Here is a 115343-nt window from a genome sequence, read left to right as displayed (position 1 = left end):
CGGCTCAAAAGAATGACGGGATCCGCTAGGGACATCGTGGGTGCTTCGACACGTGATACCAGAAAGCGTACAACGACGCTCCCATTTACATTACAAACCAAAACCAAATGATGGAAAGATTCTTTGTAAATTTAATAGTTCCGAATTTTGCGCCAACGTAAAAGTGGCATGAATGGGATGCATATCTGGTCAGCTATTCCGGACGGCAGCGGCAATCCTTGACCGGGATCCAAGCCTGAAAAAGCTCGCCGCATCCCGAAAGCACCAGATGATGCTGAGCAAGGAAAGACCGGAAAGGAGCCAGGTGAGCAGCCCATAATGGGTAGCAACAAGGGCGGAAGGCAGAGTCCACCAATCGCGCAATACGGCCACCAGCAAGGCTGTATAGGCACCAAAGTTAACAAACAGAAATACATGAAGGCTTCGCTCAAGATGGGAAAGCGGCCTCGTCCTGTCTTCAAGCAGGGTATCCCATAGCGAAATAATGATCTCGGCCACCACTAGTCCAACGATGCCCAGGACGGCCGCGCCGTGCCATTCAAACCACGCAAGACCACCGAACAACATGGCAAAAATAAATTCTCTTGCACTGTGCAGGGCTTCTTCCAGCCGCGCCGATGAACGCGAAGGTAATTGTTCACGCAATTCGTGATTAAGGACGACGTCCGCGCCACCGAGCAAACCATGCAGTATCAACAGATATAGGACCGGAAGAATCATGATGATGTCCGACTGCGCTGAGGCCATATCATGCGAGTTTTTCCTGTACAGAGATATCGGCATCAGCCACGATCATGTGGCGGGAAGCGCTGGCTGGCTAACGCGCGCGATTTCATGTTCCGTTATGGGTTGGGTTGGGTATTAGACTCCGTATCGCTCTTGCAAAAGATGTTTTACCAGCTGTTCTGTTTCCTTGGCTTTGTCCTGTCCCTGTTCATGATCGAATACAACGGTGTGTTTCGAGTCATGCAGTGCAGTCCCTTTGTCATCGGTGACCGAAATAACTGCCATCAACTTGCCGGGCTCAACTTCTTCCAGCAACGCTTCCGCGTGCCAGGGTCCTACTGTGTAGTTCAGGGTCTGCATTCATATTCTCCAAAATCGACGTTAACATCTCCTCCATGTTGCGGTTGGTTACGCCTGTTTCAAGGTGTCTGGCGACACGCGCGCGCGACCATTTACCGGTGCGCCAGTCAACTCTATGACGGCACGTAATTAACATTTCACTCGAAACTGTATGCCCTATCGATGATTGGGCGCAATCATCGGTAGCATTCATTAAAAAAAGATGGCCGGGTCAAATCGCCCGGCCATCGTGTCAGCAGAGATTACGAGAAGAATTAACGGCTTCCCGAACTGCTACTGCCAGTCGTGCCTGAACCCGTAGAGCTTGGCGAACTGGACGAACTGGAACCCGTGGAACTTGGCGAACTGGACGAACTGGAATCCGTGGAGCTTGGCGAACTGCCGGACGAGCTGGAACCCGTGGTGCCGCTCGAACCACTGGACGAGCCCATGCTTCCGCTGGAGCCGCTGGAGCCCGAACCCATTGATGACCCGGAGGAACCCGACGAACCACTCGTGCCGCTCGAACCGCTGCTGCCGCTGGACGAGGAAGGATCGGTCGATGAGCTTGAACCGCTGGACCCCGAACCCATTGAGCCCGAGGAATCCGAAGACCCGGATGAGCCTGAAGAACCGCTCATGCCACTACCGGATGAACCGGATGAACCGGATGAACCGGAAGATCCGCTGCTGCCGGAAGTGTCCGAGGTGCTGCTCGGCGAACTTGAGCTTCCGCTGGACATAGTGCCCGAACTGCCTGAGCCGCTCGAACCACTTGAGCCGCTGCTCATGCCGGAACTTGGGCTCGATGACCCGGATGAAGAACCCGAGGATGAAGGAGAAGAACTGGTTTGTGCCACTGCAATACCTGCTGCGGCCATAAGGGATATAACAAGTGCGATTGATTGCTTCTTCATGCTGCCTCCGTACATTGATTGGGGATGGAATCTTCAGCAAATAGCAGAAGGTAAGCGATTAGACCGGCGCGACCTCTTCGGTTCTCACAATTTTTGACAGAAGATCATCTATCTTATCTATCGCAAATTTTTCGCTTTTCCCGCAACTTTGCTAATGCGTAAACAGTCCATGCCCCTTTTGCAGCAACCCTTTCAATTCATCAATTGGGATGGGGTGACTGAACAGGAATCCTTGCATTTCATCGCACCCGTTTTCACGCAGGAAGCTCAGTTGACCGTCATTTGATACGCCTTCTGCGATCACACTCATGCCCAGGCTGTGCCCGAGTGAAATGACCGCGCGGGCAATGATCGCGTCGTTCGGGTCGGCACCAATGTCACGCACAAAAGACTGATCGATCTTCAGATGGTCAACAGGGAAACGTTGCAGATAACTCAGGCTTGAGTAACCGGTTCCAAAATCGTCAATCGCCAATCGCAGCCCCATGTCCTTAAGATCGAGCAACACTCCGATTGCATCTTCGGGATTTTGCATGACGAGGGTTTCGGTCAGTTCAAGCTCAAGCGCCGACGGCGCCAATCCGGAAGAGGATAATGCCCGGCCGACAAGGTCCTTGAGCGTCTTTGGCCCGAACTGGCGCGCGGAGATGTTAACGGCAACGCGCAGGGGCGGCAGCCCTGTTTCCGCCAGGGTCTTGACGTGCGCGCACGCCGTGTGCAATACCCACTCGCCGATCGGAACAATAAGCCCGGTCTCTTCAGCAAGCGGAATAAATGAGGCAGGACCGATGATGTGTCCTTGCGGCGACTGCCAGCGCAATAATGCTTCGACACCAACAATCTGTCCTGTTTTCAGGCTGACTTTCGGCTGATAGTAAAGAAGAAATTCATTGCCCGACATTGCCTGCCGCAGCCGGGATTCCAGTAACAGTCTTTCTTTTACCCTTTCATTCATCGCCGGCATGTAAGGTTGCCAGTTATTCCTCCCCTTTTCCTTGGCACGGTACATTGCCGCATCGGCATTTTTAAGCAAGGTGTCCACATCCTTGCCATCCTTGGGATAAAAGCTGATACCGATACTGCCGCTGACAAAGAACCTGTGACCCTCAATATCGAAAGGCCGATCAATGGTACGCAGAATGCGATTCATCAGCGCCGCTATCATCTTTTCATCCTTACATCCATAGATGACAAAGGCAAACTCATCGCCGCCATACCGCGCGATCGTATCGTTGCCGCGCAGGCAGCTCACCAGCCTTTGCGCAACGCTCTTGAGCAGTTCGTCGCCTACGGGATGGCCCAAGCTGTCATTAATGAACTTGAAGTTATCCAGGTCGAGAAAACCTACCGTCAGGCATTCTTTCGCTCTCGCAGCTGCGGCAATATCCTGGCGCAGCCTGTCTTTTAGTACATTGCGATTAACCAGTGCGGTCAGGGTATCGAAGGTTGCTTGCCGCTGCAGTTCCTGCTCATAGTATTTGATGGCGCTGATGTCGTTGAGCACGCCCACAAAGTGGGTGACGACGCCATCGGCGTCTCGTACCGGAGCAATATGCATTTCGTTCCAGAACATCGTGCCATCCTTGCGATAATTGCGCAGCAAGGCGGATACTTCTTCACGCTGCGCAATACCGCGTCGCAATGATGCAATGCCCGCCTGCGCAGTATCGTCTCTTTGCAGGAAACGGCAATTGCGTCCCAGCAGTTCTTCATTGGTATAACCGGTGATTCGCTCGAATGCGGGATTGGCATACTCGACGTTACCGTTGAGGTCAGTGATAACGATGGCATTGACACTGGCCTGGATTGCGCGATCGCGTAAGCGAAGCGCTTCTTCAGCTTTCAGGCGTTCAGTGATATCGACACCGAGGCCTGCTATGCATTGTTTTCCGTCGATTTCAATCCGGACACCGGTTAAGAAATACGGAATTCTCTCCCCGGACTTCACGGTCATATCTGCCTCGACCGTTGCAGCGCCAGTTTTGAGTACCTGCTCGATACGTTCAGCAACCCTCGCCTTGTCTTCCGGAGAACTGAACAGGTCAAGCGGATGCAGCCGCCGGATTTCTTCCGCGCTATAGCCGGTAATCGCTTCGAGGTTGCGGTTCCAGCGAAGATAATGCCCGTCCCGGTCAAACAAATAAAAAATGCCGGGAAGACTGTCGATAATGGCTTGCGACGCTTGTGCTTCAGCGGTACGGTCGGCGATTTGCCGTTGTAAAATCAAGTTGAGATCCTTTAGGGCCGCGGCTCTCTCCGATACCCGTTTTTCCAGTTCGCCATGCGACAGTCGCAGTTCGTCTTCGGACCGGCCAAGTTGCTCAAGCGCGCTGCCGAGGGTGCTCAGGCTTCTGCGCAATTCAAGTTGGGCAACAGCCTGGCGCGCCAGAATTTCAAGTGCCCTGCGCTGTTCGCTGGACAGGTCGCGTGCTTCACGAGCAAGTACGGCGAGCGCTCCCAGGATGTTCCCGTCGCTCATCATCAACGGCGTTCCCGCGTAAAAGCGAATGTAGGGCTCACCAATAACGAAAGGATTCTTCGCGAAGCGGGGGTCGCCCCATGTATCGCGGATGACGGTGGTTTTGGCCTCGGCGACAGTGAGCAGGCAAAACGCGATTTCCCTGGGAGTCTCCTGCACCTCGATACCGATGCGGGACTTGAACCACTGGCGCTTTTCGTCAATCAGGGTGAGCACTCCCATTGGCGTACCGCAAATGTTGGCGGCAAGCTCAGTGATTTCGTCGAACCGGGCTTCCGCGCCGGTGTCGAGAACATTGCAGCTTCTTAGCGCCTCGAGACGAAGAGCCTCGTCGATGTGGCCAGTCCGTTTCATTCGTCCCCCAAAGATGGCTCAGCGATAGCCAACCTGCGCCTCCGTATCCGATCCTGGTCACGGCGATACCTGACGATACCTGGCGAGCCATGGTCAATATCATTTCGACGCAACCTGACACCGATTGTTCGCACCAAGCATGCCCGGCGTGATCCAACTCAGTGCTGTCCGGTCTGCCGTACGATAAAGCGGCATTCGATTGCATCGTCAGCGCTGCCATATTGCGGCTCGTCAATGGATGCGCTGGCCACGGAAAAAGGACATGCTTCCTTACGGCAGCACCGGTATACTGAAACCGTGCCATCTACGCCTAAGCTAGAACATGGCGGCACATCAACGCCTTACTTTAGTCAAGAACAGTTCATACAAATCAAATCAAAATATGGATCATCACGTCGTCGACACATTGATTTCTCCTGAAGGCCGTCTGGAAATCCTGTCCAAGGCAGAGGTAGCGCGACTGCTCGATAACAGCCAGGGCGGTTTGTACAACACCTTTCGCAACTGTTCCCTGGCTGTGCTTAATTGCGGAAACGCGCTGGATGACGGCAAGGAATTGCTTGAGCGGTACAAATCCTTTGATATCTCTATCCTTCAGCGCGAGCGCGGCATCAAGCTCGACATCAAGGGCGCGCCCGCAAACGCCTTTGTGGACGGCAAGATGATCAAGGGTATTCATGAGCATCTGTTTGCCGTACTTCGCGACGTGATCTTTGTTAATGATGAGATCATCGACAATCCAACCTTTGACCTGAGCTCCTCCGAGGGGGTGACCGATGCGGTATTTCATATCCTGCGCAATGCGGAAGTATTGCGACCGCTGACGAATCCGAACCTGGTTGTCTGCTGGGGTGGACATTCGATATCACGTGAGGAGTATGACTACACAAAGAAAGTAGGCTACGAACTTGGCCTGCGATCGCTCGACATCTGCACCGGTTGCGGGCCGGGGGCGATGAAAGGGCCGATGAAAGGCGCCACGATTGCCCACTCCAAGCAGCGCATCAACAACGGCCGCTATCTCGGCCTGACCGAACCCGGCATCATTGCCGCCGAATCGCCCAACCCAATCGTGAATGATCTTGTCATCCTTCCCGATATCGAAAAACGTCTGGAAGCATTCGTCCGCACCGGACACGGGATCGTGGTATTTCCTGGCGGAGCGGGCACGGCTGAAGAAATCCTGTATATCCTCGGCATCCTGCTGCATCCTGAAAACGAGGAACAACCTTTTCCCCTCATCTTTACCGGTCCCGAAGCCGCGCGTGAATATTTCATCCAGATCGACCAGTTCATTGGTCTGACGCTGGGACCGCAGGCACAGCAGCGCTACAAGATCATCATAGATGACCCGGCGCAGGTTGCACAGGAAATGCAGGCCGGGCTCAAGCTTGTCCGGGAATTCAGGAAAGTACGCAGTGACGCCTATTACTTTAACTGGCTGCTGAAGATCGATCAGGAATTTCAGAAGCCCTTCGTCCCGACGCATCAAAATATGCGCAACCTTCATCTACACAAGGATCAGGAAACCCATCTGCTGGCCGCCAACCTGCGGCGCGCGTTCTCCGGGGTTGTGGCAGGCAACGTGAAAGACCAGGGCATTCGCGCCATTGAAGAGCATGGCGTATTCGAGATTCATGGCGACACGAGCATCATGGGCCCGATGGATGCGTTGCTGGCATCGTTTGTTGCGCAGCACCTGTAACGTGACAAATGAGATCGATGGATTTTTTTGACTGGCAAGGCGCAGGAGGAGTCAATAGCGGGCTATTGACGACGAGTGCAACGCAGGCAGACGGCTCGGCGCCCCCGAAAAAAGACGCGATCTCATGGTGCGTTATGGGTTGGGATTGGTATAACTCCTGCCAAAGCATGTGCGGAGGTTGGAGCAAGGGTGCGTCGCACGCGTCCTTGCTCCAACGTGACTGGAACGACAGAGTGGCTTCAGACCGACATGTCCTGCAGTTTGCCGGCCCCGAACAATAGCGATTCAACGGCTCTCTCGAATACCGGCGCATACTCCAGCGGCAAGACCGTTTCGTCGCGTAAGGCTTCCAGTAAGGAAGAGTAGCTAAACAGGACCAGACCTGCATCGCTTTCCTGCTTGAAGAGATACAACGAGCGGTGGGTGCTGATCCATACCAGTTGGCCCGGTGTACCGCCATCAGTCTCAGCTTCAGCACTACCGCGTCCGTGCATGAACTGCACGCGCGTACCGAGCAAATAGGTTTGCGTCAGAAATTCGCGGTCGGCCTGTGACGTGCCGGCTGTACCCATTCCCAGGTTTTGCTGAGCAACGACGCCGCGTTTGGCGAAGACCTGTTCGATTACCGAAGCACGCGCCTGAGGTGGATCGCCGAGGCCCCATGACACACGTTCCCATGACACGACAAGGCGGGCAAACTGTTGTTGAAGCTCCTCCAGTCCGACGAGATCCGTATCCCTGGTTTTCACGGTACCTCGCAGTACCTGTGTATGCATCTCCATCAGAATATCGAGGATCTCCTTGGCTTCCTCCTCGGGCAACTGGATCAGCATAAGCGCCTCACGGAAACGCTTGACCATGCCGGGCAGGATCCGCATCAGTGCGGAGCGGTCCGCCGGCGCCCGCTTTTCCTGAACGCTCCATAACAATTCCGGCAACAGGCTGCGATATTGCAAGGCAAGGCAATCCGGCGCGGAAGACTGGCGCCCTTCTTCCACGTCCTTCCATGCCGCATGCACCAGCACATGCGGCCAGAGACGGATAAGGAAATCGGATATCCGCTTATCGACATTGAGCCGCAACAACACTTCGCACAAGGTGTCCATGGTGTTGTTGAGCAGAATACTGAACTTCTCGGCGGCTTCGACCGCTTCGATTGCCTGTATGGTCCGGCTATCGTCCTGGCGGACAAAATCGACCAGGAAACGTTCGAACTGGAGCAGGCTGTCGGCGAAGATCGATACATCGGCATCGAATTCCTTCAGTATCCGGCTGACGACACGATCGATTTCACCGACCAGTTGCTTTCCGTCTGCGGAAGCGGGATCGACATTCACCGACGCGGAACTCATACGATTAAGCAGCAGGCGCGCGGGATGCGCATCGTCATGCATGAGGTCCGGTTCGATCACGGCTGCCTTGAGGATCGGAATCTGCAACCGCCCGATGTGTTGACGCAACTCGGCCGGAATCTGTTCATCGTCCAGGATGATTTCAAACAGCATGGCCACGATATCCACGGTCATCCGTTCCATCATGGACGCCTTCTGCATGTCCATGCACTCGCGCACTACAGCAAGCTGGTTCTGCGTTCCGGCCGCAGCAGGATCGACCGGTTGGCCTTGAGATGCAAGGCTTTGATAAGCATTGAGCTGACTGACTAACGGATTGATCGTCGCTGCCGATTCCCTGTGCACCCTGGCGGCACCGCCGCCGGACAGTTGAAAGGAATGCGCTGGCGTAAACATCTTGCGAATAAAGTCCTGCACAGATGAGGCGTCAGCGTCCGGCGGCATCGCGGTCGCGCCGGATGACGACGGACCACCCGCCACTGCACCGGCAGGGATGGCCTGCAACACCTCAAGCATCCGTTGCAGGCCTGGCATCAATCGCGCCGTGAACTGCGTGGAATTGTCACCGGGACCGCCGAAATAGCGCTGCGTATGCGCAGAGCGGGAGCGCTGCATGACAAATTTTCCATGAACGCCGGAAGACTCGAACACGTCCCGAATCGATTGGTAATAACCGGGCAAATGCGGAATCAGGGCATTTGCGATATGGTCGAACAGAACGCGGGAATTCGCCTCGTCGGTCGCTGTTTGCTTGATGGCTTCGTATAAGGCGCGGGCTAACAGGTATGGACGGAATGGATTTTCGCGCTCCTTCGCTTCACGCTGACCATGGATCTGGGCCACGATGACGTTGAGACGGCCGATGCATTCTTCGTTGGCTTCACGCATGCGTTCAGCCAGACGCCCTACCTCGATCTGGTGATTGACCACCTCATCGTCGATCAGGGACAGTTCGCTGGCACTGAGTTTGCGCATGCCGGGACGCAGGTCGACGAACATCGTCTGCATGGCACGATCAAGGTTGGTGCGAAACATCGTGTCGATACGGCGCAGAAAAACATTACCGTCCTGACGGATGAAATGACGCACGCCGGTCAGGGCGGACTGATCCAGTCCGGACTTGGCCTTGACCAGCAATTCAACCAGATTTTTATCGGCGTCCTGCAGCGCGCGCTGGACCACGGCCAGAAAGCCGAATTGCGCACGATCCTGCGCAGCTTGAAGAAGACGCCTGTATTCAGTTTCCGCCATACCACTGTTTCCGGGGATGCAATGAGCTATATCTTATTCGGAATTTCCATCCAGTAGCATCTTGATTTCAGGAAACAATTACGATTCCTTGACAATCGTCACCGTTGTTGCTCAAACACACTATTCAGGTGCCAGCAAAGACAGCTGCGCGGCATCGAGAAAACACCATTCGCCCTCCTCAAGCTCAAGACTTTCCAGGCTGAGTTTTCCAATCATGGTCCGGCATAACGCCTCGCAATGATTGCCGGCGGCGGCAAGCATGCGCTTGACCTGATGATACTTGCCCTGCTCCAGAACAATTTCAATGCGGTGTTCGTCGAGCTTGCGACAGGACTGCGCGGCAAGCGGCGCGGGTTCGTCATGCAGTTGCACACCGGAGAGTAATTGCGCGATCAGGGCATCCGTGACCGGAGCGTGTGTCGTTGCAACATACAGCTTAGGCACATGCCGGCGCGGCGAGGACTGGGCGTGGATAAACGCACCATCGTCCGACATGAGCAGCATTCCGGTGGTGTCATGATCGAGCCGGCCAACAGGCTGCACATCACGCCAGGTGAATTGCTCGGGCAGCAGCGTCAGCACGCCCGGATGGTGGCTGGGCTTGCGCGAGCACTCGAAATTTGCCGGCTTGTTGAGGGCGATATAGACGTGCTCCCGGTATTCCCAGTCTTCATCAAAAATGGTAAACGACAGGCCGTCCGTCTCGAAGACGGTGCGGTAATCCTTGATGACCTCACCGCCGATGGACACTTCCCCGTCGGCGATCAGTTCGCGGCACCATTTGCGGGTGCCGAATCCCTGCGATTGCAGGATACGGTCTAGGCTCAATTTGCTCATGGGCGGAACTGTACCAGAAGGTGCGATTCGTGGCCGATACCGCGCTGCAAACAGGTGACTGCAGGGCTGTTCGCCGGTATGATGATGCTCACCAAAGCAGTGAAAAAACCCTATTTTCCATGCTTTTTCCAGCCAGTTTCCATGACTTTTGAGCGTGAACCCCTGGTCGATGTCCGTCATGCGGCTTTCCTGCAAGGCGGGGTATCCATCTGCATCGGTGCCTGCGACCGCGACCTGGTGCCGACGCTGGTCCGCGCGACCGGCTGCCGGGTCGCTCCGGATCGTTGCAAGGTCACCGTATTCCTGTCCGCCACGCAAGGCGCCCTGGTGCTGAGGGCCATACGCGATAACTGCATGGTGACGGTCGTCTTCAGTGAGCCGTCCACCCATAAAACCGTCCAGCTTAAAGGCCGCGACGCCGAGATCGGTGGCTTGCAGGCTGGCGATATCCACATCGTCGAGCGTTACCGAGGCGCCTTTTCGCGCGAACTGGAACCACTGGGATTTGAGGAAATCCTGGTCCGGACCCTGCTGACCTGCCCTCCGGCCGACCTGGTCAGCCTCAGCTTTACACCCTGCGAGGCGTATTCGCAGACCCCCGGTCCCAAAGCCGGCGAACCCTTGCAGGCCACGGCATGACACTCAAGGTAGACGCCATACGCGAATGCCTGGAAGGCGTCATTCCAGGCACGATGGCAACCGCGTCGCCGGACGGCATGCCGAATGTCGCTTATCTGTCGCAGGTCCAGTTCGTCGACAGCGACCATGTCGCCTTGTCCTATCAGTTTTTCAACAAGACCCGCCAGAACATCATGGCCAATCCGCGGGCCACCCTGGTCGTTACCAATCCCGTGACGGTTAGGCAGTACCGCTTGTCGCTCGAATACCTGCGTACCGAGACCGCCGGACCGCTATTCGAAAGCATGAAAGCCAAGCTCGCCGGCATCGCGTCGCATACCGGCATGAGCGGCATCTTCCGCCTGCTCGGCGCCGATATCTATCGGGTTCATCAGATTCAGCCGGTTCCGGGAGAATCGCTTCCACCGCCTGCACCGCAACGGAGTTTGCTGTCGGCACTGCGCAATTGCACTGAACGGCTGGCCGCGTGCACCGACCTGGAGAAACTGTTCGCCGAAACCCTGGCCTGCCTTGACAAGCAATTCGGCATTGGCTACACCATGATCATGGTGCTCGACCCGGTGACGGGGCGACTCTATACGGTGGCCAGCCACGGCTACGACGCATCAGGTGTCGGTTCGGAAATCCCGCTGGGCGAAGGTGTGATCGGCGTAGCCGCGCGTGAGCGCACGCCGATCCGCATCGGGCACATGAATGCCGAATACGCCTACAGTCGCGCGGTACGCGAAAGCGCGGCCCACAGCGACTGGGCATCCGCACTGGAAACCGAAATCCCTCTTCCCGGGCTATGTGCGCCGCGCAGTCAACTGGCCGTACCCATTATGGCGGGCCAGCGCCTGCTCGGCGTACTGTACGTCGAAAGTCCCCAGGACCTGCGCTTTACCTATGACGACGAAGATGCCCTCGTCAGCCTGGCGCATCAACTCGGCCTGTCAATGCATCTGTTGCAGATGGCCGCCGATACCGTGGAAGAAACCCCCGCGATGACACCGGCTTCACCCAAACCACGCGGTACGCCGCTGGGCATCCGTCGTTTCGCTGAAAACGATTCCATCTTTCTCGGTGACGATTACCTGATCAAGGGCGTGGCGGGTTCGATTTTCTGGACCCTGCTACGCGACTACGCGGACAAGGGACGCACGGAATTTACCAACCGCGAGCTGCGCGTCGACGGCCGGATACGCCTGCCCGATGTCAGCGACAACCTTGAAGCACGCCTGCTGTTGCTCGGCAAGCGGTTGGTGGAACGCGATGCAGCTGTGCGGATTGAAAAGACCGGGCGCGGGCGCTTCAGGTTACGCGTGGACCGGCCGATCCGTTTGCTGGAAGAGTACGCGTAAGCAGCATTGCGCCGTGCCACTGCATGATGCGCCTTGCGGTGTATCGGTTGACATGGGCACGGAAAACAAGACCTTTGATTTCAACGTTCTTTTTCACTTTCCCTGGGAAGCATTCTGTTCTGTTTACGGTGACTTATTGCGCCAAAAAACCTGCAGCTTCTCCCAATCCTAGATAGGCACAGATATTTCCATTTTTACAACTTTGATATAGACTTGCCTGCCGATTCAAACGAACATTGCCCTTCAGAAAAACCACTGTCCGGTTTCATCCATTCATCCAAAAAATCTTTGGCCTCCGGATTTTTCAACCCCAAGCTTCGTGGCACCCTGTGGCCAAAGGAGAACACATGTCCTTGAAATACAATGCTATGTTACGGGCCAATCCGCTCGGGTTTATCAACACCTATTCGGTAGATATCAAGGGATGGTTCGAAGGCTTGATGAAATCTGGCGGCGGCGGAACTAATGGCGCCCTTGCAAGCGCAGCCAATGCATTGGGGGCCTGCCGCATGGATTTCGAACCGCTTGGCGGGTTCATGGGTCTCGGCGTGGATACTGTCGAAGCTCGCTTCGTGGCGCATGGCGGCATCGATGCTTACTGGGTGCCTTATCACGCAGGTTTGGGTTTGCCGGGCTATACAGATGTCTTGAGAGTCAATCCAGCTTCAAACTTTGTATTCACGGCAGGCATGAATGGCTGCGCATTTGTGGTAACGGATTCGCCCAAAGGTGCGGCCTATATGCGGGTCTATCACAACCAGCATCCCGATGACGATCGCGTTTGGGCGGCAATCCACGCTCAGGGGCGTCCGGTTATTTCATTCGCAGGATTCGATGAGTATGGCGGCGGAGCACTGGGTCATGGTGTGAATCCGGTTGCATTCAACTTTATGTATTATCGTAACGCCACCTGGCATTACGTGTTCCAGCCGCAGGCCTTCAATGCTTTGAGCCAAGCGCCCGCCCGACGCCTGGTCGGACAAGCCTCGATGAAATCCGTATTTTGATTCCCGTCTCCGATCTCTCCGCCTCGCAAGGTTTTTCAGATCTGAATGCCCTTCCATTGCCAATATTGCTGCCGCCTTGCTGTCCTCTACAGGGTTCGAGATTGAATACTCGCTATTAAACCTGCTACCGCAGGCCATATCCCGCTCCAGATTCACCGGCGCAGAGCATCGGTGTCAACAGAGCGCCCTGAAATTTCCCTGCATCCACCGCTTTAAATGCCTGCAAGCTACTAATAAATCGCCAAACCTTAAAACTTCATTCAATAAACCTTAAAAATATCTTAAGCCCCTCCCGGCATGATCTTCTGAGCCCTGCTCCGCAGTAGACTTCGTCCCCATTCCGAATGTCGGATGAACATGGAAGGACGAACATGAGCAAGATCACCAAGGACGGCGGTCCCGTATCCATGCTGGAATGCATGATGTTGATCCGGGCCTATGAAGACAAAGTCAATGTCATGCAAGCGGCCGGCGGCGGCGCAGGCACATGCACCTCGGTCGGGCAGGAAGCATCGGCGGTCGGCGTTGTGCGCGCACTGGGCGAAGACGATCGTATCCTGACCAACCATCGTAGTGCCGGCCACTTGCTGGCACGCGGTGCGGATGCGGGCCGCATGCTGGCCGAAGTGATGGGACGCAGCACCGGCTATTGCAAGGGCAAGAGCGGTTCACTGCATATCTCGGCGAAAGAACTCGGCGTGCTGCTCACATCGACCATCGTCGGCGGCGAGCTGTCACTGGCAACCGGTGTGGCACTGTCGAAGGTCATGTTGAAGGAGAGCGGCATCGTGGCATGCTTTTTTGGCGATGGCGCAGCCTGCGAAGGCATTTTTCATGAGTCGCTGAACCTGGCAACGGTGTGGAACCTGCCAGTGCTCTATGTCTGCGAAAACAATCAGTGGCAAGCCTATGTGCATCGCAAGGAAACAATGGTTAATGACCATGTGAGCGAATGGGCCAAGGGGTATGGCATGGAAAGCCGTACCGTCGACGGCAATGACGTCGAGGCGGTGTACCAGGCAACGCAGGAAGCAATTACACGCATTCATCAGACGGGCAAGCCCTTCCTGCTCGAAACCTATACTTACCGTTTGCGCGGTCACTTCGAGCCGGATGACCAGGCCTATGTCGATCCGGCGGAAATTGCGCAATGGCGCACCAGGGACCCCATCGCGCAGTTGCAGCAGCGCCTGCTGGCACGCGGCGAAATCAACATGGCTGATATTGCGCAGATCGAAGCGCGGGTGGCGGCGACGATAGAACAAGCCGCAGCATTTGCACAAAATTCGCCGTTCCCGGATGCGTCAGAGCTGACGACCGATGTTTACGCATAAGGAGTAAAAGATGCCCCAGATTACAGTCAATGAAGCCATCGGTCAGGCATTGGCCGAAGAAATGCGGCGCGACCCGCGCGTGCTGATGTTCGGCGAAGGTGTCGCCACCAAGCGCAAGGACCTGGTCGATGAATTCGGCAAGCTGCGCGTGCGTAATACGCCGCTCGCCGAAGGCATCATCGCCGGCACCGCGGCTGGTGCTGCAGCGACCGGCCTGCGTCCCGTGGTTGACCTGCTGTTCGCGCCCTTTCTCTGTTTTGCGATGGATGAGATCGTCAACAGCGCAGGCAAGCTGCGTTATATATCGGGTGGCCAGTTCGCCTTTCCGATGGTGGTGATCGCCATGACCGGCTGCGGCTGGACCGTCGGGGCGCAGCACAACCACAACCTGGAAGCATGGTTTGTGCACAGCCCCGGACTGAAGGTCGTCATGCCGTCGAACGCAGCCGACTTCAAGGGCCTGCTCAAGTCGGCCATTCGGGACGACAATCCCGTTCTCTTCTTTGTCGACATGGCACTCGGCTATGTGCCCGGCGAGGTTTCCGAAGACGAACAGCTGGTCCCGTTGGGCAAGGCTGCCGTGGCGCGCGAGGGAACCGACGTCACTATTATTTCTTACGCAAAGATGGTCAATACCTGCCTGCAGGCCGCAGAACAGCTCGCGGCGCAAGGCGTGTCTGCCGAGGTCATCGATCTCCGCTCGCTCAAGCCTCTTGACGAGGAAGCCATCCTGCGTTCGGCCCGCAAGACCGGACGCGTGCTGGTCGTGCATGAAGCCAGCCGCATGTGCGGTGTCGGCGCAGAAATCAGCGCCATCATTACCGAACATGCCTTCGACGCATTAAAGGCCCCGGTGCTTCGCCTGACCGGACCGGATACGCCCGCGCCGTCCAGCTACATGCTTGAGCAGGCGTTTATACCGCAACCGGACGCCATCATTGCCAGCGTATCGAAGCTCATGGGAAAAATCGCCTTGCGCCCTATCCAGCCTGAAGTTCAACCCGAAGCCCTTACCCTTACCACCTGATACGAGAGACCATCATGCAAACCACTTCCGCTGCTTCTCCTGTTACCCCGTCGACGACATCCTTTTCGCCGGTCGGTGTCATCTGGCTCAAACTTGCAGTGATCTACCTGATCATTGGTGTCGGAATGGGCATCATGATGGGCGCAAGCGAAGACTTCACCATGCGTCCGGTGCACGCCCATGTCAACCTGCTTGGCTGGGCCACGATGGCATTGGCGGGCCTGATCTACAGCGTGTTTCCGAGCGCGGGATCGAGCAAGCTGGCGCGGGTGCATTTCTGGCTGGCGAACGTGTCCTTGCCAGTCATGGCGGTATCACTTGGCTTCGTGGTCAGCGGAAGCCGGTCGGTGGTGCCGGTGCTTGCCATTTCGGAAATACTTGCTGCCGCCGGGATTATCGCTTTTGCGGCCAATATTTTTCTGAACCTGAAGGGACGCTGAAGGGAGGCCGAGGGGGTGGATATACGGGAGCGACCGCCGGTTCCCGCATTCGGGAATCGCGCGGGGTCTAGCAAGCCGGCACGAAATCATTTGCACAGAGCGATTTGTGAAGCCACAAGCGGGCTTGCGGCAAATATCAGCCCGAAAAACAGGGCGCAGCACAAGATGGCACAGCGCTTGCATTAGTGGTTGCAACTGCTAATCAGGATAACAGGTCTGCCATCATGAACATCGCCATCGCCCAAGCACCTTCGACAACATCTAGCCGCGCCGCCATGAGCACCCGCTGCTCGGCCTGCAGCATGCACCAGATCTGCCTGCCCACCGGCCTCAAGGAAGACGACATGGACAAGCTGGACCAGATCATCGGCCGTCGTCGCAAGGTGGCGCGCGATACGCATCTGTATCGCGTAGGCGACCCCTTCACCAACCTGTACGCAATCCGCCTGGGCCATTTCAAGACCCACCAGGTCAATCCCAGCGGCGACCAGCAGGTGACTGGCTTCCAGATGGCCGGCGAACTGCTTGGCATGGACGCGATCAGCACCGACCGCCATCATTGCGATGCGATCGCGCTGGAAGACAGCGAAGTCTGCGAGATCCCGTTCTCGCGCCTGGAAAGCCTGTTTGGTGACATGCCCGTCCTGCTGCGCCACTTCCATCGCATGATGAGCCAGGAAATCACACGTGAACAAAGTGTCATGCTCCTGCTGGGCAACATGCGCGCGGAACAGCGTTTTGCCGCCTTCCTCACTAATCTTTCGTCCCGTTACTCGGTGCGTGGTTATTCGTCCACCGACTTCCAGTTGCGCATGACGCGTGAAGAGATCGGGAATTACCTTGGCCTGACCATCGAAAGCATCAGCCGTCTCTTGTCAAAATTCAAGAAACGCGGCTGGATCAAGGTCAGCAACCGCCAAGTGGAACTGGTTGATCCCGCCACGCTGAAAGAAGTTGCCGCTGGTACCAAAACCTGCGCCTGAGCGGTTCCCTGCTCTGAACCGGGAGCCCGCTACGGCTATTTCGGTCTTGCGAAGCCCTGAGTGTCCGTTATCTAAAATCTAAAACGGTATCTTTTTATCGTTGGGAACGGCCAGCAGATAGCAGGTCAGCATGCTCGCCAGCGAACAAAATGCCCAGATACTGAAAAATCCGATGGTGTATACCGCCAGGGGATTCACCTCGATATGGTTCCCGACAAGGGCAAGGTCATGCGGGTCGAACAGGGAAAACAAAAATCCTTCGGCTACAATGGCAATCAGAAACGACGGCCACAACACAACCATAATCAATCTTGCCATTTCGGCATCCTCCATCCCGTCTGGCGCGCTAATCCGTTAACGCGCTTTCGTTGTACCGCCGCTGTTTTCGTTCGGGTTATCCCATCGAGCCATGCCATCAATTCCCAGCTTCGGGAATTCTTTCGTAAATCCGGGAATGAAGTCATGCCCGTTAGCTTACTTGGTAGCGTCGGCGGTAATGCTCACCGAGCGCTGTTTCGGATAATCCCAGACCTGATGCAAGCGCCAGTCGCGGCGCTCGCTTTCGATCAAGACCTGCCAGCGTGCCATATCGAGCATGGGCAACGCAACCTGGAAAGCGCCATCGCGGCCGGGGCTCGCCTGCAGGTTGATGTCCTTTTCAGGCTGGGTCGAATGCACCAATCTGATGGTCAGTTTGCCGGTCGCGGCATCTCCGAGTCCATTCACCGTTCCCGAAAGCATGCCTGCGGCCGGGTCATAACGCAAGCCGGCCTGCAGCCGCATGTCGGCAGCGATACGATCACGACTCAAGTCCTGGTTGATGACCTTGCCTTCCTTGTAATAGTCGTCGACGACCAGTGCATCCTGCTGGGTGAAGGCCACCCATGTGGTATGTACCCCTGCTACCACGACGACCGTCGGGCCGAGCATGATGAGCCAGGGCCAACGGTGCATGTACCAGGGCTTTGCCGCAGTCGCTGCCGTTCCGGATCGAATATTGTTACGCATTTCTACTCCTTCTTTAACCTTGTTTTGCGGTACGTCGCTGTGCTTAACCTTGCTTAGCGTGGTACGAAAAAAACCGCTTTTTCTGTCACCTGCAAACGTTCGTCGTCAACCGCAACCAGTTCGAACTGAATCTTGTTCGATCCTTTTTCGCCTTTGCCGTGCGGCACGCGCACTCTGACAGGTACACCACGCGACGCGGTCCCCTCCAGTTCGACCATCACAGGTGTGGCCAGTGCAATGCCGTCGATACCGGCAACCGAAATGCGGAAGCGATGCGACTGCTCATCCGTATTCATGACTTGCAGACGGTAGACGTTTTCAATAATGCCGTCTTCCACCTCACGTCCCATTGCGCCACGGTCGCGGATCACGTCCATCTTCACCGGTGTGCGTCCGAGCAGGGACCCGAACGATGCCAGCACGATCAGTGCAAGGATTGCGCTGTAAATCAATATGCGCGGACGCATGGCACGCCGGCGAATGTCCTTGGCGCTCAATCCCTTTTCCATTGCGTTTTCGGTGGAGTAACGCACCAGGCCACGCGGCGCGCCAATCCTGTCCATCACCGAATCGCACGCATCGATACATGCCGCACAGCCGATGCAGTCGGATTGCAGGCCATCGCGAATATCGATGCCGGTCGGGCAGACCTGTACGCACATCGAGCAATCGATGCAGGAACCCAATGCCGACGCGTCCGCCTTGCGTGTCCTGGCGCCGCGTGGCTCGCCACGCTTGGCGTCATAGGTAACGGTCAGCGTATCCTTGTCGAACATCGAGCTCTGGAAACGAGCATACGGGCACATGTATTTGCATACCTGCTCGCGCATCCAGCCCGCATTGCCATAGGTGGCAAATGCGTAGAACAGGATCCAGAACCATTCCCACGGGCCGAGCCCCAGGTTTACGACTTCGCCGGCCAACGTATGGATCGGGGTGAAATACCCGACGAAAGTAAAGCCAGTCCACAGTGCGACCGCAGCCCATGCCAGATGCTTGGATGACTTGCGCACGAACTTGTCGACGCTCAGGGGCTGGCGGTCAAGGCGCATGCGTGCGCTGCGGCTGCCTTCGATTTTGCGCTCGATCCACATGAAGATTTCCGTGTAGACCGTTTGCGGACAGGCATAGCCGCACCAGAGCCGGCCGGCAACCGCCGTGAACAAAAACAGGGAATAAGCGCAGACGATCAGCAACAGCGCGAGATAAATAAAATCCTGTGGCCACAGCACGATGCCGAACAGGTAAAACTTCCGTGATACCAGATCAAACAGGACCGCCTGGCGGTCGTTCCACGACATCCATGGCAAACCGTAGAAGACGAGCTGGGTCAGCCACACACAAAGCCAGCGCCAGTTCGCGTACCAGCCTTTGGCTTCGCGCGGATAGATTTCCTGGCGTGCCTCATACATGGTGACGACAGAAACCTTGACAGCGGGTTCGCTCATTATTTCACTCTTTGCTTGATGTGGCCGGGAAGCTTGATGCCTGCCCGGCCGAGAACATCGGATTACAAGGTTTTATTTCTCGGCGACCAGCGCCTTGTCGTTGGACAAGCCCCAGACGTAGGCAGCCAATACATGGACCTTGCCTTCACCGAGGAAGTCATGGAATGCCGGCATGGTGTTGTTGCGACCCTTGCGGATCGTTTCCATGATGGTGTCGGCACTGCCGCCGTACAGCCAGATCTTGTCGCTCAGGTTGGGCGCGCCGAGCGCCGGGTTACCCTTGCCGCCCGCGCCGTGGCATGCTGCACAGGCCGCAAACTTATCCTTGCCGAACGCAACCTTGATCGGATCGGAAGTCGAGCCGGACAGGTTAAGCACGTAGTGGGCGACATTCTCCACATCCTTGTCCGAACCTAAAGCGGCACCCATGGGTGGCATCACGCCGTTACGGCCTTTCAGGATGGTAGTCTTGATGATGTCGGGTTCGCCACCGTACAGCCAATCCTTGTCGGTCAGATTGGGATAACCCTTGTTGCCGCGGGCATCGGAACCATGGCACTGCGCGCAGTAGGTCATGAACAGGCGCTCGCCGATTGCATGCGCTTGCGGGTCGGCCGCAACCACTTTCAGGTCCTGGTGCAGATACTTTTCAAAGATCGGGCCATAGTCCTTTTCCGCCTTGGCCAGTTCCGCCTGATACTCACCAGTCGACTCCCAGCCCAGCTTGCCTTTGAATGAACCAAGGCCGGGATACAGCACGAGATAGCCGATGCTGAACACGATAGTGATATAGAACAGCCACATCCACCACCGTGGCATCGGGTTGTTGAGTTCGGTCAGGCCCTCGTCCCAGCTATGGCCGGTAGAATCGGCAGATTCGCCTTCCGGAACAATAATCTTCACCCTGGACTGTACCCACAGCAGGATTGCGCATCCCGCAATTCCCAGTATGGTCAGGACGGCGACGTAGCCGCTCCAGAATTCATTGGTAAAGTCAGACATGTTTTTCCCCTGCTGTATCGATAGCCGGTTCGTCAGCGAACGGCAGATTGGCGGCCGCATCGAAATCCGTGCGGCGGTGCGCGATATAGGTCCACCAGACGATACCTGCGAAGGTGAGGAAGCACAGTACCGTCACCACGCTGCGCGCATCAAAAATAAACTGTTCGAACGTCATGATTACCTCTTTGCCTTGATCTGAATGCCCATGCCTTGCAGATAAGCGACCAGCGCATCCTGTTCAGTTTTGCCTTCCACTTCCTTGGCTGCATTGGCGATTTCTTCATCGCTATACGGATGGCCCAGTTTGCGCAACACCTGCATCTTTGGCGCGACGGACAGCGGATCAACCTTGGCAGTTGCCAGCCACGGATAGGCGGGCATGTTCGACTCGGGAACGACATCACGCGGGTTGTTCAGGTGAGTGCGGTGCCATTCGTCGCTGTAACGTCCACCGACGCGCGCCAGGTCCGGGCCGGTACGCTTGGAGCCCCACTGGAACGGACGGTCATACACAAACTCCGAAGCGACCGAATAGTGGCCGTAACGCTCGGTTTCGGCGCGGAATGGACGGATCATCTGCGAGTGGCAGTTATAGCAACCTTCACGCACATACACATCGCGACCCGCCAGGCGCAACGCCGAATAAGGTTTTAATCCAGCGAGCGGTTCGGTCGTCGATTTCTGGAAGAACAGCGGCACGATCTCGACCAGGCCGCCGACGCTGACCACGAGAACCACCAGTGCAATCAACAGCCAGGGGTTCTTCTCGATCATTTCATGTGAAAACTTTTTCATTACTGCTCCTGATTCAGGCATGTGCCGGCACAATTGAAGGGATACGTGCGGAGACCTCCTTGCCATCGCGCACAGTCATGAACGTGTTGTACGCCATGAGAATCATGCCGCCGAGATACAGCAGACCGCCGCTGAAACGAATGACGTAGTAGGGATAAGTTGCCTTGACCGATTCAACGAAGGTATAGGTCAGGGTGCCGTCGGCATTGACCGCGCGCCACATCAGGCCCTGCATCACACCGGCAATCCACATCGATGCGATGTAAAGGACGATACCGATGGTCGCCATCCAGAAATGCACGTCGATCAGGCGTACGCTCCACATCTCGGTCTTGCCAGACAAACGCGGCAACAGGTAGTAGATCGAGCCCATGGTGATAAAGCCAACCCACCCAAGGGCGCCGGCATGGACGTGGCCTACGGTCCAGTCGGTGTAATGCGACAGCGCGTTGACGGTCTTGATCGACATCATCGGGCCTTCGAAGGTCGACATGCCGTAGAACGACAGCGACACGATCAGGAACTTGAGGATGGGATCGGAGCGCAGCTTGTCCCAGGCGCCGGACAATGTCATCACGCCGTTGATCATGCCACCCCACGATGGTGCCAGCAGGATCATCGAGAACACCATGCCGATCGACTGTGTCCAGTCAGGCAATGCGGTGTAGTGCAGATGGTGCGGGCCTGCCCACATGTAGGTAAAGATCAGTGCCCAGAAGTGCACGATGGACAAGCGATAGGAGTACACCGGCTTGTCAGCCTGCTTGGGGATGAAGTAATACATCATGCCAAGGAAGCCCGCAGTCAGAAAGAAACCCACGGCATTGTGACCGTACCACCACTGGATCATCGCATCCTGCACACCTGCATAGGCCGAGTAGGACTTGGTCGCCGACACCGGTATTGCCGCGCTGTTGACCAGGTGCAGCAGTGCGATAGCCAGGATAAAGCCGCCGAAGAACCAGTTTGCGACGTAGATATGGGCGACCTTACGCTTGACCAGCGTGCCGAAAAATACAACCGCATACGATACCCATACCAGTGTGATCAGGATATCGATCGGCCATTCGAGTTCGGCATACTCTTTACCGGAGGTCATACCCAGCGGCAGTGTAATGGCAGCGGCCACGATAACGGCCTGCCAACCCCAGAAGGTAAAGGCGGCAAGGCGATCGGAGAACAGACGAACCTGCGAGGTACGCTGAACCACGTAGTAGGAGGTTGCAAACAATCCGCAACCACCGAATGCGAAGATCACCGCATTGGTATGCAGGGGGCGCAAGCGACCATAGGAAAGCCATGCGATGTCGAAATTCAGGGCGGGCCAGGCTAGCTGTGCGGCGATGAACACGCCGACCAGCATACCGACCACGCCCCATACTACCGTTGCGATCGTGAATTGCTTCACGACCTTGTAGTTATAGTTGAGCGATGTATCCACGTACGATCTCCAGGTTTTGCTAACACGATGGAAGGAGAGTACGAGTTCGAACCTCTAAAAACCTTGACCTGAGTCAAATTCGTCCGAGTGCTGCGGAGAGAGTGAAAAACAGTTGCAGGATGACTGCAGTGTTCGTATGTATGAGTAAGTTTATGGGTTGTTTCGCTTCCGGAAAGTGCATGCATTGATGTGATTTATAACAGCCGGACTTAGCACAGACTAGCGCACATCACTGGACGGCCCCTTCCCCCTTTTAGGGGGAAGGCTGGGATGGGGGTAAAGTGGTTATGCAGAAGCAGGCGCTTGCTCGATCTTCGCACCCCCACCCTAACCCTCCCCCTAAGAGGGGGAGGGAACCGGAAGCCGCAATTTGAGATGCCATTTATTTAATCTGGCACCGTGCTCAGGCATGTGCCATAGGAAAGCAACAGCCCTATCAACCGCCACGACACTCACGACGAGTGCCGTGCTTCCTTCTCCGTGACAGGCATCACCTCCGCTGCATCGGCACTGTCATCATCCTGCAGGATACGCATGGCGGGACCGACGAGATCATCAAATTGCCCGCCATCCGACGCATTGAAGAATAGCCAGATAGTAAAAAACACAACCAGCACACTCATGGGGACGAGAAGATAGAGGGCTTCCATGATGATTCTTTCTATGCATTCCTGACGATGGGAGGAAGCACCGCTTCCTGAACGGGCCGGTGTCCTGCTTTGAAGCGCGCCTTGGGTATTCTTCGCAAGCGCAAGGCATTGATCACCACCACGGCCGAACTCAGCGACATGCCGATGCCGGACAGCCATGGATTGAGCAGGCCGACGGCGGCTGCAGGAATAGCAACCAGGTTGTACAAACTTGCCCAGGCAAGGTTCTGCCGGATCACCGCCATGGTTTGCGTGGCGGCGCGCATGGCGTCCGCGACTGCGTCAAGTCGTCCATGGAGCAGCACCGCGTCGGCATGCGTCTGCGCAAGCGCGGCACCGGTTCCCATGGCGAACGATACATCGGCAGCGCGCAGCACCGCCGCGTCGTTGATGCCATCGCCAACCATGGCAACGAGGTGGCCCTGTTCCTGCAAGCGTTGCATAAATGCCAGCTTTTCCGCCGGAAGACACTGGCCATAAGCGACAGCAATACCCAGTTCGCGGGCCACCGCCGATGTCACTTCCTGCTCATCTCCACTCAATAGGATGACCTGCTTTCCCAATGCCTGGAAGTGACGGATGACATCGGCAGCGTCATCACGAATGCGATCGGCCAGCTCAAAGCGAGCGAGCCATCCCTGTTCGCCGCCCAGGTAGACAGCAGTAAATTGACTTGCCTGCACCGCTGCCGGCACCTGGCCGCTCAACTCTTCCACGAAGGATGCGGAGCCCACCCGGTACCGGTGACCGCCGATAACCGCCTCGATCCCTTTGCCGGCAACGCTATCGACATTGCTGGCGACGAGACCGACCGACCCGACCAGCCCGCGGGTCTCGCGATTGGCTGCTTCGATCAAGGCATGCGCCAGCGGATGCGCACTGCCGGCTTCCAGCGCAGCAGCGATGCGCAGGCACTCGATCCGGCCGGACGCACCAAGTACGCGCAAGTCACGCACTGAGGGCTTGCCGGTTGTCAGTGTGCCAGTCTTGTCAAAAACAATATGCGTCGTCCTGTGCAAGGTTTCCAGCACATGGGATTGCAAGACGAGCACCCCCTGTCGCAGCAAGCGGTCGGTAGCGGCGGCTAGTGCGCTTGGCGTCGCAAGCGACAGTGCGCAAGGGCAGGACACCACCAGCACCGCAATGGCAATCGGCCAGGCATGTGTTGGGTTAATCCATTGCCAAGCACAGAACACGGCAATCGAAAAGAGCAGCAGCGCGGCAACAAACCACGTCGCAACCTTGTCCGCCCATACCGCTAAGGTCGGCTTCGCCTGCCCTGCGCTTTCGATCAGCTTAAGAAGGCGTGACAGGGTGCTGTCAACCGCTACCCTGGTGACACGGACGACAACGGGCTGCGTCGCATTGACCGCCCCGCCTTCAATCTCGTCACCGGGGCCACGAGATTGCGGCTTGCTCTCGCCGCTCAACAATGACAGATCGATTTCGGAGTGCCCCTCGAGCACGACGCAATCGGCAGGGATGGCTTCGCCCGGCTTCACGATCAGTACATCGCCTTCAACCAGGCGTGCGGCGGGAATCACCTCTTCCTGGCGATCCTGAGGATATCCGGTGATGCGCGACGCCGATGCCGGCAAGGCATTCTGCAAGGTATCGAGCGCGGAGCTCGCTTTGCGTCGTGCAATAAATTCAAGGTAGCGACTGCACAGCAACAGGAAGATGAACATCGTCACCGAATCAAAATACACATCGCCCTTGTCGGTCACTGTCGCGACCACACTACCAAGGAAAGCAGCGCCGATACCTAAGGCCACCGGGACATCCATCCCCAGCATCCGGTTTTTCAGATTGCGCCATGCGCCACGAAAGAAAGGCTGGGCCGAGTAAACCACGGCGGGAATCGTCAATAGCAGACTGGCCCAACGCATCAGCGCTTCCATGTCGGCTTCAAGCGTGCCATCGGTTGCCAGGTACACCGGGACCGCGTACATCATGACTTGCATCATCGACAAGCCGGCAACGAACAACTGGCGGAACAGCGTTTTCCCTTCGCGCTGCAATTGCTGGCCATGGACGGCTGCATCAAAAGGATAGGCAACGTAACCAACTTCACGTATCGCGATGAGGATAGCGCTGGGTTTGGCGACGGATTCTTTCCAGCGCACATGCAGCTTGCCTGTTGCCACATTCAGGTTGTAACTGACGATGCCGGCAACGGTGGAAAGCCGGCGCTCAATCATCCAGACGCAGGCGGCACAGCGTATGCCCTCAACGCACAACACCGCATCGCGGCAATCCGGATCGTCTGACTGGCTTGCGAACTGCTGCAACGCTTCCGGCGTGTCGTAAAGGCGCAGCTCGTCAGGTACCAAAGACGTCGTGCCGCCGTTGGCTGAGTAGCCATCGCGATTCAGGTAGTAATCGGACAAACCACTGCCCACAATGGTCGTGGCCACCGCTTCGCAACCGGGGCAACACATGGCTCGTTCTACGTCGGCAATGCGCACTGACCACGTTGCGCCATGCGCAATGGGCAAGCCGCAGTGAAAGCAGGACGAGTCATCTTTGTATTCGCTGTTGCTTAACGTACCCATCAGTGCCCCCAGTGAAATGAGGGGCTGGAAGACGTCACGCAGATTGCCTCCAGCCATGCCGGTGTCATACCGTGCGCAGTGCGGTAAAGACCGAGAATGCCAAACAGCAGCACGATGATCCCGCTGGCCATGCGCACATGACGGTGATGCAATACCCGTTGCAATTGCGCCCCAAACAGGCCCATCACCAGCAGTGCGGGCAGCGTGCCAACGCCAAATGCAAACATCACGACCGCTCCCTGCACCGCGGATCCGGCCAGCATCGCACTCATCAGGACGCTGTAGACCATGCCGCAAGGCACCCACCCCCAGAGGCCGCCCAGGGCAAGCGCCTTGCCGAAACTATCGGCGGGCAACAATTGTTTGGTCAGCGGCTGCAACCGGCTCCACAGGCCGCGACCTGCTGCTTCAAGCCGTGTCAGCCCTTGCCATGCATTCATCAGATACAGCCCCAGCGCGACCAGCATCAGGTTTGCAAGCAGATAAAGAATCGCCTGCAGGGATGACATGAAGGACAAGGCGGACAGGCTTTGGGCGAGTCCACCAGCGATTGCGCCGGCTGTTGCATAACTTGTGAGGCGACCGGCGTTATAGGCGGTCACGCGCATCACATCAGCGAACACCGCGGACTGCGGCATTGCCATCTGCGCAGCGGCCATAGGTGCGATGGGAATTACGCGACGGCGCGATGTCACCGAAAACGCGCTGACAATCCCGCCGCACATACCGACGCAATGCACACTACCAAGCAAGCCAACAAGTAAGAACGGAATCAGGGACAAGTTTTCACCAACTGTGAGCAGGTTTGAGGCAATCTCAACGGTTCAATACCGGAATTCAAATAGTTTTCGAATAACGCAGGCGCTCGGTCTTGACCTCCTGCTTTTCACCAAGGTAGCGGTCAAACACCATGCAAATGTTACGGATGAGTAATCGCCCCTTCGGGCTGACGGTCAGCCATTCCGGATCGATAGTCAGCAGGCTGTCCTGTTCCATGACGCGCAACTGCTCAAGCTCCTTTGCAAAATAGTTTGCAAAGGTAATCGGATAGGCAACTTCAAGCGAGGCAATCGACAATTCAAAATTGCACATCAGCATCTGGATGATGATGCGGCGGAGCAAATCATCCACATTCAGCTTGATGCCGCGTGCGATCGGTAACTCGCCCTGCTCGATACGCTCGTAATAGGCGTCGAGCGTTTTTTCATTCTGGCTATAGGTCGAGCCAACCGCGCTGATGGCCGAGACGCCGCAGGAAATCATTTCCGCTTCGGCATGCGTGGAATAGCCCTGGAAATTGCGGTGCAGGCGTCCCTGCCGCTGTGCGACCGCAAGGTCATCGGTCGGCTTGGCAAAATGATCCATGCCGATATAGACATAACCTGCTGTAGTCAACCGCTTGATGCACAAGGACAGCATGTCGAGCTTGGTTTCGGCGCTCGGCAACTCGTCTTCCGCAATGCGGCGTTGCGATTTGAACAATGCCGGCATGTGCGCGTAGTTATAAATCGAGATGCGATCAGGATCGGCTGCAATCACCTTGGTCAGCGTCCGGTCCATCGTCATCAGGTTTTGTTTCGGCAATCCATAGATGAGATCAATACTGATCGAGCGAAATCCAGCCTCGCGCGCGGCGTTCATCACGGCCAACGTCGTTTCTTCCGGCTGAATGCGATTCACCGCCTTCTGCACGTCCGGATCGAAATCCTGCACGCCAAAACTGATGCGATTGAAGCCCTGCGTGCGCAGCGTACGAATGCGCTCCAGCGTTACGGTGCGAGGGTCAATCTCGATCGAATATTCGCCGGCATCATCGGTAGCGAAACGGAACCAGCGGCGCATGTGAGCCAGCAGATCCCCCATTTGTTCATCTGACAGGTAGGTCGGCGTACCGCCGCCGAAATGCAGTTGCGTCACCATATTCAGGTCGCCCGCAAGCTTTCCCTGCATGTCGATTTCACGCTTCAGATAGGTCAGGTAGACCTCGGCCTTGCTACGGTTTTTAGTGATGATCTTGTTACAGGCGCAGTAGTAGCAAAGCTTGTCGCAGAACGGGATATGCACGTAGAGCGACAGAGGATTCCGGGCACCCATGGCGCGCACGCTGTTGACCGCCTGCATATAGTCGCCCATGCCAAAACCGTCCGTGAAGCGGTCAGCGGTCGGGTAAGAAGTGTAACGTGGTCCCTGCCGGCTGAGCTTGCGGATCAGCGCGGCATCGAACTGGACGTTGGGGGCAAAGGATAATGCTGTGGCGGGAACTACCATGTCGGACTCCGGCTCGCGCGCCCCACCAGCGGGACGCTATCAACTGCTGCGAAGTGTACGAGTCGGAGCCGGTTTGCAACCTTGATCCAAGTCAAAATGGTCCGGATTGGAAAATGTTGTGACTGAGAGTGATGCCTGTTCGGGACGCTTGCCGATCATGAGGAACTCGATCAGTTCTCGCACCGGCCTGATCTCGCTGCCGAATGGGAGCGGTTCGGCGCCACGGAAGAATAAACCGCGCTTGACGTCTCCCTGGAGAGCGAATGCCAGTCGCGTATCGATGCAGAATTGCCCCGCCTTGGCTATGCCGTCCCGCAGTCCGCATTGGTGCAGACAATCGAAGCCGACCGTGCATTCTTTCGGTCCGGCCTTGCGCTGCAGCTTTTCTTCCTTCTCCAGATAATTCACGAGCCATGGGGTGCGCACGCCGCGCGCGGGAAGACCGGCGACGCTCATGAATGTGACGATGTCCTCCGGCTTGGCTTCGGCGAGAACCTTTTTGAAATTGATATGCGCATCACCCTCTTCGGTCACCGCGAACGCGGTCCCAAGCTGTACTGCACTTGCACCTAGGGCGAGCAAGTCACGCAATTGCGCATGCGAATTTACGCCGCCTGCTGCGATCAGGGGGATAGATTCGCTTTCTATGCCTAACTCACGGAACACCTTGAATGTACCTTCCAGCACGACCGGAAAATCAAAATGCGGTTGGTCGATATCTTGGAGTCGGGCCGCGCCAAGGTGGCCCGCCGCACGGCGCGGATTTTCAATGACGATGGCATCCGGCAGGCGATTTTTTCGCATCCATTTCTTCAGGACCAGCGCAATGCCGCGCGCGTCCGACAGAATGGGGATCAAGGCGACATCCGGGTAGTCGGCTGTGAGTTCCGGCAGGTCGAGCGGCAAGCCTGCGCCGACGACAACGGCGCCGGCACCGCTTTCGCAAGCCTGCCGCACATAGGCGGCGTACTCCGCCACGGCACGCATGATGTTGACACCGACCACGCCAGCGCCGCCCGCGATGCGATTGGCAGCGGCGATTTCACGGTCAAGCGCGATAAGGTTGACGCGATCGATCAGCGCCTTGTCGCGCGACTTCGCCGTCTGCGCCATCAAGTCGGGATGATGCCGGCGCAGGTCGACACTGGAAATGGTCCCGACCGCGCCAAGCCTGGCGACGTTGCCCGCGAGCCGGTGCGCCGACACGCCGACGCCCATCCCTCCTTGCACGATGGGCAACAGGTTTTTACCCTTGATTGAAAATGGTTTCAGGAGGTTATGCTGCACGGCGGGCTTTCTCTTATTGAGCGACGTGCGAATGTAGCAAACGGGAAAAACGATTTGTTTGATCTCAGTCAATTATTGCGGACTTACCTATCGCGCTTGTTTGTACTTGCAGGCGTTCGGTCGTCATAACGTGAAGCGTCTCCCAACAGCAGGCACATCAACATAAAGAACCGAATTCCGGCAACAGTGTCACTTTCGTAATAAAGTGCTGTGTTGTACTGGCGGCACGTCATTCCCATATCATTTCTGTGAAGAATAGTACGAGCGCATTTTCCAAGGAGAAAAGTTTGACTCAGGCAGCAGGAGTAAGTACGAGCCCACACCGGATCACCATTGTAGGTGGCGGCGCCGGCGGACTGGAACTCGCGGTTCGTCTCGGGAAAAAACTCGGGAAGCACAAGAAGGCGATCATTACATTGGTCGACGCCCAACGCACACACCTGTGGAAGCCGCTCTTGCATCAGGTTGCGGCCGGCACGCTTGACAGTCATGCCGACGAACTTGAGTACCTCGCGCTGGCGCGCGACTATCACTTTACGTTCCGCCTCGGTCGGATGGACGGCCTGAACCGTTCACTAAAAGAAATTTACGTTGCACCGACCTACGACGAAAACGGCGAAGAAATTCTCCCGCGCCAGGCGATTCACTATGACACGCTGGTGCTGGCGGTGGGGAGCCAGACGAATGACTTCGGCACGCCGGGTGCGCAGGAACACGCCATCATGCTTGACTCGCCGGACGCAGCAGAGCGTTTCCATCAGCAGCTTGTCAATGCCTGCCTGCGTGCACAAGCAAAAGCGCGTGCGCCCGGCCAGGGACGCTTTACCGTGACCATCATCGGTGGCGGCGCAACCGGTGTCGAGCTGTCCGCGGAACTGCACATGACCGCAAAAATCATTTCCAGTTATGGCCTGGCGAACTTCGATCCGGAGAAGGATCTGAAAATTGTGATTGTCGATGCCGCGCCGCGCTTGCTTCAGGCTCTTCCGGAGCGGCTGTCTGTCGCCGTGGGCAATGAATTGCGTTCGCTCGACATCGAGATTCATACCAACGAGCGTGTGGTCGACGTATCGAAGGATGGTGTAAAAATGGCGAGCGGCAAGTTCATTCCGAGCGGACTGGTGGTCTGGGCAGCCGGTATCAAGGTAGCGGATTTCGTGAAGACTCTCGACGGCCTGGAGACCAATCGCATCAATCAACTGGTAGTGCAACGCACCTTACAGACCAGCCGCGATCCATCCATCTTTGCCATGGGAGATTGCGCTGCGTGTCCGCTGGAAGACGGCAAGACGACAGTGCCGCCACGCGCGCAATCGGCACACCAGGAAGCCTATACCCTCAGCAAGTCCCTGGTACGCATGCTTCAGGGTAAATCGCTACTTGAATTCAAGTATCGCGACCATGGTTCGCTGGTTTCTCTCGGCAACTACAGTACCATCGGCAGCCTGATGGGCGCCATCGCGAAGGGATCGGTCTTCATCGAAGGCACTATCGCCAAGTGGATGTACTGGTGGCTGCACAAACACCATCAGATTGTCGTCAATGGGGTGTTCAGGACCTGGCTCTCGACCTGGACCGACGCCATCAACTGGATACGTAACCCGCGTATCAAGCTACATTGACGTGGGAGTTTCAAGAATCGTCATATGAAAAAAATGGTGAGACCTTGCGAGCCTCACCAAATCTGGCAAAGTCGCCGGTAACACGGCACATCTTGACCGCTTTACCGCACATGCCGGAAAGCACAGGACAGGAGAATTTGTCAACGACGACGAAGCGCTAAGCGCATGGACAACCGGCAGGCGAAGCCCGTGCAATGCTTCGCCCTGGTCACCGACAGGACGGCTCGCGTTTAGCGCGGTCCGCCGTGACGACGGCCACCGCCGTACATCTTGAACTCATCGTTAAAGACTTTTTGCTGGTCTGGCGACAGCACTGCATAAAACTCCTTGGTTGCCGCCAGGTGCTCGGTCATGCGCTGTTCGCGTTGCTTCATCATGCCTAGCCTTTTTTCCATGCGGTCGGGCACGGACAATTTTTCCATTTCAGCACGGTCAGGACGCTGAGGCCGTTCAGCCGGCTTCATCCGGGTGATATAGGTTTGCCATGCCGTTTCCTGATTTGCATTGAGCTTCAGTTTGTCGTGCAGCGCAGCCTGGCGTTTGGCCATGCGTTCACGCATCTGTTCAGGTGAATGCCGATGCTCGTGAGCGGGGCCGGCGCCCATCGGGCCGGAGCCAGGCTGTTCCGCACTGGCAGCGAATGTGCCCGCGGCCACGCCCGTCGTCAACAAGAGAGCAAGCAGGCTTTTGCGAAATGTGGTCATGATTCTTCCTTCCGAAGTGGTTGTCGTGCACTGCGCACGGTTTGCATCTTCCGGCAGGCATGTATCGCGCCGTTGTCCCGTTGCCGGCGTGTTGTAGCGGAAAGTAACCACCGCCGGCCGCTTTGTATCGGCCTGTATCGTGCTCTTCCTACGAAACAGCAGGATACAATTCGACTACATTCAGCTCACGGAAATTGCCATAATCAAGCCCATGGAAAATCCTGCTTATATATTGATCGTCGACGACGATCGCGACATCAGCACCCTGCTGGCCGAATACCTGGAAAAAAACGGCTACCGCACATTGACGGCCGGTGATGGCAAGGCGATGCACAAGGCGCTGGAAGATCATCGCGTCGATCTCATCGTTCTCGACCTCAATCTGCCGGGTGAAGACGGCCTGACGCTCTGCCGCAACCTGCGATCGCGCTCCACCATCCCAGTCATCATGCTGACGGCACGCGGCGAGCCGGTTGACCGTATCCTCGGGCTGGAAATGGGAGCGGACGACTACCTGCCCAAGCCTTTTGAACCGCGTGAACTGTTTGCGCGCATCCGCAGCGTTTTGCGCAGGACGCAAGCCTTGCCACCCAATATGCAGGCCGATGCGCCACAGCAGATGCGTTTTGCCGGCTGGACAATGGACTTCACCGCCCGCCATCTGATCAACCCGGAGGGGGTCGTCGTTGCGCTTTCCGGCGCCGAATACCGGCTGCTGAAGATTTTTCTGGATCATGCCAACCGGGTGTTAAGCCGCGACCAGCTTCTCAATCTGACACAGGGACGCGATGCCGATCCTTTCGACCGCTCCATCGACCTGCAAATCAGCCGCCTGCGCCAGAAACTGGGCGATGATGCGCGCTCGCCGCAAATCATCAAGACCGTCCGCAACGAAGGCTATGTGCTCGCAACCCAGGTAGCCAAGGAATGAAAAACCTGTTCCAGTCCATGACCACGCGCGTGTTCCTGATGTTGTTCGTCGGCGTTTTGCTGAGCGCTGCGGTCTCGTTCGGACTGGCCCTGGGAGAACGCCAACGTCTGATCGGGCAGTTTCGGGACTTCCACGCCGTCGAACGGGTTGCGCAATTTGTTTTGTCGCTGGAGACGGTGCCCGCACACCTGCGCGAGCCCTTTTTTTCGGCTGCGGCAGGGATTGGTATGCGCGCCCAGTTTGCATCGCCTTCTGAACCGGTAACAGAACCGCTGTCGCCACTGGCCTCGCTGCTCGATCAACGCCTGCCCGACAGCTATCGCATCGCTTCCACGTCAGCCAAGCCGACAGATTGCGCTCCGGCGCCACAGGCGCCGCGACGAGGCGGCCCTGAAGGGCGCGGACGCTGCGAAGCCCTGCTTGTGACCTTGAACGACGGCACGCGGCTGCATCTATCCGTTCTGCCGCCCCGTCCGCCGCCGTTTTTTCCACGCTTCGATGTTCCGACCTACGGTTCGCTTTTTATCCTTGGTGTCGGTTTGGTCGCGGCCTTTGTCGCGCGCATGACCATGCGCCCGCTCAAGCAGCTGGCACAGGCGGCCACCGATTTGGGAAATAACATCGAACGCGAACCGCTACCGGTTCGTGGCGCGCGAGAACTGCGGCAAGCTGCCGCGGCATTCAACCTTATGCAAAGCCGCATCCGTAGCCATATCCGACAACGCGCCCATATCCTGGCTGCGATCACGCACGATCTGCAAACTCCCTTGACGCGCTTGCGCTTGCGACTGGAAAAGGTGGACGACACCGAACTGCATGACAAACTCGTCAACGACCTGTCCGCGATGCAGGCAATGGTGCGCGAAGGACTCGATCTGGCACGCAGCATGGATTCGGCCGAAGGCATGCAACGCATGGATCTCGACTCGCTTGTAGACAGCGTGTGCTCCGATGCGGTTGACGCAGGTCAGGCCGTGTCGTTCAGCGGCGCCACACATACATCGCTGATGGCACGCCCAATTGCGTTGCGCCGCTGCCTGACCAACCTCATCGATAATGCGGTCAAGTACGGGTATGAAGCCAATGTGCATGTGGCATATGATAACGGCTTTGCGCTGATCCGAATCCGGGACAAAGGACCTGGCATTCCGGAGACCGAGAAAGAAAAGGTGTTCGAGCCCTTCTACCGCCTTGAAGATTCCAGGTCACGCGAGACGGGCGGCACTGGGATCGGTTTGACCATTGCAAAAAATATCGCCGAGCAGCACGGTGGCACCCTTACCCTGGAAAATCTGCGAGCCGGAGGACTTGAGGTTGTACTGCGGTTGCCTGCGCAGCGACCGCAACGTGCAGCCGTAAAGACTGTTTGAACTACTCTGGCGCTGATGTCGACCAGATGCCGAAACGCCGCGAGCACTTTACCGCACCAGGCGGTCCCTGCCCGCCGACTGCATGAACCGCCAACACCGCTTTTCACATCCTGTCCCGCAGGGTAAATCAACTCATCGCTTTGCCCTTCAACAGGAAACCGATTCTACGAGTCCGACCGGTCCAGGCTGTTCACCGGACATGCGGCGTCCCTTCCCCCATGGCCGGAACAGATGCGCAAGCGGCATAACTGCCCTTCGAAAAAACCAAGTGCCTGACATCTCTTGACGAGTGTGTCGATTGTATCGCCCACTGATTGCAGCACGACATCACGGCCGGCATCCGGTGCACCACTCTTTTTTAACGAAGGGCCCGACGTCCCTTCGCGGCTCAGGGTATTCGTCTTGCGTGCGGGTACAGCGGTGAGTTCGCGTCGATCACTTCCTGCTACGCCGACGTGAGAAAGCAAAGCAGCGATCAAGTCCACGTCCCTGTCATCCTTCTTGCCTTGTACACGCGATGTCGGCGCGCGGCTGGGCTTTGCTGAGGTTCGATCCGTCACCGTGGACTGTTGTCGTACTGGCTTTGACGCCACGGGCTTGGCTTTCTTATGTGGCGTATGTTGTGCAGGCTTGGCAGGCGGCGGAACGATTGGTTCTGCAGCTGGTCCCGAGACTGCTCCGGCAGCGCCGGCAACTTTGGTAACAGCTTGTGCAACGGAAGCCTCCGGGACCATCGCGGCCTGTTGTTGCCTTTCTGAAGGCATCGATGGAGATGAGAAAACGGCCGCCGTCTGCTCGGGCTGCGGTGTATCAGTCTTCGTTGTCGTAGACGGCATGGCGAAATCCGTGGAAGGCAGCCAGCCGGCGGCCTTTGGTTCGTCCGGCAATTGCTTTTCACTTCTGTTGCTGAGGAACTGGGTAAATGCGGTCAGCTCAAGCTGCCTTGCAGAAGTAACTCCGGTCTTCTTCGCAGAATAGAGAAGCAGCGCAGTGCCCAATAACGCAATCACAATCAGGACCAACATCCATTTAGCCACACCTGATTTCTTTGCAGGCGCGTCCAGCGCATCCAGAATGCTAAACGCCTCTGATGCACGACCGGCGCCGACTGCACCGTCGTACAGAGACGGCCGCTCTGCCGTTTTGCTGGCTGCCGATTCGCTGCCCACAGGGTTTTTCATTATTTTCCTTTACATACATGCTGATCACGCCGAGTTGAAATAACTTGTTAGCGCACGGCAAAATTGCCAATATAATAATGCTTTAGTTGTATTAATTGCATTTATTTATGAGGCGAATTTGCTTTTCTTTTGGCTGGTCGCGGTCTACCTTCCTGCCATTGCGCTGGCTGGCTGGCTTGTTCTGCCTGCGGAACGCAAGACAGGAATCCGAAAGGAAACAGATGTGCTCATTATGCGCGCCAGCGCTCACGCGAACCGTATAAGCACCCTGATATGGGCTGGACCGATATGCGTAGCAGGAAATTGCGGAAGGGTGGCGCAGGCAATCCGGCAGCAGCGCAAGAGGTTCCTGCTCGTCTTCTCGTTGCTTGGCGCTCCCGCCCTGATTGTCCAATGGTTTGCACGAGGGCCGGATATTGGTGGCTACGAGGATCTTCCCGCGAACAGTGATCCGGTAGTCATGGCATTGCTACAGGGCGAACAACTGGTTCCTCCACCGCCGCTTCCTCCAGAGACCTTCAGCACACGCGAGATCGAATCGGAACGTGTTGAGCTCGCATCGGCGAGCCGCGAATGGTCGCTATTGAATCCCGATTTTCGCCAACGCCTGCTCACTGTCTTTCGACTGATGGAAAATCATGGTTACAAGATGGCGCTGATTGAAGGCTACCGGAGCCCGGAACGACAGAATTCCTTGGCGAAGATGGGCCCGCATGTCACCAATGCGAAGGCATTTCAAAGCTTTCACCAGTTCGGACTGGCCGCAGACAACGGCTTTTATCGCGACGGACGCCTGGTCATATCCGAAAAGGACCCGTGGGCGATGAAGGGATATCAGCTGTATGGACAGTATGCCGAGTCGGTGGGACTCACATGGGGTGGTCACTGGACTATGCGCGACTTCGGACATGTCGAGCTTCGAAATCCGGCAGCAAGACACCACGCGCAAAAATAGGGTTTATCGGCGTAGCTTGATCGGTACCGCGCTACCTTCCAGGATAAAAAAGCCGCAGTTCAATGTACGCAGCGGTTAGACGACTTTACCGTCGTCGCTTTGTCCATGTTGGAATCGGCTCGAAAGTTTATTGCGCAAATAACATTTATTGCACTATCATTAACTAATTGTTATTTTTGCAATTTATCTAAAGAGTATTTCTGAGGCATCTGATTGCGCCCAAGTGCCGTTATCTCATGCCCTCGGCTTTGCAATTTCACTCTACTACGCGCACTGCATCAGCGCCGAACCGAAGACAACATTTTTCAGCCACCGACCATCAAGGCGTCATTAATCCGCCCACAGTTCACCATGACCCGGATGTTTAATTTCCTGAAAAGCCCATATACGACCTCTGCACTTGGACTGCTGCTGCTTGCCTCAGTCCTTTATCTCGTGGGGATACTCTTCGATGTACGCACACGATGGATTGCCATGAGCATCGCTTTCTGCCTGCTGATATGGGCGGCATACTGGGCCGTGCGCTGGGGAGCCTCGCGAAAAGCTTCGTTGGCAATGGACACCATGTTTCAGGACCATGCAAGCGAAGCCGTGAAACTTGCCCCGGCCGACAAAAAAGACGATGTCGAAATGCTGCGCCAACGCCTGCTCGAAGCGATCCATACCATCAAGACATCCAAACTCGGCCAGACAACCGGGAGCGCGGCCTTGTACGAGATGCCCTGGTATATCGTGATCGGCAATCCCGCGGCAGGCAAGAGCACCGCAATCCTGAACTCAGGGCTTAATTTCCCTTTTTCCGATAAGGGTGGGCGGGCAGTCCAGGGAATAGGCGGCACACGTAATTGCGACTGGTTTTTTACCACCGAAGGAATTCTTCTTGATACCGCCGGACGCTATGCGGTACAGGAAGAAGATCGCAACGAATGGTTCGGTTTTCTTGGCCTGTTAAAAAAATACCGTCCCAAGGCTCCCATCAACGGCATCGTTATTGTTGCCAGCATTGCTGAACTTTCCGCAAATCGGCCGGATGCCACCATTATGCTGGCCAAGCAGTTGCGCCAGCGCGTACAGGAATTGACCGAGCAACTTGCATTGTTCGCTCCTGTCTATGTCGTTTTCACCAAGGTGGACCTGATTGCCGGCTTCGCAGATTTCTTCGAAGATTCCGATGAAGATGAACGCGGACGCGTCTGGGGCGCTACCCTGCCCTACGATGCGAGCCAGACGGCAAACGCAGTCACTCTCTTTGATCAGCACTTCAATCATCTGGCAGACGGACTGCGTGAGATGGCCACCACTCGCATGTCGCTCAACCGGGGACAGGCCACCAGTCCGGGAACGTTGACGTTTCCAGTCGAGTTTCAGGGCGTAAGGCAGCAGCTGCGCACGTTTTTGGCGACACTGTTTGAAGATAACCCATTCCAGTTCAAACCGGTTTTTCGTGGCTTTTACTTTACCAGCGCGATACAGGAAGGCGTCGGCACTCCCACCACCAGCCAGCGCCTGATGCAGCAGTACCGTCTGTCCACCGGTCGGCGCCTTACGGCCACCATTAGCTCAAACACCGGGTTCTTTCTTAAAAACCTGTTTTCCGCAGTGATCTTTGCTGATCGCAACCTGGTCCGCCAATACGCGAGCAGGCGCAAGCTCCTGCTGCGCCAGGTCGGCTTCTATGGCGGCGCGCTGGCACTGGGTCTCCTGATTGCCGCCTGGGGCTGGTCATACACTGCTAACCGCCAATATCTGGCAAACATTCAGGCAGATCTCGATAAAGCCGCAAAAATTCAAGAGACACGCGTTGATCTCGCTTCCCGACTCGAAGCGTTAGAGCTATTGCAGGATCGGCTTGAGCAACTGCAGCGCTATCGCGTCAGCAAACCGCTCTCGCTGGGCTTCGGTCTTTACCAGGGCGAGCGTCATGAGAACAAACTGAGATCGGAATATTTCAAGGGCTTGCAACAACTGATGCTTGTACCAGTTACTGCCGCGCTGGAGCGATTCCTGACCGATGTTGCGGCCGGCAACCTCAAAACCGAAGCTGGTGTGACACAACATGCCAGGCCAAACGTCGGAGCCGTTGCTAACACGCTGGCAGCGCTATCGGATGGGACGCCACGAAAATCTACCACTCTCTATCAGGACCTGTCCCCTGCCAACCCCGATGATGCCTATAACGCGCTCAAAACATATTTGATGCTTGCAAACCGGGACCGTGTCGAGACAGGGCATCTGGGCGATCAGCTCACCCGTTTCTGGCGCAACTGGCTGGAAGTGAATCGTGGGAATGCATCGCGCGAGCAAGTAATCCGTAGTGCTGAAAAAATCCTTCGCTTTTATCTTGCACAGGCTGCCGAACCGGACTTCCCGCTGATTGAAAATAAGCTTGCACTGGTTGATCAGTCACGCGATACCCTGCGTACCGTTATTAAGGGCACACCTGCGCAGGCGCGCGTCTTCGGGGAAATCAGGATGCGCGCCTCCACTCGGTTTCCTAACATTACTGTTGCATCGATTGTCGGTGACAGTGGCAAAGATTTCATTGCAGGGAGTCATGCCATTTCAGGCGCGTTTACACGTGAGGCATGGGAACAGTTTATCGAGGGTGCCATCAAGGACGCCAGCACTAAGGAATTGCGCAGTGCCGATTGGGTTTTGAAGACTGCAGCACGCGACGACCTTTCACTGGAAGGTAGTCCTGAACAAATTCGGCGGGATCTGATCCGAATGTATAAGGCCGAATATATCGCCGAGTGGAAGAAATTCATGCAAGGCGTCACGATCGCGGAGTTCACCTCCTTCGACCGCGCGGTGCAAAGCATGAACCTTCTTGGAGATCCTGAAAGTTCGCCCTTAAACGCCTTGCTGCAGATGTTGTACAAGCAAACCTCGTGGGACAATCCATCAGCGATGAATCTTGGCATGCAGAGCGCAAAAAGCGGCATCCTGCAATGGATGCGCACAACCATCCTTCGTCAGGCACCGTCACAGGTCAATATCAAGCTGGAAAGTGCCCCGACGAAGCCGGTAGAGGCGCAAACTGGACCGATCGGCAAAGAATTCGCCGCGATAGCCCGTCTGGTCGGCGTCCGACACGAGAGCGGTGGAACAACAATCATGACGGGCTATCTCGCACAACTTTCAAAGATCAGATCTCGCTTTAACCAGATCAAGAACTCCGGCGATATCGGCCCGGCCAGCAAGCAACTGATGCAGGCAACCCTGGACGGAAACGGATCGGAACTGGCTGAAGCCTTGAAATATATCGACGAAAGTATGTTGACCGGTATGCCGGACAGCGAGCGTGGCACCATTCGCCCCTTGCTTGTCCGGCCCCTGATGCAAGCTTTTTCGGTCCTCGTTACGCCGAGCGAACTGGAATTGAACCGTAACTGGAGCGCACAAGTATTTGACCACTACAGCCGCTCACTCGCCTCTAAGTATCCCTTTTCGGCCGGATCACGTGTGGAAGCAACGCCCACGGAAATCGGGCAAATCTTTGGCAATGAAGGAGCGATTTCCCGATTTGTTCAATCCACATTAGGGCCGCTGGTTATTCGCCGCGGCGACACGGTGTACGCACGTACTTGGGCCGACATGGGTATCAGACTCAACCCGGCATTTCTGAACAATTTGCCGCGCTATGTCGGCATACAAGGACAGACTGCCGGTGGAACGATGAACGCCAGCGCACCAACGACACAATTCCAGTTTCAGCCCGTATCCAATCCTGGCATCGTCGAATACACCGTAGACATTGACGGGCAGACCATGCGTTACCGTAACGGGCAGCAGGATTGGGTGAACTTTGTCTGGCCGTCTCCGCAAGGCGTTCCCGGAGCACGCATTTCCGCAGTGGCGGCCGACGGCAAGAGCCTGGAGATCGCCAACTTCCAGGGCCAGTTCGGCCTGGAAAAACTAATCAATGCCGCCCAGCGGCGAAAACTTGACAATGGAAGTTTTGTCATGAGCTGGAGTGCCGAAAATCACACCGTGTCGCTCAACTTCAAACTCATCAGCGATGCGAGGACAGGTACAGGCACGTCTAATTCCGGGGCTGACAACGCGTTGCGCGGCCTGACTCTTCCGGCCGTCATCGCAGGAGCTGACCCGGCTTTACGCGGCTCCGCTGTAAACGGAGCAACAGGAAAATGACTTCATCCGAATTCCAGCGCAACCCTTGCGCGTTCTACTTTGGCAAAATCAGATCTCGCGGAGATTTTATCAAGAGCGCAGGCGGCGCTCGGGTCATTGCGCTCATCGATCGATGGATTGCCCAAGGCATGGAAGATCTCATCGCCGTGCCGCACTGGAAGGCCTGTTACGATCATGCAGAGCCGATCGACTTTCTTTTCATGGGAACGCAACGAAAACATGCCATTCATGGAACCATCGTGCCTGGTCGCGACGCATCATTGCGCCGTTTTCCTTTCGTTGCGGGGACGGTGTTTGAAGTTGCGGAACCACATCATCTACTGACTCTTGGACCGATCTGCTTTGACCGGCACACGAGCAGCAGACGCAAAAAGGCTGAACTCGCGGTAACAAGTGATTCTGCATCTGATGCACTGGCGTGGCTTTCCGAAACAGGCCATGGCCACTGCCTGTCGCACCAGGCCTCGGCCGAACATTTCAGCCGCTTTCTGGCAAACACGACCGTCGCGGGTCTGACAAGTCTGCTTGGCCTTTGCGGCCATGAGGCAACGATACGGCAAATCGTGCTCGCCCTGCATTGCCTGCTGTATCCATTGCAAAGAAAACCAAGCGTATCCATCTACCCACCCAGTAAGGCGATCGCCCTGCCCTTGCCAGAAGATCCCTCAAGTCGTCCTTTTGTAGAAGCATTCTGGCTCACCCTGATGAATGTATTCTTACGTGCCACCAATCTCGAGCTGAGCCTGCTTTCCGGTGTACTGCACGGCAAGCGCAAAATGATTATCACGTTTAGCGGGGTGAGACCGCTGATGTTCCGTGCGCTCTTCGACGAAGATGCTGCCCGGGAATTCGTGATCGATTTAAGCAATGCGGCATGGGCGGAGCACAACTCGTCAAGCGACAACACTGTAATGACGTTGTCCGCCTATCTGGACCATGACAGTCTGCTGCTACAGCAAATTGTCATGACGTTTCAGGAAATGGGGCAGTTATAGATTGATAGGACGATAAGTCCATAGAAGTATCAACTATCAGGCTTACTCATTTAATGGACGTATACCAAGCCGCAGCCTCCGGCGCAAAACCTAACTGCTCTCACATGAAACCATCACCAACAACGCTCGCCTTTTTCATCTTCCACTGGATGTCCGTACTGGGGCTTTCAGTATGCATGGAATCTGTTCATGCACAATCTACAACGACAACAAATGCCCGTTCCCCTGACCTTGGTGTTGCCAAAATAGTCGCGTCGGGCGCCGTTCCGGACGCCACAACCAAAGCAAACATCCTCGCCAGGCTGCAGCAGGTATATGGACAGGACAGAGTCGTCGATCAGATCAGCATTGGGGGAGTCGCCGCGCCACCGAACTGGACAGCCAGCGTGAGCAGCCTTCTGACGCCACAATTGATGTCAGTACATCAAGGTCAGCTAGTCGTTGAAGGTACAAACATCGCAATTCATGGCGAAGTGGCGAGTGATGCGACGCGTCAGAATATTGGCAACAGCTTTGCAGGGGTGCTCAACGAGCCCTACTCTGTCAAGAATGGCCTGCGCGTGTCGGCCGCCGGCCAAGGGACCATCGATCAGGTACTTGGCAACCGCGTGGTGGAATTCGAAAATGCAAGTGCATTGCTTACCGTGGCAGGAAAAGAAATTCTTGACGAGCTTGCAGAGACGCTTAAAACGATACCGACAAAACGGATTGATATCGTCGGACATACGGATAATGTCGGCGATGCGGTGCGCAATCTCGCCCTGTCACGCGCACGCGCGGACTCTGTCAAAATTTACCTTGTCGCCAAAGGTATCACCCCGCAAATCATGCGGGTCAGCGGATTGGGCGCCGACCAACCGCTGACGGACAATACAACTGCCGAAGGTCGGCGACGAAACCGACGCATCGAATTCAGGCTGAGTCAATGAAGCTTGTGCATTGGCAGACGCTCACATTTACATGAATGTATAGGTCTATTCACACTTAGCGCCTTCTCAATGCCGCTTGCCTCGTCCTTGCGGAGCCACGTGGCCTGCCATCCATCAGCGTGTACTGCCTTCGTCGGCACGCCTTACCATCGTGTTTCGGATATACGCGATTACTTAACTCGCCTCTTCATACCTTGGATACATAAAACCTTGATTTGATGCGACTCCGCGCAGGCCAGCATCAAATATGGCACATTATGCTTCGTCAACCTTTGCCTTTAGTCCCAGCATTTCATCAAGATAAGAAAGCGTACCGCTATCTTTTACGACTTCATGCAGCCATGCATGAAGCGGCATATCTGCCCATTTTGCAGCCTTGTCCGCGAGATAAGCGACGGGGCTATGCGGTTCCGATGCGCGAAAGAATGTCGCCACTTCACGCAACTGCGCCAATGCCTGGGAGCGGGTCAGCCCAGCTGCGGAAACACCCGATAGCGTCCTTATCACCTTTTGCTGGATGGCGATCTCAGGCTCAGGTCGTTCTTCCTTCGTGTCAACTTCACGGCCCATGCCGCGCTCGACAGCGATTTTGTTCAGGTGAGCGCGAACCGCATCTATGCCGTCGGCAAGTTGTGTAAACGACGGGCAGCTATCCCCAAATGCCGTCACAGCAAGATTGGATAACTCGTCCGTCAGTTGGCGAGCCCGATCGGCGTCGAAAATCCAGGTCTTGTAGCAATCTTCACCGGTCGCGGCAGTGGCCGCCGCTATTTTTTCCAGTGTCGGTTTTTCGGTTGTTTCCGCATGACGATCCGAGGTTTTCTGGACTTGCGGCTGTAAAGCCCTGGCAGTTTCATAGTCCAGCAGGCTGTACTGTCCTGCCGCTGCATTTGTCAATGGAACTTGCCGCACAAGTTGAGTTGAACGTGAAATAAACCAGGACAAGGTCCCGAAGCGTTGGTCATCGTCACCGTCTTCTGCATGCGGATACAGGTCTTGTCCAAAGCGACAAATCAGCCCTGAAACAATATTCAGACCGGTCGCCAGGCCATTAAGTCCGCCAACCTTCACCAGTCCTTCACACAGCCAAGCGGCCACGCGCAAATCCTTGCTGCGCCCGATAAGTAGTTTGGTGCAGATGTCTGTTACTGCATGCCAGTCTGCCTGCTTGAGATTAATTGTCCATTCGCCATAGTCGACAGTTGGGTCATCCTCACGGCGGGCCTCATGAATGCGGTCAAAATCTGGCGAGAACGACAAGTCCTCTCCACACGGGTGAGCAATGCTGATCGGCCCCAAAATCGCTTCCAGCTGATGTTCGATGTTCGCGCTCGGCATCATGCGGCCTTATAGCTCAGCTTGTTTAACTTCGAAACGCTGATGCGAACAGATTTTGTGGCTTTGCCGTCGGCCACTCGTGCGAGAAGCAGTTCGGCAATCTGCGGCAGCACAGTTCCATTGAGCACATTATCCACATTACGTGCGCCTGAATCGGCCTCGACACAGCGGGCAAGCACCAGATCAATAACCTGGTCGGAATAAAGGAAGCTGGCACGGTGATTATGCGACAGCCGTTCTCCGATCTGATCGAGTTTCATGCGGATGATTTCCGCGAGTACATTGTCTGTAAGCGGATAGTAAGGCACCACCTTTGTCCGACCGAGAAACGCGGGTTTGAACGCCTTGTAAAGCGCCGGCTGAATCAACTGTTCCAGTTCTACCAGCTGTGGAACTTCACTGGCATCCTTGTTGAGACAGGCCTGCATGATTGCCTGCGTCGCGACGTTGGATGTCAGGATAATGACTGTATTGCGAAAATCCACTTCACGACCTTCGGCGTCTTCGAGCACGCCTTTGTCAAAGACCTGGAAAAATAACTCCAGCACATCCGAGTGCGCTTTTTCTACCTCGTCCAACAAGACGACGCTGTATGGCTTACGTCGCACTGCCTCGGTCAGCACACCACCTTCACCATAGCCGACATACCCGGGCGGCGAGCCTTTGAGGCCTGAGACACTATGCGCTTCCTGATATTCAGACATGTTGATCGTCAACAGGTTACGATGCCCGCCGTACAAGGCATCTGCCAGTGCCAGCGCGGTTTCGGTCTTTCCCACACCAGAAGGACCGACAAACAGAAAGACACCTTTTGGCTTGTCGGGATTTTCGATTTGAGCGCGCGCTGTCCGTATGCGTTGCGCCACCTGCTCCAATGCATGCGATTGCCCGATCACGCGCTGCTCAAGCAGGGATTGCAGGTTAAGAACCGCATCGATCTCATCCCTGTACATTTTCCCGAGAGGAATGCCGGTCCATGACGCAATCACTCCAGCGATCGTTTGACCATCGACACAGGGCGGCACCAAGGGTGTCGCGCCCTGCAGCAATGCCAACTCCTTTTGGGTCTTCAAAAATTCCTTTAGCAGAGGATCACTGTCCCGCGTCTGCGGTCCGGAAGTTGTCGTATGCGCACCATGGACAGAAGCAGCAATTTTCTGCTTTTCCCCGACATATGCCTTGCCTTCCGTGCTTGTGCGCTGCTCGAGTTCTGCACGTAGTGCGGTCGATTTTGCGACCAGCTCCCTCTCAATGGCCCAACGCGTTTCCAGGGATGCCCGTGCAGCAGCGTTTTCGTCCAATGTCGTTCGCAAGTACTCCAGGCGTTCGGAATGCGAATGTCCAGTCGCGGACTCGCGTTCCAGACTGCCGATTTCGCGCAGCAATGCTGCTTCAAGTTGACGCGCGTCTTCGAATGCAGCCGGTGTAGCGGCCTGCGCCAATGCCACTTTTGCACACGCCGTATCCAGCGCGCTAATCGCCTTGTCCGGCAACTGCCGTCCCATGATATAGCGTGAAGAGAGGCGGACGGCGTCAATGATGGCTTCGTCGAGCACCCTCACCTTGAAATGACTTTCCATTTTATCTGCTAGAGCCCGCAACATCGCGCATGCTGTTTGCTCGGAGGGTTCTTCAACCTTGACCACCTGGAATCGACGTGCGAGCGCCGCATCCTTCTCAAAATACTTTTTGTATTCACTCCAGGTCGTCGCCGCAATGGTGCGTAGTTCGCCACGTGCAAGCGCCGGCTTCAAAAGATTGGCGGCGTCGCTCTGCCCTGCCTGCCCGCCTGCCCCGATCATGGTATGCGCCTCGTCGATGAACAGGATAATCGGACGAAGGCTTTGCTTTACCTCCTGAATCACAGTGCGCAAACGGTTTTCAAATTCGCCCTTGACACTGGCACCAGCCTGTAGCAAACCGAGATCCAACACGTGCAGGCTCACCTCGCGTAAGGGAGCAGGCACGTCTCCATCGACGATCCGCTGGGCCAACCCTTCCACGACAGCGGTCTTGCCAACGCCCGCCTCGCCAGTGAGAATAGGGTTGTTCTGACGACGCCGCATCAGAATATCAATGACCAATCGAATTTCGGTATCACGCCCGATCACCGGGTCGATCTTACCCTCACGCGCGCGAAGGGTCAGGTTGTCCGTGAACTGATCTAGCGCTGGTGTCGCCCGAACGCCGGCTTCATTGCTGATGGCCTTGTCATCAGTTTTGTCGACAGACGACGTATTGAAAGCTTCTGCTGGCTTGAGCGTACCCGCCGCTTCCGGTAACGTGGCGCACACGTCATTGAACGCATGGATCAATTTATCGACGGGATAACGAGCAAACAGCGGCGACATGGTGGCCGCACGCTGCACAAGATTCGGCTTCGTTAATAATGCCAGCAAAAGATGGCTGCTACGAATGCTGGTCACACCATGCTCAAGGGACGCAAGCAGCCACGCTTGCTCCAGTATGTCAGGGATCTGGGTACAGAATACCGGCGTGCGGTTGCTGCCAGTTTTAAGTCGGTCAAGCTCCGCTTGCAGATCGCCCGACATTTGTTCGGCGCTGATTTCGTATTGCGTGGACAACAAGGCAAGATCACTTTGCCTGTTGTTCAGGAGAGCAAGGAAGAGATGCTCTAGTTCCACCTCGTAATTGCCCCGTGATACACAGAAGCTAATTGCCTGTTCAGCCGCCTTTTTGCAAGTCGGATTTAGTTTGCCAATGAGAACTTTAAGGTTTGCAGTCATGTCGGGAATCAGAGATTGTTTTGAATGTGCCGGTCTGGTACTAGCGATTAAGCGTCGTAGGAAATCCGGTATGTGGTGTCACGCGCGTCCCTATGGGGAATGCAAGGTGCCATCCAGCTGCTCCATCCCAACTGGCAGTCCGCAGCTGCAGATAGTTGTATGGGGAAGATGTCGCGCGCATCGAGCGTCAGGCGTACTTCTGATTCGAAGGTGATACCTAGCAGGACGCGCAATAACTGGGTGAGCTTGCGCGCGCCAGCGTTGCCCGGCAATAACTCGTCAAACTCGCGGCGTCTCAGTGGTCCAAGTTCCAGCCGAATAGCCGTATCGCGCACCCAAACGCGGTCGCCGCAGAACCCGCTGTCGCCGAGCACTGAGTTGGCAACGCCAAGCTGGGTTTGTTCACGCATCGGCAATGCCAGCCATTGACCGGAAAACTGTTCAATGCTTGCCTTGGTTTGAAAATAGTCCGCAATGACGCGGGCACACCACTGTGGCGATCGTGGTCTCTCACGAAGAGCGGCGACGTAATACGCAAATGATTCGTCGGCAATGCCATCGGCCTCTTGTTTTACCGTTGACTGGTGTTGCCGAAGGCCGGACAGGTTTAGTATGAGAGGCAGAAAATGGTTCTTACGATCCGCTTCGTATTGGAAATGAAGTCGGTACTTAAGCCAGCTCTGGTAAAAAAGGGTGACCGCGCGACTGGTAAAGATGTCAAGAAAGGAGCGTGTCGCCGTGTCGCGATGATAGATCTCGCGCTCAGCGACATGCTGGGTGTAGTGCCGGGGCAAAACCCCTAGCGGCCCGGTAAGTCCGATAAATGCGGGAGTAATCGTGACGCGCCGGAATGGTTGAAATCGTGGTTCTCCAATGGCATTGACAGTGTCCCCTTCCACGCCCGCAACGTCGATGCCACTCTTTTCTGCTGTTTCCCATTCGATTTCCATTGCCTCGATTTCACTCGGCGGGAACCCAAGTGATACGGAATTCCGGAATCGGATAGTCTGCCCAAGCAGATCATCGGTGTGGGAGGCTGGAAAGCGCTTCTGATAGGCGAGCAGCAACCGCACTGCCTGGAAGAACTCGAAGCGATGAGGCGACTGGGCCAGTTGCTCAATCAGGCGAGGATGGAAGCGCCGTTGCGTGCCGGGCATCGTACCAATTCCTTTCCACTCTGCTTGGATACTACGGTCAGTCGGGTAAAACTATTTGTGTGTACATACAATGCGAAAAATCGGTCGAGAATCTGTGTAAACGAGAACAGACCCGTCCCCGCGAAATGCCGTTCGTCTACGACTAATCGAACGTCGATACCCTTGACAAATACCGGAAACGGATTGCCCGCAATGCGGGCCACGCCAGTTTCCTGGTGAACGCTTTCTATTCCTTGAATTTGCCGGCCGCTTGCCAACGAATCCGTAATGTCGTACAGAGTGAGAATTTCCTTCAAAGCATCCGCTCCGCTCCCTGCCAGCGAAAACTGATTGAGCGTCAGATGGGAAATCAGGCGCCACTGCGCGCCGCGGCCACGCGGAAAGCGATAGCTGGGTGTCGGCTTGCGCATTAATTGCACGACAAATGCAGAGGCGCCTCCTTCCAGAAACAAGTCGCCTTCGCGCAATCCAAACGGAAGCTGAGCTGGAAGGTCTCGGTTCGTGCACATCAGGTCCAGACTGATTGTGTTCGTCTCGGCACGTTCCGGAACCACTGTCGAGTCGACAAGCGCCAGGGACACGTTGAAATCGGCATCCCCGTCGCCGAATTCGGCATGCCAGTATCGTACCGGGCCATCATGGGGATCGGAATGCCTGACGGAATAGAATGGGCGGTACTCGGCGACCGTGTCGCTGTTGGCGTCCTGGCGTACCCGGTACACCTTTCGAATCGAATACACCTCGTATGCTTTTGGTTGCCTGGTATCCACAATGACCGGGTACGAGCTCACCGTTTCCGTCATTCGTATCGGTTCGGGATGATGGTGGAAAAGATTGACCACCGGCGTGCAGTGAAGTAAAAAATTCTCTTTACTGATGCGGTCCAGCAAATGGACGTCGTACCGTTCATGAAGGCGATTGGGAAAGGCAATCCGCACATCGATCTCGCGTACTGTTAAAGGCAAATTAGGCCAGACCACGCGTAGATCAAGGTCGACGAAGTTGAATTTCTCAGGACAGGCAAAGTACTCGAGCAACAACTGGTACGCTGGATGGCAACGGGCATCCGCATCCAGAAGACATTCGTCGTCGTCGAAGCCGACAGGCATAATCACCGATATCGGCAACTCGATTTTTGCCGAACTGGTGTCGTTGGTCACCCACATGCCAAGTGCATGACCAAGCACTGCCTCACGAATTGCTGCAACGACCCCCGGTTCGCCGTTGAGGAAGAATCGCAATTTTGCTGGTGGCGACGGCCTAGATCCTGGGTCATCCTGCGGTAGCGAAAGACGAAGACGAATGACGGCCGCCGTCTGGGCCACCAAGCTCGCGCTCAAACCGCCTGTATCAAAGGTGTTTTCGTATGCCGCATGTTCTACACGCACCGGGCTGACCTGCACTTCGTAAGCGGTTCGAAAGCGGCAAGCGACGCCTCGTACGGGTCTGGTATGCATCGTGGTATGACGCGGCACAACCGGGTTACCGCCATCGACCGAGGTAGACGGTAACGGTTCGAAGCGGGCAATCGATACAGATGGGAAAGGCCGCAAATATTGCGGATAGATGACCTGCAACAGTGCATCAGTAAATTCCGGGTAGTCATCGTCAAGCTTCTTGTGGATACGTCCAGCAAGAAAAGCAAACGACTCAATCAACCTTTCGATATGCGGATCGTCACAGTTTTCTCCCGATATCAGAAGACGCCCAGCGACCTTAGGGTAGCGTTTGGCGAAATCATGGGAGAGTCGGCGCAGGTGCGTCAACTCTCGTTCATAGTAGGGCAACAGGCTTTCCATGGACGTTTCAGCTCAAACCAGGATGTCGGCCACGGCTCACCGAATACCGTAGCGTAGAGGGCTGTAACATGGCATCAAAATATACGGGCTCGCTGGTCGGATGAACAAGTAGCAAGGCATGTATCGCAAATCGAAGCTTGTTGACAGATGTTGCGTCGATTTCCAGTGAGACTGAAACTTGCCGTAAGCGCGGTTCATGTACGGCGATGGTACTTTCCAGCGATTTACAGATGTGATTACGATCACGCGGGCTCGCAAGACTTAAGCCGACAAAATCCGACATGCCATAGCTGCACATGGACTTCAGTGCTTCCGGGTACCGGGAAAATGTCCCGCGTTGAAACGCCGATCTGCAGTTAAGGAGGGATTCCAAGTCGCTCGCAACCGATTCCTTCAGCTGCTCAATCGAAATCATTCTGAGCGGATTTGCATCGGCGATCTCACGGGGCGCATCATCGGCAAGCCGTTCAAACAGGGTCGGCGCATATTTTGCCTTCGAAAGGGATACGGATGACATGGAATGGATGGAAATCTGGTTTAACAAATTAAAATAATGTCCCCGTTACGGCCCTGGTGCAGCATCCTTTGCTGGTGGCGCGCGCCGGTCGGCGCACGCCACCAGCTCAGCCTGACGCGAGAATGATCAGATTGCTTCTGTTGCCTTGTTCTTCGCGAGGCTCCACATCTGCGGATTGCTGCCGCCTTTCTTGCCGTCGATGCCCTGAACCGTGTAGGTCCATTTCACCGACGCGTATTTCAATGCAACGCTCTCGGTAGGCAATCCCTCTTCCTGGACTGCGGGCGTCACGGATGCGACGATCACCTGGTTCAGCACGATCTCAAGGTATTTCACTTTTTCCTTGCCGTTTGCGCGCATGAACTCGATCGTGACCTTGCTGAAGGTGTCACCTTGGCTGCAGGCAAGCCATAACGACGGACTGGTTGAATCGATGTCTTTCAAGAAAATCATGTCGCCATGTTCGCAACGCTCTGCCGTGTGTCCACCCGAGGTGCTGGCGGTGGCGGATTTCGGCTGGCGAATCAGATGGCTCCAGGAATGCGCTTCAAGCCATTTCGCATGACCCTCATCACGGGACTCGCCCTCAATCTTTGTATCGCCACCCTCAAACTTCAGGTAAATATCTTTCATGCTTAAAAACTCCTAAAAAGTATGCACACATCGGTGCTGTCAAATTCAACTACTGCCGCAGGCTTTGCTAAGCCTTTGCCGACTGCGGCAACTCGGCAACCAGACGCAGTGAGACGCTAAGTTCGTCGAGCTGGAAATGCGGCCTCAGGTAAGTTACTGCCCGATACACGCCTGGCTTCCCTGGAACCTCATCCACCTTGACTGAGGCTTCTCGCAAGGGATACTGCGCCTTGACTTCCTGGGATGCAGAGTCATCCATCACCACGTATTGTGCTAGCCAGTTGTTAAGAAACTGCTCGACGTTGGAAGCGGCGGCAAAACTGCCTATCTTGTCTCGCATCATTGACTTCAGATAATGCGCGATCCGGCATGATGCAAATATGTATTGCAACTGTGCAGACAAGACGGCATTGGCATTGGCCGAATCAGTGTTGTATTTTTTTGCCCGCTGAGTCGATTGCGCGCCGAAGAAAGCCGCATAGTCGGTGTTCTTGCAATGGACAAGGGGAATGAATCCGAGATCGCTCAGTTCCTTCTCACGGCGGTCCGTGATTGCAATCTCGGTCGGGCATTTGAGTGCAATCTCACCATCGTCTGTTTTAAACGTATGCGTCGGCAAGTCTTCGACGAGTCCGCCTCCTTCAACGCCTCTGATGGCGGCACACCAGCCATAATGCTCGAACGCGTTGGTAAGACGTGCGGCGAATGCATAGGCGGTATTGATCCACAAATACTTGCTGTGGTCGGTGCCGTCAACATCTTCGACAAAATTGAATCCCTCAACTACCGTGCCTTCTTTCGGGTGATATGGCATACGCCCGAGGAATCGTGGAATAGTCAGGCCCACGTAGCGGGAATCTTCAGCTTCACGAAAGGATTTCCACTTGGTGTACTCGAGCGTGTCGAAAACTTTTGCCATGTCACGCGGTTTGCCCAGATCCGCGAACGATTCGAGTCCAAGTAATTCTGGCGAGGCAGCCGAGATGAAAGGCGCATGCGCAGCAGCGGCCACATGGGACATTTGCTCGACAAAGTACATGTCTTCCGGCTGACGCGTAATGTCGTAGTCTCCAATCAGAGTACCGAAAGGAGCGCCACCGAATGTGCCGAATTCTTCTTCATAGACTTTCTTGAAGAGCGCGCTCTGGTCAAAATCGATTGCGGTATTGAAGTCACGTATCAGATCTCGCTTGGTCGCATTGAGTAACTTGATCTTCATCATTTCGCCGGTGACAGTGTGTTTGCATAGGTAATGCAGACCCCGCCATGTGCTTTCCATTTTCTGAAACTCGGGGGCATGGAGCACCTCGCTCAGCTGTTCGGAAATAAGGCCATCGATTTCCGCAATGCGTGCGTCAATTGTCGCTGATAGATTGCTTGAGACGATAACGGTACCGTCGAGAACCTGGTTAACCAGTTCGGCGATGAGGTCTCTGGCACGAATGCGCTCGCTGTCGGAACGAGCGACCCGGCTCTTGCTAACAACTTGGTCCAGAAGGCTTTGCTCGGTCGCCAGCGCGTCGGTCGTGTGTGATACGACCTGAGAATCGGCAAGTACTTGTGTTTCCATCTCAGTCCTCCGTTTTCTTTTGTGTTTCCCGTCCAAGACGACGAAGGCTTTCCGTGTTGGCGAGCACTTCACTTAGAACATCTTCAAGCTTGTCGTTTCCAGCGATCTTGTTTCGCAGGTCGGAAAGCTTTGTGCGCGCCTCAACCAGTTTGCGCAAGGGTTCCACCTGCTGCGTAACCGATTCCGGGCGAAAGTCCTCAATCGACTTGAATTTAAGATCAACGGCGAACTCCCCGGCCTGACTGCCCAGAGTATTCTTGACGCGATACACAGTCCGCGGCTCGACGGCTTTCATGACGTCGTCAAAATTATCGACGTCGACGTTGACGAACTTACGTTCTTTTAGCTTTGGCAAGGCATTTTCTGACTGGCCGGAGAAATCGCCAAGGACGCCGACAACAAACGGAATCTCTTTTTGTTCAATGGCGTCTCCAATTTCAACGTCATATGTCAGTTGCACGCGAGGGGGCCGAACGCGTTGCAGTTTCTTTTGAATGCTTTCTTTTTTCGACATCGTGATTTCCTTGGATAACAGCTATGTCAGTGAGGTGGCTGGCAGATTATTTGAGCGCCTTGAAGGGATCGGTCGAGGTGGAACGTGTACCGGAAGCCGCGCTGCTGGCGGCACTGGCTGTACCGCCTGGTGCAACTGGTTGCCTGACCACGGCGCTTGGGCGTGGGCGCACTTGTGACTTTGGACGTGGAGAGACAACCGGCTTGGTCTCGACCGGCTGACCGGGCACCAGGATTTTTTCACCCAGGACGTCGCGCAAGGAGTTGGTCAGGTTTTCAGCATCGGTCCTGACATTGACGCCGATATTGCCATTTGGCCGCAGACCGGAAACCGCGCCTGCTGCGACCCTGAGTCCGGCCACCACTAGCAGGCTTTTGGCCTCCTGACTGGACGGGTCGCGCTGCAGCACTTCATTGGCGGCAAGAATGGACGATGGATAGTTACCTGCCTCGAACCAGACATTGGCGATTTTCAACCAGGGAACGGTACTGGTCGGATGAGCTTGAGCAGCCTCGGTTAGCAACGCCACAGCCTGCTCACGCCTTCCTTTGGCAAGCTCCGTTTCGGCTGCAGCGAGTGACGATTCCAGGCCGGCCTTATCGTTCGCGCTGTTGGGCAAGGGACTCGCGCAACCTGCAAGAACGATGAGGCAGACGTATAAAGCGACGAAATGTGGCTTGGAAAATCGCCGCGCGATAACTGAGGTAATTAAAGACATGACTGGGTCCTTGTATGCGTTTCCGTTTGCTTGCCTGATCGCCTTCATCAAGGCGGCATCAGCAATCCAACCGGAAATTAATTAACATATTGATAACGTCTGCGATATACTACAGGAAAGATTTATTAAAAGACAATTGTTTTATTGATAATTATTTAATCATGGCTTGATGGTCATGCTAGGAAGGGCTTAGTGAACTACCGATATCAAGCAGGGTCATTGTTCCAGCGTCTGCCACGCGCACCGACGGCGGCACGTTGTATGCTCAGTCGCGTATTCCGAAGCGCATTCCCGATCGGTTGGCGACGAGTCGCGCTATTGATGTGCATTCCACTGCTAGGCTGCTCTGCCGGCCCAAAGGGTGCGGAACTGACCACTAACGCATTGCTGTCGGTGGCCGGATTGAAGCTGACGGAAAAGAGTGCAGCACCAGTCACGCGGCAGGTCTCCTTACGGCTTGAGGCCTCGCGCGACCTGAATGCCGCAGCGACGGGCCAAGGCGTTGCGACCGTTGTACGGGTTTACAAGCTTCGCAATCAGGAGGCGTTTTTATCCGCGTCCTATCGGGTGTTTGGAGATACGGACAAGGAAAAAAACGTATTGGGAAGCGATTTATCGGAGGTCCGCGAGTTCATTCTGATGCCCGGTCAAACCGTCAGGATCAACGAGAAACTGACTGCGGATGCCGCTTATCTTGGCGTGGCCACCTTTTTCCGAAAACCGTCGCCACAACGCTGGCGAATGGCGTTCAACGCTGTCGATGCAGAACAAACAGGGCTTGTCCTCGGTGTGCATGCTTGCGCAATGACTTCCAGTGGCGCCATACCCGTAGGCATGCGTCGCAGCGATGCATTGCTTCTTTCCACCGCCCCATGCTCCGAATGAGCATTCCTCTTTTACGGTCCCATCTTTCATGAGCCGCACTACAAAAATCCTTTGGGGCGAAGGCCTCTTCCTTCGCCCGCAACACTTTCAACGCCAGGACCTGTATCACGAGGCCAGGCTCACTCGCCTTGGTCGCACCGCACATCCTTATCTGTGGGGTATCCGGGAAATACGATTCGACCTGGACGCACTTGGCGCGGCAATGCTCAGGCTGACTGTCATCAACGGCATGTTACCCGATGGTGAATTCATTCATGCGCCCGAAGACGACCCATTACCGCCTCCGGTCGACCTGTCGGTCGTGGAGGACATCGGGGATGGAATGACGTTCTACCTGGCTTTGCCCTACCTGCGCGACCACGGTACAAATTTTACGCCGCAGCAGGAAGCCGGCGGACAGATATTGCGTTATTCGCAGCACGACGAGCCGGCGCCGGATCTGTACACACACGCGATCGAAACAGGGCTGACGGTTCTGAAAAAGTCATTGCGCCTGTTGTCCGAACGCGATAATCGCGAACAATACGTAACACTACCGATCGCACGGGTTCGCATGAACAGCAGCGGAGGTTATGAACTTGACGCGTCTTTTCTTCCTCCGGCAGCAACAATACGCTCTTCCGCCTCACTCTATCAGATGCTGCGCAACTTGCTCGACATACTGCAGGCAAAGGCGCAAGCGCTGTATGGCTACCATCGGGAGCCTTCACAGAACGTGGTCGAATTTCGCTCGGGTGATATTGCCTCGTTTTGGTTGCTGCATACTGTCAATTCGGCGAGTGCCACGTTGCAGCACTTCCTGCAACATGCCGAGCTGCACCCTGAAAGACTGTTCCAGGAAATGTTGCGGATTGCCGGACAACTGCTGACGTTTTCCAAGGCACACAGCCTGGCCGGACTGCCGATGTACCATCACGCAGACCCGGCGCCCGGCTTTCATCGGCTTGAAGAGATCATTCGGGAATTGCTGGAAACCGTCATATCGTCACGTTATTTCGTTGTCCCACTCAGCGAAGTCAAACCAGCGTTCTTCCTTGGCCGGGTCGACTCGGACAAGGTGACCAGTACCGCCTCGTATTTCCTGTCTGTCAGTGCCGACATGCCGCCTGCGGAACTGGTAGAGGCCGTTCCCCAGCGTGTGAAGATAGGAGCTCCGGATGATGTCGACAAGATGGTGTCTTCCGCCATGCCCGGCGTTCGCCTGATGTCGGCGCCTCAGGTTCCCGCACCGATACCTGTGCGTCCGGGCTGCTATTACTTTTCCATCGAACCGCGCGGTCCGCTATATGACAGGATGATTGCATCCAGTGCCATCATGCTTTACGTGCCGGCGGTCTTTAACAACCTCAAACTTGAACTCTTTGCTGTCATCCAATGACTCTCGATATATCGCCTCTCGCAGAAGCGCCCCCTGTGCCGCCTTCCCTGTATGGCCCTGCTCCGGGGTTGCGCACTGAGCCCGCACCCGCTGCCCGCTCATTGGTGGACCTGCTTCATGACGGATTCTATCTGCTGCTTTTACTGAAGAATCGCTACTTCCCTGCGAATGCGGGGCACTTCTCGGCACAGGTTCTGCAGTTGCTCGATCACTTTGAACGCAACGCACGCCGACTGAATGTTTCCGCGGAAGACGTGTACGCGGCGAAATATGCATTTTGCGCCGCTATCGACGAGGCCGTACTCGCTTCGGAAATGGACATTCGCCATACCTGGGAACAGGCTCCGCTGCAGCTAAGCTTGTTCGGAGACCAATTAGCCGGAGAACATTTCTTTACCGAACTTGACGAAGTGCGCCGCCGCGGCGAGCCGAGTGTGCAGACACTTGAAGTGTTTTACATGTGTCTTCTTACCGGTTTCCAGGGCAAGTACATGCTCGAAAGCAAAGAGAAACTGAACTATCTCGTCGCCACACTGGACAAGGAAATAACTCACCTTAAAGGCAAGCGGGCGCTCTTCGCTCCACACTGGAAGTCACCGGACAACGTGGTGCATCTGATCAAATCCGAGGTGCCGATATGGGTTTTAACGGCAGCATTTGTCGGCCTCGGCGGCGCGATCTTTGCGTGCTTGAGCTGGGCCTTGTCAGGACAGGTCAATGACACGCTGAACGTTTATTTTGACCTGATCAAGCTGACACCCAAAGTCGCGCATATTACGATCAGCCTGCCTTGATTGTTAGTCTGCGTACCAAGCTCCACGGCGGCGCTAACCTGTCACATTAAGCGCCACCGTTGCAACTCGCCAGAAGGACGAAGACGACCGATTAAAGCTTGCCGGCCTTCTTGAGCCGGTAAGTCAGACCTTCCGCAATATCCCTGAACTCATGTTTTTCCGCGAAGTCGATTGCCGTCATCCCCGCATCATTCTTCAGGGTCGCATCGGCGCCTTCATCGAGCAGCAATTTGACAGTCATGATGTGACCGGCTCGCGCCGCCATCATAATCGGCGTAGTTTTATTGGGCGACTCGGCGTCAATGTATGCCGACTTGTCGAGAAGCAGGCTGACGATGTCATTGTTGCCAATGGAAGCCGCATAGTGCAGGGGCGTCCATCCGGTCTTGTTGACCTCCGCACCCTTGTCGATGAGTGCCTTCACCGCAGGCAGATTTGCTTTAAAACTCGCAATCATCAGCGCGGTATCACCATTGCGCGCCTTGGCTTCGAGGTCGATGCCGCGCGCATTAAGCAGCGTATCGAACACACCCGAGGAATTTTCACGAAGCGCCAGCATCAATCCGGTCTCACCACGTTCGGGTTCAATCAGATTTGGGTCTAGTCCGCGCGCAAGCAGGGATTTGATCGTGCGGGCATCGTCGAGCTTGACGGCCCGGAAAAAATCGTCGTAAGCACCTGCCCACACCGGCATGGAAATCAAAGGGGCCAGCGCAAGGCCTGCGAGCATGGCAATGCCGACACGTCGGCCGGCGGAGAAAGTAGGGGAAAAGTCGATTCTGCGCTGAGTAATTTTCACGATATCACCGTCACCACCTTAGCGTGGAATGTGAAAGAGCTGGAAGAAGTTATCCGTCGTTTGCCGGGCTACCGTCTCGAGCGGGATGCCCTTCAGCTTGGCGATGAATTCGGCAACATGACAAACCAAACCTGGCTCATTGATTTTTCCCCGATGAGGCACAGGCGCCAGGTAAGGCGAGTCGGTTTCGATCAGCATGCGCTCAAGCGGGACCGCAGAGGCAACCGCTTGCAGTTCTTTAGCGCTCTTGAAAGTGACAATACCCGAAAACGAAATATAGAAGCCCATTGCCATGGCGGCTTCGGCAACTTCCAGTGACTCCGTAAAGCAGTGCATCACCCCGCCGGCGCCACCTGCATCCGTACCAGCCTTTTCCTCGCGCATCAGACGGATCGTATCTTCAGACGCCGAGCGGGTATGAATGATCAACGGCTTGCCGGTAGCCCGCGATGCACGGATATGCGTGCGGAACCGATTTCGCTGCCACTCCAGGTCGCCTTCAAGGCGGTAATAGTCGAGGCCGGTTTCACCGATGGCGACGATCTTGGGATGATCGGACAGCTTAACGAGTTCGTCGACGGTGGGCTCAGGGGTTTCTTCATAATCCGGATGGACGCCGACCGAGGCATAAATATGTTCATGCTCGTTAGCAATCGCAAGCACCCCGGGAAATTCGGGCAGGTTTACGGATACGCACAATGCGTGCGTCACGCGGTTTTCCTTCATCTTGCCGAAGATTTCGGGAAGACGCGCGGCAAGCTCCGGGAAGTTGATATGGCAATGGGAATCAATATACATGATGCGTATTTTACGCTGTCATGCCGATGAAAGCTTGATCCGTGCAGGAACTGGAGGGCAAGGCAAGCGTTGATAAAAAGCCTTATATTGGTTGACTTGCGCCCGGTCAATGCCGCGCTGCTGAACAATCACGCTAACAAAGGAAAAGAACCGACATGACTTCCCTCTCCGAATTCCTCATCACCAAAAAGTGGCCCGCCCGGCATCCCGACCGTATTCAACTCTACTCGCTGCCCACACCCAATGGAGTCAAGGTTTCCATCATGCTGGAGGAAACACAGCTTCCTTACGAGCCGCACCTTGTGCGTTTCGAGGCGAATGATCAGATGTCGCCGGAATTTCTTTCGCTCAATCCCAATAACAAGATCCCGGCCATCATTGATCCTAATGGACCCGGCGGCACACCCCTGGCCCTGTTCGAGTCCGGGGCCATCCTGCTGTATCTGGCAGACAAAAGCGGGCAATTCATCCCGGATGACGCGGCAGGCCGCTACGAAACCATTCAATGGTTAATGTTCCAGATGGGTGGTATCGGACCGATGTTCGGGCAGCTTGGCTTCTTCAATAAGTTTGCTGGCAAGGATTATGAGGACAAGCGTCCGCGCGATCGGTACGTGGCGGAATCCAGGCGTTTGCTCGGCGTGCTCAATCAGCGTCTGGCTGGACGCAAGTGGATCATGGGAGATCAATACACGATCGCCGATATGGCGATCTTTCCCTGGGTGCGTAACCTGATCGGCTTTTACGAAGCGGGTGACCTGGTCGGTATGGCGGATTTCTCACACGTTACCAACACCCTGGAAGCTTTTGTTGCTCGCGATGCGGTCGCTCGTGGGCTGCAGATTCCCAAGCGCGACGGTGCATGATGAAAGGAAGAAAATTTTTCATTACAGGAAATAGTTAATCCCGGCTTACGTCCTTGGCCGGCTTGATATTTATTGGTTGGGGGGCCGCGCAACAGAACCATCGCCTGCATGTCAAAGTCTGACATTGGCAGTTAACATTGCCTGCCAGACTTCGATAAACCGCTATGCGCCCGCACCCCAGCCATCACAGAAACATAAACATTCCTGCGCGTATGCTGAATACGACCGAGGCGTCCGACGATACGTTGCCGGCACCGCGGTCTAGCGACGGCGCCCCGATTGCGGGCGCTGGCGAAGTTTGTCTGGCTACCACACCCGAAGAGCTTGAGGCGGTAGCGCGGTTCCGCTATGTTGTTCATGTCGAAAAAGAACGCAGCACACCGCTTGGGACGGATCATGCCAATCGCATGGTTTGGCCTACGGAACCTGGCATCCGCTCAGATTTTTATGCGTGCGATGCGAATCGACGTATGGTGGAATGTGCCAGCTTGTGGATGGATTTGCCAAGCAAGGAAACTGCGGAACGCCTTGGCCTAGGCCAAGCGATCGCGAAAAGCCGTATGCCTGTTGCCTACCTCGATGCACTGACGATCGCCCCTGATTCGCTGTGGTCACGCCGCATGGCGCGCCTGCTATGCCGCATGTATTGCTTTACACGGGAGCATGGCCGTGTGGTCGGCATCACCCATTGCAATCCCGTGCTGGCATCACACTATGAAAGATTTGGACTTTATCGCTGCGGACGTCCCATCGTACGCGATGACTTTGGCCTCCAGATTCCCATGGTCCTGTTCCTCGAAGATGTCGGCCACTTCGAAAAGATCGGCTCGTTGCTGCTACCGTATGCCCGTCACTATGAGAACGATCCGCTTCAGGTCGCCCGCCTGAAAAGCGATTTCGATATTCGTACGCCGTTTTTTGAGCGCACGATGCGTCCCCTCATGCCGCCAGTGGCTTAGAGCACTTAACTTCCTTCACCGCTTTACCATGGACATTGACTTCGCCTTGATGCGAAGCTGGAGCGCAGGACAAGCGCAGGGCAATGGCAGCACGGTGGAAAATGAGTCCTGTAGCCAGGAAAAAGATGACGCATGTGCGCGACAGCCCGCACCCTAAACGCGCAAACCATGCTGGCAATAGCGACAGAATGTAACTTATGAGATATATTTCCGCCTGCATTACTTTTGATTTGTTTTTTTCAACAGGAGCTTTAATGAACAAGAGCGAGATCATTGACAAGATCGCGACCGACCATGAAATCACCAAGGTCAAGGCAAAACAGATCGTTGAACAAGTCTTTGGCTTTGTTGGCAGCGACCTCAAGAAAGAAGGCCGGTTCTCCTTCCCGGATCTCGGCACATTTACCGTGTCCCAGCGTGCTGCCCGTACAGGCCGCAACCCTGCGACTGGTGAATCGATCAAGATCAAGGCGTCGAAGAATGTGCGCTTCAAGGCAGCTCCGGCACTGAAGGATCTGGTTGCCAAGGTCAAGATCAAGTAAGTCAAGACCCACCGAATGAAGTCGGGACGGCGGTTGCGGTCCCGACGTTTTTCCGCGATATCCCTGCCGTTTTTAATACGGCCAGACCATGCCTTCCAGACGAGCATGACGCTTCGGCGGCATAGGCGCCTAATAGTCAGTGACAGGACAGGACTGTCCTACACGGCCAGATCGTCTCCAAGATACCGTTTCCCCCATGCGGCGATAATATCGGCAACATATAAAGCATCGCTTCGGCGTGTCAGCAGGTGATCGGCATCGTCCAGGGAAATAAAACTTTTTGGATGCCGGGCAGCCGCAAAAATATGGGTTGCGTTATTCAATGGCACGGTATGGTCCTTTGGGGAATGCATGACCATGAGCGGCTTGTCCAATTGGGCGATTTTTTCCAGCAGACGGTATTCCGCAACATCCTCCAGAAATTGCCGCTTGATCCGGAAAGGCCGACCCGCAAGTTTCACTTCCGCCTCGCCATCACGCTCGATATCCGTCACATGGGTGCTGAACTGAGCAACCACGTGAGACGGATCGCTTGGTGCACCAATGGTGACAACGCCCCGCACCTCCGGAATCTGTGATGCCGCGGCCAGTACCGCGGCGCCGCCAAGGCTGTGTCCTATCAGCAGCGACGGCGCGCGATATGCGCTCCGGAGATGGTTGGTTGCAGCGAGCAGATCCTCCAGATTGGAGGAAAAATTTGTGTTGGCGAACTCGCCCTCGCTCGCGCCCAGTCCCGTAAAGTCAAAGCGCAAGACCGCTATTCCGTGCCCGGTCAGCGCCTGGGCAATCCGGCTCGCCGCAAAAATATCCTTCCCGCACGTGAAGCAGTGCACAAACAGCGCAAATGCACATGGACTATTTGCAGGAAGATCAAGTCGTGCAGCGAGCTTTTGCCCGGTGCTGCCTGGAAAGTCGATTTTTTCGCTTGCCATTTCTATCCCCCACGTCTGGTTGCGCGCGACGCGTCACGCCGCGCTGGATGGCAATCATAGCAGTTGGACAATCATGCTGTCCGAGTTGGCGCAACGATCAGAAATCGTGCCGGAAGCGTTGGACAGCCGCGTCGACCATACCTTCGGTACTACCGCTACTGGCGCGTTCCTGGCGCAGGAAAAACGCATCGCTTCCGGCATGGGCCGTTGCATAGATATGCTCAAGCGCAGGCAGGCATTCCAGCTGCGCGGCATACGGTTCGACCTTGCGCAGCGTCGTCAGGATATCTTCGCGCACCGACAGGCTTTCATGTGACTGCGGATGAACGATGGTGCCATCGAGCCCAAAGCGGCACGCCTGAAAACGGTTGTAGTTATAAACCAGGTAATCCTCTTCACGCGGCGCGGACTCCGTGCCTTCACGCAGATAGCTGCACAAGGCTTGAAGATAGCAGGCTAGCGCCGCTGCCCTTTCCACGGTGAGCGGCGTGTCGCAGACACGTAATTCGATCGTCCCGAATTCCGGCTTTGGCCGGATATCCCAGTAAAAATCCTTCATGCTTTTGACGATACCGGTACTTTCCATCTTGGAAAAGTATTCGTTCTTGAAGTCTTCCCAGGTAAGCAGGAACGGCGCCCGTCCGCTCAGCGGGAAGGCGAAGACAGAATTGAGGCGGGATGAGTTGAACAAGGTGTCGCGCCCCTGCACATACGGCGATGAGGCGGACAAAGCAATGAAATGCGGAACAAAGCGATTCAACGCGTGAAGGAGTCGCAACGCCTCGTCGCCGGAACTGCATCCCACGTGCACGTGCTGGCCGAAAATCGTAAATTGCTTTGCCAGATAGCCATAGAGTGTCGACACTTCCTTGAAGCGCGGCTTCGAGAAAATTTTTCGCTCGGACCATTTCTGGAAAGGATGGGTGCCGCCTCCGCAGACGCCGACATTGAGCATGTCACCGGCATGGACCAGGGCATCGCGAATCTCGCGCAACTGTGCCAGCAAGCCGTTATAGCCTGTATGCACGTCGGTCGAGACTTCGATCATGCTTTCCGTAATTTCCGGGACGACGTTGCCAGGAAATTTGCGACGCTCCAGCAGTCCGAGCATGTCCGGACTTGCCTCGACGAGATCGAAATCGCTCAGGCTGACTAACTGGAGTTCAAGCTCGACCCCGAGGGTCAGCGGTTTAGAAGTGCCAAATGGTTCAAGCGGCATGCTATTACTCCTCTATTTCCGATGTTTCATCAGCAAATCGCAGCGCAAGCAGCGTGAGCATGGGTCCGATCACGGCAAGGAGCAATGTGGCCGCAGCCAATGGCGCTAACTGATCCATCAGATCGACGCCCATTGAGCGGGTTTGCACCAGCAGACCCATGACAAGTACCGACATCGGCGACATGGCCAGACCGGTGAGCAACCCCTTGCGCCATGTAGTGCCGCTAAAGCGTGCAAACACCGTTGCGCCGAGCAGTTTCGACACGAAGCGCGCGCCCAGCAGTGCCAGCGCAATGTGCACACCGGAGACAATTCTTGGCCATGCCAGTGTCGCGCCAATGAATACAAAAAGCAGCACCGTCAGCAACTCTCCCAGGATGCCAAAATTTCGCTGGGCCTGCCCAAGGCTCACACGGCGATGTCGCACCACGAATCCGAAGGTCAGCGTCGCCAGGATTGCAGACATCTTGAATGCCTGGGCCAGCGACGCAAGCAGGATTATCGCAATCGCGAAAGCGAGTGTCGCATCGCGTCCCAAGACGCCAAGCTTGCGAAGGAGGCCGGGTACCGCGTAACCGAAAGCGACCCCGAGGGCGCCGGATACCAGCAGCACCAGCAAACTGTTGGAAACCGCATTCCACAGACTGCCCGAGCTTTGAAAAGACCACAAACCTACAATCAGGTTGAACGCAAATACGGCGAAAAAACAGTTCAGTGCCGTCATGTGCAACACGCGCTCCGTTACTTGTCCGGAGCTGCGCTGTTCATTCACGACGCGCAATACTTCGGCTGGCGAGGTCGATACCGCCAACGCAGCCAGCAGCAAGCCAGGCAAGCCATTCATTCCAAAGTAACTCACCGCCGCATAGACGAGGACGAAGGTCAATACAGACTCAACCACGCCACCGGCGGCAATCCACCAATTGGTCCGGAGCCAGCGCAAGTTGATCCGATATGCGAATTCAAAAAGAATCAGCCCAAATGCCATATTGGCGATCAGTACGACGGAGCTTTCGCTCGGGCGTGGAAGCAGACCTACCTGCGCGTAGGAGAGAAACATGCCTGTCAGGCTATAGATGCTGATCCTTGGAAGGTTCGTTCCGCGATGGACGATCTCCCCGAGCACCCATGCGAGGGCAACTGCCAGCGGCCAGACAAAATCCGCACTCAACGGTAACAAATCGATCATGTGCTCTCCATTTCTTTAGCGTCCACCGAGGACGGGTCGCGAGAACGTGCGGGGCAAGCCAACACGTCAAGCGCAGGGTCAGTGGTACCAACTGCCCGTTCGAATTTGTTTATTGCAGGCTCCTTGCGAAGAGGCAAATATTTCTGCGGCATGGGTGGAATGCATGTTATCAGGTCAACCGATAGGCTTGCTGTAGCCTGTCGTTGTCTCCATGCGCTTGCCATCTTCGTGAAACAAAAGCACCCGATCAACTTCGCCGCAAGATCTTACGACATCAGCTTGAGATACGATGCGCTATTTCAGGCATGGCAGTACTGAATAGCATCTGCTATTGGATACCGGATACCGGCTGCCTTCAGCCGAGAAGTGTGGCGATCATGCGTTCCATGAAAAGGAAGCGGCTGCCACTTCACCGGCTTGTGGCGCTGCTGTGCTCACGGCTCGTTCATAGGCTTCAACGTATCTGCAAACTGATGAGCATGTTTTGCATTCCGCGAATGAATCAAATTACTCACTTCCACCAGATGCTGTCCATAGGTAGCAGCGAGTGTATCGATGACAAGTGCAAATTCAGGTGTCGATGGTGCGTAGAAAAACGCGCCTGGCAAGCCATCCACTTCTAAGGCAAAACCCGCTTGATATAACTGCCGCAACAATTCGGATGCGGCTCTTTCGTTCATGTACAGGCGTCTTGCCAGCCGCTTTCCATCCCAAGGCTGCTCCCTCTCGGTTCTGATCAATAGCATCGCCTCTAAAAAAGGCACGGTCGGGATGTGACTGACGACAAATTGACTTACCTCTTCCGGGATGTAATTTTGCTGCATAAAGTCTTTTACCCTGAGGCTTCGCACGAGCAATTGCATTGCGCAAGCGGCCGGTTTCGCCTGCCCGCTCCGTTCTTACACGTCGGCTGCATCGCATAGGATGATACGGCCAGTGTTATTCGATATCGGGCAACACTGGCAAGCACTTGTTTCAATCACTCTGCCTCCGACATCCCGCTCTGATGAGATAACTTAAGGAGCAAGGCTTTTGGCTGAAAAATCGTCTTTGTCCTGATCGATCGAGACCTGTTCAGGGACATGCGGACCTGCCGTAAGGTGATTACAGCTCGTGCCGGACAATACGAGGTGGGCCGCCGGGAGATGTTCTGATAAGCAATGAATACTCGTCGTAGCCTGATCTTGTTGCGTCCAACTTATACGCGATGTTCAAAAAAACGGTCCGCCCTGATAAACAGGCGCGGACCCGAAGGGAATCCAAGCTTTCCTGCTGCGGCGACTTCATCGCGCATCTGCACGCAAAAACCGGTTCATGCGTGCAGTGACAATGTCGACGAAGTCAGCGGCATGACCGCTCGGTCTACGCACTCTAACCTGGCCCAAGAACCAGATCGTCTTCCGACGCTTGCCATCATGCACGAGAATCCTTAGGTGAGCCTTAAGGCTCGGCAGCGTCTTGCGTGCCTGCGCAACTCTAAGCGAAAGAAGTATTTGCAAATGTCCCGAAATGATGCAGAATCTGCCTGCTGTATAAAAAAATCCATCTCAGGAGAGATGAGGAGACAACTGAAAGCCCGCGTCCATAAGACGCGGGCTTTCCCGTTTCTGACTGCTCCTGATTGCGCCTTCTGCCCATAAAGCGGGATTCCTCCTTAGTGAAAGCGCTCTTGTTAGCGCCCTCGCCAAAACGCACATACATCACGCTGTGATGTATGTTGGATGTCAGAGCAAATTTAAAGCTCCTATCAAAATGACGATGGCAAGGCACGCCGGCGAAGACAGTACAGGCGTACGGCCAGGGGATCTCGGCGACCCCAGGCAAGCGGCATTTTGATAGGAGCTCTTATTATCGATTGAGGTTTGACGCCTTTAATGTCATGCCTGTAGCGCCATCTTTTCTTCATCTTCGCAGGCCGGCATGAGGATACTTACCTTTAGTCCGCCCAAGGTCGATTGGCCAAGCTGTATCGTGCCTTCATGCCGTTCCACAATCGCCTTGACGATCGCCAGCCCCAGGCCGCTTCCTCCAGCGCTTGTGCCGGGTACACGATAGAACCGGTCAAACACGCGCGCACGGTTTTCTTCGGAAATCCCTGGACCTGAGTCTTCTACTGTCAGCTCGACACCCGTTTCGGTGCGGTTAATAGCGGCGACCACCTTTCCGCCATGCGGCACATACCGGATGGCATTGTCGAGCAGATTGCGGATCATGACGCGCAAGGCTTCGGCGTCACCTGGAACGCTTACTTCAGCAATATCAAGCATGCTGACGTTGACGTGCCGGGATGCCGCGAGCGGTCCCACATCGGCAACGGCATTTTCCATACATGCGGTAAAGCTTACCGGCGCCTGCGGATTGGGTTCAGACAATGGATCCTGTCTCGCCAGCGCGAGCAATTGTTCGACCAGTCTTGACGCGCGTTCAACCCCACCTTGCAGGCGGATAATGGCCTGCGCTCTGGCGACGTCGTCCTTGGCACGGGTCAGTGTCTGCAGTTGCAATTTCAAGGCGGTTAGGGGCGAACGCAGCTCATGTGCGGCGTCCGCCACAAAATGCTGCTGCGATCGCAGGGCATTCGCCATACGCACAAGCAATGAGTTGAGTTCAGCAACCAGCAAAGATACTTCGCGCGGTACACCCTGATCTGACACGGGCGACAGCGAGTTGGCGTTGCGATGTGCCAGGTCATTACCAATACGGTTAAGTGGACTTAATGCAGATGTCACTACCCACCATGCTGCAGCAAACAATAACAACGATGTGGGAACGATCGGCCATAGCGAATGCATCGCAAGCGAAATTGCCCGGTCACTACGCGTCTCCATTCTTTGCGCAACCTGTATTCGACGCGCCTGATGCTCTATCGCATACACACGCCATACACCGTTATTGAGTGAAACTGTAGAGAATCCCACTTCGGCCTGCTGCGGGAGAAACAGGTAAGGACGTCTTTGGAATACCCGTACACCGTCATCACTCCATATCTGGATGACGAAATCAAAATTCGTGCTGGGCTTGGAAGAGGTGTACCACTCGGTGTCGTCCAGGCCGGTGTCCTTGAGGGCGAAAGCCATCTGTTTCATGTGATAGTCGAACAGCTTGTTCGCTTCCTGCATGGCTTCGCGCAGAGACACGGCAAACTGCAGTGCGGCCGATCCAAGAATTGCCACGCCGAGCAGCAGGATCAGGCGAATACGCAACGACTTCATCACGGCTTTTCCACCATGTAGCCGAGACCACGTACGTTAATCACGAATTGTTGTCCAAGCTTTTTACGCAGGCCGTGGATATAGACTTCAATGGCATTGCTCTCCACATCGCTGGACCAGCCATACAATCGCTCTTCAAGTTGACCACGGGAAAGGATAGCGCCCGGCCTTGCGACCAGCGCATCAAGGATCGCCCATTCGCGCGAAGACAGTATGACCTGCCTGTCCCCGACCAGCACCTGGCGCGTCGCGGCATTGACGAGCACCTCGCCATGACGATACACCGATTCAGTGTTCCCCCGGGCGCGCCTGACCAACGCATGCAGGCGTGCGATCAATTCTTCAAGATCGAATGGCTTGATCAGGTAATCGTCGGCGCCGGCTTTCAAGCCGAGCACACGTTCGGGTACTGTGTCGCGCGCGGTGACCGCCATGACCGGCGTACTATCCGAGCGGGCGCGCATACCGCGCAACAGTTCTATGCCATCCTTGCCTGGCAGGCCAAGATCCAGCAGGACGGCATCGTAGGTATGCGTCGCCAGGGCAGCATCGGCCGCAGTCCCGTCCTTGACCCAATCGCTGGCAATACCTTCCCCATCCAGTGCGATCTGGATGTTTTCACCGATCATGACATCGTCTTCTACCAGGAGAATTTTCATTTTGCCATCAAAGTCACATTTGCTGGCGCCAACCGCAACAGCTTGTCGAATTGTAGTTGCCGTGCGCCCTTTGCAGCAAGCGCCGTCAAGTATTCGGAAATTGATAAGCCCAGTAAAGAAGGGTTTGTCGCCGCCCGTCTTGCATGATCATGACGGGAGAAGCAATCAAATGCACGTTCTCTGAAGGAACATGGTAGAGGTGTGGTTCGCTTGGACGATCAGATTTACGCCGCAAGACAAATCAGCCCGTTACTAGGATGAAAGAGCGTTTGCTGTCAGACCGTCATACCCGAACAGTCATACCTTAACGATAGGGAAATGGGGGGTTGTTTTTGATCTTAACCAGTACCGCAGCATACCGTGCGCATCTCATGCATCTGCAGCGGGGACAGCGACTGTGCCGGAATGGTGCTACCTGTCTGGTGCTGCAGGTATTCATACCGCACCAGACCGACCTGCATCCTACCGAGATTTATCGGCGGCCAAAACGGCCAAAACGATCACGTCGTTCCAGTTCAATGCGCTGAACACGGGGACGACTCGTAATCGGAACTGTTCTGATGTCATCGCTAGCCAGTGCGGCTTTAATCGCGCCCGGAGTTGATTTATCGGTAACGTTCCGAACGGTGAAATTCTGTGCCATACACCCTCCATTGAATTCGCAAATCGACACTGCGCAACGCCACATTGGCTGATCCCAGAGCAATCCTGTTGCGCTGCCACAGTGTCTCATGCGATTCTTAGGCGAGCCTTAGGGCAACGATGTTTCGAAAAATTTTTACTTCTTCAAGAGATAACATCGTCGCAATACTTCATCTGAAGCGTTTATCGGCCACAAACGGGTTGGTCAGCCGCTCCTTACCAAAGGTGGATACAGGGCCATGACCGGGTACGAATGTGACATCATCGCCAAGGGGCCAGAGTTTTTCACGAATGGAGCGGATGAGTGTGGCATGGTCTCCCCGTGGGAAGTCAGTTCGACCAATTGAACCCTGAAAGATCACATCGCCGACCAGCGCAAGTTGTACACCGCGATGAAAGAAAACCACATGGCCCGGCGTATGTCCCGGGCAATGCAAGACCTCAAGGGTTTGATCTCCAAACGTTACCATATCTCCGTCGCTCAGCCACCGGTTCGGAAGGAAAGGCTCTGCTGGGGGGAATCCTGTGCGCCGGGTCGCCTCGGCGAGCTGATCCAGCCAGAATTCATCTTCATGGTGCGGACCTTCAATTGGAACGCCAAATTCTCGCCTGACATGATCGGCGGCAGCACAATGGTCCAGGTGCGCATGGGTCAAAAATACTTTTTCCAGTTTGACGCCAAGCTCCTCGATACCGGCACGCAGACGGGGCAGGTCGCCGCCTGGATCAACAATGGCGGCGCAAAGCGTTGACTCACAGACGAGGATGCTGCAGTTTTGCTGAAAGGGCGTAACAGGAATGATGACGCATTTCATGGAGATCAAGGGTAAAGCCAGGATATAGCTTTATAAGTGGCAACAGTCAAACAGTATGACATGTCTGCGTTGCAGATTCAGTCGCCTGTATATCCTCAGCGCAATAAGTCGCGTCAAATTGAAATTCTAGACGGTTAATGCATCGCAGCATGCCTTCCCTTCTGCGATCCATGCGCTATAACTAAAGCATTCTTGAGAATCGGAGTGAGTAATGAGAACAACTTTTCATGAGGTAGAACTGGGAAAAGCTGTCATTCAGAATGCCACCGAACTGGGCACTGAACAGCTAGTTGTGACTGTCCATCCGGAAAGCAAGGCAGCGATACAGATCCAAATCCGTCAGGATACAAATGGTAGCAGCCCAACATCAAGTTCTATTGCCATCAATGCGCATGGACTTGAGCAGCTTGTGCGCTGGCTTCGTGAAGAAGGCGCATTGTCCTAGCAAGAGCAGGCCTGCCCGAGGCAGGCCTGCTTCAGAAGATTACATTCAGACTGCATTCACCAGCAAAGTGATTTACTCCCGAAGGAGTACGCCTGTCTTAAGAAGTGATGCTTACGGGTAATGTGGCGCTACATAGCTCGTCATGAGCAGCATTAGGACTTGCTCACCCTAGAACCTTGTATCACACTAAGCATCGCCTTGTTACGGCGTTGCCGGAGTGCATTACCAAAGATCAGAGGCTTCGAGTTTTTTCTCCGCTTCACGGTCTTCAATTCCCCGTCGCCGCAAGACTTTTGCATACATCAGATGCTGATGTTTTTGCGCATCCATCGGCGGTTGCGTCATGATGTCTTTCAGGCTGGCCGGCGAATCGTCACCTTGGGCAGGCTTTACGTACGGTTTGATGTGCATGGTAGTTCTTTACCTCACGTCGTTTCATCTCCGCCAGGTTGTCACCACGGATTACGTCCATTGTCTCCTAGATGACGTGAATTTACCATCCCATGTCGATGGGACAATGTTCTACAGCAAATACCGGTGTTGTTCATCAGATTGTCCACTGGTAACCAGAGCGGTCTGCCAGACACACCACAAAACGACAAAGGGCACCGTGTGCCCTTTGTTTATTCTCTCAGTGAGAATCTCAATGCGCCGTCTGGAACACCAGCGTGCGTATTACCTATCGTCTAGTGCTGAGCAACCGAACCTCGCCACGCACCAGTTTCGACGCCGCGTCCTTCGAGCAACTGTTTGAAACGCGTCAGGTTGCCTTGCGCCTGCATTTTGACCAAGCCTAGCGTATCGCCCACCTTCTCGTCCACGCTTTGTGGTTCATAGTCCATTTGCAGCATGACGCGGGTCGTGTTGTCAGAGACCTTGTGGAAGGTCACAACCCCGGCGTTGGGAACGCCAGTGATACTGCGCCATGCAATGCGCTTGTCAGGGATCTGTTCGGTAATTTCCGCATCCCATTCCACTTCCTTGCCTGCTACGTCAGCGCGCCAGTGCAAGTGCGTATCGTCAATCTGGCGAACCTCATGCACGCTATCCATGAACTTCGGAAAATCCTCGAACTGCGTCCATTGGTTATAGGCAGTGCTGACTGGCACATTCACGTCGATCGATGCCGTGGTAGACGACGACATTCCTGATGCGCGTGATTTCTTCAACTGTTTTGACAGCAGGACTCCGCCTACTGCAAGCGCGGCGACCGTTACTATTCTATTTAACATATGCATCTCCTAAGGTTAGCGCTTATGAACGAAAGCAATGGTGCCGCTGCGTATCGCCGCCTGCCGGATTCAAGGAGCAGGTGCGGCGGCAGCCACCACACTATTTGTTGATAAAGCCCTAATCAAAAAGTTCATGTATTCCTTTCGCATAACAACGAATACGAGAAGACGCGGAAGAAGTACGAAGTTGCCATACTTGCAATGATTGACTGCGCATCAACCTAAATCTTGTCATTGCAAAAATAGCTATTGCATAAGTAAAGTCCGCTTTGAACGAGAACGCGATGCCCGGTTACAACATGTAACACTCCCACAGTCAACTTGCCAAGGTGGTCACTCGTTCTGAGAAGGCGAGTAGTCATTGAGCAGCGCAGTAACGAAGCGCAATCTCTCCGACATATACATTATCAGAATTGCATTTACTAAGTTGACCAACAAATACTCGCAAAACCTCGAGTGGAGACAATATGGAAATCAACCGGATCAAGCAACAACTCGCACGCGTCGAACAGTCCATCGAATTCGCGCGAGAAATGTGCGAGCGCAATACGCAGAAACAAATTTGCGCTTCTTTGCGATCCCTGAATCGCGAGTCAGCACAACTCAAATACAGCCTCGCTGATACGCGGCACGACGAAGCGTTTCGGAATTATGGCGAGCATCTCCGTGACACCGGCGAATTTCTGATGCGGAGCAGCGAAAGGCTGCAGCATAAAGACACCAGGAGTGCGCTGGTTCAACTGCATGACGAATTGTTCGTACTTGCCGATTACCTGCAATAAGGCTTTTTGACGACCGGATGCTGTGGCGAAATGCAGTCACCGCAGCTAAATTTTTACCTCGCTGGGTTCATTACACCGAGCGCAGATGAGAGCGCGCTAGGCAGAATAAGTGAAATCGTCCGGTTCCAGTTCGCCAGCGGAGTCGCCGCCACATAGATGACGTCCTTGGGAGACAACTCGAAACCCTCGGCCATGGCGAGCGCACCCGGAGCGCGCCCATCAAGCTGATACACCGTCTGCCCATTGGCATCTTTGCGGATCACGTAAATCTGGCTTCCATCGCCGCTGAGCGGATTGACGCCGCCTGCTTCTCCCAATGCCTCATTTAGTGTTAGCCGGCCGTTATACATTGGAAGCGCACGTGGACTAACAACCTCGCCTGACACAAATACCTTGCTTTCCTCGCGCGACTTTACCCTGATTACATCACCATCGGTGAGCAGAATACTGTTGGGGTTGAAACCACGCTGGACGAGTTCGGGAAGATTGATCTGATACAGCGCATCACGGCGCTGCACCAGGACCTGACTCTGATCACCCGTCGGAAGAACGCCGCCAGCACGGTTCAGAGCCTCCACCAGCGTCATCGGTATATCGTTGATTGCTTGCAAGCCCGGCGTACGCACCGCGCCATCGACATAGACACGCTTGCTACGAAACGACTGCACGCGGAGCGTTATTTTTGGTTGCCGCAGATATTTGGAAAGTCGCGTCACCAGCAGGGTGCTTGCCTGATCCTGCGTCAGCCCGGCGACCTTCAGTTCGCCTGCAAACGGAAACTGGATGACGCCATCGTGATCGACAATGAAGCCAGCGGGAGGTGCGGCCGATGCGGATGTTGCCGCGTCGGCGCCAGCGCCTACCGGGCCTCCACCAGCTGTGGTTGCAGCACTTGAGAGCTCTGGATGATCCCAGACGACGATGGACAGGACATCGCCAGAGTCGATCGCATAAGGCGCAGGTTTTCCGAGAAGGCGCGTGATGTCCTGCGAAATCTGCTTCTCACGTCGTTCCTGTTCAGCTTTAACCAGTTGCGGCGTAATGGATTTGAGCGCGGCATTGATCAACTCGCCGCCACTGTCCGCATCCGTGCCGCTGACCTGCGATAGACTACCAGCACTGTTGAAATTGGTGCCCGAAGGTCCAGATGCACAACCTGCAATCCACATGGACAATACCGCGATGCTTCCGAACTTCAGCAGTGTGTTGATGTTACGGGCCATGGGGATTCTCCGGTTGATACGATGAGCAGCACGGTAGTCCGGGGCTGCGGGCACGGCATCGCCATCCGCTGCCAACTTGATCGCAACACCTCGTGCTCGTGTGGGCAATGTCGATATCCTGGGGCAGAATCGTACGATGCATGACGGTGGCCGCCAGAGCTTTGACTGTACGTTGCCTGCCATGGCCAATCTTGAGAACAATCAATCCGTGAAGTCAGTGAAGTCATTCGCAAGCGAACTACTGGCCTGGCATGTCCACAATGGAAGCTGAAGACGATGGTTGGTGTCGCGACGAGTGAATAATATCGATGACAGCCACATCTAAATGCGCTTTTCGCATCAACATTTTGCAGTCGACATCAATAACGTGCTTCTTCCCGGCGTTCCAGCGCATGGAAGAGATGTTCCTCTTCGTCCGACAATGCGTGTGTCAAAAAAATGGAGTTGCCGTCGCCAATCGCAACCAGACCGCAATGAGGGCAGGTAACCCTTCCTCTGTCCGCGAGGGCATCAAGGTCGGCACTGAAGCGATTGACCTGGAAGGGACGACCGCACAGTTGGTTTGGGCAACGACGGGTGGATCGCGACATGGCATTTCTCTTGTAGGAGTAATGCGGTAATACTACTTCGGAGGAAAATCAAGAAAATCCCATAGAAATGGGATTTTGGTGTGTCGTTTAGTCAAATTACCGCAGTATCGAAACTTTATTTTCAATAAATTTCCAGCAAGAATTTTATTGCATTCAAGCATAGATCCCGGCACTCAATGATATCGAGTTCGTCGGGCAACTACCAAGTTGCGCAACTCGCTTGTACTGAACTCTGAAATCTCCAGCATCTGCAGTAGCAGCCGTGGTTCGAGCTTGATTGCTTTTCGTCGTAACTGGTCAACGGTCTTAATAGGGAGTCCTAAAGCATTGGCAAATTTTTCATCATCATCAAATCCCAATTCATCAATAAGGACTTCAATAACACCATTCGGATCACTGTACAGTTCGGAAGATGGAAGCATGTCTTGGCCGTCATTTTGTATATCTGATCACCGGTTCCCTGATTCAACGCCCCGGTGATTTCCCTGAGCGTAAGTTAGCACACGGAAAGTAGAATTCGGCAAAGGCGTGTCAGCGTGATAACGAGCTATGTTGCATGGCGCAGACATCTGCAGCGGTTCTAGCATATTCCAGTCAGCGGCAGTGTGTGCGTCGACACGTGACGTGCGTATGAGCACAACAATAATTATTCTTCCGGATCGTGGCGTCCGCGTCCCGCCACCACGCGCTCCTTGATCCATTCAATTTTCGGTGTTGATTCGATATCGGCAATGACTGCACCATAGTTAGCACGCCCGCGAACGCGCTTTGAAGCATTCGCCACCTCGAAGTCGACCACGTAGCTCACAAAGACACGGTTCGATGCAGGGTCAGGTGTGATGTATTCAACTGTTGCAAGCTGATAGTGGCGCACCGGCCAACGTCGGCTGTAGCGCTCCACGTCTTTGACGATGTGCGGTTTATCTACAATGCCGTGGTCATAATACTCTACGCCGTCGGCAAAAAATTCCGCCTGCGCATAGGCGGATTTCTGAGGATTAATGAATGCTTCCAGAAATGTATTTACCTTGTCGACGGTCTCCGGAGAAACGACCGATTGCGCCTCTCCCTCCGCGCCATTGACAAGTAATGGGATCAGGGACAGGCATCCGAAGGCACGGTGAAGACTGCGTTGCAGACGATGTCGCATGATCCGTCCGGTGAGAACATAGGGAAGAACTGATTAGAGTGTAACTCTGCCGTCTTCAGTTCCATACGCTGCTATCTTGTCCTTTAACTTGCTGTACTCACGCTCGCGCGTGGATATCTGCAATAACCCATCGTGCCTGTCGGCGTCGGCGTCGGTGACAACGCTGCAGTTTCCGCTTCATACTCGACCATGGCTGTCGGACCATTGATGGCATGCATGGTTATCGATATGCATAGTACGAATTCTGACCTCGATACGCTTTGCCTTTAGAATGATGCCTGCCTAATGAAACGACACCGTCTAACCGGAGCCTCTTTTCCAGTCATGCCTAATTCCAATACCCTGCCCGCCCCTGCACTTCCGCTAGATATGATCATCTTTGGCGGCGCGGGCGACTTATCCGTTCGCAAACTGCTGCCAGCCTTGTATATGGCCCATTTGCATGGAAACCTGCCGCCCTCTACCCGTATCATTGCGGTCGGACGCCACACTTATGATCGTGCTGGTTACATCGAATTTGTCCAGGAGCGCTCACAACCTTTCATCGAGGCAAAAAACCTGGAGCCGGAAGCCTGGCAGGCCTTCCTCGGCATGCTGAACTATGTCGCAATGGACGTGAACGATGTGTCGAGCTATGCGGAGCTGGCACGACATTCCCGACCGGGCGTCGAGCGGGCGTTTTATCTCGCGACTGCGCCAACACTCTTTACGAGCATTTGCGACAATCTCGCGGCCTGCGGACTGGTCGACAGCAATAGTCGCGTCGTCCTCGAGAAACCGCTTGGTCACGACCTCGCATCGGCGCAAGAAATTAACCTTGCGGTGGGACGGCATTTCAACGAATCGCAGATCTACCGGATCGACCATTATCTGGGCAAGGAAACGGTACAGAACCTGATGGTGCTCCGCTTCGGCAATGGCATTCTGGAACCCTTGTGGCGTGCGCCCAATATCCGCAGTGTACAAATCACGGTGGCTGAAACCGTCGGCGTAGGCAGCCGGGCGGGATTCTATGACGGCACAGGTGCGTTACGCGACATGGTGCAAAACCATTTGCTGCAGCTGCTGTGCATCATTGCGATGGAACCCCCGGTGTCGCTGGATCCCGATGCGGTTCGTGATGAAAAACTGAAAGTGTTGCGGTCCTTGCGTCGCATGAGTTTGGGCGATATCGCACGCGATACGGTGCGCGGACAGTATGTATCCGGCGCGGTCAATGGCGAAGCGGTAAAAGCCTATCGTGACGAGCCCGGTGTGCCGGCAGACAGTCGTACCGAAACCTTTGTCGCAATGCGCACCTATGTCGATGCCTGGCGCTGGGCCAACGTCCCGTTCTTCCTGCGCACCGGCAAGCGGATGCAGAAGCGTTTGTCGGAGATTGTGATTGAGTTTGCCAATCCACCATTCTCGATCTTCCCGGATACTCCGCGCAATGCCGGAAACCGGCTCGTCATTCGACTGCAGCCCGAAGAATCGATCCAATTGCAGTTGATGGCTAAACAGCCAGGCAGCGGTATGACCATGCTGCCGGTCAGCTTGAATCTCGATCTGCAGTCGGCTTTCTCGCAGCGGCGTGCGGAAGCTTACGAGCGCCTGCTGATCGACGTGGTCCGGGGACGCCTGACGCACTTCATGCGGCGTGATGAGCTGGAAGCGGCATGGGCTTGGGCAGATCCGATTCTGGAAGGATGGGAAGAACTGCGAGAGCGGCCGCTGCAATACACCGCGGGAAGTTGGGGACCGGATGCCTCGGCCGCGTTGCTGGCACGGGAGGGATTCAGCTGGATGGAATAAGACAGTGGAATGAAATGATCAGCTAGCATGGCAGCGGGCCGGCAAGGAGTATAGGTCCGGCCGGCCCGCGCTGCTTATGCAGGCTCGTCCGACGTCTTCAGAAAGGAGCCGGTACGACCGCTCAGGCGCATGCGCTTTTCCACATCTTCCGCGCATTCCTTGCTACAGAAGGCAGCGCCCTGCATGGCGGGGTCGCCGCAATCGTTCAGGCATCCGCCATCGGGACGGGCGGAAAGCTGCCGTTCGACGCCTTGCCTGCCATTGGCGAGGATCGCCTGGAGCATCATCTGTTCGTTTTCGCTTGCTACGTCTGCTTCATCTGCCATTCGGGTTCCTTATTACAAAAGTATCATCGGCTTGCACCGGTGAACGGTCTTGGATACGGGAAGCAGGAAAAGGTTTCCCTCAGGATGGATCGACAGGGAGTGAAAGCGGATCGAGGTAACGTTCAATCAATTCAAAAAACTGGGTGTAAAACTGTTTGGTGGGAATGGTCTCGGTACCGACCTTGATCAGGGCGTCATCGCTTGATCCGAAGGGCAGAGAAATCGAACCGATCGCCCCTACCCCGAGACTGGCGGAATTGCTGCTTTTGCGCAGCGAATAGCGGTCGCGTACGGCGTTGGCGAATACTGTCGTGCTATTGCTGCCTTCGCTGTTCGCGGCGCAAACCACATGGAATTCGATCTGCGTGTGGGTATCCGTATGGGGCTGGAAATATTTGCGGCCACGGACTTGTGACGCCGTTGCCTCATTGATCACATACCCTTGACTGAGCAATGCACGCCGGGCTGCTTCGCAGCTGCGCTCGGGGGCACCGGGATAACTCTGCACATAGGATCCTGACGACAGAAACTGCTCCTGCCGCAATTCGGGCGGATTGGCGGTTGCACAAGCGCTCAGTCCGGCAACCAGCGCTACGGTGAAGATAAAGCGTATAGAAAAGGACGTCGTCGGCATGGGAACTTGTTCAAAACTATAAGATTGCGCAAGCAAATGCCATGATATTGGGCTTGGCGAAAGAAGTCGATGGCATCATACATCCTGGTGCGGATCGCCGGCGTGCGTTTGCGGACTTTCCCTTCCACACCGGACGTACCCGCCAAAATAAAAAAGCGACCCCGAAAACCGGGATCGCTTTTGTGGGCATTGCAGACTGACTATTTCGTGGCGTTACGCTGCCACCGCCTCCGCCGCTTCGGCCGGTGCCGATGTACGGATCAGGTGATCGAATGCGCTCAAGGCTGCCTTTGAACCTTCGCCCATTGCGATGACGATTTGCTTGTAGGGCACCGTCGTCACGTCGCCGGCGGCAAAGACGCCCGGCACGGATGTCTGGCCACGCGCATCGACTTCGATCTCTCCGCGATTGCTCAGGGCGACTGTGCCTTTCAGCCAATCGGTATTCGGCAGCAGACCGATCTGGACAAAAATACCTTCCAGTTCAATATTGCGCGACTCGCCGCTCTTGCGATCGGTGTAGCGCAGGCCATTGACCCTGGTGCCATCACCGGTCACTTCCGTGGTGAGTGCCTGTGTAATGACCGTCACGTTCGGCAGGCTATGCAACTTGCGCTGCAAGACCGCGTCGGCACGCAGTTGGCTATCGAACTCCAGCAGCGTAACGTGCGCGACGATACCGGCAAGGTCGATCGCCGCTTCGACACCCGAGTTGCCGCCGCCGACGACTGCAACCCGCTTGCCCTTGAAGAGCGGACCGTCGCAGTGCGGGCAATACGCCACGCCACGGTTACGATATTCCTTTTCACCGGGCACATTCATTTCGCGCCAGCGTGCGCCGGTCGCGAGCACAACGCTTTTTGCCTTCAGACTGGCGCCGCTTGCCAGCTTGATCTCAATGATGTCGCCTGGTACAAGCGCCTCTGCGCGCTGCAGGTTCATCACGTCGACATCGTAAGTCTTCACGTGCTGCTCGAGCGCCGCAGCCAGCTTCGGTCCCTCCGTCTCCTTGACGGAAATGAAGTTCTCGATGCCCATGGTATCGAGCACCTGGCCACCGAAGCGTTCCGCGACGACGCCGGTACGAATGCCTTTGCGTGCCGAGTAAATTGCAGCCGAAGCACCTGCCGGACCGCCGCCGACGACGAGCAGGTCGAACACGTCCTTCTTCGCGATCTTGGCGGCTTCGCGCTCGACCGCACCGGTATCGAGCTTGGCGAGGATTTCTTCGACGCCCATGCGGCCCTGGCCGAAAGTCTGGCCATTCAGGAACACGGTAGGCACGGCCATGATCTGGCGTGCAGTCACCTCATCCTGGAAGAGGGCGCCGTCAATCATCACGTGATGGATATTCGGATTGATGACCGCCATCAGGTTCAGTGCCTGGACGACTTCCGGGCAATTCTGGCAGGACAGCGAAATATAGGTTTCGAACAGGTATTCGCCATCGAGGTTACGGATCTGCTCGATCACATCGGCATCGGCCTTTGGCGGATGACCGCCTACCTGCAGCAACGCCAGCACCAGCGATGTAAATTCATGGCCCATCGGAATCCCGGCAAAGCGGATCCCCATGTCGCTTCCTGTACGGTTCAACGCAAACGACGGTGCGCGCTCGCCATCGCCGCGACGCTCGCCAAGCGCAATGCGCGGCGACAAGTCAGCGATTTCCTTCAGGAGTTCCAGCATTTCCCGCGACTTGTCGGTGTCGTCGAGGGACGCAATGATCTCGATCGGTTGCGTCACTTTTTCGAGATAGGCTTTCAGTTGGTTCTTGAGATTGGTATCTAGCATATTTTTTCTCGCTTTAAAGTATGTGACTGCAAAATTTCAGGGTACAGTGCCACCGCCGGGTCAGCCATGGGCTGCCGGATCATCCTGGCTGATCGGGGAGTGGTACTGCTGCGGGACGCGATGCCTTGCGCCCCGATGGCAGGCTGCGTCAGCGCTGACGCAGCCGGTGATGAATTAAATCTTGCCGACGAGGTCGAGCGACGGCGACAGTGTTTCTGCGCCCGGAGTCCACTTGGCTGGGCAGACTTCGCCCGGATGGGATGCAACGTATTGTGCAGCCTGCACTTTGCGCAGCAGTTCCTTGGCGTCACGGCCGATGCCGTTGTCATGGATTTCGCACAACTTGATCTGGCCTTCCGGATTGATCACGAATGTACCGCGCAGTGCCAGGCCCTCTTCTTCGATCATCACATCGAAGTTGCGGGTGATTGCACCGGTCGGATCGCCGATCAGCGGGTAACGGATCTTGGCGATGGTTTCCGATGTATCGTGCCATGCCTTGTGGGTGAAGTGGGTGTCGGTCGACACGCCATAAACTTCCACACCCATCGACTTGAAGGTATCGTAGTTGTCGGCCAGATCGCCGAGTTCGGTCGGGCAGACGAAAGTGAAGTCGGCAGGATAGAACACGACCACGGACCATTTGCCTTTCAGGTCAGCGTCGGAAACCTGAACAAACTTGCCGTTATGAAATGCGGTGGCGTTAAACGGCTTGACTTGTGTATTAATTAGAGACATAGCTTGTCCTCCTTGGTTGAAAAAGTTCGCGACAGAGGAATGATAGCCGCAATCAATGATGGCGTGAAATTAATAGTCTGAATCGACGCCATAGCTGTCCGCTATATACTTTTTCGGCCAGAGGATATGTTTCCTTGAATGAAACAAACCTGCGCTATGGCGTGCGCCCGACGATGGTTTACGCAGCCGGTTTGCGACCTTCCAGTTCGTCCGAGAGGTAGGCTCGGATTACCTCATCAAAGTTCCGGTCATGCTTGAAACCCATCGCATTCGCCCGTGCCGTATCGAAATTGCCCGGCCAGCTGTTGACGATGCGAATGATCGCGGGATCCGGTTGCCACTTGATCCGCTTTACCACGTCAGCACCTGCCACGCGTTCGAGCGCATCGACCATCTCTTTCACATTGGTCGCAAGTCCCGGCAAGCTCAGGGCACGGCTGCTTCCGAACAGGCTGCCATCAACATCATGGCCATGGATCAGCCCTTCTATCGCGTAACCCGGGGAAAGTAGCCACATCGGCGTTTCCGGCGCAACCGGACAGACAGCCTCCTGTCCATTCAGCGGCTCGCGGATGATGCCGCTTGCAAAGCTTGATGCCGCCTTGTTGGGTGCGCCAGGGCGGACACAGACAGTAGGCATGCGCAATGCGCGGCCATCGATAAAGTTCTTGCGGCTGTAATCGTTGACCAGCAATTCGCCCATGACCTTCTGTGCGCCATATGAGCTTTGGGGCGTCAGTACGTGTGTATCGGGAACAACCGCCGGTAGATCACCGCCGAAAACGGCCACCGAACTGGTGAAGACTACACGCGGCCGGTTTCCGTTTTTGCGGGCTTGCTCAAGGATCAAACGCGTCGCGTCGAAGTTGATTCGCATACCCAGATCGAATTCCGCCTCGGCTTGACCGCTGACAATGGCGGCGAGATGGAAGATCGATTGAGTTTCCGGCGTCAGTACCTTGCGAATGGTCTCCTGATCGGAAATATCTCCGGTCACAATATCGATACGTGGGTCGCTGAAGCCAGCAGCGGGAACGACATCCAGCAAACAAATGCGGGAAATCGGCCTCTGCCGGCCCTCGGCATCGGCAAGCGTGCCGAGCTCCAGCAATTTTCTCGCGAGCCTGCTGCCGAGGAGGCCGGCACCGCCGGTAATCAAAACCTGCATAAGTCTTCTCCTGATAAATTGGTGGATCGTGTCTTGCCGTTATGCATCGTGCGTTTCCGCTACTCAATTCAAATCTGTATGCCTGAACCAGTCGGTCGGATCGCCGTGCATGACCATGGCAATAATGTCACTTGGTAGTATAACTTATCATGTTGTATGATAAGTGGATATCATATTAATCTTATTTAGACAGACCTACGTCCCGATGACCAACAGCCCTGTTTTTCAGGTAGAACCGATTGCCGCCACTGCGACCATGTCGGATCGGGTGACGCAGGCGTTGCTGGAACTGATTCGTAGTGGCGCTTATCCGGCCAAGTCACGCCTGCCGTCCGAGACAGCAATGGCCCAGCAATTCGGTGTGAGTCGGACCGTGGTACGGGAGGCAGTTTCCCGGCTGAAATCCGAAGGCCTGGTTGAATCACGTCAAGGCAGCGGCGTATTTGTGCGGGAAGCCGGCCCTGATGCTCCTTTCCGGATCGATCCCGCCGTGATCGGCTCGATCCGGGCCGTCGCCCAGGTAGCCGAGTTGCGCCGGGGCGTCGAAGCGGAAATGGCAGCGCTGGCGGCCGAACGCTGCAGCGATGAACAGATCGCCGACATTGCCACGCGCCTCGAAGCAATTGACGATGAAGTTGCCGCCGGCGGAGATGGGGTGAATGCGGACATGGAATTTCATCGCAGCATCGCCCGTGCGACCGGCAATCCGCATTTCGTCGCGCTATGGGATTTTCTCGGCCAGTTTTTAAAGGGCACCATTTCTATTTCCCGCGCGTGGGAAGCAAGGCAGGACGAAACGCGGCGCCAGGTCCAGGACGAGCATCGTGCCGTCTACGAAGCCATTGCCGCACGCGACCCTGAAGCTGCGCGTGCCGCGGCGCGCCGGCACATGGAAATGGCATCGCATCGCATTCTGAATGCCGATCCTGAACTGTTGGCGATCCAAAATGCGCGTGGTCCTACCGCTGAAGGAGGGAAGTCGTGATCGTACGAAAAGAATTTTCGGCATACCAAATCGATGAACAAATCAAGATGGAAGGCGTTTCCCTATGACGATCCTGCTCGGATGTATCGCGGATGACTTTACCGGGGCAACCGATCTTGCGGGCATGCTGGTCCGGGCCGGCATGCGCACCGTGCAGATGATTGGCGTCCCTGCCTCCCCGTTGCCAACCGATGTGGATGCCGTCGTCATTGCACTGAAGTCGCGCACCGTCGCGCCATCGGAGGCGGTTGCCCAGTCGCTCGCCGCATTAAAACATTTGCAGCAAGCCGGCTGTCATCAGTTCTACTTCAAATATTGCTCAACCTTCGATTCCACGGATGTCGGCAATATTGGTCCTGTGACCGATGCGCTGATGTCGGAACTCGGGACTGATTTCACGATTGCGTGTCCTGCGTTCCCTGAGAACAAGCGGACCATCTACAAGGGGCATTTGTTTGTGGGCGACACGCTGCTCAGCGAAAGCGGCATGCGCGACCACCCTCTCACGCCGATGACGGACGCCAATCTGGTGCGAGTGCTGCAGCAGCAGACGCGGCGGACGGTGGGGCTGATTTCTTTTGACTCGGTCGCAAACGGAATCGATGCTGTGAAGGCTAGGATCACGACACTGCGTGAGGAAGGTGTCGAGATCGCCATCGTCGATGCGTTATCCAATCATGATCTCCTGACCATTGGCGCGGCCTGCGCAGGGATGCCGCTGGTGACCGCCGGTTCAGGCATTGCTCTCGGTTTGCCGCAAAACTTTCAAAACGACCTGAATGCCGTCGACAGAGAATCCGCTGATCGCCTCGACTATCCTTCCGGTTTGCGTGCAGTGCTCTCAGGAAGCTGTTCTACTGCCACACAGGCGCAGGTTGCGCATTTCATTGCCGGCGGACGACCGGCCTTTGCTATCGACCCGCTAAAGCTCGCGGCCGGAGAAGATGTCGTCGGCGCGGCATTGTCCTGGGCGGCACCGCTGCTGTCCGATCAGATTCCCCTTATTTATGCGACCGCTGCTCCGGAAAGCGTCAGAGCCGTGCAGGCAAACCTTGGTGTCGATCGTGCCGGTGCGCTGGTCGAACAGGCCATGGCACAGATCGCGTCCGGCCTGACAAGGCTTGGCGTACGGCAGATGATCGTCGCGGGCGGCGAAACCTCCGGTGCCGTGGTATCGGCGCTGAACGTGTCGGGACTGCGCATCGGCCGCCAGATCGATCCGGGTGTCCCGTGGACAATCACGATCGGCGGTACGCCGATGGCACTGGCGCTCAAGTCCGGCAACTTCGGAACGGAAGATTTCTTTTCCAAGGCCTGGAGTCTGCTGGCATGAATGAATCCGGACTGCGCGAGGAAATCTGCCGTTGCGGCGCGTCGCTCTACGAACGCGGGCTTGCCACTGGCAGCAGCGGTAACATCAGTGTTCGGCTCGATGATGGCTGGCTGTTGACGCCGACCAACGCCTGTTTGGGACGACTTGACCCGGCACGCCTGTCCAAGCTCGACTGGAGCGGCAACCTGGTCTCCGGAGATCCGGCGTCGAAGGAAGCATTCCTGCATCGCGCCATGTATGAAGAGCGCGCCGGAGCCGGTGCCATCGTGCATCTTCACTCCACGCATTCAGCGGCCGTATCGTGCATGTCCGGACTCGATCCATGTGATTGCATTCCTCCACTGACAGCGTATTTTGTCATGAAGATCGGCAAGCTGCCGCTGGTGCCTTACCATCGTCCCGGCGACCCCAAACTGGGCGAAGCCATCCGGGGACTTGCAGGGCGGCATAGCGCTGTCCTGCTGGCCAACCATGGCCCGGTCGTCTCCGGCAAAACACTGGAGAGCGCGTTGTACGCAACGGAAGAGCTGGAGGAAACCGCGAAGCTTTTCCTGCTATTACACGGAATGAATCCGCGTGTGCTGACGTCGGGACAGATCGCCGAGCTGAAGCGCGTTTTTCAACTCGACAATTAACGCGAACACGAAAGGAATGCCGTGCCCAAATTTGCCGCCAACCTGACAATGATGTTCAATGAAGTGCCATTTCTGCAGCGCTTCGAAGAGGCATCCCGCGCCGGTTTCAAGGCAGTCGAGTTTCTGTTTCCCTATGAGCACGCGCCGCAGGAAATCGCGGCGGCACTGAAGAGTAACGGTCTCGACAACGTGCTGTTCAACATGCCGCCGGGTGACTGGGGCAAGGGAGAACGCGGCATCGCTTCGCTGCCCGGTCGCGAAGCCGAATTTCGTGATGGTGTCGCCACAGCCCTCACCTATGCACAGGCGTGCGGTACGCCTTGCCTGCATGTCATGGCGGGACTGCTGCCCTTGGGCGCAAATCGTGAATTGCATCGCCACACCTATCTTGACAACCTGCGCTATGCAGCGGCAGAAACTGCAAAGCACGGCATCACGTTGCTGATCGAGCCGATCAATACCCGCGATATCCCGGGCTACTTACTGAATACCCAGGCCGAAGCACACGCGATCCGGGAAGAACTCGGTGCACCGAACCTGAAGGTACAAATGGATTTGTACCATGTTCAGATCGTGGAAGGAGATATCGCAATGAAGCTGCGCCGCTACCTACCGCATGTCGGGCATATACAAATTGCCGGCGTGCCGGAGCGGCATGAACCAGATATCGGCGAAATCAATTATCCCTACCTGTTCCGCCTGCTTGACGACCTTGGTTATCAGGGATGGGTCGGCTGCGAATATCGCCCGGCCAAGGGTACTGTCGAAGGATTGAACTGGATAAAATCGCTGTAGAATTGGTGCCGGTTTCCCGTATGCAAGCGAGCGGGATTTATAGGATCATCTGCTGTACAACGCTGTGAGCACCATTAATAACCTAGGAGACTTCAAATGAAAGCGTTACGCCTTACAACTCTTGCCATCGCCGTATCGGGACTCATTGCTGGCTTCGCCTCACAGCAGGCGGCTGCCCAGACTGTGATGCGCATCAGCGTATCCACCGCGCAGAATTCTCATCAGGGTGTCGCGATCGACACCCTGGCAAAGGAAGTCGAGAAGCGTACCAACGGCCGTTACAAGATCCAGACATTTTATTCGGGCTCGCTCGGTGCGGAACGTGAAGCCGTCGAAGCGGTACAACTCGGCACACAGGAACTGACCTGGACCTCGACTGGTCCGATCCCCAATTTCGTTCCTGAAGTCAAGGTGTTCGACGTGCCCTTCCTTTTCCGCGACTATGCGCATGCGCGTGCAGTACTCGATGGTCCGATCGGTCAGGAAATGCTGACCAAATTCGATTCCAAAGGTTTGAAGGCGCTGGCATGGGGTGAAAACGGTTTCCGCCACATGACCAACAACAAGCGCGCGATTAATGCGCCGGAAGACATGAAGGGCCTGAAGATGCGCACCATGGAAAACCCGGTCCATATCCAGGCCTACAAGGGCTTCGGCATCATTCCGACGCCGATGGCTTTTACGGAAGTGTTCACCGCCCTTCAGCAAGGTACGGTCGATGGCCAGGAAAATCCTTTGTCGGTCATTACGGCCAACAAGTTTGATCAGGTGCAGAAATACCTGACCCTGACCGGCCACGTTTATTCGCCGGGTGTTTTCCTGATGAACAAGGCGACTTTCGACAAGTTGTCCGCTGCTGACAAACAGGCTTTTCTGGAGGCTGCCAAGGTTGCCGCCAAAGCTAATCGCGATCGCGTCGATGCCGACGAAAAGAGTGCTGTAGCCGACCTGCGCAGCAAGGGCATGCAGGTGGTCGATAACGTTGACAAGAGCAAGTACCAGACAGCCTTGGCACCGGTATTCGCGGATTTTGAAAAGCAGTTCGGCAAGGCGACCCTGGACAAGATCAGGGCCGCCAAGTAAGGATCAGTCGTTACTGACGCCCCGTTCGCGGGGCGTTTTCCTTATCCATACAAGTACACAGTACAACAATGCCCGGCGCCGTGACGGCTGCACGGCAACAAGAGGATAGAGAGTCACATGAAATCTGCATATCTGTCAGTAGCACGGCGACTTACCGGCTTTTCGCTGGGCTTTGCCTGCCTGATGCTGATCCTGTCAGCCGTACTCGGCATGTACCAGATCCTGACCCGGTTCATTTTCGAACAGCCTGCCGAATGGAGTGAAGTGCTGATCCGCTTCTTTCTGATCTGGATGGTTTTCATGGGCTTGCCCGAAGCATTTCGTCTCGGCTCGATGGTATCGATCGACCTGATGCACCGTCTGGCACCCCCCGCATTCCGTCGTGTGCTCGATTTTGCCATTACCCTCGCCACGCTGGCGCTGCTGGCTGTCATCATCTGGTATGGCTGGGACTACGCGCAGCGCGGTAAGGTGCAGACCATGGCCGGTCTCGAAGAGATGTCAATGTTCTGGGCCTATGTGGCGTTGCCGGTCGGTGGCCTGTTTGCCGTGATCGGCGTCATTGCCAATTTGCTGGATCCCCAGCACCAGGAACTCGAAACCGCTCAATAAACGCACAACAAGGCTCGTTCATGTCTCTTACCATGCTCATCACGATGATCGTGTGCTTCGTCTTTTCGGTATCGATTGCGGTATCGATCGGGCTGGCCAGTGTCGTCGGCATTTCCGTGGCCAACGCCAACATGCTGATCGCTGCAAAGGAAATGTTCACAGCGATCAACAAGTTTCCGTTGGCTGCCATTCCCTTTTTTATTCTCGCCGGCAACCTGATGGAAACAGGCGGGATTTCACAGCGGCTCGTCGAGTTCGCCAAGTCCCTGGTCGGCGGCATTCAGGGCGGCCTTGCCGCTACCTGCGTACTGACCTGCATGATCTTTGCGGCGGTGTCGGGATCATCTGTCGCAACAACCTTCGCCATTGGGGCAATCCTGATCCCGGCCCTGGTCAAGCATGGCTACCCGATCACTTATGCAGCAGCGCTGCAAGCAACATCAGCGGAGCTTGGTGTCATCATTCCACCATCGATCCCAATGATTCTGTACGGTGTTTCCGCGGAGGTCTCGATCGGCGAACTCTTTATCGCCGGTTTTGGTCCAGGTATCCTGATCGGCGTGGCACTGATGGTTTTTGTCATCATATATGCGCGCATCAAGGGCTACGGCAAGCACGACCATGAAGGAAAACTGACCGTCTTGGCAGCCGCAAAGCAGGCATGGCTCGCGCTGCTGATGCCCGTGGTTATCCTGGGCGGCATCTACGGCGGCGTATTCACGCCGACTGAAGCATCGGTTGTCGCCGTCTTCTATGCATTGATCCTCGGCTTGTTTGTGTACCGTGAAACGCGCCTGGCCGATATCGCCATGATCCTGAAAAAATCGGTGCTATCGTCGGCGGTCATCATGTTCATCATTGCCAATGCCGGATTATTCAGCTTTATGATCACGCGCGCTGGTGTGCCCGAGGCAATCGGTGCCTACCTGGCAGAGACACTGAACAGCCCGATTTACTTTTTACTGGGTGTCAATGCCGCGTTGTTCATCATCGGCATGTTTATCGAAACGTCGGCATCCATCATCGTGCTGGCGCCCATCCTGGTACCGGTGGCGATGAAGTTCGGCATCGACCCGGTGCATTTCGGCATGATCATGATCGTCAATCTTGCGCTGGGCATGATCACCCCACCATTCGGTGTCAATTTGTTCGCTGCCTGTACCGTCGCTAAAATCTCTCTTGATAAAATCATCCCGCGACTCTTGCCGTTCGTCGGGGTGATCCTGGCTTGCCTTGCCGTCATCACTTACTTCCCGCCGCTTTCCTTGTATCTGCGGGATCTGGTGTACGTACGCTGAAGCTATTAGCGGCTGGCGGGGGTACGTCAAGCGTACCCCCGGATCGTTTCAGGCCAGTCAAGAATTTCTTATACCACAAGGCGCAGGAGGAGTCAATAGCGAGCTATTGACGACGAGTGCAACGCCGGCAGGCGGCTCGGCGCCCCCGAAAAAAGACGCGATCTCATGGTGCGTTATGGGTTGGGATTGGTATTAAACCACGATCAGAACGTAAGCAGTCAGCAATGCACAGACAACGCCGGACGTCGCAACGGCGAACGCAGCATTTCTGCCCAGGCTGATCTGGTAAAGCCCTTCCCCGGAATACCGGCTCGCCGTCAGCGACAGCACCGAAAAAGGCGTCACGCTGGCGGACAATCCCCATCCTGCAAGAATGGCTGCCATGTGTGCGATCGGCGGCAAGCCGAGAAGCGCTGGCGTCATTGTTGATGCAAGAAAAACAGACGAAAGCACAGGATGAATGCCCATAAGCGCGGCCACCATGATGGCAACCAGCAAAAAGCTGATCCCAAGTGCAGGATGACTGCTCAAGGTTTCGCCGGCCGCCAGCGCCCAGCTTGTCGGAAAGGCATCCGCCATGATGCTTCCAGCACAACCCGCTGACAGGAAAAGCGCAGCTTCGCTGGCCATTGCCGGGAATAGCAACATGCTTTGCCCAAGGCCTTTAGCGCCATCTCTCCATCGATGCCCTTCCCGACCCATGGCAACGTTGAACAGCAACGATACGAGCGGAGCCATCAACACGATCGCGGCGGACACCACGATATGCAAGGCACGGCTGAGAGAGAGTATCAACACCAGGAAGCCAATCAGCGATATCAGGAGCGGAAACGCGTTCACCAGCAAGTCCATGATGGGTGTCGGTGCGTTTGCCGGCGGCGCAAGCGCTTTGCTGCCGGCCCGGTACAGCAGAGCGCCGACGATCAGCGTCAGTTGACCTACACCCAGTCCAACGGGAAATACTTCGATCCAGTGCAGTGTGGGATACAGCGCAAGCAGGACGGCCATATTGCCGAACACCGGGCTCCAGCAACTGGCCGCCGTAAATCCGCGCGATACGGCAACGACGGTGTCCGTACGAACCTGGTTCGGTTTCTCGGCGGAGGGTGCGGCCATGACAAAGGTCAGGTTGGCGCCGGCCAATCCCAGTATCCCTGAAAAGAACTGTGCGGTTACGGCAAATGCCATGTAGCGCCCCGTACCTTGTCTCTCTCGCAGGCCGGCGCCGATCATCTGTATCCTTGTGCTCTGCACGGCACAGCGCGCAATCAGCATGACGCTCGATGTCAGCGATAGCAGCAATCCGGCAACAAACACGCCGCGCTGAACGGCTGCCAAAGGGTCTTTGGCGAAAGGAACAAGCACAATGCCGGCAGCAAACAAGACGAACGAGGTCGTCCGCAGTTTTTGGTTGATCCGGGCGTAGCCGGCGATGATGAGCACGGCCGCGGCGACAGCCGTAGGCAGATACAGCCATCCGGGGCCGCCAAATGCCCGGAGTAAGCTGCTGCCGATAAGGACGATGACGGCGCCAATCCCTGCCATGGTTTTGCCATCAAGCGCAGGATGCAATGCCTGCTCCACCCCATTCTGAGGCGGGGCAATATCGGTGATGTCTTTTTTCTGAGGTTGGTGCGGATTAGTCATTATTCTCACTGCGGCATAGGTACGTGCGTGTGCGCCGCAATGATATCTGCGTTTAATGTGAAGCGCATTGCTGCCAACCGCGGGATGGTCATGCTACCTGACGAGTTCCTCGTCGCGTAGACTCGCCGCCGATGTGAATAAAAAACGCCGATCCAGGATCTGCGGCACGTCTTCAGCAGGTACCGGCCGGGAAATCAGATAACCCTGCACTTCGTTGCAGGACAAGGCTTGCAGCACCTGTAGTTGCTGATGAGTCTCTACCCCTTCGGCTACCACGCTCATACCCAATACGTGGGCCATGGAGATCACCGCCATCACGAGCGCTTCGCCTTCCTTGCTGTCATCGAGCTGTGCGGTGAAAGCCTTGTCAATTTTCAGTACGTCCATATCGAGGCGCTGTAATTGCGCGAGCGATGAGTAGCCGGTCCCGAAATCGTCGACCAGCAGCTTGATCCCGAGCGATTCGATTGCCGCGAGTTCATCAGCAACGATGCTGTCTTCACTCATCATGCATGTTTCCGTCACTTCGATTTCTACCAGGGAGGAGTCAAGACCGGTCTCCGATAGGCAAGACGCAAACAAGGCGCTCAACCCGCCCTGACTGAACTGGCGTGGCGACACGTTGATGGACACCGGCACGACGCGCAGGCCGGCCGCTTGCCATGCCGCTAGCTGACGACATGCCTTCCTTGCGACCAGTTCGCCAAGCCCGACGATCAGGCCGGTCTCTTCCGCGATCGGGATGAAATCCATCGGCGGCACCATCCCCCGCTCCGGGTGTCTCCAGCGAACCAGCGCTTCCATACTGCGCAGTTCGCCACTATACGTATCGACGCGTGGCTGGTAATACAGCTCGAACTCATCGAATGTGATCGCCTGCTGCAGTGCCTTCTCATTCTTCATTCGCGACAACAGCCGTTCAGACAGGCGTTCTTCAAAGAAGCAGTAATGGCGTTTGCCACTTCCCTTGGCCGCATACATCGCTATGTCAGCATGCTTGAGCAGTGTCCTGGCATCGGCGCCGTCATCCGGAAACAGGCTAACCCCGACCGAGCCGTAGACCACATGGCTGCTACCGCCTGCAATCAGGAAAGGTTCATGCAAGGTCGCGATGATTCGGTCGGCGACCCGTACTACATCATCGCTTGACGCCACCTGCTCGAGGATGACAGTGAACTCATCTCCGCCAAGGCGCACCACATGGTCAGTCGGGCGTACTACAGAACGGATACGACCAGCGGCGGCCTGCAGCAATTCGTCTCCGGCTGCATGTCCAAGCGTATCGTTAATGATTTTGAAGTCGTCGAGGTCGACAAACATGACCGCGAGCATCGAGTCTGCCGCCTTGGCCTTCTCTACCGCCGAGGGCAAATAATGCATCAGCCAATGCCGGTTCGGCAGGCTAGTAAGTTCATCCGAATTAGCTACGCTGGCCAGCGTCTCTTCATGTTCCTTGGTCTCGCTGATATCGCGCACGGTAATCGCCAGGCCATTACCCGAGCGCACCAGCTTTTGATACACCCAGCTTACCTTCAATGGGCTTTCCGGTGGAACCTTCAGATCGGCTTCATAGAAACCCGCTTCCATCGCATTCTGGAACACGGCGAATGCGCGCGCGGCCTCGTTGCCCGTGAAGATCTCCGAAAACCGGGTGCCGATCAGCCGGTCCTTGGTGGTGCCGACCAGCGATGCGCCGCGTTCATTGCAATCGACCACCGCAAAGTCGATCAGGTTGCTACGTCCATCATAGATGGCGCGCACCATGTAAAAACCTTCGCGGGCGCCGTCGATCGCGAGGTGATACGCTTTTCTCAATTCTTCGGCCTGCTTCTTTCGCCATGCCAGGCCGGCAGTAAAAGCCATGCCGAACACGGCGGTAAAAATCAGGAAGACCGAGGCGGCAAAGGCAAAGCGCAGGTAATCTTCGCGCATCGACCTGAATGGCTCGAGATAGGCTTGCTCCGACAACCCGACGACGGACAACAGCGGATAGCCCTCTACGGCATGCCATGCAACGACGCGCGGCTCGCTGTCCGGAAACCATGAACCTGACAATGGCATGGTTCCGCTCGTACCTTGAAACGCCGGAAGTGTCGTAAACATCGAGGATGCCTCGACAGTGCCCTTGCCGCTTTTCGATGCAAGCATCTCGCCATCGTTGCGGTAGAGCGCGATGAAGTCGTTACGGCTGAGGCTTTCCTGATCGGTAAACGAAGCAAGGTATTGCGGCTCAACGATCACCGAAATAACGCCGGCGAACGCACGATCGCGGTCGGCCAGACTACGCGTGAAGCGTACGACCTTCGCGTTGCTTTGCAGTGCAATTTCCGGTTTATTGATATGTAAGCCGTCAACCCGGCCCACCATGTGTTGCTGGAACCAATCATGATTGCGGATGTTGATGTTGCCGACCCTTAAATCGGTACTCTGCGAGAGGTGCCCGCGCGGATCAAACAGCGTCACTCGTAATTGCGACGATTTTGCGTACAGTCCGCGACGAACCTGCTCTTCAAGATTCAATCCGCTAGACGTTTCCCAAAAATACTGAAGATTGAGCGTAATCTGATCGAGCTGCTCGACTGAACGGGCGAGTTGCGCAGAATAGGCCTTGGCAAGCGAACCGGCTTCCTGCAACGCGGCATCGTTTAATGATGTTCTCTCTGCTTCGATTCTCGTGACCGTCACGGTCCAAAGAACCATGCCGATCATCACGCAACTGACCGGCCAGGCCAGTACGCGGGTGCGACTGATTGTATAGGAGGGCTTCTTCCATTCCTGCCGGACGAGCTGAAATCTCCTCACGTTTTCCGAAATGAGCTTGTGCACCTGACGCCGATTGGAAAAAAGCCATAAAAAAGCGGCTGTGGGCGGCATGCAATTGATGGAAATGCACTCCTTAGTACCTGCCCACGCCGCATTTAGTTGCTGCAAATCAAGACTAGCATAGCATAGGAGTAGAGGCACGTTTTCACTTTAACTGTGTTGCCTTCTACCTGCAAAAGTTGGCTTACTACAACGCATCTGGAAGCTAGAATAGATTTTCCTGTTCAGGCGTCGTGAAGTGGAAACTTTTATTCAATATTGCAAGACCAGGTATTGAGTTGCACTTTTACGTCAGATCTGGCGGACATCTGTGTGACGGCAACGACCGACACCAGAATTCGTCGCTGTCAGGCTCGGCCAACAAGGACCTGGTCATGGCGGCGGCCGCTAACGCCTACGTCGCGAAATTCGTCACGGAGGATCTGGCGGCAACGAATCGCACCGATCATGGCCTCGCGCATATAATTTGCAGGTTGATGCAGAGCCGGTTCATTGGCTGCTCATCCGTAATTCAACCGAGTCATACACTATTTGGAGCGTCTCATGAAGCATGCAGGATGGTTGACTGGATCCATCGCGATAATGCTGGCCCTCCTAACGAGCGGGTGCGTGACACGAACCAGTTATACCGACCTTTACGGCAGGGAAATTCCGCCGGCAGCCTGGGTGGACAGGACCATGGTCCTGACACCGGAAACCCGGTATATCAACGTCGAAGGCGGTCAGTCAGTACGTTTTATTGTCGGTGATAAGGCCTTTGCGTGGCATTTCATTGTTGCGCGTACGGTGGACGCGTTCGACCTCAAGGAAGTTGCGCCTGCGGGCCTGCTTGACCATACTGTCATGGCGTATGTGTCGCCTGACCCGAAATACTTGTCGGTACCCTGAACAGCATCGACCGACGAACGCAATGGATGCGATATAAGGATAACAAGGCATGTTTTTCTTTTTCTCAAGTCGACTCGGATGCCTGGGGTCTATCGCGGTATCGATCGTTCTGACGCTGTTGCTGTTGCTGTTCTTTGGCGTGCTATAGCACGCTGCGGGAGAACGCCGTTGCCAACTTTTACCGGCGCTGAAAAGCGAATGCTCCCAGGCATGCCGACATGCACTTTCTGCTTGCCAAAATCAAGTTAATCGCACTAGCAAGTTAAACCTCGTCGCTATCGCTATCCGCACCGAGATCGGTGTCGAAGTTTGCATCGCTGGAGAGCTGTTCATCGGTTGGAATATCCAATCCGCCTGGATCATCGAACATGGGCTCGGATTTTCCTGACGCAGTTTCCGGCTCAATGCCGGCAAGGTTGTTCGCATTATCGGTCGATGGATTACCAAGGTTGTCCCGGTTACCCGGCACGTTTTCACTCGAGTGTTGCGCATCATTGCCAAGAAGATTGCCGATACCCTGGTAGAGAAAAGCGCCGCCAGCAATGCCTGCGGCGGTAGCTGCAATCGTGCCTAACATGCTCCCCCCGCCACCGCGTAGAAAACTGGATGAACCACTACCCGTCGCCGGATAAGCTTGCGAGGGCTGCGTGGCGAATGATCGGTTTGCCGGTGCGCGCAATGGCATACCGGCAAGTGAGACCTCTTGTGAAGGCATTGCGCCAGAGACTGCCGCCGTAGCAGGGGCGACAGGTGTCTTGCCCCAGGCATTGGCATCGAGAAAACTATTGCTGCCCGATGATTGCGCCGATGATTGCGCCGATCGTTGCTGCATCTCTAGCGCCGCAATCCGTTCTTGCGCCTCCCCCAGTGCATGCTCCAGAATCATTACGCGTTGCACAAGCAGATAAACAGCATTCGGTTGCTGCGACGCAGCCTGAGAAATCAATCTTTCGGCGTCAGCGTCCTTGACCACTTCGCCGACCTGGACCAGTTGCGAAAGAAGCTGTTGCAGTGACTGACTTTCTTGTGGTGTCATGACTCCTCCTCATCAGGGTGCATCCGTCTTTTGTGCATCACAAGCTGACCGAGTCTAATGCGATCGACGTCGGACTCTGCGTACAACGTAAAACACGACCATTGCAAGCAGTCCGAGAAGCAGTAGTGGCCCCAGTGGATTGGACGTGGCTTCCGGCCCACGCAACACTTGCTCATCCCCATAATTACCGGATGCCCCTCCGGTGCTTTCATTCTCGCCGCTGGTCCCACTGCCGCTGCTTTCGTTCTGGTTGACGACGTTATCGCCATTACTGCGTGATATCAACGAGCCTAAGCCAAGGCCAATCAAGGCGCCGCCCAGCATGCCGCCCCACGGACTGGCAGCCTCACGAGGGAGCGTCCGTTGAGGGGACAAAGGTTGCGATGGGGCCGGCGCTGCCGGACGGCTTGCCACCGGATCAACAGGCGCAGGACGTGATTGAGGAGGTGCGGATGGCGCTGGAGGAACGGCCTGCGCGGAACGCGGCGGTTGCGGCGGCGTACTTCGCTGGCGTGCAATAGGCGCTTGCCGCCCACTGGAGCGGCCACTGCCCATACGCTTTGCTTCAGATTCGGGAATCGCCACTGATAGAGTCAGCAGTAGCACCATCAATTTTGCGATATATCCAGGCATAGGTCACCACAGGAAAGATGCATTCCTTCCGGAAGATATATCCGGAAAGTTCTTTCATGTTGGATCATCAGCCGCCCGGTAGGTTTCCTGTGGCGCAGATCGACAGCGCACCGCCAAGTTGCGTGACCAACGCGGAAAGCCGCCCGCGTGCATGGAAGCGTAAATTTACATCTCTAGTCCGATCACCACTGCGCCGAGCACCCCGAGCACGCTAAGCGTCAATACAAAGCCGAACAATACACGCCCGTAGCGATTGCGCGGTGTATGACAGCCATGGCATTCCTTTTCGTTCCATTCTTTCTTGGCGCCGCAAGTGCCGCACCGCCCCGCGATGATATGCCACATGACATTGAGATGAGATAGCGATGCGACCAAGATACTTTAACAAGGAAAGCGTGTATTGAGACTTAGCAACCAGACACGATTGCGTCTTTTCGCATCCCAAAACGATACACGCAATTGCAGCAAAAACGCTGCGCTCACTGCGGCTTTCTCTATAAAAAATATGCTTGTGCAATGCATCAGAAAAATTTTTAAGGTGTAGGAACTTGATATGGAGCGTGAGCTCTACTGAGGCCCCGGCGTAGATGCAGAAATTGCAAGATGTGTAGCGCCGGCCCCGGGCATAACTATTTTTAGATGGAATTCCTTTTTAGGAGGTAACGCATGCTTACGTTTTCCCAACCCATCACCCCAGCCGTCAAGGCACATATCGATGCGCAGTATTCTCTGATTGCAGACATGTCGCAAAAGATGTTTGAGACCGCGCAAAAGATTAATGACCTGAATATGCAGGTAGCGAAAACCGTGCTTGAGGATACGTTCTCCAGCGTGCACCAGGTCATTGGCGCGCGCGATCCTTATGAAGCATTTTCGATTGCCGCTGCTCAGGCACAACCTCAGGCGGAACGGGTACGCGAGTACCAGCAGCACCTCACCAACATTGCGGCAAACACACAAGTAGACATTGCGAAGACTGCCGAGTCGCACTTCCCGAATACTAGCCGCACCGCAGCCGCTGTTGCCGACGAAGTAGCAAGGACAGCCAAGGATGAGACCGAAAAGGCGACTTCGCGCCAGAAAGCGGCGATGGAGAAATTCACGTCGCCAATCGATCGTCCGGAAGACCTCAAGAGCCAACCACCACGGCCTAGCGCCTGAACCTTGAGGTCCAGTCTTTGCAGCGCGAAATGCGATCTGCGGTAGAGATAAGCTCAGCATCATCACCATTTCCCTCGACGACATTTTTCAATATTGGAGCTAACAAAATGCTATTCATCTCTCAACCCTTGCCACCATCTGCCAAGGCACACATGGAATCGCAGTTCACTTTTTTGTCGGAGCTGTCAAAACAGTTGTTCAACACCGCGCAAAAAATCAATGAGCTCAATATTCAGGTCGCACAGACAGTGATGCAGGAAACTCTCGCCAGCACACGTGAAGTGATGGCTGCACAGAACCCTTACGAGGCACTGTCGATTGCGGCCAGCCAGGTTCCTCCTGCCGCTGAAAAGCTGCGCGCCTATCAGCAGCACCTGAACGATATTGCGGCGCGTACCCAGGTCGATCTCGCGAAAACCGCGGAGACTCATGTTCCGGCAACCGCGCGCACCGCATCGGCCCTTGCCGATGAAGTCGCGCGCCGTGCAAATGAGGAAACGCAGAAGGCGACTCAGCGCCAGAAAGCCACACTGGACAAGATTGCCACGCCGCTCACCAAACCGGATGGCGGCAAGGGCGTTACTGCGAATGTTCACTAACTCACTTTAAACCAAGCGGTCATGCGGTTGGCGGCGTCTTAAACCAATGCCGGCTCATAACGTAGTAAATGGAATTGACAAATTTTTCGACCGGCAAGGCGCTGGAAGAAAAGGCGCTATTTCATGTTGCGTTATTGGTTGGGGCGGTATTAAGCCGGCAACCGCATCTGCGACACGCCCCGTTGCAAACGTTGCACGCAGCGATACTCTCTTTCAGGCATAACATTCTGCGACAACGAACATGACTACTATGGAAATCACCACTTATCCGCCCCTGATGCTGGCGCTTGAGCCATACCATGCGATGCTGGACTTTTTTGCAGGACATGCATGGCGTCCTACGCCTCTGAAACGCGGAGACGGCCATCCTGTATTGGTCTATCCCGGCCTTGGCGTCAGTGGTGCTGCCACAACCGATCTGCGGGCGCGGTTACTGCAACTAGGCTATCAGGTCTACGACTGGGAAATGGGTGTAAGCGTCTGGCCACTCATGGGCCTGGATGCGTGGCTTGCGATGCTTGCCGGGCATTTGAGAAAAATCCACGACGCGCACGACTCTCCAGTCTCCGTCGTTGGCTGGAGCCTCGGCGGCATCTACGCACGAGAACTGGCCAAACTGCATCCGGAATGTATACGCCAGGTAATTACCCTGGGTACGCCATTTGGTGGAGACTTTAAAATCCCCAAAGAGCAACACGCTTTCCCTGGTCTTTCCGCTGTCGCCCCTTTGATGGATGCAGCATTGCTGACACGTCTGCGTGAATTGCCTCCCGTACCGAGTACATCGATCTACTCGCAGACTGATGGCGTGGTCGACTGGACGCGATGTATCGGGCCGCAATCCACACTGCATCAAAGCGTCGAAGTTAGTGGCGTAAGCCACTTCGGAATGGTGCATCATCCCGAAGTACTGCGTGTCATTTCTGATCTGCTCGCAGTTCCGCAGCATGGCAGACATTCCTGAATAAGGTATTGCAGGACTGCATCATCTGGTCATTTGTGGAACAGCAAGGAAGGAAACCTTCTTGCGTAAATTGCAATCAGACAGTCATCTCCGCCGACCGGTGGAATTTCTGGATACCATCATGGACCGAGGCCGCAAACCTCCACGGCATTTTTCAATGATCCGCGGTTTTCATCTCGCGGATTTTTTTACACTCGCAAACGCAGCATGCGGCATTGCTGCCGTGTTTTTTGCCATGCTGTTCGTTGCGACCCATGCGCGGCACTACTTTTTTGCCGCGGCAGCAATGGCACCAGCCGCTTTTATTTTCGATGTACTTGATGGCATGGTTGCGCGCTGGCGCCACGAACATTCGCCCTTGGGAAGAGAACTGGACTCGCTCGCCGACGTGATTTCTTTTGGCGTGGCACCGGCTACGCTAGCCTTTGCCGCGGGCTTGCATGGGGGTTGGGATTGGCTTGCCCTGATTTATTTCGTTTGTTGCGGTGTGAGTCGACTGGCGCGTTTCAATGTCACGGCAGAAGATCTGTCCCAAGGAGGAACAAAAGTCGCCTACTTTGAAGGAACACCCATTCCAACCAGCGTGCTGCTTACCGCTGTGCTTGCCTTCGCCGGGTGGCAGGACAGGCTAGGCGATAATCTCTACGGTGGCACCTGGATGATTGGCCCTTGGGCGCTTCACCCCTTGGCGCTGCTTTTCGTCCTTTCAGGCAGCATGATGATTAGCAAGACCCTTAAAATTCCTAAACTCTGAGATCGAGCATTACTGCTTCCGGTGTGCTCTTGATTGTTGCCATCCTTTCCGCTGCGGTCCCTCGCAGCCGAATTTGGCACGGCCCGATACTGCCAACCTGAATGCGTCGCAGCGCATAGGCCTTACCGGAAATTTATCCCCAGTTTCCGTGGGCAAGTCTGTGGATAACAAGCTAATTAAACGCCAAGGCCATGATTTACATAGAGATTTTTCGCCTGCCCGCCGGACTCGCAATCTCCATGCAAAGCTGATTTTTCAGCATCGCGTATGGTTGAAAGTGTGCATAAGTGGTCTCCGCCTTGACAGCAAAACGCTGCTTTCGCCGCACTGGTCAATCAATCGGATGCAGTTACCGAAACACAGGATAGCGACGATGAATTCTCACAACTAACCTACTCGGGTTGCCGTACATATACTTGGTTTCAGCAACCGTAGCGCTTTGCGCCATTAATGACTCGGTATTCCCCACGACGATCAACAAAACAGATTGCTTCATCCGATCTGCTCGCAAGCGACGCCTTGGTTCGTCGTAAAGGTCGTCGATATTCCCATGGCGGGACGGGTTTCTCGTCGGCCCACAATCCTCGTCTCACCTGGCGTGCGCCAGCCTCCAGTGCAATGAGATCGGACTGAGCTTTTTGCTTGATATCGATCCAAGCCATGCCACGCTCAAGTTGTGCTCGCCCCACATCCACACCATCACAAGTGACTACCGCAACAGCGGGAACCGAATCATTGCTACGGACCATCTTATATACCACGTCCTTTCCAAGACATAACTTGGTCAACGACTGTCGGGACGGAATCGAGAATGCCTGTCCTTTTTCAGGGGCGTCAATGTACGCCACACGGACAAAAATCTGTTCGTCCGCATTAAGAATCACGACGGTGTTGCCGTCTGGAACGGAAGCAACTGTTCCGGCACTTGCTATCAGGGGAGAAAATAACAACAGTATGCCAAGCGTGTTGGTAACGGAAGATGACAATCTGGTCAGCATTATGTAGTGGCAATCCGGCTAAGCGCCGCAAAATTTGCCCGGTATGGACAATAGCCACTTTATAAAAGTACATACCATTAAGCAATACAACCCTGTGTAGCCTGTGTCATTTTGTACACTTGCGTAATGTACCTTATTGATGGTTGCCGGCTTGCACCTCGCGCTCGCCTGACACTGGCAAAAATGACTTGAAATCGCTGTCATATTCGAATTTCAACATTCTCGTTTCGAATGTTCTATTGGAAATACTCCTTAGACGGGGCCAAAAAGATGAAAAATTTCAGTACACAAAAGAATCTATTTTAGATTTTAAGAATTTTCGGTGTACTATCTGCGCGCTGTACCAAAAAAAATCCAAGCCAGGACGACGAGAGAGACAGGAACCCGCTAGGCCGTGCCAAGCGGGTTTTCTTTTTGGAGCCAGATATTCTTAAAGTGAATATCTATTATCACCATAAGAAAGCGGACAAGGATGTTGCGCTGCACTATGATTCAACTTGTCTCCTCCAACTCTCCTTGAATTGGATTTAAGCCCGCTCCTTGAGCGGGCTTTTTTTTCGCCGGTACCAAGGATAAAAGGAACAAAACATAGACTGCTCAGCTACCTCCCAGAAGATGCGCCTAAGGGATTAGCAATATGTTGATTTCCTTACTCTTATCCCCCAGCACACTGGAGGCGCGCCGCATACGTCTCCATTACGCCCTCGTTCCTGTAGACAATCTACTCTGATGTTACGTGAACAATGTCCGAAGAAATTCGCCCCTGAAACCGAATATTTCGTACGCAGTTAGTTCAGATTCACTGGGTGAAGTTTTTACGGCTTCTGTTGCCAATGGCGATTGCAACATTTGTCCATGTTGCAATCATGACAATGTGATTGCCAACATCCCTGCCTCAGTACAACTCAGCACAAAGGTGGCGATGGTAGTTTTTACACGTTGCCTCTTCCCCTGAATGCGCAAATCCACCGCCTCATCCATGGCCTACTGCCCTGCTTTCAATTGCTTACACGCAGATCGGACGGCAAGCGCAATTTTTGCTTAATATCGTGGCATCTCAGCCATCATTCACGGCTGCACTGGAGAATACCTATGAAATGGGAAGGCAATCGCGAGAGCGAAAATGTGGAAGACCGGCGTGGTTATGGAGGCGGTGGGGGCGGCGGGTTTGGATTTGGTGGCCGGTCTGTCGGCTTGGGCACGATCGCTATCGCTGTAGTTGCTTCTTACTTTCTCGGCCTGAATCCAATGACAGTCATTAGTATGTTGACTGGCGGATCTTCAGGTATGGCGCCCGTACAGCAAGTCCCCGCGCAAGCACCACCGGCATCCGACCAGATGGCGAAGTTTGTTTCCACAGTGCTAGCTGATACGGAAGATACCTGGACAGAAATTTTCCAGGCTCAAGGCGGCACCTACTCCAAGCCGCGTCTTGTGCTTTTTTCCGGGAGCACGCCGACGGCATGCGGCACCGGGCAGACCGCGTCAGGTCCGTTCTATTGTCCAGGCGATCAGAAGATTTATATCGACCTCAGCTTTTACCGGCTCATGCAGCAGCGTTTCCATGTCTCTGGGGAGTTTGCCCAAGCCTATGTCATCGCACATGAGGTTGGTCATCATGTACAGCATTTGATGGGAATTTCGGACAAGGTTGATAGCGCCCGCCGACGCATGTCCGAAGCACAATCCAATGCACTATCCGTGCGTCTGGAGCTTCAGGCTGATTGCTTTGCCGGCGTCTGGGCCCACCACGCCGACCGCGCGCGCAATATCCTCGAATCCGGCGACGTTGAAACGGCATTAAATGCGGCCAGCGCGATTGGCGACGATGCCTTGCAACGCCAGTCACAAGGACATGTAGTGCCCGATTCCTTCACGCATGGAACATCGGCACAACGTGTGAGATGGTTCCAGCGCGGCATTGAAAACGGCAAACTGAACGCATGTAATACTTTCGAGACGAAACAGCTTTAATACCGCTCAGGCTGCCCGGACCGGTTACTTTAACGTTCGGGCACAATACGAGGAACGTCGATTATCACGTTCCGTTACAATGCCGCTTTTCTTGATGAAAGTACTTTCATGTCTTACGATCAGGCGCTGAACGCCATGCGCACTTCCCTTGATGACTTGCGGCATAAGCGCACGACAATCGAGCACTTTTGTCAGACATGGCGGGCACAGGCGAACGTTTTATCCGCCCTGCCGGCACGCTACGACCAAGTGATGGAGGATCTGCTCGGACGACTTGAAGCAGGCAGCCTGTTTACAGAGGAGAGCTGCTCGTTCAGCCAGGAAGATTTACAGGCCAATCTTGCGGTATGGCTAGATAAGGCTTCACAGACATTGGCAGTGCAATCATGAAAAACCGCAAGCAGATGCAAGCACTCGAATTTGCGGTCGAGGGTGAATATGTCGAATTGAACCAGTTGCTCAAACTGGTGGGCGTTGTCGACAGCGGCGGTGCCGGCAAAGCCGTGGTCGCCAGCGGTGAAGTTTTTGTGGACGGCAAACTGGAAACGCGCAAAACCTGCAAGATCCGCCCTGGTCAGGTCGTCACACTGGGCGATGTACGTATTAACGTCATCGCAAACTAATCAGCTTTCGCTCGTTTTCTTCGTATCGGGGCTTCTTCCGCACCGGCGGCGCTTGATTGCGCCGCCATTCTCTCCTGCCACTGTTCAGCCCATCGCTGCAACGGCATCAATGCATGAAGCAATTCCTTGCCTGACGGGCTCAATGCGTAACCTCCCGGTTCTTCGAGAACCACAACGCCGGCGTCACGAAGTTCTCGCAGGCGCTGATTGAGCACCGTTGGTGACATCGCATCGCAGTGTTCGCGCAACTCCCGAAACGTCAGCGCCGTCGAACGCAATTCCCACAAAATCCGCAATACCCAACGCTGACCCAGCATATCGAGCAGGGCCATGACGGGACGTCCGGTGCTTGATCCGCGTACCGGTTTTCCGGGGACTGGCGAAGTCATATTTTCTCCACTACGTTTTTCGTAGCACTATGCTACAGTAAACGTAGCGCCGCGTCGAGAGCAGCATATCGCCAGGCTGACTTTTAACCAGTGGAGAACGTCATGACTACATCAACCGCACAGCAACGCATATCGCCAGCGCTGGCTCCCTATGGCAGCGCAATTGACGAGGCCTTTGCCCGTATTACGCCCCGTGGCATGGAACCCCTGAACCTATTTCGCACCATGGCGCGCAATCCTCGGGTATTGCAACGCATGTTTGCAGGGAGCCTTCTCGATGCAGGCGCCATTACGCTCAGGGAGCGCGAATTGATCATCCTCCGGACCTGCGCCCGCTGCGGGTCGGAGTATGAATGGGGTGTACACGTGAAATTTTTCGCGTCCCGGGCGGAACTGACTGCGGCTGAGGTTGCGGCAACACGATCAGCACCCGCAATAGCCGATACCTTGTGGCACGGCACCGAACTTCTGCTGATTCGCCTCGTCGATGCCCTGCATGACAGTGCCGATGTGCCGGACGACTTATGGAGGGAGCTTGAAGCAAGCTATACCGCGGAGCAATTGCTGGAGTTGATTACCCTTACCGGGTATTACCACACGATTTCTTTTTTGACGAATGCATTACGCATCACGCCGGAATCGTATGCTCCGCGTTTTGCGGATAAGCGATGAGCGCAACCTGCACCATAAAAAATGGACCGCAATGCATGCAGCCCATACACGACTGACTAGCTAAACTATCAGCGCAGGTGATTGTTGATTCGCTGATGAAACTTAGCTGCCGGTCTGCACTACCGTCGGAGTGAACTGGCTGGCGGCGGTGGTGATGTTGGCTTCAAATGCCTGCACGGCCTGCTTGGCAGTTTTATTGATCTGCTCGTAGCCTGCACTTGCATTACCGAAGGCAGTCTTCATGAACGCAATCACGTTTTCCGATCCTGGCGGCGCATTCTTGGCGGCCTGATCGACGAACTCCCCGATGCGACGGCTCGCCTGGGTGAACTGGTCTTCGGCAGCCTTGGCAAATTCCGCTTGTGTGCTGCTGGCGATATTGGCCAGATGACCGTTGTAAGCCATGGCCTTGTCAAAGCTTGGTTTAGCCTGGGCGCCGACGAGAGAAAGAAATTCCTGCGGGTTTTGCGCAGAGAGAATTTGGCGAGCGGTCGCGGAGGTTTCCTCCATTGATGCTTTGACTGCGGTCATGTTGAGCGTGGCGAGTTTTTCGATGCTCTCGAGCGTCTTGCCGGTCAGGGCCAGATACAGATTGACGTTGTTTTCAAAACCGGATTTGGCGACCTGAGCGAAGGTATCTTGAAGCGGAAACATGGCATCTCCATTGGTGACACTGCGAATGCAGCTAAGGTAGTAAGACGTACACGCTATGTTGCGTAGCAACATAGCCTATTCTAGAGAGCCTTCCATCGGAATTCAAGCATGTTTTTGTGCAACGCGAAAAGTCTTGAAATAGTGATGTGCAGGGACCTGATTACCCTGCATTCCACGGAACTATGGTTGCGTTGAATGGTCGCGAATCCGTCCCAAAGATGCTGTAGATTGGCCGCTTGAATCTGCTGCAAATCCGCTAATATGAAGCGTCGAAACTCTTACGCACATCTTGCGGCTTTCTGTTGATTTTGGGCGCTGTTGACTCCGGGGTCCAGGCCAGGCGGAAATTCGTTGCTGCCATAGTAAATATGGATAAGGACCCTCCACACGCGCAGCTTTACTATTTATTCGGCGCCAGTCAGCATCCCCATGGCACATCGTGGCTTGCGCGCTTGCCCGCCGGCGTATTTGCGATTTCTGTCGGACTATTTGCTCTCGCGGGTGCGTGGCGTCGTGCTGCCGGTTTCGGCTGGGAGATAGCGACCGATGCCGGCGAATTGCTCTTATGGTTTGCCGGCATCGTCTGGGCCATATGCGCGGTGCTCTATGCGTGCAAATGCAAACGTCATCCTCAGGCAGTGCTCCAGGAATCCCGGCATCCCGTACATGGATCGCTGCAGGCTCAGTTACCAATTTCCGCCATGCTTGGAATCATGTTCCTGAACCGTCCGGGGCAAGGCCTCTGGCTGGCCCTCACTGTGATTGCGCTGGCGCTCAACGGATACATTGGATGGCGCGTCATCCGCATTCTCGCGACCGGCCAGCTACCTCGCAATGCGATTACACCTGCACTGTACCTGCCCGTCGTTGGAGGAGCATTCGTAGGCAGCATGGCCCTCGCCACCCTGCAATATCACAGCTGGGGAGCCATGCTGTTTGGAATTGGGGTCGCAGGATGGGCAATGCTGGAAGCGCATATCATGAGCCGACTGCTTGATGGCCCGATAGCCGAGCAGGTACGGGCGACCATCGGCATTGAACTCGTGCCGCCCGTGCTTGCCACGCTGTCCGCCGCAGCCGTCTGGCCTGCTTTGCCGGGAGACGTACTGCTTGTCGGTCTGGGTGTTGCCGTGATTCCGTTTGCCACGGTGTTTGCACGGTACCGCTGGTGGACAGGCATACCTTTCAATCTTGGCTTCTGGTCGTTTTCGTTTCCTTTTGCGGCGCTTGCAAGTGCAGTGCTTGAAATCGTACATCGCAGCGGCTGGCCGTTCTGGATCGGCACTTTTACCCTGGCTGCCACGACCGCGATCATTGCCTGGCTGAGCTTGCGAACAATCGTCCTTCTCGTGCAGGGCCGATTGCTACCGCCGAACTAAAGCAGACATCGGTTGAACATGTCCTGGCAAACTATGGACTGGTGATTGCATTCAGCAGCCGCGCCCTCGACGCCGCTTACTCGGAATTTGACATGCGCGATATTCGAACAGTGCGTCTGCCGTGCAGAGCTACCTTACCAAGCAATGCAGACTGGCTGCATTGCTTGTGACTGGCCTGCTAGCGTTGAAGGGTTTCCGTGCGCCGATTGGAACGCCGTTCGGCGGAATGGGACGACACGCAAAACTCAAGATTGGTAATTCCGATAGCACCGGGCGGCCCGGCAACAAAACCGAATCCGGCCTTGACCGGGAACAGGCAGTTATCGCGCAGGATCAGGTCGGTATGGCAGTTCGGGGTTGGTGAGTAAAGATGGTTCTTGATCTCGTTCCAGATAGGTTCGGTGACCCATCCATAGAGGTAAAGCTGATTGGGATACAGGGAATTGTCCGAGTCCATATAGGCCTTCTGATTTTTCTGTAACGGCGGATCTTCCGGCATGGTGTTCGATACGGACAGGTCGACCGAACCTTCGCCGATCGGATAGGCCTCTTCATTCTGGTAGGAAGTGTACGCAAGACGGATATGCCAGCGGACCGTCAATGCGATCCGTTTTTCCATACCCATTTTTTCGCTCGCCATGAGCAAGCCATCGGTGACGGTTAACTGGGTGCACATTACCTGGCCGATCAGCGTCGGTTCCAGCTTGCGGAACTCGTCCAGGTTTTCGTGCAGGTTCCAGAAAAACCATTTCGCACGTTCTCCCTCCGTCATGTCGGGCAAGTCCGCGATTGTCTTGGCGCCATGAGCCTCGATCGTTCGCATCACTTCCTTGCGCAATTTTTCATGCGTTTCATCAACTTCGGCACCGAATCGACGGATGTAATCGCTACGCATAAACCTCTCCGAAAAAGCACTGCTGAATTACCCAGTGTAGGGCTGAATCTGAAAATGAACAGGACGGCAAACAAGGCGGCATCCGTGTCTTGAAGGACTACAAATCCCTCCCGCGGATAGAGCCTTAAGCATTCCGTAAGTTCATGCCCATCCGTCAACAGCAAACTATTTTCAAGAAAAGCATGGGAATTAGGGCGATGATCGCCGTAAGCAAAGCGTTGGGCATCGGATAGTATCGGACCATCCCTTCAAACCCGAATGACCCAGATCAAGAAAGCACACCATGCCAAGCCTCCTCTATATTGCTGACCCTATGTGCTCCTGGTGTTATGGCTTTGGTCCCGAACTTGGTGCCCTGCTGGAAGGACTGCCCGGACTGGACCTGCACATCGTCGTGGGCGGCCTGCGCCCCTATAACACCCAGGTCATGGATGATGCACTGCGGGAAAGCATCGGGGGCCGTTGGAAAACTGTCAATGACCGTACTGGCCTGCCGTTCTCGGACGCTGCGCTCGATCGCACGGATTTTATCTACAACACCGAACCTGCCTGCCGCGCAGTCGTCGCAGCGCGCATGCTGGCACCGCAAGCCTCGCTCACGGTATTTCATGCGATCCAGCGCACTTTCTATGCCGAGGGCAAGGATGTCACCAGCGACGGTGTACTGGCATCGGTGGCGAGCGCCGCGCTGAATGCTGCTGGCGTACCGACCAGCGAGGCGGATTTTCTGTCGACCTTCAAGTCCGAAGCGGCGGTGATGGCAACCTATCAAGACTTCGAGCAGACCAAGCGCTGGGGTATCACGGGTTTTCCGACCCTGGTGCTGGAGCGCAACGGCAAGCTCGACATGGTGACCGCCGGTTATGTGGCGATGCCGACGCTGATCGAATTACTGCAATCCCTCGTCGATCAGGATACCTCCGAGCCGGTGAGCGCGGAAACCTGACGAACCCAGAGAGGGCAAAGCCAAAGCCGTAAAGCCCAAGGACATACGCGGCGGCCCTCCGGCAATATCTGGCGAGCAAAGCAAAGCGGCTCATCCGTCGTGGTGGATGAGCCGCTTTTTTTTACTGGTTACAATCGAATCAAGTGATTACGACATATGCTGGCCGCCATTGATGGCGATGTTCGCGCCTGTCAGGAAGGCGGCTTCATCGGAAGCCAGATAAGCGACCAGGCCCGCGACTTCTTCCGGCTTGCCGAGACGGCCCATCGGGATTTGCGGAATGATCTTGCTTTCAAGCACTTCACTCGGAATCGCCATGACCATCTTGGTGCCGATATAGCCTGGAGAAATCGTGTTGACCGTGACGCCCTTGCGCGCCACTTCGAGCGCCAATGCCTTGGTAAAGCCGTGCATGCCGGCCTTGGCTGCCGAATAGTTGGTTTGGCCGAAAGCGCCTTTCTGGCCGTTCACCGATGAAATATTGATAATGCGTCCCCACCCACGTTCCAGCATGCCATCACATACCGGCTTGGTCATGTTGAACACGGAGTCGAGATTGGTCTTCATGACGGCATCCCAGTTGACCTTGTCCATCTTCTTGAAGGTCATGTCACGGGTGATGCCCGCGTTATTGACGAGCACATCGACGGGGCCGATTTCTTCGGTGATCCTGGCAATGCAAGCACTCGCCGAATCGAAGTCCGCGACGTCGCAAGGATAGGCGCGGAACTTGTACCCCTGTGATTCCATGCCGGCGAGCCAGTCGGCGGCCTTTGTATTTCCCGGCGAGTAAGTTGTGACAACCTGATATCCGAGTGCAGCCATCTTGATGCAGATTGCTTCTCCGAGACCACCCATACCACCTGTTATCAATGCGACTCGTGCCATGTGCTTATCTCTCTTTATTTTATGAAAGTGAAGTACTACCCAACAGCATTACGCTGACCACTGCTTGCCGATACTTAATACTTACTGCGGTTAACTCACTGTGTCACTGTGTTTAACTTTTCCCGCCTGCTCCTTGCACCACGTGCTTGGCCTGCATGCTTGTACGAGTCGCCTTCGTGACTGTACCCATCCAGCCACGAAGGTCGTTTCCCTTGCTATGCTTAACGTTCAATCGCCAGTGCGACGCCCATGCCGCCGCCAATACACAGGCTGGCGAGACCGCGCTTGGCGTCACGACGGATCATTTCATGAATCAGCGTGACCAGGATGCGGCAACCGGATGCACCGATCGGGTGACCGATCGCGATTGCACCGCCGTTGACGTTGATCTTGCTGGTATCCCAGCCCATTTCCTTGTTAACGCCAATCGCTTGTGCGGCAAATGCCTCATTGATTTCCATGAGATCGACATCGGAATGCGACCAGCCTGCTTTTTTCAGGCAGAGCTGGGAAGCGGGAACCGGCCCCATCCCCATGATGGTCGGATCGACGCCTGCCGAGGAGTACGCCTTGATCCGTGCAAGCGGCTGGAGACCGAGTTGATCAGCGCGTTTTGCGGACATCATGATGACCGCTGCGGCACCATCATTGATGCCCGAGGCGTTGCCTGCGGTCACGGTACCGTCTTTGGCGAAAGCTGGGCGCAGGCTGCTCAGCGCATCCGCCGTGACACCGGGCTTGATAAATTCATCGGTATCGAATACGACTGAACCCTTTTTCGAGGGGATTTCAAGAGGAATGATTTCGTCCTTGAACTTGCCCGCTTTCTGTGCCGCTTCCGCCTTGTTCTGCGACGCGGCAGCGAATTCATCCTGCTCCTGGCGTGAAACGCCGTATTTCTTGGCAACGTTCTCCGCGGTAACGCCCATGTGATACTGGTTATAAACGTCCCACAAGCCATCGATGATCATTGTGTCCACCAGCTTGGCATCACCCATGCGAAAGCCGTCGCGTGAGTTGTTCAGCACATGGGGCGAGGCGCTCATGTTTTCCTGACCACCCGCAATGACGATATCTGCATCGCCGCACATGATGGCTTGCGCCGCGAGATGCGTTGCCTTCAGGCCGCTGCCGCACACCTTATTAATGGTCATGCCGGGTACCATGTCCGGCAGGCCGGCCTTGATGACCGCCTGACGCGCCGGGTTCTGTCCCACACCTGCTGTCAGGACCTGGCCCAGGATAACTTCACTGATGAGGTCGGGCGCGATGCCGGTCTTTGCGAGAAGATTTTTGATAACGTGGGCACCGAGGTCCGCCGCAGCGATCTTGGCCAGTGTTCCACCGAATTTACCTACGGCTGTACGGCCCGCGGCGACGATAACTACATCACTCATTGCAACTCCTCAAAAGACTTGGTTGGCTGAAATAAACCCGCTGGCTGCGTGTAGACGCCGGAGAGCAGAGCATTGCAAAACAATCATGTTTTCATCATAGCCTTGATAAAAATCATGTTGATTGATCTGGCTCAAGTCTGTCCCCGCTTGGAATTAATGGTCAGCATTTGCCGGACAGAAAATTCCTGCGGCTTTTTTCAATATAGCAAGTTTCCAAACGAAGGAAGTAAAAAATACAGCCCGTTTATCCAGGATTTCTTCGGCGTGATATCCAGGCGTCAACGCGAACCCCTTTCCTGCATCTGTCGCGAAGGGTACAAGCATGCGTATTTTGGCGACCGAAGATAGGCAAAGGTCGGGAAGAGTGCAAACACATGAGGGATGTGAAGCTTACAGGCGTGGGATGAGTGGAGCCGACGGGTCCAACGCCCCACTGAACGCCAGAGGTATGGACCTTGGCGTTCCGGAGAGTACCAGCCTACAGCCTGCGCAGACGCTCGACCAGATCGAGAAGACGTGGCTTGACTTCATTGAGAAGGAAGTCCGACGACAGATTGAAGGCTGGGCCGCCGCAGTTGATGCTAAGGATGGATGAACCGTTCGTCGGACGGAAGGCGACTGCAATCGCATTGACATCATGTTGCCAGTCGCCGAACGACGTGCAGCAGCCGAGCCGATGATATTCCTCGACGGAACGCATGATGCCTTCGCGGATTGCCGGCCATTTGGTTTCATCCAGTTCCCGCACGCGGTCGAGGATGTCGTTGCGCTCGGCGTTAGAAGTCTCGGCAAGATAGGCACGGCCCATCGCGGTCAGGGCGATGGGAATGCGGGCGCCGACGTCCAGTCGCAGTGTCAGGGCAGCCTGGCTGCGGCAGTTTTCCACATAGATCATGCTGAGCCGGTCGCGCATGCCCAGCGACACGGTGGCGTGCGAGAAGTCGGCCAGTTCCTGCATATAGGGTCGTGCATACTGGCGAATATCCAGTTTGGATAACATGGCGCTGCCCAAGGCCAGGCTGGCGGTGCCGAGCCGGTATTTCCCCGCCTCGTCGACGTACTGCAGGTAACCCAGCTTGGTCAGCGTATAGGTCAGGCGCGAGACGGTGGATTTCGGTAACTTTGCGCGATCCGCCAGTTCCTGGTTGCCCAGCATCTTTTCGCCCGATCGGAAACAGGAAAGAATTTCCAGGCCGCGTGCCAGTGCCGTCACGAAGTGCCGGTCCTCTTTGGCATTGGATTGCCTGGTTGCCGGTGGCTCGTCTTCGCTCAGTTCGTCCGTCATGGGGTGCAGTGCCACTTCAATGTCCTTTTCCGTGCAGGGCGTGGACCGGATGCCGGCCGGAACTTATTTTATAAAGAACGGCCCGCCTGGTTGTATTGCCGCGTATGGCTTTATTCAGCTTAGTATCGCCGCATTATCCGACAACTGAGGCTTCCAGCGCAAAGTACTCAAAGTGCTCAAAGTACTATATAGCCTCAGGATTACTTGTTTACTGCCATCGAGCTGCGAGGAATTACGTATTCCCGCTGCCGCTTTCTGCTCTCTGCGCCATTTGCTGCAGTTCTTTCTTCAAAATCTTCCCGGTAGCAGCGGCCGGCAACTGATCCATGACGACAATTTCCGTGGGAATCTTGTAGGGCGAAAGATTTGCCTTGAGGTGGACGCTAAGCGCTTGAAGGTCGATGTCCGCGCCCTGCGCACGCTCCACGAAGGCCACGACTTCTTCGTTGCCTTCTACGGTACGGCCCACGACCGCGGATTGCACGACATCAGGGAAGGCGTTCAACACCTGTTCGACCTCGATCGGGTAGACATTGAAACCGGAGCGGATAATCAGCTCCTTGCTGCGGCCGACGATGGACACCGTACCGTCGGCCTCCAGGCGCGCGAGGTCGCCGGTGCGCAGCCAGCCTTCGGGCGTGATGGTTTCAGCAGTCAACTCCGGCGCACGGTAATAGCCTTTCATGACGTTCGGACCACGCACCCAGAGTTCACCCACGCCTTCGCCGCTTTCCTCCGCACCGTGTATCCGGATTTCAATGCCGGGAATCGGTTGCCCAACCGAGCAATCCTGGCGTGGCGATTCCATCCGGGTCTGGCAGATGGAAGGCGATGCTTCCGTCATCCCATAACCGTTTTGCAGAATCAGGCCAAACGTGGATTCGAATGCTTGCTTGAGCGGCAAAGTCAGCGGCGCACCACCCGACTGGGCAACGCGCAGGGCGGGCGCCCGCAGCGGGACGCCATTGCTTTGGCTCCATTCCAGCAGCTTGGCATACATCGCGGGAGCCCCATGCATGACAGTAATGCCATCGTGTTCAAGAGCCTGCGCCAGCGCGGAAGGCTGATAACGGGAAACAAGATGCAGTGCAGCGCCGCCGAGCAGTGCCGCGATCAGCAGGGCTGACAAACCGTAGACATGAGAAAGGGGCAGCACGCCATAGACGACGTCTTCGGGAACGATCTTTCGCATGCGGCAACCGTTGGCGCCGATAAACAGCAAGTTGGCATGGGTGAGCATGACGGCCTTGGGAGCCCCGGTCGTACCCGAGGTATACACCATTGCCGCGACCTGTTTTGTTCCATCGGCTTCTACCGGCTCAGGGACTGCAGTGTCATTCAGCGGACCCAGCATGAGGGCACCGATATACGGCCAGTCGACCGTTTCGGCGCCATGCTGTTTGCCGTGCGCCGCAGCCTCTGGCGACACCGCGCTGAAGTAAAGCGCCCGGCGTGCGCCCGAGTGCGATAGGAAATTATCAATCTCCCGGGTTGAAAGTCGCGCATTGACCGTGGCGGACCACGCGTCCAGGCGACTTATCGCAAAGATGCATACCGCAAGTGCCACCGAATTTTCCGCCACCAGCAGAACCCGGTCCCCTGCTCTGACACCGGCCTGTTTAAGGCGCTCAACAGTGGCATCGACAGCCGCACCAAGTTCACCGTAAGAAATTATGCGTTCAACGTCGGACAGAGCGACCTTACCTGCATGTTGCGCTGTCCAATGCTCGAATACGGTATGGATGCGGCAGTTTCCTTGTGCCAGATTCATCGGGTAGGTCATTGCGTATCCTCACATTTGTTGCCTGGCATTGCGAGTGCCTCTGGGACGTGATACTCGCATAGCGAAAATGGAATTGCAACGTCTTTGTGGAATGCAATTCTGCAGTGCGGTTTTCCAAGGCCGTCTCGCATGCAATATAGTTCGCTGTCGATGCGCGCTGCAGCGGTTCAACTACAGAATCGCATCCTACATAGAGATTAGTGAGGTACACGGAAATACGGCATCAATTTCTTGACAGTGTGGAAGCAAACCAATACAGTTCCATTTTAATTGCTCTACTTCTGCACTGCAGAACTTTAAACATCAAAGCTTCAGGAGCCCGGCATGCAAAATGGAATGCGCCCCGAACCGACCTCCCCTCAGCTGGTGGTCGGTCTGGTTGGTTGTGGAATCATGGGTCGCGGCATCGCGCAGATAGCCGTCTTATCGGGCGCGCAGGTTCGCCTCACCGATGCGCGTGAAGGCGCTGCAAAAGTAGCGCGTGAAGAGCTGCTCGCGACCTTCGGCAAACTGGTCGACAAGGGCAAGCTCGACGCCGCCGCCGCGAGCGCCGCCGGGGAAAGGCTCCAGGCCTGTACCGGAATCGAGCAACTGGCCGGCTGTCATGTCGTCGTCGAAGCCATCGTCGAAGACCTTGCCGCCAAACGCTCGCTCTTCACCACGCTCGAAGGCATTGTCACCGCCGACACCATCCTCGCCACCAATACATCTTCCCTTCCCGTCACAGCCATCGCCGCGGGGCTCAAGCATCCAGAACGCGTTGCCGGCTTCCACTTCTTCAATCCGGTTCCGCTAATGAAGATTGTCGAAGCCATCGGCGGCTTCCTGACCGAAGCGTCGGTGGTCGATTACTTGCTGGCGCTCGGCAAGCACTGGGGGCATACGGCAGTCCGTGCGAAGGACACGCCAGGTTTCATCGTCAATCATGCGGGACGTGGTTACGGCACCGAAGGTTTGCGCCTGCTGGCCGAAGGTGTGGCGACCGTTCCTGTGCTCGACAACATCCTGCGCGATACAGCCGGTTTCCGTCTTGGCCCGTGCGAACTGCTCGACCTGACCGGCCTCGACGTCTCGCATCCGGTGATGGAATCGATCTACCATCAGTATTACGAAGAGCCGCGCTTCCGGCCACAAGTGCATACACGCCAGATGCTGACCGCCGGCGCACTTGGCAAAAAAGTCGGACACGGTTTCTACCGTTATGGCAGCGATGGCAAGAAGGAAGCCCTTGCGGAACCGGCACAAGCGACCGCAACCGCGTCCAGCGTCTGGCTCAGCCAGGAGCGTCCGGAGCTGGCGGAAAAGATTGCGCCGTTCATCGCAGCCGCTGGCATACCGCTTGAATCCGGCGCACACCCGAGCGATACCGCGCTCTGCATCGTCACGCCGCTGGGCGAGGACGCCACGACCTGCTGCGTACGCGAAAACCTCGACGCCCGCCGCACGGTCGCCGTGGAAAGCCTGCTCGATCTGAGCCGCCGCCGCGTCGTCATGACCACGCCGGCGACCAGCGCTGACTACCTTGCCATGGCATGCGGCCTATTCGGCGCAACCGGCACGCCAGTCAGTGTGATCCGCGACAGTGCAGGTTTGGTAACACAGCGTGTGGTCGCCCATATCGTCAACATCGCCTGCGAAATCGCGCAGCAGGATATCGCCGATCCGCAAGACATCGACCGTGCGGTGACACTGGGTCTTGGCTATCCATTGGGCCCGCTCGCATGGGGTGACCAGATCGGCGCGCGGACGGTACTTGCCATCCTTAAAAACCTCGAACAGCAAACCGGCGACAGCCGCTATCGCCCCAGCCCCTGGCTGCAGCGTCGCGCCCTGCTCGGCCTCTCACTACATCACAAGGAGATCTGATTCATGCTCGACGCTTATATCTACGACGGCCTGCGTTCGCCCATCGGCCGCCACGGCGGTGCACTGGCAGCGGTACGCCCCGACGATCTGGTCGCCGAGGTGATGCGCACGCTGGTTGCCCGTAACCCATGGAAGCCGGAGCAGATCGAAGACGTCATCCTTGGCGACACCAACCAGGCTGGCGAAGATTCCCGCAACGTCGCACGCAACGCATTGCTGGCAGCGGGCCTGCCGGTCAGCATCGGCGGCCAGACCGTCAATCGCCTGTGCGCCAGCGGCCTGGCAGCGGTGATGGACGCGGCACGCGCCATCACCTGCGGCGAAGGCGAGCTCTACCTTGCCGGCGGCGTGGAAAGCATGAGCCGCGCACCCTTCGTTGTCGCCAAATCGGAATCGGCATTCAGCCGCGACTTCAAGGTGTTCGACACCACCATCGGCGCGCGCTTCCCCAATCCCAGGGTGACCAAGGAATACGGCGGACATACCATGCCGGAAACAGGCGACAACGTCGCACGTGACTGCGGCATCACCCGTGAACAGGCCGACGCATTTGCGCTCGCCTCGCAGATGAAATATCACGCTGCGCTGCAGGATGGCTTCTACACCGGCGAAATTCACCCGATCAGCGTGCCGACCGGACGCAAGACACCACCAGTCCTGGTTGACAAGGACGAACATCCGCGTCCGGAAACGACTGCGGTGACACTAGAAAAACTCAAGCCCTTGTTTGAAGGCGGCGTCGTAACCGCAGGCAACGCCTCCGGCATCAACGATGGCGCAGCAGCATTGCTGATCGGTAGCCGTGCGGTCGGCGAGCAAGTCGGCAAGGCGCCGATGGTGCGCATCCTGTCGGCAGCGGTCGCCGGTGTCGAACCGCGTGTGATGGGTATCGGACCGGTTTTTGCGATCCGCAAGGCACTCGATCGCGCAGGCCTGACGCTTGCCGACATGGACATCATTGAAATCAATGAAGCCTTCGCCAGCCAGGTGCTTGGTTGCCTGAAGATGCTGGAGATCGACTTCAACGATTCCCGCGTCAACCCCAACGGCGGCGCCATCGCCATCGGCCATCCACTTGGTGCATCGGGTGCCCGCCTCGCCTTGAGCGCAAGCCGCGAGCTGGCACGCCGCAATGGCCGCTATGCGGTTGTCAGCCTGTGTATCGGCGTTGGCCAGGGCCTCGCGGTCGTGATTGAAAAAGTTTAAAACCGGAGACGACAATGACTAGCAAAGTGCAATTTCACTGGGACGATCCGCTGCTCTTGGACCAGCAGCTGACGAACGACGAACGCATGGTGCGCGACGCCGCCAATGCGTATTGCCAGGACAAGCTGCAACCACGCGTGCTGGAAGCCTTCCGCCATGAAAAAACCGATCCGGCSATCTTCCGCGAAATGGGCGAACTCGGCCTGCTTGGCCCCACCATCCCCGAGCAATACGGCGGCCCCGGCCTCAACTATGTGTCCTACGGCCTGATCGCCCGYGAAGTCGAGCGCGTCGAYTCCGGCTACCGCTCGATGATGAGCGTGCAAAGCTCGCTGGTGATGGTGCCCATCTTTGAATTCGGCAATGAACAGACCAGACAGAAATACCTGCCCAAGCTGGCCACCGGCGAATGGATCGGCTGTTTCGGCCTGACCGAGCCCAACCATGGTTCCGATCCCGGTTCGATGGTGACCCGGGCTAAGAAGGTGGACGGCGGCTACAGCCTGACCGGCAGCAAGATGTGGATTTCCAATTCGCCGATTGCCGATGTMTTCGTGG

Annotated in this window: 108 protein-coding genes; 46 read left to right on the top strand and 62 right to left on the bottom strand. The window is 55.6% G+C overall.

The window, feature by feature from the left end; genetic code table 11:
- Positions 1 to 189: 189 nt before the first annotated feature.
- The gene (locus ASE07_RS26920) at positions 190 to 747 is read right to left on the bottom strand and encodes a hypothetical protein (RefSeq protein WP_057293894.1); all 558 of its coding nucleotides are present in this window, start codon (positions 745 to 747) and stop codon (positions 190 to 192) included.
- 114 nt (positions 748 to 861) lie between these two features.
- Positions 862 to 1086, bottom strand: a complete 225-nt coding sequence (locus tag ASE07_RS26915; protein ID WP_057293893.1) for a hypothetical protein — start codon at positions 1084 to 1086, stop codon at positions 862 to 864.
- Positions 1087 to 1371: 285 nt separating this feature from the next.
- Between ASE07_RS26915 and ASE07_RS26910 the strand changes: the two genes are divergently transcribed.
- On the top strand, positions 1372 to 2079 hold the full coding sequence (locus ASE07_RS26910) for a hypothetical protein (protein WP_057293892.1): 708 nt from the start codon (positions 1372 to 1374) through the stop codon (positions 2077 to 2079).
- Between the two features lie 54 nt (positions 2080 to 2133).
- On the opposite strand, the gene ASE07_RS26905 is transcribed toward ASE07_RS26910, so the two are convergent.
- Positions 2134 to 4815 carry a sensor domain-containing phosphodiesterase gene (locus ASE07_RS26905; protein ID WP_057293891.1) on the bottom strand — a complete coding sequence of 894 codons (2682 nt, stop codon included), beginning with the start codon at positions 4813 to 4815 and terminating at the stop codon, positions 2134 to 2136.
- A 382-nt stretch (positions 4816 to 5197) separates the two neighbouring features.
- On the opposite strand from ASE07_RS26905, the gene ppnN reads away from it, so the two are divergent.
- Positions 5198 to 6520, top strand: coding sequence for a nucleotide 5'-monophosphate nucleosidase PpnN (ppnN, locus tag ASE07_RS26900; RefSeq protein WP_057293890.1), 1323 nt, complete (start codon positions 5198 to 5200; stop codon positions 6518 to 6520).
- Between the two features lie 239 nt (positions 6521 to 6759).
- Here the strand turns inward: ppnN and ASE07_RS26895 are convergent, their stop codons facing one another.
- The gene (locus ASE07_RS26895) at positions 6760 to 9123 is read right to left on the bottom strand and encodes a DUF1631 family protein (RefSeq protein WP_057293889.1); all 2364 of its coding nucleotides are present in this window, start codon (positions 9121 to 9123) and stop codon (positions 6760 to 6762) included.
- 120 nt (positions 9124 to 9243) lie between these two features.
- Positions 9244 to 9960, bottom strand: a complete 717-nt coding sequence (locus tag ASE07_RS26890; RefSeq protein WP_057293888.1) for a pseudouridine synthase — start codon at positions 9958 to 9960, stop codon at positions 9244 to 9246.
- A gap of 141 nt (positions 9961 to 10101) precedes the next feature.
- Here ASE07_RS26890 and ASE07_RS26885 point away from each other — a divergent pair, with 141 nt between their 5' ends.
- The 7 genes from ASE07_RS26885 (at position 10102) to fnr (ending at position 16730) form a co-directional block, all read left to right on the top strand.
- A complete protein-coding gene (locus tag ASE07_RS26885; protein ID WP_156397082.1) occupies positions 10102 to 10599 on the top strand; it encodes a hypothetical protein in 498 nt (165 codons plus the stop codon).
- Positions 10596 to 11939, top strand: coding sequence for a GAF domain-containing protein (locus ASE07_RS26880; protein ID WP_057293886.1), 1344 nt, complete (start codon positions 10596 to 10598; stop codon positions 11937 to 11939). Before ASE07_RS26885 ends, ASE07_RS26880 begins: the two co-directional genes overlap by 4 nt.
- Before the next feature lie 347 nt (positions 11940 to 12286).
- Positions 12287 to 12946: a hypothetical protein gene (locus tag ASE07_RS26875; RefSeq protein WP_057293885.1), complete on the top strand. Its 660-nt coding sequence runs from the start codon at positions 12287 to 12289 to the stop codon at positions 12944 to 12946.
- 371 nt (positions 12947 to 13317) lie between these two features.
- Positions 13318 to 14280: a thiamine pyrophosphate-dependent dehydrogenase E1 component subunit alpha gene (locus ASE07_RS26870; protein WP_057293884.1), complete on the top strand. Its 963-nt coding sequence runs from the start codon at positions 13318 to 13320 to the stop codon at positions 14278 to 14280.
- 10 nt (positions 14281 to 14290) lie between these two features.
- A complete protein-coding gene (locus ASE07_RS26865) occupies positions 14291 to 15307 on the top strand; it encodes an alpha-ketoacid dehydrogenase subunit beta (protein ID WP_057293883.1) in 1017 nt (338 codons plus the stop codon).
- Between the two features lie 14 nt (positions 15308 to 15321).
- Entirely contained in the window at positions 15322 to 15747 is a 426-nt protein-coding gene (locus ASE07_RS26860) for a hypothetical protein (protein WP_057293882.1), read from the top strand.
- 275 nt (positions 15748 to 16022) lie between these two features.
- The gene (gene fnr, locus ASE07_RS26855) at positions 16023 to 16730 is read left to right on the top strand and encodes a fumarate/nitrate reduction transcriptional regulator Fnr (protein ID WP_057293937.1); all 708 of its coding nucleotides are present in this window, start codon (positions 16023 to 16025) and stop codon (positions 16728 to 16730) included.
- Between the two features lie 78 nt (positions 16731 to 16808).
- On the opposite strand, the gene ASE07_RS26850 is transcribed toward fnr, so the two are convergent.
- The 12 genes from ASE07_RS26850 to ASE07_RS26795 all read right to left on the bottom strand — a co-directional run bounded on the left by ASE07_RS26850 (position 16809) and on the right by ASE07_RS26795 (position 29184).
- On the bottom strand, positions 16809 to 17048 hold the full coding sequence (locus tag ASE07_RS26850; RefSeq protein ID WP_057293936.1) for a hypothetical protein: 240 nt from the start codon (positions 17046 to 17048) through the stop codon (positions 16809 to 16811).
- Between the two features lie 156 nt (positions 17049 to 17204).
- Positions 17205 to 17738 (bottom strand): FixH family protein, encoded by a 534-nt coding sequence (locus ASE07_RS26845; protein WP_057293881.1) that lies wholly within the window; start codon positions 17736 to 17738, stop codon positions 17205 to 17207.
- A gap of 53 nt (positions 17739 to 17791) precedes the next feature.
- Positions 17792 to 19186, bottom strand: coding sequence for a cytochrome c oxidase accessory protein CcoG (gene ccoG / locus ASE07_RS26840; RefSeq protein WP_057293880.1), 1395 nt, complete (start codon positions 19184 to 19186; stop codon positions 17792 to 17794).
- Positions 19187 to 19258: 72 nt separating this feature from the next.
- Positions 19259 to 20188: a cytochrome-c oxidase, cbb3-type subunit III gene (gene ccoP, locus ASE07_RS26835; RefSeq protein ID WP_057293879.1), complete on the bottom strand. Its 930-nt coding sequence runs from the start codon at positions 20186 to 20188 to the stop codon at positions 19259 to 19261.
- Entirely contained in the window at positions 20181 to 20363 is a 183-nt protein-coding gene (locus ASE07_RS26830) for a cbb3-type cytochrome oxidase subunit 3 (protein WP_057293878.1), read from the bottom strand. Before ASE07_RS26830 ends, ccoP begins: the two co-directional genes overlap by 8 nt.
- Positions 20364 to 20365: 2 nt before the next feature.
- The gene (gene ccoO, locus ASE07_RS26825) at positions 20366 to 20983 is read right to left on the bottom strand and encodes a cytochrome-c oxidase, cbb3-type subunit II (protein WP_156397078.1); all 618 of its coding nucleotides are present in this window, start codon (positions 20981 to 20983) and stop codon (positions 20366 to 20368) included.
- A 13-nt stretch (positions 20984 to 20996) separates the two neighbouring features.
- Entirely contained in the window at positions 20997 to 22424 is a 1428-nt protein-coding gene (ccoN, locus tag ASE07_RS26820) for a cytochrome-c oxidase, cbb3-type subunit I (protein WP_057293876.1), read from the bottom strand.
- A gap of 452 nt (positions 22425 to 22876) precedes the next feature.
- Positions 22877 to 23074 carry a cbb3-type cytochrome oxidase assembly protein CcoS gene (gene ccoS / locus ASE07_RS26815; RefSeq protein ID WP_057293875.1) on the bottom strand — a complete coding sequence of 66 codons (198 nt, stop codon included), beginning with the start codon at positions 23072 to 23074 and terminating at the stop codon, positions 22877 to 22879.
- Positions 23075 to 23085: 11 nt separating this feature from the next.
- The gene (locus ASE07_RS26810) at positions 23086 to 25629 is read right to left on the bottom strand and encodes a heavy metal translocating P-type ATPase (protein WP_057293874.1); all 2544 of its coding nucleotides are present in this window, start codon (positions 25627 to 25629) and stop codon (positions 23086 to 23088) included.
- Positions 25629 to 26411: a sulfite exporter TauE/SafE family protein gene (locus ASE07_RS26805; RefSeq protein ID WP_057293873.1), complete on the bottom strand. Its 783-nt coding sequence runs from the start codon at positions 26409 to 26411 to the stop codon at positions 25629 to 25631. The genes ASE07_RS26810 and ASE07_RS26805 overlap by 1 nt, the downstream gene beginning before the upstream one ends.
- Before the next feature lie 55 nt (positions 26412 to 26466).
- Positions 26467 to 27897 (bottom strand): oxygen-independent coproporphyrinogen III oxidase, encoded by a 1431-nt coding sequence (gene hemN / locus ASE07_RS26800; protein ID WP_057293872.1) that lies wholly within the window; start codon positions 27895 to 27897, stop codon positions 26467 to 26469.
- A 39-nt stretch (positions 27898 to 27936) separates the two neighbouring features.
- The gene (locus tag ASE07_RS26795; protein ID WP_268793476.1) at positions 27937 to 29184 is read right to left on the bottom strand and encodes an NAD(P)H-dependent flavin oxidoreductase; all 1248 of its coding nucleotides are present in this window, start codon (positions 29182 to 29184) and stop codon (positions 27937 to 27939) included.
- Between the two features lie 287 nt (positions 29185 to 29471).
- Here ASE07_RS26795 and ASE07_RS26790 point away from each other — a divergent pair, with 287 nt between their 5' ends.
- Complete coding sequence (locus ASE07_RS26790) at positions 29472 to 30806, top strand: NAD(P)/FAD-dependent oxidoreductase (protein WP_057293871.1); 1335 nt, start codon at positions 29472 to 29474, stop codon at positions 30804 to 30806.
- Between the two features lie 230 nt (positions 30807 to 31036).
- Here ASE07_RS26790 and ASE07_RS26785 read toward each other — a convergent pair whose 3' ends face one another.
- Complete coding sequence (locus tag ASE07_RS26785) at positions 31037 to 31510, bottom strand: Spy/CpxP family protein refolding chaperone (RefSeq protein ID WP_057293870.1); 474 nt, start codon at positions 31508 to 31510, stop codon at positions 31037 to 31039.
- Between the two features lie 211 nt (positions 31511 to 31721).
- Here ASE07_RS26785 and ASE07_RS26780 point away from each other — a divergent pair, with 211 nt between their 5' ends.
- Both ASE07_RS26780 and ASE07_RS26775 read left to right on the top strand, forming a co-directional pair.
- A complete protein-coding gene (locus ASE07_RS26780; RefSeq protein WP_200961031.1) occupies positions 31722 to 32441 on the top strand; it encodes a response regulator in 720 nt (239 codons plus the stop codon).
- The gene (locus ASE07_RS26775) at positions 32438 to 33811 is read left to right on the top strand and encodes an ATP-binding protein (protein ID WP_057293869.1); all 1374 of its coding nucleotides are present in this window, start codon (positions 32438 to 32440) and stop codon (positions 33809 to 33811) included. Before ASE07_RS26780 ends, ASE07_RS26775 begins: the two co-directional genes overlap by 4 nt.
- Positions 33812 to 33975: 164 nt before the next feature.
- On the opposite strand, the gene ASE07_RS26770 is transcribed toward ASE07_RS26775, so the two are convergent.
- Positions 33976 to 34992, bottom strand: coding sequence for a hypothetical protein (locus ASE07_RS26770; RefSeq protein ID WP_057293868.1), 1017 nt, complete (start codon positions 34990 to 34992; stop codon positions 33976 to 33978).
- Positions 34993 to 35110: 118 nt separating this feature from the next.
- Here ASE07_RS26770 and ASE07_RS26765 point away from each other — a divergent pair, with 118 nt between their 5' ends.
- From ASE07_RS26765 to ASE07_RS26750, 4 genes are all read left to right on the top strand, one after another.
- Positions 35111 to 35947 (top strand): M15 family metallopeptidase, encoded by an 837-nt coding sequence (locus ASE07_RS26765; protein WP_057293867.1) that lies wholly within the window; start codon positions 35111 to 35113, stop codon positions 35945 to 35947.
- Between the two features lie 351 nt (positions 35948 to 36298).
- Positions 36299 to 40102 (top strand): type VI secretion system membrane subunit TssM, encoded by a 3804-nt coding sequence (tssM, locus tag ASE07_RS26760; protein WP_057293866.1) that lies wholly within the window; start codon positions 36299 to 36301, stop codon positions 40100 to 40102.
- Positions 40099 to 41097 (top strand): type VI secretion system-associated protein TagF, encoded by a 999-nt coding sequence (gene tagF, locus ASE07_RS26755; protein ID WP_057293865.1) that lies wholly within the window; start codon positions 40099 to 40101, stop codon positions 41095 to 41097. Before tssM ends, tagF begins: the two co-directional genes overlap by 4 nt.
- Positions 41098 to 41273: 176 nt before the next feature.
- A complete protein-coding gene (locus ASE07_RS26750; RefSeq protein WP_082584517.1) occupies positions 41274 to 42026 on the top strand; it encodes an OmpA family protein in 753 nt (250 codons plus the stop codon).
- A gap of 255 nt (positions 42027 to 42281) precedes the next feature.
- On the opposite strand, the gene tssA is transcribed toward ASE07_RS26750, so the two are convergent.
- The 9 genes from tssA to ASE07_RS26705 all read right to left on the bottom strand — a co-directional run bounded on the left by tssA (position 42282) and on the right by ASE07_RS26705 (position 53019).
- Complete coding sequence (gene tssA, locus ASE07_RS26745; protein ID WP_057293864.1) at positions 42282 to 43367, bottom strand: type VI secretion system protein TssA; 1086 nt, start codon at positions 43365 to 43367, stop codon at positions 42282 to 42284.
- Positions 43364 to 46111, bottom strand: coding sequence for a type VI secretion system ATPase TssH (gene tssH, locus ASE07_RS26740; RefSeq protein ID WP_057293863.1), 2748 nt, complete (start codon positions 46109 to 46111; stop codon positions 43364 to 43366). The genes tssA and tssH overlap by 4 nt, the downstream gene beginning before the upstream one ends.
- Before the next feature lie 47 nt (positions 46112 to 46158).
- Positions 46159 to 47268 (bottom strand): type VI secretion system baseplate subunit TssG, encoded by a 1110-nt coding sequence (gene tssG / locus ASE07_RS26735; RefSeq protein ID WP_057293862.1) that lies wholly within the window; start codon positions 47266 to 47268, stop codon positions 46159 to 46161.
- The gene (gene tssF, locus ASE07_RS26730) at positions 47232 to 49067 is read right to left on the bottom strand and encodes a type VI secretion system baseplate subunit TssF (protein WP_057293861.1); all 1836 of its coding nucleotides are present in this window, start codon (positions 49065 to 49067) and stop codon (positions 47232 to 47234) included. The genes tssG and tssF overlap by 37 nt, the downstream gene beginning before the upstream one ends.
- Before the next feature lie 7 nt (positions 49068 to 49074).
- Entirely contained in the window at positions 49075 to 49584 is a 510-nt protein-coding gene (gene tssE / locus ASE07_RS26725) for a type VI secretion system baseplate subunit TssE (protein ID WP_057293860.1), read from the bottom strand.
- Positions 49585 to 49710: 126 nt separating this feature from the next.
- On the bottom strand, positions 49711 to 50217 hold the full coding sequence (locus ASE07_RS26720; protein ID WP_057293859.1) for an Hcp family type VI secretion system effector: 507 nt from the start codon (positions 50215 to 50217) through the stop codon (positions 49711 to 49713).
- A gap of 67 nt (positions 50218 to 50284) precedes the next feature.
- Positions 50285 to 51787 (bottom strand): type VI secretion system contractile sheath large subunit, encoded by a 1503-nt coding sequence (gene tssC / locus ASE07_RS26715; protein WP_057293858.1) that lies wholly within the window; start codon positions 51785 to 51787, stop codon positions 50285 to 50287.
- 1 nt (position 51788) lies between these two features.
- Positions 51789 to 52301: a type VI secretion system contractile sheath small subunit gene (gene tssB / locus ASE07_RS26710; RefSeq protein WP_057293857.1), complete on the bottom strand. Its 513-nt coding sequence runs from the start codon at positions 52299 to 52301 to the stop codon at positions 51789 to 51791.
- 46 nt (positions 52302 to 52347) lie between these two features.
- Positions 52348 to 53019, bottom strand: coding sequence for a tetratricopeptide repeat protein (locus tag ASE07_RS26705; protein ID WP_156397076.1), 672 nt, complete (start codon positions 53017 to 53019; stop codon positions 52348 to 52350).
- A 192-nt stretch (positions 53020 to 53211) separates the two neighbouring features.
- Between ASE07_RS26705 and tssJ the strand changes: the two genes are divergently transcribed.
- Genes tssJ through icmH form a run of 3 tightly spaced genes read left to right on the top strand, consistent with a single transcriptional unit; the run spans position 53212 to position 56076 of the window.
- Complete coding sequence (gene tssJ, locus ASE07_RS26700) at positions 53212 to 53904, top strand: type VI secretion system lipoprotein TssJ (RefSeq protein WP_156397074.1); 693 nt, start codon at positions 53212 to 53214, stop codon at positions 53902 to 53904.
- A gap of 28 nt (positions 53905 to 53932) precedes the next feature.
- Entirely contained in the window at positions 53933 to 55282 is a 1350-nt protein-coding gene (gene tssK / locus ASE07_RS26695) for a type VI secretion system baseplate subunit TssK (protein WP_057293854.1), read from the top strand.
- Positions 55279 to 56076: a type IVB secretion system protein IcmH/DotU gene (gene icmH, locus ASE07_RS26690; protein ID WP_057293853.1), complete on the top strand. Its 798-nt coding sequence runs from the start codon at positions 55279 to 55281 to the stop codon at positions 56074 to 56076. Before tssK ends, icmH begins: the two co-directional genes overlap by 4 nt.
- Before the next feature lie 91 nt (positions 56077 to 56167).
- On the opposite strand, the gene ASE07_RS26685 is transcribed toward icmH, so the two are convergent.
- Positions 56168 to 56875 (bottom strand): ankyrin repeat domain-containing protein, encoded by a 708-nt coding sequence (locus ASE07_RS26685; protein WP_327196076.1) that lies wholly within the window; start codon positions 56873 to 56875, stop codon positions 56168 to 56170.
- 18 nt (positions 56876 to 56893) lie between these two features.
- Positions 56894 to 57673, bottom strand: coding sequence for a TatD family hydrolase (locus ASE07_RS26680; protein ID WP_057293851.1), 780 nt, complete (start codon positions 57671 to 57673; stop codon positions 56894 to 56896).
- Positions 57674 to 57828: 155 nt separating this feature from the next.
- On the opposite strand from ASE07_RS26680, the gene ASE07_RS26675 reads away from it, so the two are divergent.
- Together ASE07_RS26675 and ASE07_RS26670 are read left to right on the top strand one after the other, a co-directional pair.
- The gene (locus ASE07_RS26675; protein WP_057293850.1) at positions 57829 to 58539 is read left to right on the top strand and encodes a glutathione S-transferase N-terminal domain-containing protein; all 711 of its coding nucleotides are present in this window, start codon (positions 57829 to 57831) and stop codon (positions 58537 to 58539) included.
- A gap of 212 nt (positions 58540 to 58751) precedes the next feature.
- On the top strand, positions 58752 to 59498 hold the full coding sequence (locus ASE07_RS26670; RefSeq protein WP_057293849.1) for a hypothetical protein: 747 nt from the start codon (positions 58752 to 58754) through the stop codon (positions 59496 to 59498).
- Here the strand turns inward: ASE07_RS26670 and ASE07_RS29205 are convergent.
- A complete protein-coding gene (locus tag ASE07_RS29205) occupies positions 59479 to 59760 on the bottom strand; it encodes a hypothetical protein (RefSeq protein WP_156397072.1) in 282 nt (93 codons plus the stop codon). The two genes, ASE07_RS26670 and ASE07_RS29205, sit on opposite strands and share 20 nt — an antisense overlap.
- On the opposite strand from ASE07_RS29205, the gene ASE07_RS26665 reads away from it, so the two are divergent.
- On the top strand, positions 59753 to 60040 hold the full coding sequence (locus ASE07_RS26665; protein WP_057293848.1) for an HU family DNA-binding protein: 288 nt from the start codon (positions 59753 to 59755) through the stop codon (positions 60038 to 60040). The two genes, ASE07_RS29205 and ASE07_RS26665, sit on opposite strands and share 8 nt — an antisense overlap.
- A 158-nt stretch (positions 60041 to 60198) precedes the next feature.
- On the opposite strand, the gene ASE07_RS26660 is transcribed toward ASE07_RS26665, so the two are convergent.
- The 7 genes from ASE07_RS26660 to ASE07_RS26630 form a co-directional block, all read right to left on the bottom strand.
- Entirely contained in the window at positions 60199 to 60972 is a 774-nt protein-coding gene (locus ASE07_RS26660; protein ID WP_057293847.1) for an alpha/beta hydrolase family protein, read from the bottom strand.
- 97 nt (positions 60973 to 61069) lie between these two features.
- Positions 61070 to 62191 carry a YbdK family carboxylate-amine ligase gene (locus ASE07_RS26655; RefSeq protein WP_057293846.1) on the bottom strand — a complete coding sequence of 374 codons (1122 nt, stop codon included), beginning with the start codon at positions 62189 to 62191 and terminating at the stop codon, positions 61070 to 61072.
- A 4-nt stretch (positions 62192 to 62195) separates the two neighbouring features.
- Positions 62196 to 63380, bottom strand: a complete 1185-nt coding sequence (locus ASE07_RS26650) for a cation:proton antiporter (RefSeq protein WP_057293845.1) — start codon at positions 63378 to 63380, stop codon at positions 62196 to 62198.
- Positions 63381 to 63814: 434 nt separating this feature from the next.
- Positions 63815 to 64204 carry a hypothetical protein gene (locus tag ASE07_RS26645; RefSeq protein WP_057293933.1) on the bottom strand — a complete coding sequence of 130 codons (390 nt, stop codon included), beginning with the start codon at positions 64202 to 64204 and terminating at the stop codon, positions 63815 to 63817.
- Positions 64205 to 65257: 1053 nt separating this feature from the next.
- Positions 65258 to 66592, bottom strand: a complete 1335-nt coding sequence (locus ASE07_RS26640; protein WP_057293844.1) for an ATP-binding protein — start codon at positions 66590 to 66592, stop codon at positions 65258 to 65260.
- Positions 66592 to 67251, bottom strand: coding sequence for a response regulator (locus tag ASE07_RS26635; RefSeq protein ID WP_057293843.1), 660 nt, complete (start codon positions 67249 to 67251; stop codon positions 66592 to 66594). The genes ASE07_RS26640 and ASE07_RS26635 overlap by 1 nt, the downstream gene beginning before the upstream one ends.
- Before the next feature lie 812 nt (positions 67252 to 68063).
- Complete coding sequence (locus ASE07_RS26630) at positions 68064 to 68708, bottom strand: MBL fold metallo-hydrolase (protein WP_057293842.1); 645 nt, start codon at positions 68706 to 68708, stop codon at positions 68064 to 68066.
- Between the two features lie 211 nt (positions 68709 to 68919).
- Here ASE07_RS26630 and ASE07_RS26625 point away from each other — a divergent pair, with 211 nt between their 5' ends.
- Positions 68920 to 69153, top strand: coding sequence for a hypothetical protein (locus ASE07_RS26625; protein ID WP_057293841.1), 234 nt, complete (start codon positions 68920 to 68922; stop codon positions 69151 to 69153).
- A gap of 222 nt (positions 69154 to 69375) precedes the next feature.
- Here the strand turns inward: ASE07_RS26625 and ASE07_RS26620 are convergent, their stop codons facing one another.
- Positions 69376 to 69564, bottom strand: coding sequence for a hypothetical protein (locus ASE07_RS26620; RefSeq protein ID WP_057293840.1), 189 nt, complete (start codon positions 69562 to 69564; stop codon positions 69376 to 69378).
- A gap of 275 nt (positions 69565 to 69839) precedes the next feature.
- Positions 69840 to 70385 carry an SRPBCC family protein gene (locus ASE07_RS26615; RefSeq protein WP_082584515.1) on the bottom strand — a complete coding sequence of 182 codons (546 nt, stop codon included), beginning with the start codon at positions 70383 to 70385 and terminating at the stop codon, positions 69840 to 69842.
- A 467-nt stretch (positions 70386 to 70852) separates the two neighbouring features.
- Between ASE07_RS26615 and ASE07_RS26610 the strand changes: the two genes are divergently transcribed.
- Positions 70853 to 71167: a hypothetical protein gene (locus ASE07_RS26610; protein WP_057293839.1), complete on the top strand. Its 315-nt coding sequence runs from the start codon at positions 70853 to 70855 to the stop codon at positions 71165 to 71167.
- Between the two features lie 53 nt (positions 71168 to 71220).
- On the opposite strand, the gene ASE07_RS26605 is transcribed toward ASE07_RS26610, so the two are convergent.
- The 4 genes from ASE07_RS26605 to ASE07_RS26590 form a co-directional block, all read right to left on the bottom strand.
- Positions 71221 to 72390 (bottom strand): polysaccharide biosynthesis/export family protein, encoded by a 1170-nt coding sequence (locus tag ASE07_RS26605; protein WP_156397070.1) that lies wholly within the window; start codon positions 72388 to 72390, stop codon positions 71221 to 71223.
- A 359-nt stretch (positions 72391 to 72749) separates the two neighbouring features.
- Positions 72750 to 72980 carry a hypothetical protein gene (locus ASE07_RS29200; protein WP_156397069.1) on the bottom strand — a complete coding sequence of 77 codons (231 nt, stop codon included), beginning with the start codon at positions 72978 to 72980 and terminating at the stop codon, positions 72750 to 72752.
- Between the two features lie 173 nt (positions 72981 to 73153).
- Positions 73154 to 73402 carry a hypothetical protein gene (locus ASE07_RS26595; RefSeq protein WP_057293837.1) on the bottom strand — a complete coding sequence of 83 codons (249 nt, stop codon included), beginning with the start codon at positions 73400 to 73402 and terminating at the stop codon, positions 73154 to 73156.
- Between the two features lie 224 nt (positions 73403 to 73626).
- Positions 73627 to 74130, bottom strand: a complete 504-nt coding sequence (locus tag ASE07_RS26590) for a hypothetical protein (protein WP_057293836.1) — start codon at positions 74128 to 74130, stop codon at positions 73627 to 73629.
- 324 nt (positions 74131 to 74454) lie between these two features.
- Here ASE07_RS26590 and zwf point away from each other — a divergent pair, with 324 nt between their 5' ends.
- A complete protein-coding gene (gene zwf / locus ASE07_RS26585; RefSeq protein ID WP_057293835.1) occupies positions 74455 to 75924 on the top strand; it encodes a glucose-6-phosphate dehydrogenase in 1470 nt (489 codons plus the stop codon).
- 74 nt (positions 75925 to 75998) lie between these two features.
- Here the strand turns inward: zwf and ASE07_RS26580 are convergent, their stop codons facing one another.
- The 5 genes from ASE07_RS26580 to denD all read right to left on the bottom strand — a co-directional run bounded on the left by ASE07_RS26580 (position 75999) and on the right by denD (position 80584).
- Complete coding sequence (locus ASE07_RS26580) at positions 75999 to 76250, bottom strand: hypothetical protein (RefSeq protein WP_057293834.1); 252 nt, start codon at positions 76248 to 76250, stop codon at positions 75999 to 76001.
- A gap of 79 nt (positions 76251 to 76329) precedes the next feature.
- The gene (locus ASE07_RS26575) at positions 76330 to 76884 is read right to left on the bottom strand and encodes a DUF2242 domain-containing protein (protein WP_057293833.1); all 555 of its coding nucleotides are present in this window, start codon (positions 76882 to 76884) and stop codon (positions 76330 to 76332) included.
- 213 nt (positions 76885 to 77097) lie between these two features.
- Positions 77098 to 78678 carry an alkyl hydroperoxide reductase subunit F gene (ahpF, locus tag ASE07_RS26570; protein ID WP_057293832.1) on the bottom strand — a complete coding sequence of 527 codons (1581 nt, stop codon included), beginning with the start codon at positions 78676 to 78678 and terminating at the stop codon, positions 77098 to 77100.
- 174 nt (positions 78679 to 78852) lie between these two features.
- On the bottom strand, positions 78853 to 79416 hold the full coding sequence (ahpC, locus tag ASE07_RS26565) for an alkyl hydroperoxide reductase subunit C (RefSeq protein WP_057293831.1): 564 nt from the start codon (positions 79414 to 79416) through the stop codon (positions 78853 to 78855).
- 178 nt (positions 79417 to 79594) lie between these two features.
- Positions 79595 to 80584 carry a D-erythronate dehydrogenase gene (gene denD, locus ASE07_RS26560; protein ID WP_057293830.1) on the bottom strand — a complete coding sequence of 330 codons (990 nt, stop codon included), beginning with the start codon at positions 80582 to 80584 and terminating at the stop codon, positions 79595 to 79597.
- Positions 80585 to 80789: 205 nt separating this feature from the next.
- Here denD and ASE07_RS26555 point away from each other — a divergent pair, with 205 nt between their 5' ends.
- From ASE07_RS26555 to ASE07_RS26525, 7 genes are all read left to right on the top strand, one after another.
- Entirely contained in the window at positions 80790 to 81569 is a 780-nt protein-coding gene (locus ASE07_RS26555; RefSeq protein WP_057293829.1) for a FadR/GntR family transcriptional regulator, read from the top strand.
- Between the two features lie 64 nt (positions 81570 to 81633).
- Complete coding sequence (otnK, locus tag ASE07_RS26550) at positions 81634 to 82902, top strand: 3-oxo-tetronate kinase (RefSeq protein ID WP_057293828.1); 1269 nt, start codon at positions 81634 to 81636, stop codon at positions 82900 to 82902.
- Entirely contained in the window at positions 82899 to 83537 is a 639-nt protein-coding gene (gene otnC, locus ASE07_RS26545) for a 3-oxo-tetronate 4-phosphate decarboxylase (protein ID WP_057293827.1), read from the top strand. The genes otnK and otnC overlap by 4 nt, the downstream gene beginning before the upstream one ends.
- A gap of 21 nt (positions 83538 to 83558) precedes the next feature.
- Positions 83559 to 84332: a 2-oxo-tetronate isomerase gene (gene otnI, locus ASE07_RS26540; RefSeq protein WP_057293826.1), complete on the top strand. Its 774-nt coding sequence runs from the start codon at positions 83559 to 83561 to the stop codon at positions 84330 to 84332.
- A gap of 96 nt (positions 84333 to 84428) precedes the next feature.
- Positions 84429 to 85415, top strand: a complete 987-nt coding sequence (locus ASE07_RS26535; protein ID WP_057293825.1) for a TRAP transporter substrate-binding protein — start codon at positions 84429 to 84431, stop codon at positions 85413 to 85415.
- A 117-nt stretch (positions 85416 to 85532) separates the two neighbouring features.
- A complete protein-coding gene (locus ASE07_RS26530) occupies positions 85533 to 86027 on the top strand; it encodes a TRAP transporter small permease (protein WP_057293824.1) in 495 nt (164 codons plus the stop codon).
- 20 nt (positions 86028 to 86047) lie between these two features.
- Complete coding sequence (locus ASE07_RS26525) at positions 86048 to 87325, top strand: TRAP transporter large permease (protein ID WP_057293823.1); 1278 nt, start codon at positions 86048 to 86050, stop codon at positions 87323 to 87325.
- Positions 87326 to 87517: 192 nt separating this feature from the next.
- On the opposite strand, the gene ASE07_RS26520 is transcribed toward ASE07_RS26525, so the two are convergent.
- Both ASE07_RS26520 and ASE07_RS26515 read right to left on the bottom strand, forming a co-directional pair.
- Positions 87518 to 88972: a hypothetical protein gene (locus tag ASE07_RS26520; protein WP_057293822.1), complete on the bottom strand. Its 1455-nt coding sequence runs from the start codon at positions 88970 to 88972 to the stop codon at positions 87518 to 87520.
- A 93-nt stretch (positions 88973 to 89065) separates the two neighbouring features.
- Positions 89066 to 91774: a bifunctional diguanylate cyclase/phosphodiesterase gene (locus tag ASE07_RS26515; protein ID WP_162256964.1), complete on the bottom strand. Its 2709-nt coding sequence runs from the start codon at positions 91772 to 91774 to the stop codon at positions 89066 to 89068.
- Between the two features lie 630 nt (positions 91775 to 92404).
- Between ASE07_RS26515 and ASE07_RS26510 the strand changes: the two genes are divergently transcribed.
- Positions 92405 to 92683 carry a CzcE family metal-binding protein gene (locus ASE07_RS26510; protein WP_235548649.1) on the top strand — a complete coding sequence of 93 codons (279 nt, stop codon included), beginning with the start codon at positions 92405 to 92407 and terminating at the stop codon, positions 92681 to 92683.
- A 262-nt stretch (positions 92684 to 92945) separates the two neighbouring features.
- Here ASE07_RS26510 and ASE07_RS26505 read toward each other — a convergent pair whose 3' ends face one another.
- The 3 genes from ASE07_RS26505 to ASE07_RS26495 form a co-directional block, all read right to left on the bottom strand.
- Positions 92946 to 93719, bottom strand: coding sequence for a DUF2076 family protein (locus tag ASE07_RS26505; protein ID WP_057293819.1), 774 nt, complete (start codon positions 93717 to 93719; stop codon positions 92946 to 92948).
- 54 nt (positions 93720 to 93773) lie between these two features.
- Complete coding sequence (locus tag ASE07_RS28520) at positions 93774 to 94328, bottom strand: hypothetical protein (RefSeq protein WP_162256963.1); 555 nt, start codon at positions 94326 to 94328, stop codon at positions 93774 to 93776.
- Between the two features lie 189 nt (positions 94329 to 94517).
- A complete protein-coding gene (locus ASE07_RS26495; RefSeq protein WP_057293817.1) occupies positions 94518 to 94697 on the bottom strand; it encodes a hypothetical protein in 180 nt (59 codons plus the stop codon).
- A gap of 321 nt (positions 94698 to 95018) precedes the next feature.
- On the opposite strand from ASE07_RS26495, the gene ASE07_RS26490 reads away from it, so the two are divergent.
- The 4 genes from ASE07_RS26490 (at position 95019) to ASE07_RS26475 (ending at position 97830) form a co-directional block, all read left to right on the top strand.
- Positions 95019 to 95513, top strand: coding sequence for a phasin family protein (locus ASE07_RS26490; protein WP_057293816.1), 495 nt, complete (start codon positions 95019 to 95021; stop codon positions 95511 to 95513).
- 107 nt (positions 95514 to 95620) lie between these two features.
- Positions 95621 to 96112: a phasin family protein gene (locus ASE07_RS26485; protein ID WP_057293815.1), complete on the top strand. Its 492-nt coding sequence runs from the start codon at positions 95621 to 95623 to the stop codon at positions 96110 to 96112.
- 241 nt (positions 96113 to 96353) lie between these two features.
- Positions 96354 to 97076 (top strand): esterase/lipase family protein, encoded by a 723-nt coding sequence (locus ASE07_RS26480; protein WP_057293814.1) that lies wholly within the window; start codon positions 96354 to 96356, stop codon positions 97074 to 97076.
- 121 nt (positions 97077 to 97197) lie between these two features.
- The gene (locus ASE07_RS26475) at positions 97198 to 97830 is read left to right on the top strand and encodes a CDP-alcohol phosphatidyltransferase family protein (RefSeq protein ID WP_057293930.1); all 633 of its coding nucleotides are present in this window, start codon (positions 97198 to 97200) and stop codon (positions 97828 to 97830) included.
- A 422-nt stretch (positions 97831 to 98252) separates the two neighbouring features.
- On the opposite strand, the gene ASE07_RS26470 is transcribed toward ASE07_RS26475, so the two are convergent.
- On the bottom strand, positions 98253 to 98828 hold the full coding sequence (locus tag ASE07_RS26470) for a thermonuclease family protein (protein WP_057293813.1): 576 nt from the start codon (positions 98826 to 98828) through the stop codon (positions 98253 to 98255).
- A 1092-nt stretch (positions 98829 to 99920) separates the two neighbouring features.
- Here ASE07_RS26470 and ypfJ point away from each other — a divergent pair.
- The 3 genes from ypfJ to ASE07_RS26455 all read left to right on the top strand — a co-directional run bounded on the left by ypfJ (position 99921) and on the right by ASE07_RS26455 (position 101425).
- Positions 99921 to 100802 (top strand): KPN_02809 family neutral zinc metallopeptidase, encoded by an 882-nt coding sequence (gene ypfJ / locus ASE07_RS26465; protein ID WP_057293812.1) that lies wholly within the window; start codon positions 99921 to 99923, stop codon positions 100800 to 100802.
- 108 nt (positions 100803 to 100910) lie between these two features.
- Complete coding sequence (locus tag ASE07_RS26460; RefSeq protein WP_057293811.1) at positions 100911 to 101192, top strand: hypothetical protein; 282 nt, start codon at positions 100911 to 100913, stop codon at positions 101190 to 101192.
- Between the two features lie 14 nt (positions 101193 to 101206).
- Positions 101207 to 101425 (top strand): RNA-binding S4 domain-containing protein, encoded by a 219-nt coding sequence (locus tag ASE07_RS26455; protein ID WP_057293929.1) that lies wholly within the window; start codon positions 101207 to 101209, stop codon positions 101423 to 101425.
- Here ASE07_RS26455 and ASE07_RS26450 read toward each other — a convergent pair.
- Complete coding sequence (locus ASE07_RS26450) at positions 101422 to 101814, bottom strand: winged helix-turn-helix transcriptional regulator (RefSeq protein ID WP_057293810.1); 393 nt, start codon at positions 101812 to 101814, stop codon at positions 101422 to 101424. The genes ASE07_RS26455 and ASE07_RS26450 overlap by 4 nt on opposite strands.
- Before the next feature lie 102 nt (positions 101815 to 101916).
- Between ASE07_RS26450 and ASE07_RS26445 the strand changes: the two genes are divergently transcribed.
- Complete coding sequence (locus ASE07_RS26445; protein ID WP_057293809.1) at positions 101917 to 102486, top strand: carboxymuconolactone decarboxylase family protein; 570 nt, start codon at positions 101917 to 101919, stop codon at positions 102484 to 102486.
- Between the two features lie 102 nt (positions 102487 to 102588).
- Here ASE07_RS26445 and phaP read toward each other — a convergent pair whose 3' ends face one another.
- Positions 102589 to 103140, bottom strand: coding sequence for a TIGR01841 family phasin (phaP, locus tag ASE07_RS26440; RefSeq protein WP_057293808.1), 552 nt, complete (start codon positions 103138 to 103140; stop codon positions 102589 to 102591).
- Between the two features lie 368 nt (positions 103141 to 103508).
- Between phaP and ASE07_RS26435 the strand changes: the two genes are divergently transcribed.
- Complete coding sequence (locus ASE07_RS26435) at positions 103509 to 104519, top strand: hypothetical protein (RefSeq protein WP_057293807.1); 1011 nt, start codon at positions 103509 to 103511, stop codon at positions 104517 to 104519.
- Positions 104520 to 104697: 178 nt separating this feature from the next.
- Here ASE07_RS26435 and ASE07_RS26430 read toward each other — a convergent pair whose 3' ends face one another.
- On the bottom strand, positions 104698 to 105414 hold the full coding sequence (locus ASE07_RS26430) for a hypothetical protein (protein WP_057293806.1): 717 nt from the start codon (positions 105412 to 105414) through the stop codon (positions 104698 to 104700).
- Positions 105415 to 105697: 283 nt separating this feature from the next.
- On the opposite strand from ASE07_RS26430, the gene ASE07_RS26425 reads away from it, so the two are divergent.
- Positions 105698 to 106360, top strand: a complete 663-nt coding sequence (locus ASE07_RS26425; RefSeq protein ID WP_057293805.1) for a DsbA family protein — start codon at positions 105698 to 105700, stop codon at positions 106358 to 106360.
- Between the two features lie 147 nt (positions 106361 to 106507).
- On the opposite strand, the gene phbB is transcribed toward ASE07_RS26425, so the two are convergent.
- From phbB to ASE07_RS26405, 4 genes are all read right to left on the bottom strand, one after another.
- The gene (gene phbB / locus ASE07_RS26420; RefSeq protein WP_057293804.1) at positions 106508 to 107248 is read right to left on the bottom strand and encodes an acetoacetyl-CoA reductase; all 741 of its coding nucleotides are present in this window, start codon (positions 107246 to 107248) and stop codon (positions 106508 to 106510) included.
- A gap of 221 nt (positions 107249 to 107469) precedes the next feature.
- On the bottom strand, positions 107470 to 108645 hold the full coding sequence (locus ASE07_RS26415; RefSeq protein ID WP_057293803.1) for an acetyl-CoA C-acetyltransferase: 1176 nt from the start codon (positions 108643 to 108645) through the stop codon (positions 107470 to 107472).
- 478 nt (positions 108646 to 109123) lie between these two features.
- Positions 109124 to 109930, bottom strand: coding sequence for an IclR family transcriptional regulator (locus ASE07_RS26410; RefSeq protein ID WP_057293802.1), 807 nt, complete (start codon positions 109928 to 109930; stop codon positions 109124 to 109126).
- A gap of 232 nt (positions 109931 to 110162) precedes the next feature.
- Positions 110163 to 111713, bottom strand: coding sequence for a class I adenylate-forming enzyme family protein (locus tag ASE07_RS26405; RefSeq protein ID WP_057293801.1), 1551 nt, complete (start codon positions 111711 to 111713; stop codon positions 110163 to 110165).
- Positions 111714 to 112037: 324 nt separating this feature from the next.
- Here ASE07_RS26405 and ASE07_RS26400 point away from each other — a divergent pair, with 324 nt between their 5' ends.
- The 3 genes from ASE07_RS26400 to ASE07_RS26390 form a co-directional block, all read left to right on the top strand.
- Positions 112038 to 113579: a 3-hydroxyacyl-CoA dehydrogenase gene (locus tag ASE07_RS26400; RefSeq protein WP_057293800.1), complete on the top strand. Its 1542-nt coding sequence runs from the start codon at positions 112038 to 112040 to the stop codon at positions 113577 to 113579.
- A gap of 3 nt (positions 113580 to 113582) precedes the next feature.
- On the top strand, positions 113583 to 114785 hold the full coding sequence (locus ASE07_RS26395; protein ID WP_057293799.1) for a 3-oxoadipyl-CoA thiolase: 1203 nt from the start codon (positions 113583 to 113585) through the stop codon (positions 114783 to 114785).
- A 14-nt stretch (positions 114786 to 114799) separates the two neighbouring features.
- On the top strand, positions 114800 to 115343 hold a 544-nt coding region (locus tag ASE07_RS26390), incomplete at its 3' end, for an acyl-CoA dehydrogenase family protein (protein WP_200961030.1).

Source organism: Noviherbaspirillum sp. Root189, assembly GCF_001428545.1.
Taxonomy (GTDB): domain Bacteria; phylum Pseudomonadota; class Gammaproteobacteria; order Burkholderiales; family Burkholderiaceae_D; genus Noviherbaspirillum.
This window is presented reverse-complemented; position numbering and strand designations above follow the sequence as displayed.

Bases quoted from the DNA above. Each gene is read 5' to 3' on its own strand.
- ASE07_RS26920 (WP_057293894.1), bottom strand. From the start codon at position 747: ATGGCCTCAGCGCAGTCGGACATCATCATGATTCTTCCGGTCCTATAT.
- ASE07_RS26915 (WP_057293893.1), bottom strand. From the start codon at position 1,086: ATGCAGACCCTGAACTACACAGTAGGACCCTGGCACGCGGAAGCGTTG.
- ASE07_RS26905 (WP_057293891.1), bottom strand. From the start codon at position 4,815: ATGAAACGGACTGGCCACATCGACGAGGCTCTTCGTCTCGAGGCGCTA.
- ppnN (WP_057293890.1), top strand. From the start codon at position 5,198: ATGGATCATCACGTCGTCGACACATTGATTTCTCCTGAAGGCCGTCTG.
- ASE07_RS26895 (WP_057293889.1), bottom strand. From the start codon at position 9,123: ATGGCGGAAACTGAATACAGGCGTCTTCTTCAAGCTGCGCAGGATCGT.
- ASE07_RS26890 (WP_057293888.1), bottom strand. From the start codon at position 9,960: ATGAGCAAATTGAGCCTAGACCGTATCCTGCAATCGCAGGGATTCGGC.
- ASE07_RS26885 (WP_156397082.1), top strand. From the start codon at position 10,102: ATGACTTTTGAGCGTGAACCCCTGGTCGATGTCCGTCATGCGGCTTTC.
- ASE07_RS26880 (WP_057293886.1), top strand. From the start codon at position 10,596: ATGACACTCAAGGTAGACGCCATACGCGAATGCCTGGAAGGCGTCATT.
- ASE07_RS26875 (WP_057293885.1), top strand. From the start codon at position 12,287: ATGTCCTTGAAATACAATGCTATGTTACGGGCCAATCCGCTCGGGTTT.
- ASE07_RS26870 (WP_057293884.1), top strand. From the start codon at position 13,318: ATGAGCAAGATCACCAAGGACGGCGGTCCCGTATCCATGCTGGAATGC.
- ASE07_RS26865 (WP_057293883.1), top strand. From the start codon at position 14,291: ATGCCCCAGATTACAGTCAATGAAGCCATCGGTCAGGCATTGGCCGAA.
- ASE07_RS26860 (WP_057293882.1), top strand. From the start codon at position 15,322: ATGCAAACCACTTCCGCTGCTTCTCCTGTTACCCCGTCGACGACATCC.
- fnr (WP_057293937.1), top strand. From the start codon at position 16,023: ATGAGCACCCGCTGCTCGGCCTGCAGCATGCACCAGATCTGCCTGCCC.
- ASE07_RS26850 (WP_057293936.1), bottom strand. From the start codon at position 17,048: ATGGCAAGATTGATTATGGTTGTGTTGTGGCCGTCGTTTCTGATTGCC.
- ASE07_RS26845 (WP_057293881.1), bottom strand. From the start codon at position 17,738: ATGCGTAACAATATTCGATCCGGAACGGCAGCGACTGCGGCAAAGCCC.
- ccoG (WP_057293880.1), bottom strand. From the start codon at position 19,186: ATGAGCGAACCCGCTGTCAAGGTTTCTGTCGTCACCATGTATGAGGCA.
- ccoP (WP_057293879.1), bottom strand. From the start codon at position 20,188: ATGTCTGACTTTACCAATGAATTCTGGAGCGGCTACGTCGCCGTCCTG.
- ASE07_RS26830 (WP_057293878.1), bottom strand. From the start codon at position 20,363: ATGACGTTCGAACAGTTTATTTTTGATGCGCGCAGCGTGGTGACGGTA.
- ccoO (WP_156397078.1), bottom strand. From the start codon at position 20,983: ATGAAAAAGTTTTCACATGAAATGATCGAGAAGAACCCCTGGCTGTTG.
- ccoS (WP_057293875.1), bottom strand. From the start codon at position 23,074: ATGGAAGCCCTCTATCTTCTCGTCCCCATGAGTGTGCTGGTTGTGTTT.
- ASE07_RS26810 (WP_057293874.1), bottom strand. From the start codon at position 25,629: ATGGGTACGTTAAGCAACAGCGAATACAAAGATGACTCGTCCTGCTTT.
- hemN (WP_057293872.1), bottom strand. From the start codon at position 27,897: ATGGTAGTTCCCGCCACAGCATTATCCTTTGCCCCCAACGTCCAGTTC.
- ASE07_RS26785 (WP_057293870.1), bottom strand. From the start codon at position 31,510: ATGACCACATTTCGCAAAAGCCTGCTTGCTCTCTTGTTGACGACGGGC.
- ASE07_RS26780 (WP_200961031.1), top strand. From the start codon at position 31,722: ATGGAAAATCCTGCTTATATATTGATCGTCGACGACGATCGCGACATC.
- ASE07_RS26775 (WP_057293869.1), top strand. From the start codon at position 32,438: ATGAAAAACCTGTTCCAGTCCATGACCACGCGCGTGTTCCTGATGTTG.
- ASE07_RS26770 (WP_057293868.1), bottom strand. From the start codon at position 34,992: ATGAAAAACCCTGTGGGCAGCGAATCGGCAGCCAGCAAAACGGCAGAG.
- tssM (WP_057293866.1), top strand. From the start codon at position 36,299: ATGACCCGGATGTTTAATTTCCTGAAAAGCCCATATACGACCTCTGCA.
- tagF (WP_057293865.1), top strand. From the start codon at position 40,099: ATGACTTCATCCGAATTCCAGCGCAACCCTTGCGCGTTCTACTTTGGC.
- ASE07_RS26750 (WP_082584517.1), top strand. From the start codon at position 41,274: ATGGAATCTGTTCATGCACAATCTACAACGACAACAAATGCCCGTTCC.
- tssA (WP_057293864.1), bottom strand. From the start codon at position 43,367: ATGATGCCGAGCGCGAACATCGAACATCAGCTGGAAGCGATTTTGGGG.
- tssH (WP_057293863.1), bottom strand. From the start codon at position 46,111: ATGACTGCAAACCTTAAAGTTCTCATTGGCAAACTAAATCCGACTTGC.
- tssG (WP_057293862.1), bottom strand. From the start codon at position 47,268: ATGCCCGGCACGCAACGGCGCTTCCATCCTCGCCTGATTGAGCAACTG.
- tssF (WP_057293861.1), bottom strand. From the start codon at position 49,067: ATGGAAAGCCTGTTGCCCTACTATGAACGAGAGTTGACGCACCTGCGC.
- tssE (WP_057293860.1), bottom strand. From the start codon at position 49,584: ATGTCATCCGTATCCCTTTCGAAGGCAAAATATGCGCCGACCCTGTTT.
- ASE07_RS26720 (WP_057293859.1), bottom strand. From the start codon at position 50,217: ATGAAAGATATTTACCTGAAGTTTGAGGGTGGCGATACAAAGATTGAG.
- tssC (WP_057293858.1), bottom strand. From the start codon at position 51,787: ATGGAAACACAAGTACTTGCCGATTCTCAGGTCGTATCACACACGACC.
- tssB (WP_057293857.1), bottom strand. From the start codon at position 52,301: ATGTCGAAAAAAGAAAGCATTCAAAAGAAACTGCAACGCGTTCGGCCC.
- ASE07_RS26705 (WP_156397076.1), bottom strand. From the start codon at position 53,019: ATGTCTTTAATTACCTCAGTTATCGCGCGGCGATTTTCCAAGCCACAT.
- tssK (WP_057293854.1), top strand. From the start codon at position 53,933: ATGAGCCGCACTACAAAAATCCTTTGGGGCGAAGGCCTCTTCCTTCGC.
- icmH (WP_057293853.1), top strand. From the start codon at position 55,279: ATGACTCTCGATATATCGCCTCTCGCAGAAGCGCCCCCTGTGCCGCCT.
- ASE07_RS26680 (WP_057293851.1), bottom strand. From the start codon at position 57,673: ATGTATATTGATTCCCATTGCCATATCAACTTCCCGGAGCTTGCCGCG.
- ASE07_RS26675 (WP_057293850.1), top strand. From the start codon at position 57,829: ATGACTTCCCTCTCCGAATTCCTCATCACCAAAAAGTGGCCCGCCCGG.
- ASE07_RS26670 (WP_057293849.1), top strand. From the start codon at position 58,752: ATGCTGAATACGACCGAGGCGTCCGACGATACGTTGCCGGCACCGCGG.
- ASE07_RS26665 (WP_057293848.1), top strand. From the start codon at position 59,753: ATGAACAAGAGCGAGATCATTGACAAGATCGCGACCGACCATGAAATC.
- ASE07_RS26660 (WP_057293847.1), bottom strand. From the start codon at position 60,972: ATGGCAAGCGAAAAAATCGACTTTCCAGGCAGCACCGGGCAAAAGCTC.
- ASE07_RS26655 (WP_057293846.1), bottom strand. From the start codon at position 62,191: ATGCCGCTTGAACCATTTGGCACTTCTAAACCGCTGACCCTCGGGGTC.
- ASE07_RS26650 (WP_057293845.1), bottom strand. From the start codon at position 63,380: ATGATCGATTTGTTACCGTTGAGTGCGGATTTTGTCTGGCCGCTGGCA.
- ASE07_RS26645 (WP_057293933.1), bottom strand. From the start codon at position 64,204: ATGCAGCAAAATTACATCCCGGAAGAGGTAAGTCAATTTGTCGTCAGT.
- ASE07_RS26640 (WP_057293844.1), bottom strand. From the start codon at position 66,592: ATGAAGTCGTTGCGTATTCGCCTGATCCTGCTGCTCGGCGTGGCAATT.
- ASE07_RS26635 (WP_057293843.1), bottom strand. From the start codon at position 67,251: ATGAAAATTCTCCTGGTAGAAGACGATGTCATGATCGGTGAAAACATC.
- ASE07_RS26630 (WP_057293842.1), bottom strand. From the start codon at position 68,708: ATGAAATGCGTCATCATTCCTGTTACGCCCTTTCAGCAAAACTGCAGC.
- ASE07_RS26625 (WP_057293841.1), top strand. From the start codon at position 68,920: ATGAGAACAACTTTTCATGAGGTAGAACTGGGAAAAGCTGTCATTCAG.
- ASE07_RS26620 (WP_057293840.1), bottom strand. From the start codon at position 69,564: ATGCACATCAAACCGTACGTAAAGCCTGCCCAAGGTGACGATTCGCCG.
- ASE07_RS26615 (WP_082584515.1), bottom strand. From the start codon at position 70,385: ATGTTAAATAGAATAGTAACGGTCGCCGCGCTTGCAGTAGGCGGAGTC.
- ASE07_RS26610 (WP_057293839.1), top strand. From the start codon at position 70,853: ATGGAAATCAACCGGATCAAGCAACAACTCGCACGCGTCGAACAGTCC.
- ASE07_RS26605 (WP_156397070.1), bottom strand. From the start codon at position 72,390: ATGGCCCGTAACATCAACACACTGCTGAAGTTCGGAAGCATCGCGGTA.
- ASE07_RS29200 (WP_156397069.1), bottom strand. From the start codon at position 72,980: ATGTCGCGATCCACCCGTCGTTGCCCAAACCAACTGTGCGGTCGTCCC.
- ASE07_RS26595 (WP_057293837.1), bottom strand. From the start codon at position 73,402: ATGCTTCCATCTTCCGAACTGTACAGTGATCCGAATGGTGTTATTGAA.
- ASE07_RS26590 (WP_057293836.1), bottom strand. From the start codon at position 74,130: ATGCGACATCGTCTGCAACGCAGTCTTCACCGTGCCTTCGGATGCCTG.
- zwf (WP_057293835.1), top strand. From the start codon at position 74,455: ATGCCTAATTCCAATACCCTGCCCGCCCCTGCACTTCCGCTAGATATG.
- ASE07_RS26580 (WP_057293834.1), bottom strand. From the start codon at position 76,250: ATGGCAGATGAAGCAGACGTAGCAAGCGAAAACGAACAGATGATGCTC.
- ASE07_RS26575 (WP_057293833.1), bottom strand. From the start codon at position 76,884: ATGCCGACGACGTCCTTTTCTATACGCTTTATCTTCACCGTAGCGCTG.
- ahpF (WP_057293832.1), bottom strand. From the start codon at position 78,678: ATGCTAGATACCAATCTCAAGAACCAACTGAAAGCCTATCTCGAAAAA.
- ahpC (WP_057293831.1), bottom strand. From the start codon at position 79,416: ATGTCTCTAATTAATACACAAGTCAAGCCGTTTAACGCCACCGCATTT.
- denD (WP_057293830.1), bottom strand. From the start codon at position 80,584: ATGCAGGTTTTGATTACCGGCGGTGCCGGCCTCCTCGGCAGCAGGCTC.
- ASE07_RS26555 (WP_057293829.1), top strand. From the start codon at position 80,790: ATGACCAACAGCCCTGTTTTTCAGGTAGAACCGATTGCCGCCACTGCG.
- otnK (WP_057293828.1), top strand. From the start codon at position 81,634: ATGACGATCCTGCTCGGATGTATCGCGGATGACTTTACCGGGGCAACC.
- otnC (WP_057293827.1), top strand. From the start codon at position 82,899: ATGAATGAATCCGGACTGCGCGAGGAAATCTGCCGTTGCGGCGCGTCG.
- ASE07_RS26535 (WP_057293825.1), top strand. From the start codon at position 84,429: ATGAAAGCGTTACGCCTTACAACTCTTGCCATCGCCGTATCGGGACTC.
- ASE07_RS26530 (WP_057293824.1), top strand. From the start codon at position 85,533: ATGAAATCTGCATATCTGTCAGTAGCACGGCGACTTACCGGCTTTTCG.
- ASE07_RS26525 (WP_057293823.1), top strand. From the start codon at position 86,048: ATGTCTCTTACCATGCTCATCACGATGATCGTGTGCTTCGTCTTTTCG.
- ASE07_RS26520 (WP_057293822.1), bottom strand. From the start codon at position 88,972: ATGACTAATCCGCACCAACCTCAGAAAAAAGACATCACCGATATTGCC.
- ASE07_RS26505 (WP_057293819.1), bottom strand. From the start codon at position 93,719: ATGACACCACAAGAAAGTCAGTCACTGCAACAGCTTCTTTCGCAACTG.
- ASE07_RS28520 (WP_162256963.1), bottom strand. From the start codon at position 94,328: ATGGTGCTACTGCTGACTCTATCAGTGGCGATTCCCGAATCTGAAGCA.
- ASE07_RS26495 (WP_057293817.1), bottom strand. From the start codon at position 94,697: ATGTGGCATATCATCGCGGGGCGGTGCGGCACTTGCGGCGCCAAGAAA.
- ASE07_RS26490 (WP_057293816.1), top strand. From the start codon at position 95,019: ATGCTTACGTTTTCCCAACCCATCACCCCAGCCGTCAAGGCACATATC.
- ASE07_RS26485 (WP_057293815.1), top strand. From the start codon at position 95,621: ATGCTATTCATCTCTCAACCCTTGCCACCATCTGCCAAGGCACACATG.
- ASE07_RS26480 (WP_057293814.1), top strand. From the start codon at position 96,354: ATGACTACTATGGAAATCACCACTTATCCGCCCCTGATGCTGGCGCTT.
- ASE07_RS26475 (WP_057293930.1), top strand. From the start codon at position 97,198: ATGGACCGAGGCCGCAAACCTCCACGGCATTTTTCAATGATCCGCGGT.
- ASE07_RS26470 (WP_057293813.1), bottom strand. From the start codon at position 98,828: ATGCTGACCAGATTGTCATCTTCCGTTACCAACACGCTTGGCATACTG.
- ypfJ (WP_057293812.1), top strand. From the start codon at position 99,921: ATGAAATGGGAAGGCAATCGCGAGAGCGAAAATGTGGAAGACCGGCGT.
- ASE07_RS26460 (WP_057293811.1), top strand. From the start codon at position 100,911: ATGTCTTACGATCAGGCGCTGAACGCCATGCGCACTTCCCTTGATGAC.
- ASE07_RS26455 (WP_057293929.1), top strand. From the start codon at position 101,207: ATGCAAGCACTCGAATTTGCGGTCGAGGGTGAATATGTCGAATTGAAC.
- ASE07_RS26450 (WP_057293810.1), bottom strand. From the start codon at position 101,814: ATGACTTCGCCAGTCCCCGGAAAACCGGTACGCGGATCAAGCACCGGA.
- ASE07_RS26445 (WP_057293809.1), top strand. From the start codon at position 101,917: ATGACTACATCAACCGCACAGCAACGCATATCGCCAGCGCTGGCTCCC.
- phaP (WP_057293808.1), bottom strand. From the start codon at position 103,140: ATGTTTCCGCTTCAAGATACCTTCGCTCAGGTCGCCAAATCCGGTTTT.
- ASE07_RS26435 (WP_057293807.1), top strand. From the start codon at position 103,509: ATGGATAAGGACCCTCCACACGCGCAGCTTTACTATTTATTCGGCGCC.
- ASE07_RS26430 (WP_057293806.1), bottom strand. From the start codon at position 105,414: ATGCGTAGCGATTACATCCGTCGATTCGGTGCCGAAGTTGATGAAACG.
- ASE07_RS26425 (WP_057293805.1), top strand. From the start codon at position 105,698: ATGCCAAGCCTCCTCTATATTGCTGACCCTATGTGCTCCTGGTGTTAT.
- phbB (WP_057293804.1), bottom strand. From the start codon at position 107,248: ATGGCACGAGTCGCATTGATAACAGGTGGTATGGGTGGTCTCGGAGAA.
- ASE07_RS26415 (WP_057293803.1), bottom strand. From the start codon at position 108,645: ATGAGTGATGTAGTTATCGTCGCCGCGGGCCGTACAGCCGTAGGTAAA.
- ASE07_RS26410 (WP_057293802.1), bottom strand. From the start codon at position 109,930: ATGACGGACGAACTGAGCGAAGACGAGCCACCGGCAACCAGGCAATCC.
- ASE07_RS26405 (WP_057293801.1), bottom strand. From the start codon at position 111,713: ATGACCTACCCGATGAATCTGGCACAAGGAAACTGCCGCATCCATACC.
- ASE07_RS26400 (WP_057293800.1), top strand. From the start codon at position 112,038: ATGCAAAATGGAATGCGCCCCGAACCGACCTCCCCTCAGCTGGTGGTC.
- ASE07_RS26395 (WP_057293799.1), top strand. From the start codon at position 113,583: ATGCTCGACGCTTATATCTACGACGGCCTGCGTTCGCCCATCGGCCGC.